At 72.2% G+C, this 115,343-nt stretch carries 88 protein-coding genes, 4 pseudogenes and 1 riboswitch (1 of these 93 only partly in view); of the genes and pseudogenes, 36 read left to right on the forward strand and 56 right to left on the reverse strand.

Annotated features, from left to right (window positions below; all coding sequences use genetic code 11):
- Window positions 1-101: 101 nt before the first annotated feature.
- Window positions 102-1,640: an amino acid permease gene (locus ACFZBB_RS07585; protein WP_391118822.1), complete on the reverse strand. Its 1,539-nt coding sequence runs from the start codon at window positions 1,638-1,640 to the stop codon at window positions 102-104.
- A 117-nt stretch (window positions 1,641-1,757) separates the two neighbouring features.
- Window positions 1,758-2,714, reverse strand: a complete 957-nt coding sequence (locus tag ACFZBB_RS07590; RefSeq protein ID WP_355346695.1) for a hypothetical protein — start codon at window positions 2,712-2,714, stop codon at window positions 1,758-1,760.
- A gap of 250 nt (window positions 2,715-2,964) precedes the next feature.
- On the opposite strand from ACFZBB_RS07590, the gene ACFZBB_RS07595 reads away from it, so the two are divergent.
- From ACFZBB_RS07595 to ACFZBB_RS07605, 3 genes are all read left to right on the forward strand, one after another.
- Window positions 2,965-4,509 carry a hypothetical protein gene (locus ACFZBB_RS07595; protein WP_391118824.1) on the forward strand — a complete coding sequence of 515 codons (1,545 nt, stop codon included), beginning with the start codon at window positions 2,965-2,967 and terminating at the stop codon, window positions 4,507-4,509.
- Between the two features lie 377 nt (window positions 4,510-4,886).
- Complete coding sequence (locus ACFZBB_RS07600) at window positions 4,887-5,252, forward strand: nuclear transport factor 2 family protein (RefSeq protein WP_355346701.1); 366 nt, start codon at window positions 4,887-4,889, stop codon at window positions 5,250-5,252.
- A gap of 133 nt (window positions 5,253-5,385) precedes the next feature.
- Entirely contained in the window at window positions 5,386-6,837 is a 1,452-nt protein-coding gene (locus ACFZBB_RS07605; protein ID WP_391118826.1) for an MFS transporter, read from the forward strand.
- A 94-nt stretch (window positions 6,838-6,931) separates the two neighbouring features.
- Here the strand turns inward: ACFZBB_RS07605 and ACFZBB_RS07610 are convergent, their stop codons facing one another.
- The 5 genes from ACFZBB_RS07610 to ACFZBB_RS07630 form a co-directional block, all read right to left on the reverse strand.
- On the reverse strand, window positions 6,932-7,372 hold the full coding sequence (locus ACFZBB_RS07610) for a nitroreductase/quinone reductase family protein (protein WP_391118828.1): 441 nt from the start codon (window positions 7,370-7,372) through the stop codon (window positions 6,932-6,934).
- Window positions 7,373-7,448: 76 nt separating this feature from the next.
- A complete protein-coding gene (locus ACFZBB_RS07615) occupies window positions 7,449-8,000 on the reverse strand; it encodes a hypothetical protein (protein ID WP_355346710.1) in 552 nt (183 codons plus the stop codon).
- Window positions 8,000-8,908, reverse strand: a complete 909-nt coding sequence (gene htpX, locus ACFZBB_RS07620) for a zinc metalloprotease HtpX (protein ID WP_391118830.1) — start codon at window positions 8,906-8,908, stop codon at window positions 8,000-8,002. Before htpX ends, ACFZBB_RS07615 begins: the two co-directional genes overlap by 1 nt.
- 106 nt (window positions 8,909-9,014) lie before the next feature.
- A complete protein-coding gene (locus ACFZBB_RS07625; RefSeq protein WP_391118832.1) occupies window positions 9,015-9,968 on the reverse strand; it encodes a zinc-binding dehydrogenase in 954 nt (317 codons plus the stop codon).
- A 179-nt stretch (window positions 9,969-10,147) separates the two neighbouring features.
- Window positions 10,148-11,308: a citrate synthase gene (locus ACFZBB_RS07630; RefSeq protein WP_391118834.1), complete on the reverse strand. Its 1,161-nt coding sequence runs from the start codon at window positions 11,306-11,308 to the stop codon at window positions 10,148-10,150.
- 106 nt (window positions 11,309-11,414) lie between these two features.
- On the opposite strand from ACFZBB_RS07630, the gene ACFZBB_RS07635 reads away from it, so the two are divergent.
- Window positions 11,415-12,677: a citrate/2-methylcitrate synthase gene (locus ACFZBB_RS07635; protein ID WP_391118836.1), complete on the forward strand. Its 1,263-nt coding sequence runs from the start codon at window positions 11,415-11,417 to the stop codon at window positions 12,675-12,677.
- A gap of 105 nt (window positions 12,678-12,782) precedes the next feature.
- Here ACFZBB_RS07635 and ACFZBB_RS07640 read toward each other — a convergent pair whose 3' ends face one another.
- Complete coding sequence (locus ACFZBB_RS07640; protein ID WP_188282484.1) at window positions 12,783-13,010, reverse strand: hypothetical protein; 228 nt, start codon at window positions 13,008-13,010, stop codon at window positions 12,783-12,785.
- A 137-nt stretch (window positions 13,011-13,147) separates the two neighbouring features.
- On the opposite strand from ACFZBB_RS07640, the gene trxA reads away from it, so the two are divergent.
- Together trxA and ACFZBB_RS07650 are read left to right on the forward strand one after the other, a co-directional pair.
- Window positions 13,148-13,516, forward strand: a complete 369-nt coding sequence (gene trxA / locus ACFZBB_RS07645) for a thioredoxin (RefSeq protein WP_391118838.1) — start codon at window positions 13,148-13,150, stop codon at window positions 13,514-13,516.
- A 203-nt stretch (window positions 13,517-13,719) separates the two neighbouring features.
- Window positions 13,720-15,417 (forward strand): bifunctional 3'-5' exonuclease/DNA polymerase, encoded by a 1,698-nt coding sequence (locus ACFZBB_RS07650; RefSeq protein WP_391118840.1) that lies wholly within the window; start codon window positions 13,720-13,722, stop codon window positions 15,415-15,417.
- A 13-nt stretch (window positions 15,418-15,430) separates the two neighbouring features.
- Here the strand turns inward: ACFZBB_RS07650 and ACFZBB_RS07655 are convergent, their stop codons facing one another.
- From ACFZBB_RS07655 to ACFZBB_RS07705, 11 genes are all read right to left on the reverse strand, one after another.
- Complete coding sequence (locus ACFZBB_RS07655) at window positions 15,431-15,652, reverse strand: hypothetical protein (RefSeq protein ID WP_391118842.1); 222 nt, start codon at window positions 15,650-15,652, stop codon at window positions 15,431-15,433.
- A 44-nt stretch (window positions 15,653-15,696) separates the two neighbouring features.
- Window positions 15,697-16,173 (reverse strand): hypothetical protein, encoded by a 477-nt coding sequence (locus ACFZBB_RS07660; protein ID WP_391118844.1) that lies wholly within the window; start codon window positions 16,171-16,173, stop codon window positions 15,697-15,699.
- Window positions 16,174-16,344: 171 nt separating this feature from the next.
- Window positions 16,345-17,733 carry a ricin-type beta-trefoil lectin domain protein gene (locus tag ACFZBB_RS07665; protein ID WP_391118846.1) on the reverse strand — a complete coding sequence of 463 codons (1,389 nt, stop codon included), beginning with the start codon at window positions 17,731-17,733 and terminating at the stop codon, window positions 16,345-16,347.
- A 17-nt stretch (window positions 17,734-17,750) separates the two neighbouring features.
- A complete protein-coding gene (locus ACFZBB_RS07670) occupies window positions 17,751-19,034 on the reverse strand; it encodes an RICIN domain-containing protein (protein WP_391118849.1) in 1,284 nt (427 codons plus the stop codon).
- Window positions 19,035-19,197: 163 nt separating this feature from the next.
- A complete protein-coding gene (locus ACFZBB_RS07675) occupies window positions 19,198-20,175 on the reverse strand; it encodes a lysylphosphatidylglycerol synthase domain-containing protein (protein WP_391118850.1) in 978 nt (325 codons plus the stop codon).
- Between the two features lie 443 nt (window positions 20,176-20,618).
- Window positions 20,619-21,326 carry a hypothetical protein gene (locus tag ACFZBB_RS07680; RefSeq protein ID WP_391118852.1) on the reverse strand — a complete coding sequence of 236 codons (708 nt, stop codon included), beginning with the start codon at window positions 21,324-21,326 and terminating at the stop codon, window positions 20,619-20,621.
- Between the two features lie 199 nt (window positions 21,327-21,525).
- The gene (locus ACFZBB_RS07685) at window positions 21,526-24,903 is read right to left on the reverse strand and encodes an SNF2-related protein (RefSeq protein ID WP_391118854.1); all 3,378 of its coding nucleotides are present in this window, start codon (window positions 24,901-24,903) and stop codon (window positions 21,526-21,528) included.
- A gap of 125 nt (window positions 24,904-25,028) precedes the next feature.
- Entirely contained in the window at window positions 25,029-26,936 is a 1,908-nt protein-coding gene (locus tag ACFZBB_RS07690) for a ricin-type beta-trefoil lectin domain protein (RefSeq protein WP_391118856.1), read from the reverse strand.
- A 336-nt stretch (window positions 26,937-27,272) separates the two neighbouring features.
- A complete protein-coding gene (locus tag ACFZBB_RS07695; RefSeq protein WP_391118859.1) occupies window positions 27,273-28,289 on the reverse strand; it encodes a substrate-binding domain-containing protein in 1,017 nt (338 codons plus the stop codon).
- A gap of 343 nt (window positions 28,290-28,632) precedes the next feature.
- On the reverse strand, window positions 28,633-29,373 hold the full coding sequence (locus tag ACFZBB_RS07700; protein ID WP_391118861.1) for a methyltransferase domain-containing protein: 741 nt from the start codon (window positions 29,371-29,373) through the stop codon (window positions 28,633-28,635).
- Between the two features lie 117 nt (window positions 29,374-29,490).
- On the reverse strand, window positions 29,491-30,480 hold the full coding sequence (locus tag ACFZBB_RS07705) for a 3-hydroxyisobutyryl-CoA hydrolase (protein ID WP_391118863.1): 990 nt from the start codon (window positions 30,478-30,480) through the stop codon (window positions 29,491-29,493).
- 184 nt (window positions 30,481-30,664) lie between these two features.
- A riboswitch (ZMP/ZTP riboswitch) is annotated at window positions 30,665-30,759 on the forward strand.
- A 20-nt stretch (window positions 30,760-30,779) separates the two neighbouring features.
- Here ACFZBB_RS07705 and ACFZBB_RS07710 point away from each other — a divergent pair.
- Window positions 30,780-32,231 (forward strand): glycine hydroxymethyltransferase, encoded by a 1,452-nt coding sequence (locus tag ACFZBB_RS07710; protein WP_391118865.1) that lies wholly within the window; start codon window positions 30,780-30,782, stop codon window positions 32,229-32,231.
- Between the two features lie 227 nt (window positions 32,232-32,458).
- On the opposite strand, the gene ACFZBB_RS07715 is transcribed toward ACFZBB_RS07710, so the two are convergent.
- Together ACFZBB_RS07715 and ACFZBB_RS07720 are read right to left on the reverse strand one after the other, a co-directional pair.
- The gene (locus ACFZBB_RS07715) at window positions 32,459-32,740 is read right to left on the reverse strand and encodes a DUF4190 domain-containing protein (RefSeq protein ID WP_391118867.1); all 282 of its coding nucleotides are present in this window, start codon (window positions 32,738-32,740) and stop codon (window positions 32,459-32,461) included.
- A 95-nt stretch (window positions 32,741-32,835) separates the two neighbouring features.
- Entirely contained in the window at window positions 32,836-32,988 is a 153-nt protein-coding gene (locus ACFZBB_RS07720; RefSeq protein WP_355346770.1) for a hypothetical protein, read from the reverse strand.
- A gap of 114 nt (window positions 32,989-33,102) precedes the next feature.
- Here ACFZBB_RS07720 and ACFZBB_RS07725 point away from each other — a divergent pair, with 114 nt between their 5' ends.
- The 5 genes from ACFZBB_RS07725 to ACFZBB_RS07745 all read left to right on the forward strand — a co-directional run bounded on the left by ACFZBB_RS07725 (window position 33,103) and on the right by ACFZBB_RS07745 (window position 37,072).
- On the forward strand, window positions 33,103-33,738 hold the full coding sequence (locus ACFZBB_RS07725; RefSeq protein WP_391118869.1) for a TetR family transcriptional regulator: 636 nt from the start codon (window positions 33,103-33,105) through the stop codon (window positions 33,736-33,738).
- A 323-nt stretch (window positions 33,739-34,061) separates the two neighbouring features.
- Window positions 34,062-35,180, forward strand: coding sequence for an AraC family transcriptional regulator ligand-binding domain-containing protein (locus tag ACFZBB_RS07730; protein WP_391118871.1), 1,119 nt, complete (start codon window positions 34,062-34,064; stop codon window positions 35,178-35,180).
- Window positions 35,173-35,379: a hypothetical protein gene (locus ACFZBB_RS07735; protein ID WP_391118873.1), complete on the forward strand. Its 207-nt coding sequence runs from the start codon at window positions 35,173-35,175 to the stop codon at window positions 35,377-35,379. Before ACFZBB_RS07730 ends, ACFZBB_RS07735 begins: the two co-directional genes overlap by 8 nt.
- Window positions 35,380-35,416: 37 nt before the next feature.
- On the forward strand, window positions 35,417-36,127 hold the full coding sequence (locus tag ACFZBB_RS07740; protein WP_391118875.1) for a ThuA domain-containing protein: 711 nt from the start codon (window positions 35,417-35,419) through the stop codon (window positions 36,125-36,127).
- 135 nt (window positions 36,128-36,262) lie between these two features.
- Window positions 36,263-37,072: a DUF6227 family protein gene (locus ACFZBB_RS07745; RefSeq protein WP_391118877.1), complete on the forward strand. Its 810-nt coding sequence runs from the start codon at window positions 36,263-36,265 to the stop codon at window positions 37,070-37,072.
- Between the two features lie 25 nt (window positions 37,073-37,097).
- Here ACFZBB_RS07745 and ACFZBB_RS07750 read toward each other — a convergent pair whose 3' ends face one another.
- The 12 genes and pseudogenes from ACFZBB_RS07750 to ACFZBB_RS07805 form a co-directional block, all read right to left on the reverse strand.
- Window positions 37,098-38,123: a PfkB family carbohydrate kinase gene (locus ACFZBB_RS07750; RefSeq protein ID WP_391118879.1), complete on the reverse strand. Its 1,026-nt coding sequence runs from the start codon at window positions 38,121-38,123 to the stop codon at window positions 37,098-37,100.
- On the reverse strand, window positions 38,120-38,626 hold the full coding sequence (locus tag ACFZBB_RS07755) for a hypothetical protein (RefSeq protein ID WP_391118881.1): 507 nt from the start codon (window positions 38,624-38,626) through the stop codon (window positions 38,120-38,122). The genes ACFZBB_RS07750 and ACFZBB_RS07755 overlap by 4 nt, the downstream gene beginning before the upstream one ends.
- A gap of 69 nt (window positions 38,627-38,695) precedes the next feature.
- Window positions 38,696-39,703, reverse strand: coding sequence for a hypothetical protein (locus ACFZBB_RS07760; RefSeq protein ID WP_391118883.1), 1,008 nt, complete (start codon window positions 39,701-39,703; stop codon window positions 38,696-38,698).
- Between the two features lie 259 nt (window positions 39,704-39,962).
- Window positions 39,963-40,532: pseudogene (locus tag ACFZBB_RS07765) on the reverse strand (RNA polymerase sigma factor); the annotation flags it as partial.
- Window positions 40,533-41,063: 531 nt separating this feature from the next.
- Window positions 41,064-42,272 carry a glycoside hydrolase family 6 protein gene (locus ACFZBB_RS07770; RefSeq protein ID WP_391118885.1) on the reverse strand — a complete coding sequence of 403 codons (1,209 nt, stop codon included), beginning with the start codon at window positions 42,270-42,272 and terminating at the stop codon, window positions 41,064-41,066.
- A gap of 189 nt (window positions 42,273-42,461) precedes the next feature.
- A complete protein-coding gene (locus ACFZBB_RS07775) occupies window positions 42,462-43,031 on the reverse strand; it encodes an aldehyde dehydrogenase family protein (protein ID WP_391118887.1) in 570 nt (189 codons plus the stop codon).
- Between the two features lie 33 nt (window positions 43,032-43,064).
- Entirely contained in the window at window positions 43,065-44,246 is a 1,182-nt protein-coding gene (locus ACFZBB_RS07780) for an ROK family protein (protein WP_391118889.1), read from the reverse strand.
- Window positions 44,247-44,425: 179 nt separating this feature from the next.
- A complete protein-coding gene (locus ACFZBB_RS07785) occupies window positions 44,426-45,706 on the reverse strand; it encodes an alpha-L-fucosidase (protein ID WP_391118891.1) in 1,281 nt (426 codons plus the stop codon).
- A 201-nt stretch (window positions 45,707-45,907) separates the two neighbouring features.
- Window positions 45,908-48,607, reverse strand: coding sequence for a glycoside hydrolase family 3 C-terminal domain-containing protein (locus ACFZBB_RS07790; protein ID WP_391118893.1), 2,700 nt, complete (start codon window positions 48,605-48,607; stop codon window positions 45,908-45,910).
- A complete protein-coding gene (locus ACFZBB_RS07795; protein WP_188285249.1) occupies window positions 48,604-49,476 on the reverse strand; it encodes a carbohydrate ABC transporter permease in 873 nt (290 codons plus the stop codon). The genes ACFZBB_RS07790 and ACFZBB_RS07795 overlap by 4 nt, the downstream gene beginning before the upstream one ends.
- Window positions 49,473-50,474 carry an ABC transporter permease subunit gene (locus ACFZBB_RS07800; protein WP_391118895.1) on the reverse strand — a complete coding sequence of 334 codons (1,002 nt, stop codon included), beginning with the start codon at window positions 50,472-50,474 and terminating at the stop codon, window positions 49,473-49,475. Before ACFZBB_RS07800 ends, ACFZBB_RS07795 begins: the two co-directional genes overlap by 4 nt.
- Window positions 50,475-50,851: 377 nt before the next feature.
- Complete coding sequence (locus tag ACFZBB_RS07805; protein ID WP_391118897.1) at window positions 50,852-52,156, reverse strand: extracellular solute-binding protein; 1,305 nt, start codon at window positions 52,154-52,156, stop codon at window positions 50,852-50,854.
- 388 nt (window positions 52,157-52,544) lie between these two features.
- Here ACFZBB_RS07805 and ACFZBB_RS07810 point away from each other — a divergent pair, with 388 nt between their 5' ends.
- The gene (locus ACFZBB_RS07810; RefSeq protein ID WP_391118899.1) at window positions 52,545-55,598 is read left to right on the forward strand and encodes a discoidin domain-containing protein; all 3,054 of its coding nucleotides are present in this window, start codon (window positions 52,545-52,547) and stop codon (window positions 55,596-55,598) included.
- 138 nt (window positions 55,599-55,736) lie between these two features.
- Entirely contained in the window at window positions 55,737-56,789 is a 1,053-nt protein-coding gene (locus ACFZBB_RS07815; protein WP_391045798.1) for a substrate-binding domain-containing protein, read from the forward strand.
- Between the two features lie 634 nt (window positions 56,790-57,423).
- On the opposite strand, the gene ACFZBB_RS07820 is transcribed toward ACFZBB_RS07815, so the two are convergent.
- The 4 genes from ACFZBB_RS07820 to ACFZBB_RS07835 all read right to left on the reverse strand — a co-directional run bounded on the left by ACFZBB_RS07820 (window position 57,424) and on the right by ACFZBB_RS07835 (window position 60,995).
- Window positions 57,424-58,128, reverse strand: a complete 705-nt coding sequence (locus ACFZBB_RS07820) for a 4'-phosphopantetheinyl transferase superfamily protein (protein WP_355341759.1) — start codon at window positions 58,126-58,128, stop codon at window positions 57,424-57,426.
- The gene (locus ACFZBB_RS07825; RefSeq protein WP_391118902.1) at window positions 58,125-58,991 is read right to left on the reverse strand and encodes a metallophosphoesterase; all 867 of its coding nucleotides are present in this window, start codon (window positions 58,989-58,991) and stop codon (window positions 58,125-58,127) included. The genes ACFZBB_RS07820 and ACFZBB_RS07825 overlap by 4 nt, the downstream gene beginning before the upstream one ends.
- 220 nt (window positions 58,992-59,211) lie before the next feature.
- Window positions 59,212-60,405 carry an acetyl-CoA C-acyltransferase gene (locus ACFZBB_RS07830; RefSeq protein ID WP_391118904.1) on the reverse strand — a complete coding sequence of 398 codons (1,194 nt, stop codon included), beginning with the start codon at window positions 60,403-60,405 and terminating at the stop codon, window positions 59,212-59,214.
- A 143-nt stretch (window positions 60,406-60,548) separates the two neighbouring features.
- Window positions 60,549-60,995, reverse strand: a complete 447-nt coding sequence (locus ACFZBB_RS07835) for a MarR family transcriptional regulator (RefSeq protein ID WP_391118906.1) — start codon at window positions 60,993-60,995, stop codon at window positions 60,549-60,551.
- Window positions 60,996-61,098: 103 nt separating this feature from the next.
- Here ACFZBB_RS07835 and ACFZBB_RS07840 point away from each other — a divergent pair, with 103 nt between their 5' ends.
- Window positions 61,099-61,506 carry a VOC family protein gene (locus tag ACFZBB_RS07840; RefSeq protein ID WP_391118908.1) on the forward strand — a complete coding sequence of 136 codons (408 nt, stop codon included), beginning with the start codon at window positions 61,099-61,101 and terminating at the stop codon, window positions 61,504-61,506.
- 161 nt (window positions 61,507-61,667) lie between these two features.
- Here ACFZBB_RS07840 and ACFZBB_RS07845 read toward each other — a convergent pair whose 3' ends face one another.
- Window positions 61,668-62,138 carry a S4 domain-containing protein gene (locus tag ACFZBB_RS07845; protein ID WP_391118910.1) on the reverse strand — a complete coding sequence of 157 codons (471 nt, stop codon included), beginning with the start codon at window positions 62,136-62,138 and terminating at the stop codon, window positions 61,668-61,670.
- Between the two features lie 48 nt (window positions 62,139-62,186).
- Here ACFZBB_RS07845 and ACFZBB_RS07850 point away from each other — a divergent pair.
- Both ACFZBB_RS07850 and ACFZBB_RS07855 read left to right on the forward strand, forming a co-directional pair.
- Window positions 62,187-62,435, forward strand: a pseudogene (locus ACFZBB_RS07850) (MFS transporter); the annotation flags it as partial.
- A gap of 180 nt (window positions 62,436-62,615) precedes the next feature.
- Entirely contained in the window at window positions 62,616-63,503 is an 888-nt protein-coding gene (locus ACFZBB_RS07855) for a LysR substrate-binding domain-containing protein (RefSeq protein WP_391118912.1), read from the forward strand.
- Between the two features lie 51 nt (window positions 63,504-63,554).
- Here ACFZBB_RS07855 and ACFZBB_RS07860 read toward each other — a convergent pair whose 3' ends face one another.
- Complete coding sequence (locus ACFZBB_RS07860; protein WP_391118914.1) at window positions 63,555-64,838, reverse strand: phosphodiester glycosidase family protein; 1,284 nt, start codon at window positions 64,836-64,838, stop codon at window positions 63,555-63,557.
- A gap of 331 nt (window positions 64,839-65,169) precedes the next feature.
- On the opposite strand from ACFZBB_RS07860, the gene ACFZBB_RS07865 reads away from it, so the two are divergent.
- From ACFZBB_RS07865 to ACFZBB_RS07875, 3 genes are all read left to right on the forward strand, one after another.
- A complete protein-coding gene (locus ACFZBB_RS07865) occupies window positions 65,170-65,949 on the forward strand; it encodes a hypothetical protein (RefSeq protein WP_391118916.1) in 780 nt (259 codons plus the stop codon).
- A 38-nt stretch (window positions 65,950-65,987) separates the two neighbouring features.
- A complete protein-coding gene (locus ACFZBB_RS07870) occupies window positions 65,988-66,995 on the forward strand; it encodes a phosphotransferase (RefSeq protein WP_391118918.1) in 1,008 nt (335 codons plus the stop codon).
- 183 nt (window positions 66,996-67,178) lie between these two features.
- Window positions 67,179-67,820 carry a hemerythrin domain-containing protein gene (locus ACFZBB_RS07875; RefSeq protein WP_391118920.1) on the forward strand — a complete coding sequence of 214 codons (642 nt, stop codon included), beginning with the start codon at window positions 67,179-67,181 and terminating at the stop codon, window positions 67,818-67,820.
- Between the two features lie 77 nt (window positions 67,821-67,897).
- Here ACFZBB_RS07875 and ACFZBB_RS07880 read toward each other — a convergent pair whose 3' ends face one another.
- From ACFZBB_RS07880 to ACFZBB_RS07890, 3 genes are all read right to left on the reverse strand, one after another.
- Complete coding sequence (locus tag ACFZBB_RS07880) at window positions 67,898-68,818, reverse strand: zinc-binding dehydrogenase (RefSeq protein ID WP_391118922.1); 921 nt, start codon at window positions 68,816-68,818, stop codon at window positions 67,898-67,900.
- 261 nt (window positions 68,819-69,079) lie between these two features.
- The gene (locus tag ACFZBB_RS07885; RefSeq protein ID WP_391118924.1) at window positions 69,080-70,081 is read right to left on the reverse strand and encodes a beta-ketoacyl-ACP synthase 3; all 1,002 of its coding nucleotides are present in this window, start codon (window positions 70,079-70,081) and stop codon (window positions 69,080-69,082) included.
- A gap of 490 nt (window positions 70,082-70,571) precedes the next feature.
- Window positions 70,572-71,051 (reverse strand): hypothetical protein, encoded by a 480-nt coding sequence (locus tag ACFZBB_RS07890; RefSeq protein ID WP_391118926.1) that lies wholly within the window; start codon window positions 71,049-71,051, stop codon window positions 70,572-70,574.
- Between the two features lie 624 nt (window positions 71,052-71,675).
- Here ACFZBB_RS07890 and ACFZBB_RS07895 point away from each other — a divergent pair.
- Genes ACFZBB_RS07895 through ACFZBB_RS07905 form a run of 3 tightly spaced genes read left to right on the forward strand, consistent with a single transcriptional unit; the run spans window position 71,676 to window position 74,898 of the window.
- On the forward strand, window positions 71,676-72,977 hold the full coding sequence (locus ACFZBB_RS07895; RefSeq protein ID WP_391119291.1) for an extracellular solute-binding protein: 1,302 nt from the start codon (window positions 71,676-71,678) through the stop codon (window positions 72,975-72,977).
- Entirely contained in the window at window positions 72,977-73,981 is a 1,005-nt protein-coding gene (locus tag ACFZBB_RS07900; protein WP_391118928.1) for an ABC transporter permease subunit, read from the forward strand. Before ACFZBB_RS07895 ends, ACFZBB_RS07900 begins: the two co-directional genes overlap by 1 nt.
- Window positions 73,978-74,898: an ABC transporter permease subunit gene (locus tag ACFZBB_RS07905; protein ID WP_391118930.1), complete on the forward strand. Its 921-nt coding sequence runs from the start codon at window positions 73,978-73,980 to the stop codon at window positions 74,896-74,898. Before ACFZBB_RS07900 ends, ACFZBB_RS07905 begins: the two co-directional genes overlap by 4 nt.
- A 93-nt stretch (window positions 74,899-74,991) precedes the next feature.
- Here ACFZBB_RS07905 and ACFZBB_RS07910 read toward each other — a convergent pair whose 3' ends face one another.
- Window positions 74,992-76,614 (reverse strand): XRE family transcriptional regulator, encoded by a 1,623-nt coding sequence (locus tag ACFZBB_RS07910; RefSeq protein ID WP_391118932.1) that lies wholly within the window; start codon window positions 76,612-76,614, stop codon window positions 74,992-74,994.
- 264 nt (window positions 76,615-76,878) lie between these two features.
- On the opposite strand from ACFZBB_RS07910, the gene ACFZBB_RS07915 reads away from it, so the two are divergent.
- The 4 genes from ACFZBB_RS07915 to ACFZBB_RS07930 all read left to right on the forward strand — a co-directional run bounded on the left by ACFZBB_RS07915 (window position 76,879) and on the right by ACFZBB_RS07930 (window position 83,798).
- On the forward strand, window positions 76,879-78,114 hold the full coding sequence (locus ACFZBB_RS07915; RefSeq protein WP_391118934.1) for a hypothetical protein: 1,236 nt from the start codon (window positions 76,879-76,881) through the stop codon (window positions 78,112-78,114).
- Window positions 78,115-78,222: 108 nt separating this feature from the next.
- The gene (locus ACFZBB_RS07920; protein WP_391118936.1) at window positions 78,223-79,122 is read left to right on the forward strand and encodes an acyl-ACP desaturase; all 900 of its coding nucleotides are present in this window, start codon (window positions 78,223-78,225) and stop codon (window positions 79,120-79,122) included.
- Window positions 79,119-79,970 carry an alpha/beta fold hydrolase gene (locus ACFZBB_RS07925; protein WP_391118938.1) on the forward strand — a complete coding sequence of 284 codons (852 nt, stop codon included), beginning with the start codon at window positions 79,119-79,121 and terminating at the stop codon, window positions 79,968-79,970. The genes ACFZBB_RS07920 and ACFZBB_RS07925 overlap by 4 nt, the downstream gene beginning before the upstream one ends.
- Window positions 79,971-80,249: 279 nt before the next feature.
- Entirely contained in the window at window positions 80,250-83,798 is a 3,549-nt protein-coding gene (locus ACFZBB_RS07930; RefSeq protein WP_391118940.1) for a discoidin domain-containing protein, read from the forward strand.
- An 89-nt stretch (window positions 83,799-83,887) separates the two neighbouring features.
- Here ACFZBB_RS07930 and ACFZBB_RS07935 read toward each other — a convergent pair whose 3' ends face one another.
- Window positions 83,888-85,342, reverse strand: coding sequence for a SpoIIE family protein phosphatase (locus ACFZBB_RS07935; protein WP_391118943.1), 1,455 nt, complete (start codon window positions 85,340-85,342; stop codon window positions 83,888-83,890).
- A 280-nt stretch (window positions 85,343-85,622) separates the two neighbouring features.
- Here ACFZBB_RS07935 and ACFZBB_RS07940 point away from each other — a divergent pair, with 280 nt between their 5' ends.
- A complete protein-coding gene (locus ACFZBB_RS07940) occupies window positions 85,623-86,822 on the forward strand; it encodes a cytochrome P450 (RefSeq protein WP_391118945.1) in 1,200 nt (399 codons plus the stop codon).
- A 36-nt stretch (window positions 86,823-86,858) separates the two neighbouring features.
- Here ACFZBB_RS07940 and ACFZBB_RS07945 read toward each other — a convergent pair whose 3' ends face one another.
- From ACFZBB_RS07945 to ACFZBB_RS07960, 4 genes are all read right to left on the reverse strand, one after another.
- Window positions 86,859-88,649 (reverse strand): ABC transporter transmembrane domain-containing protein, encoded by a 1,791-nt coding sequence (locus ACFZBB_RS07945; protein ID WP_391119293.1) that lies wholly within the window; start codon window positions 88,647-88,649, stop codon window positions 86,859-86,861.
- A gap of 89 nt (window positions 88,650-88,738) precedes the next feature.
- Window positions 88,739-90,454, reverse strand: coding sequence for an ABC transporter transmembrane domain-containing protein (locus ACFZBB_RS07950; RefSeq protein WP_391118947.1), 1,716 nt, complete (start codon window positions 90,452-90,454; stop codon window positions 88,739-88,741).
- Window positions 90,455-90,494: 40 nt separating this feature from the next.
- On the reverse strand, window positions 90,495-91,394 hold the full coding sequence (locus tag ACFZBB_RS07955; protein ID WP_391118950.1) for a response regulator: 900 nt from the start codon (window positions 91,392-91,394) through the stop codon (window positions 90,495-90,497).
- A 130-nt stretch (window positions 91,395-91,524) separates the two neighbouring features.
- A complete protein-coding gene (locus ACFZBB_RS07960) occupies window positions 91,525-92,184 on the reverse strand; it encodes a TOPRIM nucleotidyl transferase/hydrolase domain-containing protein (RefSeq protein WP_391118952.1) in 660 nt (219 codons plus the stop codon).
- Window positions 92,185-92,502: 318 nt separating this feature from the next.
- On the opposite strand from ACFZBB_RS07960, the gene ACFZBB_RS07965 reads away from it, so the two are divergent.
- Both ACFZBB_RS07965 and ACFZBB_RS07970 read left to right on the forward strand, forming a co-directional pair.
- A complete protein-coding gene (locus ACFZBB_RS07965) occupies window positions 92,503-93,450 on the forward strand; it encodes an isoaspartyl peptidase/L-asparaginase (RefSeq protein ID WP_391118954.1) in 948 nt (315 codons plus the stop codon).
- Entirely contained in the window at window positions 93,447-94,277 is an 831-nt protein-coding gene (locus tag ACFZBB_RS07970) for a M55 family metallopeptidase (protein WP_391118956.1), read from the forward strand. Before ACFZBB_RS07965 ends, ACFZBB_RS07970 begins: the two co-directional genes overlap by 4 nt.
- A 154-nt stretch (window positions 94,278-94,431) precedes the next feature.
- On the opposite strand, the gene ACFZBB_RS07975 is transcribed toward ACFZBB_RS07970, so the two are convergent.
- From ACFZBB_RS07975 to ACFZBB_RS07995, 5 genes and pseudogenes are all read right to left on the reverse strand, one after another.
- Window positions 94,432-96,231, reverse strand: a complete 1,800-nt coding sequence (locus tag ACFZBB_RS07975) for a hypothetical protein (protein ID WP_391118958.1) — start codon at window positions 96,229-96,231, stop codon at window positions 94,432-94,434.
- Between the two features lie 271 nt (window positions 96,232-96,502).
- Window positions 96,503-96,682 carry a hypothetical protein gene (locus tag ACFZBB_RS07980; RefSeq protein ID WP_391118960.1) on the reverse strand — a complete coding sequence of 60 codons (180 nt, stop codon included), beginning with the start codon at window positions 96,680-96,682 and terminating at the stop codon, window positions 96,503-96,505.
- A 97-nt stretch (window positions 96,683-96,779) separates the two neighbouring features.
- Window positions 96,780-98,315: a carotenoid oxygenase family protein gene (locus tag ACFZBB_RS07985; protein ID WP_391118962.1), complete on the reverse strand. Its 1,536-nt coding sequence runs from the start codon at window positions 98,313-98,315 to the stop codon at window positions 96,780-96,782.
- 237 nt (window positions 98,316-98,552) lie between these two features.
- Complete coding sequence (locus tag ACFZBB_RS07990) at window positions 98,553-102,464, reverse strand: GH92 family glycosyl hydrolase (RefSeq protein ID WP_391118964.1); 3,912 nt, start codon at window positions 102,462-102,464, stop codon at window positions 98,553-98,555.
- A gap of 1,091 nt (window positions 102,465-103,555) precedes the next feature.
- Window positions 103,556-105,886, reverse strand: a pseudogene (locus ACFZBB_RS07995) (GH92 family glycosyl hydrolase); the annotation flags it as partial.
- A gap of 485 nt (window positions 105,887-106,371) precedes the next feature.
- Between ACFZBB_RS07995 and ACFZBB_RS08000 the strand changes: the two are divergent.
- Window positions 106,372-106,920 carry a DUF1062 domain-containing protein gene (locus ACFZBB_RS08000; RefSeq protein ID WP_391118966.1) on the forward strand — a complete coding sequence of 183 codons (549 nt, stop codon included), beginning with the start codon at window positions 106,372-106,374 and terminating at the stop codon, window positions 106,918-106,920.
- A 95-nt stretch (window positions 106,921-107,015) separates the two neighbouring features.
- On the opposite strand, the gene ACFZBB_RS08005 is transcribed toward ACFZBB_RS08000, so the two are convergent.
- Window positions 107,016-107,207 carry a hypothetical protein gene (locus ACFZBB_RS08005; protein ID WP_391118968.1) on the reverse strand — a complete coding sequence of 64 codons (192 nt, stop codon included), beginning with the start codon at window positions 107,205-107,207 and terminating at the stop codon, window positions 107,016-107,018.
- A gap of 88 nt (window positions 107,208-107,295) precedes the next feature.
- On the opposite strand from ACFZBB_RS08005, the gene ACFZBB_RS08010 reads away from it, so the two are divergent.
- Genes ACFZBB_RS08010 through ACFZBB_RS08020 form a run of 3 tightly spaced genes read left to right on the forward strand, consistent with a single transcriptional unit; the run spans window position 107,296 to window position 108,795 of the window.
- On the forward strand, window positions 107,296-107,484 hold the full coding sequence (locus ACFZBB_RS08010; protein WP_391118970.1) for a CopG family transcriptional regulator: 189 nt from the start codon (window positions 107,296-107,298) through the stop codon (window positions 107,482-107,484).
- A gap of 1 nt (window position 107,485) precedes the next feature.
- Window positions 107,486-107,833 (forward strand): VOC family protein, encoded by a 348-nt coding sequence (locus ACFZBB_RS08015; RefSeq protein WP_391118972.1) that lies wholly within the window; start codon window positions 107,486-107,488, stop codon window positions 107,831-107,833.
- A 59-nt stretch (window positions 107,834-107,892) separates the two neighbouring features.
- Window positions 107,893-108,795, forward strand: a complete 903-nt coding sequence (locus ACFZBB_RS08020) for an SAM-dependent methyltransferase (protein ID WP_391118974.1) — start codon at window positions 107,893-107,895, stop codon at window positions 108,793-108,795.
- A 9-nt stretch (window positions 108,796-108,804) separates the two neighbouring features.
- Here ACFZBB_RS08020 and ACFZBB_RS08025 read toward each other — a convergent pair.
- Window positions 108,805-108,945 (reverse strand): annotated as a pseudogene (locus ACFZBB_RS08025) (transcriptional regulator); the annotation flags it as partial.
- Window positions 108,946-109,225: 280 nt separating this feature from the next.
- Here ACFZBB_RS08025 and ACFZBB_RS08030 point away from each other — a divergent pair.
- Entirely contained in the window at window positions 109,226-111,433 is a 2,208-nt protein-coding gene (locus ACFZBB_RS08030; protein WP_391118976.1) for a hypothetical protein, read from the forward strand.
- Between the two features lie 80 nt (window positions 111,434-111,513).
- Complete coding sequence (locus ACFZBB_RS08035; RefSeq protein ID WP_391118978.1) at window positions 111,514-113,769, forward strand: alpha-L-rhamnosidase C-terminal domain-containing protein; 2,256 nt, start codon at window positions 111,514-111,516, stop codon at window positions 113,767-113,769.
- Between the two features lie 108 nt (window positions 113,770-113,877).
- On the opposite strand, the gene acs is transcribed toward ACFZBB_RS08035, so the two are convergent.
- Window positions 113,878-115,343: the 3' portion of an acetate--CoA ligase gene (gene acs, locus ACFZBB_RS08040; protein ID WP_391118981.1), read on the reverse strand. The gene runs 526 nt beyond the window's last position; only the last 1,466 of its 1,992 coding nucleotides appear in the window; the start codon falls outside the window, past its right edge; it ends in the stop codon at window positions 113,878-113,880.

A 115,343-nucleotide genomic window follows, 5' to 3' on the forward strand; every position in this document is an offset into this window, starting at 1 on the left:
CGCCCAGGGCCGCGGCGGCGCGGCCGGTGGCGGATTCGAGCTGCGTGACACGTACCCGGCGGGTGAAGGGGTCGCCGTCGCGGTGAGACCTGGCGAGATGGTCAGGAGGACGCTTGCGCGGCGGCCTTCTCCAGTTGGAACGCCTCGTTGCCCTGGCCGATCCTGGCGTGCACCTCGGGCCGCTTGGCGCGCAGTATCAGACCGTAGACCAGTCCGATGGCGGCGGCCAGAGCGATGATGCCGGGCAGCAGCCACCGCAGCCCGTGGCCGGGGTTGGCGCCCAGCAGCACCGAGAAGTCCTTCACCGAGTAGACGGCGATGGTCAGCAGCCCGAGAGCGGCGACGGCCGAGGTGACCAGCCGCCATGCCTGCACACCGGCGGCGCCGCGCTTGACGAAGAAGGCGATGACGGCGATGGCCGCCGTGGCCATCAGCAGCACGATGCCGAGCGCGCCGACGTTGCCCGCCCAGGTGAACATGCGCAGCACGGGGGCCGTCGGGTCCGGGCCGAACTTCGGGTCGAACTTCCCGTTGTCGGTGGCGGCGAAGGCCACGACGACGGCCAGCGCGACGATCGACTGGAGGAAGGAGCCGACGGCGGGAGCGCCGCTGGACTTCGAGGTACGGCCGACGGCCGAGGGCAGCAGACCGTCGCGGCCCATCGCGAACGCGTAGCGGGCGACGACGTTGTGGAAGCTCAGCATCGAGGCGAAGATGCCGGTGATGAAGAAGATGTTCAGGGTGTCGGTGAACGCGGTGCCCAGCCGGGCCTGGTTCAACGAGAAGATCAGGTTCGGACCCTGCTCCTGAGCGGCGCCCACGACGTGGTCGGGGCCGGTGCCGACGGTGATCGCCCAGGCGCTGAAGGCGAAGAAGAGAGTGGCGAAGCCGATCGCGATGAACATCACCTTGGACACGACGCGTTGGGCGTCGCTGGTCTCCTCGGCGTAGACCGGGGCCTGTTCGAAGCCGACGAAGCCGGCGATGGTGAAGCACAGGGCGGTGCCCAGACCCGCGCCGCTGAGCGTGCTGGGGTCGAAGGCGTGCACCGAGACGCCCTGCGGGCCGGGGTCGGACAGGAAGCTGATGTCGAAGACGACGGTCAGCAGCGTCTCGACCAGCAGCAGCACGCCGAGCGTCTTCGCGTTCAGGTCGATCTTCAGCGCGCCGAAGATCGCGGTGATCGCGACTCCGCCGAGCGCCGGGATCCACCAGGCCACGTTGTGGTTCCAGTGCTGGGCGACCTGGCTGGAGATCTCGTAGCCGAAGATCCCGTAGAGACCGACCTGCATGATGCTGTACGCGAACAGGGCGACGTACGAGGCGCAGGCACCCATGGTGCCGCCCAGGCCCCTGGATATGTACGCGTACAGCGCGCCCGCGTTGTGCACATGGCGGCTCATCTCGGCGTAGCCGAAGCTGAAGAGGATCAGCACGAGGCCGACGATGACGAACAGCAGCGGCACCCCGACGACACCCATGGTGGCGAAGGTGGTCGGCACCACACCGGCCACCACCATCAGGGGCGCGGTCGCGGCGAGGACCGAGAGCAGAAGGGCCGGTGCGCCGATCCGGTCCGCGCGCAGTGCGCGTTGCTCGCCCTTGAACGTGCTGATCTCGCTTGTACTGCCCGTCAGCATGCTGCGGTGTCCTTCCGGTGGTCCGTGGTTCGGGTCTTACTGGATCGATCTTCGAGCATGGTTCTTCGTGCGTGATTCCAACTGCGTGTCCTGCTGGGTGAGTACGACCGTGGGTGCCTAGGCGGAACCGAAGCCGAGCGCGTAGTTGCGCGCCGCGCGGAACGCCTTCTTCGGGTCGCGGTCGGGATACGACCACGGGGTGCGTGTCGCCTCCGACCCGATCCGGTTGAACAGGGCGGCGGCTTCCACCGTGTCGCCCGCGTGGAATTTGCCGTACGCAAGGTAGTTCAGGTCGAGCAGCAGCCGCGAGTGGTCGTAGCCCTGCCATTCGAGCCACCAGTCGAAGGCCATGCGCACGCTCTGCCGGGCGCGCGGACTGACCCAGTACGGGAGGCCGTTGGGGACGTCGGGCAGGACGTCGGCCGACGCGAGCACCCGGTAGCGCTCCACCAGCGCGACCAACGGCAGCACGGCCAGCGGTGATCCGCGTCCCGCCTCGTCCGCGGCCCACTCAGCGAATTCGTACACCTCGTGGAACGGGTCCTCGCCGTCGGTCTTCTGACGCTCCGCCAGGCACTGCGTCATCAGGTGATGGGCGTGGTGGTGGCCGCGGTGCCGGCCGCGCGCCTGGTCGAAGGCGCGCACCTGCTCGTCGTCGGTGCCGGTGCGACGCGCGAGCACCAGCAGGGCGAGCCACGGCGACGGGTCGCGCGGGGTCATCCGGGCCGCGCGCAAGCAGAGTTCGCGCGCCGATTCGGCGCTCTGCTTGCCCGCGACCGCGCGGAAGACGGCCGCGAACGCGGCCAGCGCGGCGGCGTCCGTGCTCTCGGGCTCGGCGAGTTGCCACTCGCCCGCCCAGGCGGCGGCGCTCTTGCCCTCGCCGAGGACGACCAGCCGATGTCCTCGGCGGTCCCAGTTGTCCCCGGTTCGGCTCAGCAGGTCACGGGTCTCCGCCCAGCGGCCGTGGGCCAGGGCAGCACGAGCCGCGACCAGCTCCTCGTCACCGAGAGCCGGGTCAAAAGCCACGTCGTCCTTGCCACGCGAGAAGCGGAAGGGTGGCGGCGGTGGGGTCATCCGCGGGCAGCCCTCCACGGCGTGCGTAACGTCATGTGATCACGCACAGCCAACCGGTCGGCACGGGGTGGCATCAAGCCCGGACCTGTTGTCTCGCTGTAGTCCCGTATGGTGACGGGGGTTTGGGACACGGATCGGGATGGATGCGCTGGTTCGGCTGCGCGATCGGCCGGACACCTGATATTCGAGAGGCCGATCAAGGTGTGTCGGCATCGCGCGGTGGGGACCAGGTGACATGGACGGCGGGAGCGTGAGCGGTGCGGACGCGGGGGAACGACAGAGTGCGGCAGCCTCCACCCACCCGCTCGCCTATGTACGGCGAAGACACGGGTGGAGCTACCAGGACCTGGCACGGGTCATAGCCGACAACGCGCGGATCCTCGGGGTGCCGATGGCGGCCCGCCGCGAGAAGGTCTGGCGCTGGGAGCACTGGGGGGTCGTGCCGGAGGCCGACAGCCAGCGCGCGCTGGCCCGCGCGCTCGGCATCCCCTCCAGGGAACTGGAGTTGAGGCCCTGGCCGCGCTGGCTCCCGGCGCACGGCGGCATGCCGGACGGGCTGCCGTGGACGGCCGAGGGCAGTTTCACCGCGCTCACCGCGCTGCTCGACAACGGCGCGAGCGACCCGCGCGGCTTCCCCATCGCTGACGAGCAGGCGCTGCTCGACGCCATCGCGGACTGGGACGCGGCGGGCGCGGAGGGCACGACGGGCGCCGCCGGTTCCGCGGGCTCGGGCGGCGCGGCGGACGCGATGGGTTCCATGGGTTCAAGTGCCGTGGATACGAAGGCGGGTTCGCCCTCGGCCGCGGCGGGACGCGGGTCGGCGTCGGCCGCCATGGCCGAGCGGTGGGACGAACCGGTGCCCGGCACCCGCTCGGGACGCGTGCCGCGACAGGCGAGCGCCGCGGCCGCGTTCCGCGACGACGCCGTCGACAAAGCGGTGGCCGCGGCCGTCGTGGACGGCCCGGTGATCGACTGGCTCGAAGCCGGGGTGCTGGGGCTGCGCAAGCTCGACGACCGGCTCGGCGGCGCGGCCGTACGGCACCGGGTCGAGGCCGATCTGCGCATGGTGCGCGACCTGTTGCACCGGGGGCAGCACGAACGGGCCCACGGGACACGGCTGTTGCGGGTCGCCGCCGACCTGGCGCAGCTCGGCGGCTGGGCGGCCACCGACACCGGCCGGCTCGGGGCGGCGCAGCGGCACTATCTGACCGGGCTGCGGCTCGCGCACAGCGCGGGTGACCGCTCGCTGGCCGTCGCGCTGTGGGGCGGCCTCGCGCTGCACGCGGTGATCGCGGGTCAGCCGCGGGACGCGGTGGCCGCGGCGGAGGCGGGGGTACGGGCGGCGGGCGGCACTCCCCCGGCCGTCCGGGCGCTGGCCGCCAGCAGGCTGAGCCGGGCGCACGCCGCGGTCGGCGCCGACGGCGCCTCACGGCGCGCGGTCTCCGAGGCCGAGCGCCAACTGGACCTGGCGGAGCGGGAGTCGGGTCCGTCGTGGCTCTACTGGTTCGACGCGGCCGAACTGGCCGCGCAGACCGGTCAGTCGCTGCTCGACCTGGGCCACGCGCACGAGGCAAGGCCCCTGTTGGAGCAGGCGCTGGCGATGCAGGACGCCTCGTACGTACGCGACCGCTGCCTGTACTCGGCGCGCGCCGCCACCGCCCGCGCCCTGACCGGTGACCTGGAGGGCGCGCGCACGCTGGGCCGCGAGGCGGCCCGGCTGTCCCGGCACTGCGGCTCCCCGCGCATCGCGGACACGCTGGACGCGCTGAAGGTCCGGCTCGACGCCACGAGGTGATCCCTCCCCCGGTGCGCGGTCCCGCCGACGCGGTCCGCGCACCGGGGCCAAACGTGCGGGCGGCTCCGGGGACGGTGTTCCGGGTCGGTGTTCCGGGTCGGCGCTCAAGGCCGGCGCTCCCAGTGCTCAAGGCCGGTGCCCAAGGCCAGCGCTCAACGGCTCTACGGGACCGGCCGAGGAGCCGTACGGGACCGGTGAGAAGCCGGTTCGGACCCCGGTCCGCGGGGCGTGTACGTCATGGCGACCGGTCGTGACGTACAACCGGCCGCACAAGTACCCAACGATGACTGATTCGCGGACGCGGTCCCGTCCGTACCGTCTTGACCTGCGAGAACACGGCGCCACCCGGCGCCGGACAACGTAGGGAGACACCAGCCATGAGCGACACCCTGTACCTGGTCCAGCGCTACATCGCCGCCTGGAACGAGACCGACCCGGCCGCCCGACGCCGCCTGATCGACGAGGTCTTCGCCGCCGACGGCCGCTACACCGACCCGCTGGCCGACGTCACCGGGCGGGACGCCTTCGACGCGGTGGTCGGCGCCGTGCAGGCGCAGTTCCCCGGCTTCGTGTTCACCCTGGGCCCGGTCGACGCGCACCACCACATCGCCCGCTTCACGTGGGAGCTGGGCCCGGCGGGCGGCGAGTCGCTGGTGGTCGGCTTCGACGTGGCCGCGATCGGCGAGGACGGCCTGGTGCACAGCGTCCAGGGCTTCCTCGACAAGGTCCCGGCCGGCGCCTGAGCACCGCTCCACGGGTACGGGTGCGGCCCGCGCAGGGCCCCGCCCGTACCCCGTACCCCGTCACCCCCGCGCCGTACCCGTCGTACCCCGTCATCGCCCCGGACATCCGTCCCCCTGCGACAGGAGTTCCGTCATGGCCTCGGCCACCACCGCCGCGTCCCCGCCCGCGAGCCGCGACGGCTCGCCGGTCAGCAAGCGGCCAGACCTCGGCCTGCTGCTCCTGCTGGCCGCGACCTTCATGATCGCGCTCGACATCTTCATCGTGAATGTGGCGATCCCCTCCGTCCAGAGCGACCTGCACGCGGGCACCGCGTCGATCCAGTGGGTGGTGGCGGGCTTCGGCCTGGCCGTGGCCACCGGACTGATCACGGCGGGGCGGCTCGGCGACGTCTTCGGCCGCAGGCGGATGTTCACCGTCGGGCTCGCGCTGTTCACCGCCACCTCGGCGGCGTGCGGATTCGCCCCCACCGCAGGGACGCTGGTGGCGGCGCGGGTCCTCCAGGGCCTGTCGGCCGCGCTGATGAGCCCGCAGGTGCTGTCGATCCTCCAGACCGCCTACACCGGCAAGGCGCAGGCCCGCGCCTTCAGCATGTACGGGCTGACGATGGGCATCGGCGCGGTCTTCGGGCAGCTCATCGGCGGTCTGCTGATCAAGGCCGACGTGCTCGGCCTCGGCTGGCGGGCCTGCTTCCTGATCAACCTCCCGGTCGGGCTGCTCGCGCTGGCGCTGGCGCCGCGCGCCCTGGCCGAGTCGAGGGCGCCGCAACGGCCCCGGCTGGACTTCACCGGCGTGGCGCTGTCCACCGCCGCGGTCGTCGCGCTCGTGCTGCCGCTGATCCAGGGGCGTGCGGCGGGCTGGCCGCTGTGGACCTGGCTGTGCCTGACCGCGTCCGCCGTGCTCGTCACCGTCTTCGTCCGCCACCAGGACCGGCTCGGCCGTCGCGGCGGCGACCCGGTGCTGAACACGGACCTGTTCCGGCAGCGCGGTTTCGGTCCCGGCTCCCTCGCGCAGTTCGTCTTCTGGAGTGGGCAGGGCTCGTTCTTCCTGATCCTCGCCCTGTACCTCCAGGCGGGCCGCGGCCTGAACGCCCTGCACTCCGGCACGGTCTTCCTGGCGATCGGCGGCGGCTACCTGCTGACTTCGACGAACGCGCACCGTATCGCGGCCAGGCTCGGCGGCCGTACGGTCCCGGCCGGAGCGCTGGCGATGGCCGCGGGACTCGGCCTGCTGTGGGAGGCGGCGCACCGCTCCGGCATCACCGGCAGCCTGTGGGAGCTGGTGCCGGGGCTCATCATGGACGGCGTCGGGATGGGCATGGTGATCGCCCCGCTCACCCACGACGCGCTGGCCACCGTCCCGCCCCGGCTCGTCGGCGCGGCCTCCGGCGCGGTGGCCACCACCCAGCAGATCGGCGGGGCGCTCGGCATCGCCCTGATCGGCATCATCTTCTACGGCGCGGTCGGCGACGGCGCGCCCGGCGGTTACCCGCACGCCTTCCGGACGGGGCTGGTGTTCCTGCTCGGCCTCGAACTGGTGCTGGCGGTCCTGAGCTTCGCCGTCCGGCGGCGCGATGCGGCTCGGTGATCCGGGCCTTCGGACGGCACGGGTAAGGGGTGGCCACCCAGGTGGTCGCCCCTTACCCATCGTCAGGTCGTCAGATCGTCAGATCGACATGCCGTCAGATCCGGCGGAGCCGCACCACGGGAATGTCCCGGTCGGTCTTCTTCTGGTAGTCGGCGTACGGCGCGTACACATCGAGCAGGTGCGGCCACACCCGGGCCTTGTCCTGCGGCGACAGCGTCTCGGCGCGGGCGGCGAAGCGCTCGCCGAGCACCCGCAGGTGGACCTCGGGGTGGTCGCGGACGCTCAGGTACCACAGGGGGTGCTCGGGGGCGCCGCCCTTGGAGGCGACGATCAGGTAGTCGTCGCCGTCCCGGCCGTAGATCAGTACGGTACGCAGCCACGCGCCGCTGCGACGGCCCTGGTAGTCGAGGAGCAGGCAGGGCGAGCCGTTGAGGTCGGTGCCCTCGGTGCCGTTGGACTCCTCGTAGCGGCGGGCCTGGTCGGCCACCCACTTCTCGGGGCTGACCTTCACCGCGGCGGGGTCGTAAGACGTCATGCGTGTGTGCCTTCCAGACGGTTCGAGTAGCACCCAGCGTAGGGCGGGCGCGCCGCAAATCGGGCGTACGGAGCGGTCACAGGCCCGGCGCGCCCCAGACGGGGAACCAGCGCGACAGGTCGTCCTCCAGCCGGAGGTCATTGGTGACCAGGGCTCTGACCTGGAGTTCCAGCGCGTTGTCCCGCTTCTCGCCGGGCAGCGGGGCGAAGGGGTAGAAGGAGCCGCGTTTGTAGAGGTAGACCAGCGCCACCGAGCGGCCCGCGGGGTCCTTGAAACCGAGCAGCGAGCAGAGCAGTTGCGGGCCGAAGCCGCGTTCCTCCAAGGCGGAGTTGATCGCGTGCAGATCGGTGACGAGGTCGGTCATCTCGGCGGGGTCCTTGCGGGCCAGCAGCCAGGTGTAGCCGTACGAGTCCTGGCTGGCCTCCGCGCCGACCAGGGCCCGCAGGTCCTGCTGGATCTCGGCGAAGGCGCCGCCCTCGACGGCCGCGAAGCAGACCGAGCCGAGGCCGGTGGGCCGCAGCTCGCTCGCCGCTTCGAGGGTGATGGCGGCCGAGGTGAGGCCGAAGAGCTGATCGAGGTCGGGCTTGACCGGCTTGCTGCGGCCGAGGATGACGTCCAGCAGACCCATCAGTGGCGGTCCAGTTCGAGAGTGATGCGGCTGAGCTGCTCCAGCCGCTGCTCAAGGGAGGGGTGGGTGGACAGCAGCTTCGAGAAGGCAGAGCCTCCGCCCTTCGCGCTCAGCGCGGGCGCGAAGTAGAAGGCGTTGAAGGGCTCCGCCTTGCGGAGGTCCTTGGTGGGGATCGCGCCGATCTGCCCGGTGACCTTGGTGAGCGCGGAGGCCAGCGAGGAGGGGCGGCCGGTGAGCAGCGCGGCGCTGCGGTCGGCGGACAGCTCGCGGTAGCGCGACAGCATCCGGGTGAGCAGGAAGCTGATGGCGTAGACGACGGCGCTGACCAGCGGGATCGCCACGGCGAGCACGGCGGTGCCGGGGTCGCGCGCCCGGCGGAAGCCGCCGTAGAGGCCGATCCGGGTGATAACGCCGGCGAGGATGCCGAGGAAGGAGGCGATCGTCATGACCGCGACGTCCTTGTGGGCGACGTGGGACAACTCGTGGGCGATGACGCCCTCCAGCTCGTCCGGCTCCAGGCGGCGCAGCAGTCCGGTCGTGGCGCACACCGTGGTGTTCTTCTTGTTGCGACCAGTGGCGAACGCGTTCGGCACGTCGGAATCGGCGATGGCGACCTTGGGCTTGGGCATGTCGGCGAGCGCGCAGATGCGGTCCACGACGCCGTGCAGCTCCGGCGCCTGTTCGGGCGTGACCTCCTTGGCGCCCATGCTGAAGGCGGCGATGCGGTCGCTGAACCAGAACTGCGCGATGAAGAGAATTCCGGCGATCACGAGGATCAGCGGCCAGGATCCGCGCAGCAGCGCCAGCAGCGCGCCGACGAAGACGACATAGAGCAGACCGATCAGGAACATCGTGACCACCATGCGCGTGGTCAGCCCCCGGTCGGGCGCGAAGTGGTTGCGGTCCATGGCCCCTCCCGAGACATGCGGGGCGCGGACCACTGGCGGCGGTCCGTCGTACCTCGTTGTCGAGTGTGCACCTGTTCAACGACTACGACGAGCCCGTCGGTTCCGCTCAGGCCCTCACATCGAGCACCAATTTGCCGAAGGTTTGCCGGGCCCGCAGCTCCTCATGGGCCCTGACCGCCTCGGACAGCGGATAGACCCCGCCGAGCCGGGGTACGAGGCGGCCCGCCGCGGTCATCTCCAGCAGCTCGGCCATCGGCTCGCGGTACATCCCCGGACGGCCGAGGCAGTGCATCAGCCAGAAGCCGACGACCGCGCGGGAGCGGGCCATGAGCTGTGCGGCCTGGACCGGTGTCGGGGGCGTCCTGGAGGCCAGACCGTACGTGACGAGGCGGCCGAACGGCGCGAGCGCGGCGAGCGAGGCGTCGAAGACCGGGCCGCCGGTCATCTCCAGCACGATGTCGACCTTCTTGCCGCCGTTCGCCTCGACGAGGCGGTCCTTCAGGTTCTCGGGGTCGGAGTCGACGGCGACGTCGGCGCCGAGCTCCAGGGCGAGGTCCCGCTTGTCCTTGGACGAGGCGGTGGCGATCACCCGGCCCGCGCCGAAGGTCCTGGCGAGCTGGACGGCGAGCGAGCCCGTACCGCCGGCCGCCGCGTGCACCACGACGCTCTCGCCCTCGGCCAGGCGTCCGGAGGTGCGCAGCAGGTGCCAGGCGGTGAGGCCCTGGACGACCAGCGCGAGCGCCTGCCCGTCGGTGACCTCGTCGGGCACGTCGTGGGCCAGGTACTCCTGTACGACGGCCTTCTGGGCGTAGCCGCCGTTGTCGGTGAGGGCGACGACCCGGCGGCCCTCCGCGGTGCGGCCGACCACCTCGGCGCCGGGGACCATCGGGAGCGTGGAGCGGGAGAGATAGGAGTCCTCGACGGTGTGCGTGTCGGCGTAGTTGATCCCGGCGGAGTCGACGTCCACGAGGAGCTGGCCCGGCCCTGCCACGGGGTCGGGCAGCTCGGTCTCCCGCAGCACCTCGGGACCGCCGAATTCGGTGATCTGGATCGCGCGCACGTCGGCTCCTCAAGCGTGGTGGGGCGCACCCTGTGGGTGCTTCCTGGCGTCCGCCGGTGTGTCCCGGTGTCCGCCCCGTCGATATTACCGACTGGTTGGTATGTCGCACACCACTGAGCACGCCGCAACGGGTTCCGTCGTGCACTCCACCTCGGGCACCGGCACCCCTGCCGGTCCGCTCAGGCGGCGGGCACCGGCACGGGCGGCGGCGGGCCGACGTAACGCGCGGACGGCCGGATGATCTTGCTGTCCTCGGCCTGCTCCAGAATGTTGGCGCTCCAGCCGACGACGCGGGCGGCGGCGAAGGTGGGCGTGAACATCTCGCGCGGCAGCCCGCAGAGCTCCATCACGACGCCCGCGAAGAACTCGACGTTGATGTGCAGCTCGCGGCCGGGCTTGAGCTCGGCGAGCAGCGCCTCCGCGCGGGCCTCCACCTGCACCGCGAAGTCCACCAGGTCGCCGCCGAAGCTCTGCGCGATGCCCTTGAGCATCCGGGAGCGCGGGTCCTCGGTGCGGTACACGGGGTGGCCGAAGCCCATGATCCGCTCGCCCGCCCCGATGTGCTCCCGCAGCCAGCCGTCGATCCGGTCGGGCGTGCCGATCGCGTCGAGCGTGTCGAGCGCGCGGCTGGGCGCGCCGCCGTGCAGCGGCCCGGACAGCGCGCCGATCGCGCCCACCAGACAAGCGGCCAGGTCCGCACCCGTCGACGCGATGACGCGGGCGGTGAACGTCGAGGCGTTGAAGCCGTGGTCGACGGTCGAGATCAGATAGCGCTCGACGGCGCGGGCGCGTACGGGCTCCGGCTCCTCGCCGGTCAGCATGTAGAGGTAATTCGCCGCGTACGGCAGGTCGTCGCGCGGCTCGACCGGCTCCAGTCCCTGGGCGAGCCGGTGCAGCGCGGTGAGCAGGGTGGGCACCACCGCGCAGGCGGCCAGCGCGTCGGCGCGGCGGCGGTCGGGCGTCAGGTCGTACAGCGGGCGGAATCCGGCCGAGGCGCCGGTCAGCGACAGCGCGGTGCGCAGCCCCGCGAGCGGCCCGGACAGCGCGCTGGCGCGGGCGATGGCCGGGAGCGCGTCCGCCACGTCGGCGGGCAGGTGCCGCAGGGCGGCGGTCCGCGCGGTGAACGCGGCGCGCTCGGCCGCGTCGGGCAGCGCGCCGTGGAACATCAGGTGCCAGACGTCCTCGAAGTCGCGGCTCTCGGCCAGCTCCACGGCGGAGTACTCGCGGTAGTGGTAGAAGCCTTCGAGCCCGCGGACGTCGCCGATGGATGTGTCGGTGACGATCACGCCCTTGAGACCGCGGGGTACGTCGATCGGGGCGTTCTGCTCGGTGGTCGGCATCGTGTCCTCCTTGGGTATTGACTCGACTCTCCATGATTGATTTAGACTCTGTCAATGTTGATTGAATCAATGTGAATGAGCTGAGCACGATGGATACGGTGAGGCCATGACGGATCAACCGGCGGACCGGATCAACACCCGGGAGGCCGCCCGGCGGCTCGGCGTGAAGCCGGAGACGGTGTACGCGTACGTCAGCCGCGGCCTGCTCGCCAGCCGACGGGCCGAGGGCGGCAGGGGCAGCACATTCGACCCGGACGAGGTCGAGGCCCTGGCCCGGCGCGCACGGCCCGCGGCGGCCGGTGCCGACGGCCCCTCGGACGGGGGCGGCGGGGGCGGAAACGGGGCCTGGGTCCGTATCCGTACCGGCGTCACCTTGATCGAGGACGACGGCCTCTACTTCCGCGGGGTCGACGCGACCGGGCTGGCCACGGCGTACGGCTTCGAGGAGGTCGCCGAGTGGCTGTGGACCGGGGTGCTGCGGCGCGGGGTCCGCTTCACCGCGCCGGAGCCGCTGCTGAAGGCGGCCCGCAGCGCGGGCGACGCGCTGCCCGCGGGCTGCGGTCCGATGGACCGGCTGCGGGTCGCGGTCATCGCGGCGGCCACCGCGGATCCGCTGCGCTTCGACCTGTCGGAGGAGGCCGTGCTGGGCACGGCGCGCAGCCTGATCCCGACCCTGGTCGGCGCGCTCCCGCCGCTCGGCCGGCCGCATTCCGGAGAGGGCGGGCTGGCCTGGCGGCTGTGGGCGCGGCTGACCGAGCGGCCCGCCGACGAGGCGTCGCTGCGGGTGCTGGACGCGGCGCTCGCGCTGCTCGTCGACCACGACCTGGCCGCCTCGACGCTGGCCGCGCGGGTCGCCGCCTCGGCCCGCGCGCACCCCTACGCGGTGGTGTCCGCCGGGCTCGGCGCGCTCGACGGGCCGCTGCACGGACAGGCCAGCGCCCTGGCCCACCGGACGCTCGCCGAGGTGCTGGAGCGCGGCGGCGCGGGTCCCGTCGTCGCCGAGCAACTGCGCGCCGGGCAGCGGATCCCCGGCCTCGGGCACCGCCTCTACCAGGGCGAGGACCCGCGCGCCCGGCTGCTCTTCCACCTGCTCGGGCAGGTGCCCGCCGCCTCCGACGCCCTGGCCGCGGCCCACGACCTGGCGGCGACGGCCGCCCGCCACACCCCGCTGCACCCCAACGTCGACCTGGCCCTCGCGGTGCTCTCGGTCTCCGCCGCGATGCCCGCGGAGGCGGGCGAAACGGTCTTCTCCGTGGCGCGCACGGCGGGCTGGATCGCGCACGCCCTGGAGGAGTACCAGGAGCGCCCGCTGCGGATGCGCCCCAGCGGCACCTACCAGGGACCGCCGCCGCCCCAGCCGCTCCCGTGACGGCGCGCGGTCGCCTCCCACGGGCGGATGACCGCCGACGCCGCCCTCAGCGGAACCCCGGGCCCGGGCCCGGGCCGGAGTCTGGGCCGGGGCCGGGACCTGTCGTCAGACGCCGGTCAGACGCGGGATGCGGCCGACCAGTTCGGCCCACTCCGTGTCCTTCTGGCCCGGCACCATGCGGCCCGCGGACCGCCACTGGTCGGCGAGTTCCGCGAAGACCGGGGCCTCCGTGCTCTGCAGAACCGTTCCGGCACGGGAATAGCGCCATGGTTGCTGACCGTCGCCCGCGCCGTCGGCGCCGTCGTCCTGCGGAATCCACTGCGTTGCTGCCATAGCCCGACCAACGACTCCGACGGGTCGGACGCCACTGCACACCCCGCCCGCACCACTCGTATGAGTGAACTCTCCGGGGTCCGCGGCACCGGCGGCGACGGCAGGAATTTCCGGCGGGCGCCGCCCGTTGTGGGGGCATGAGCACTGTGGAGCTGACCAAGGAGAATTTCGACGAGGTCGTGTCGTCGCACGATTTCGTCCTCATCGACTTCTGGGCCGCCTGGTGCGGGCCGTGCCGGATGTTCGCACCGGTCTACGACAAGTCGTCCGAGAAGCACCAGGACCTGGTCTTCGCGAAGGTCGACACGGAGGCGCAGCCCGAGCTGGCCGCGGCCTTCCAGATCCAGTCGATCCCGACCCTGATGATCGTCCGTGACAAGGTCGCGGTCTTCGCGCAGCCGGGAGCGCTGCCCGAGCCCGCCCTGGAGGACGTCATCGCGCAGGCCCGCGCCCTCGACATGGACGAGGTGCGGAAGTCGGTCGAGGAGGCCCAGCAGGGCTCCTGACGGGCCCGCCCGCCACCGACGCAACAGCGAGGGACATCCGGGGCCGCGCTCCGGCCCGGCGAGAAGGATTCGCCGCCGGGCCGGAGCGCGGCCCTTGCGCTGCCCTGTCGTCGGCCCGCCGGGGTAATGCGGCCGGGCCCGTGCGCGACACCGTCCGAGGGCCCGCCCTCCAGGGCATTGTCAGTGGTCGCGTCTAGGCTCCGATGGTGGGTACAGCCATCGCCGCCGTCGCGCGGATCGCCGCCGTGCCCGACCCGGTGGGGTCGGGCGGCCGGCTGTGCGCGCTCGGGGAGGACGGGACGGCGGTCGGGGAGGTCGATGTCGTACGGGACCTGGCCGATGAGGTCGCGCGGCGGGAGGCCGAGCAGGCGCCGCGCTGGGTCTGGGCGGCGACCGACGAGGTGTACCCGTGGCTGCTCGACCGGGGGTCGGTGCGCCCCGCGCGCTGCCATGACGTGAAGCTCGTCGAGTCGCTGCTGCTCGGGCAGGAGGGCAGGCATCGCAGGCCCCGGTCGCTGGGGGCGGCGTGGGCGCGGCTGCACGGCCTGCCGGAGCCCGAGGACGCGCCGGAGCCTGGCGCGGACGACCAGCCGGTGCTGTTCGCCGCTGACCGGCGTCATCTCCCGCAGGATCTCGACCCGTTGGCCGCGCTGGTCGAGGTGCACGCGGCGCAACAGCGGCGGATCGCCGCGAGCGAGCACCCCGACCGGATCCGGCTGCTGTGCGCGGCGGAGTCCGCGGGCGCGCTCGCCGCGGTCGAGATGGGCCGCGACGGGCTGCCGTGGAGCGCCGAGGTGCATGACGAGCTGCTGACCGGGCTGCTCGGCCCGCGCCCCGCGGGTGGCGCACGGCCCGCGCTGCTGGGCGAGTTGGCGGCCCGTATCCAGGACGCGCTCGGACGTCCGGTCAACCCCGACTCCCCCGCCCAGATGCTGCCCGCTTTCGCCCGCGTCGGCGTGCATCTGACGTCGACCCGCTCGCACGAGCTGCGCGAGGTCGGGCATCCGGCGGCCGGGCTGCTGCTGCGCTACAAGGAACTGTCCCGGATCCACGCCGCGCACGGCTGGGCCTGGCGCGAGAGCTGGGTGCGCGAGGGCCGCTTCCGCGCCGAATACGTGGTGGGCGGCGTGGTGTCGGGCCGGTGGGCGACGCGTGGCGGCGGCGCCCTTCAGATCCCCCGGTTGCTGCGCTCCGCCGTCGTCGCCGATCCCGGGCACCGTCTGGTGGTCGCCGACGCCGGGCAGCTGGAGCCGCGGGTGCTGGCGGCCATGTCCGGTGACGCCGGGCTCGCGGCGGCTGCCGCGGAGGGCGATCTGTACGCGGCGCTGGCGCGGAACGCCTTCGGCGGCGACCGGCCGCGCGCCAAGATCGCGCTGCTCGCCGCGATGTACGGGCAGACCAGCGGCGAGGCGGGGCAGCTCCTCGCGGTCATGCGCCGCCGCTTCCCCGCCGCCCTCGCCCTGGTGGAGGCCGCGGCCAGGACGGGCGAGGCGGGCGGGATCGTACGGTCGCGGCTGGGCCGTACGTCGCCCGCGCCGTCCGCCGACCGGTTCCTCGACGAGAGCGCCGATCCCGGCGACGGCGCGTCCCCCGACCGCCGCGCGGCCCGGTCCTGGGGCCGCTTCACGCGCAATTTCCTCATCCAGGCCAGCGCCTCCGACTGGGCCTTGGCCATGCTGGCCTCGCTGCGCCGCCGGCTGACCGCGATCGGGCCGGAGCCCCAACTGGTCTTCTTCCAGCACGACGAGGTGATCGTGCACGCCCCGACCGAGCTCGCGCCCGCCGTCGAGGCGGCGGTGACGGCGGCCGGTGACGAGGCCCGCCGCCTGGTCTTCGGCTCCGCTCCGGTGCCGTTCCCGCTGGAGACGCACGCGGTGGCGTGCTACGCGGACGCCAAGTAGCCGCGCAACAGAGTCACTTGTCGCCCGCCGCGTCGGATTCCGCCGTCGCGGCGGCGGAGTCCGCGTCGTCCACCAGCTTGCGCATACGGGCGAGTTCGGAGTCGGAGGGGGCGGACGAGTCGCTGCCCGCGGATGCGCCCGCCGAGGTGTCCGCCGGCGACGCCGGTGCGGACGTACGGCCGGAGTGTCCGCAGCCGGTCACCAGCGCCCCGGCGATCGCGCAGGCGGCCGGCACGGCACCGGCCCGCGCACGGCCGCGCCTTCGCGACGCGGCGCCGCTCACTTCGTGGCGCCCTTCGCCGTGAAGTCCTGCGTCCCGCACCAGGTGCGGACGGCGTCCAGGTCCGTGCTGCGCCGGCTGAGGGTCGGCACCAGCGACTTGCGGAAGGTCAGCTTGTCCTTGAGATACGTGGCCACCGCCGTGTCACCGGCCGTGTTCGCGTTGTCGACCCGCTTCTGGAGCCGGGCGACGGAACCGCGTTCCGTGGCGGGGCCGTTGAGCCGGGCGAGCGCGCGGTCGATACGGGCGTCGATCTTCGGCACCCGCTTGTACAGGGCGCGGGCGCCGTCCCCGGTCGGGGTCTTGTGGACCTTCGGGGTCCTGGGTGCGGCGGACGGGTCCGTCGACGGTGCGGCGGACGGGTCGGCCGACGGTGCGGCCGACGGGCTCGTGGCGTCCGCGACGGCGGTGCCGGCCGCCGCGAGCAGGGCGGCGAGCGCGGCGGCTGTCGCCACGGCGGTGCGAGTGGGGCGCATGGCCGTTCGTGTGCGGCATCGGATCTGTCATCGGAACATGCCTCCGCTCCCCGGCCGTCGCATGGTGCATCGCGGGAACCATGCCTACACGGCCGGGGAGCGGAGAGCCATCGGGGGGGGTGGCGCCCCCGCCGTCGCGGCGGGGGTGCCACCCGGGTCACTCGGGCGGTGTCACCCGCCGTACTGCGCGAAGGTGCGGGTGAAGTCCCACGCCTGCTGGGAGACGCCGGAGCAGGTGTCGTCGTTCGGGTAGCCGCCGGGGCAGGGCCGGTCCCGGTTGGCGGACCAGAAGGTCAGCCGGGCCAGGTGGTGCTGCTGGGCGTAGGCGAGGATCGTGCGGAAGTCGGCGACGGTGACGGTCTCGCTGTTGTCGGTGATGCCGTTCATCGACGAGATGCCGCTGTGCCGGTACGCCTGGTCGTCGGTGTAGCCGTACGCGTTCTTGAGGGCGTTCTTCAGGCCGTCGGTGGCCTTCGTGGTGAGGTTGCCCATGTTCTGGCCCGCGCCGCCGAAGTCGAACGGCATGATCGTCCAACTGTCGACGGTCAGCCCGGAGGCGGCGGCCTTGTTGATCAGGCCGGTGTCGGGGCCGCTCTGCCCGGTGCCGATGGTGACGTACTCGACGATGCCGGGGTTGTTGGCCTTGATGGTCTTGAGCGCGTCGACCGTGCGCTGCTGGACGGTGCCGTTGCTGTAGGCGCTGGCCTCGATGTCGATGTCGATGGCCTTGAGGCCGTAGGCGTTGATGACCTTCTGGTAGGCGCCCGCGAGCGCGCTCGCGCTGGTGCAGGACTCTTCCAGCTTGTTGCCGCTGTAGCCGCCGAAGGACGGGACGACGTCGCCGCCCGCCGCCCTGATCTTGTTGATGGTGCTCTGGTCGACGCCGCCGGTCAGCGCCCGGCCGCCGTCCCACTGCGGGTTGCAGGTGCCGTTGCTGAGCACGAAGGCGAGCGTGAACCACTTGACGCCGGTCGCGTTCATGATCGTCGTCGGGTCCGGCGGGTTGCCCCAGCCGTTGTAGAGGTACGGCGCGACGGCCTGGACGCCGGCGCCGCCGGACGGCGGCGGGGTAGTCGGCGGGGTGCCGCCGCCGGTGGGCAGCGTCCACTTCTGGTTGGCGGAGCCCGCGCAGTCCCAGATCTGGAGCCGGGTGCCGTTGGCCGAGCTCGGGCCCGTCGCGTCCAGACAGCGGCCTGAACCGGCGTTGACCAGCGTGCCGTTGCTCGACGTCCACTTCTGCGCGTTGGTGCCGTTGCAGTCGTAGAGCTGGATCTGGGTGCCGTTGGCGGTGCCCGCGGCGGTCACGTCCATGCACTTGCCGAGCGCGCGCAGGGTGCCGTCGGAGGAGACGGTCCACGCCTGGGCGGCGCTGCCGTTGCAGTCGTAGAGCTGCACGGCGGCGCCGTTGGCGTTGCTGCCCGAGGCCACGTCGACGCACTTGCCGCCGTAGCCGGTGACGGCACCGGTGGCGTCGGCGCCGGACGCCTGGCTGATCCCGAGGGCGGTCAGGGCTCCCGCGGCGAGCGCGGCGGTGGCCAGGAGGGTGGTGGTCTTTCGCATCTGCCGGATCCCTCTCATCAGCCGGTCACGGTCCACTTCTGGTTGGCGGTGCCCGCGCAGTCCCAGATCTGGAGCCGGGTGCCGTTGGCCGAGCTGTTACCGGAGGCGTCCAGGCATCTGTTGGAGGCCGGGTTGACGATGTCGTGGGCGGCGCTCACGGTCCACTTCTGCGCGTTGGTGCCGTTGCAGTCGTAGAGCTGGATCGGTGTGCCGTTGGCGGTCCCGGCCGCGGTGATGTCCATGCACTTGCCGAGGGCACGGATGGTGCCGTCGGAGCCGACCGTCCAGGACTGCGCGGCCGAGCCGTTGCAGTCGTAGAGCTGCACGGCGGCGCCGTTGGCGCTGCTGCCCGAGGCCACGTCGACGCACTTGCCGCCGAGGCCGGTGATGGCGTGTCCCGTGCCGGTGCCCGGTCCCGAGCTGTCGCTGGTGGTGACGTGCACGTAGTCCACGACGAGCTGCTGCGGGAAGGTGGTGCTGGAGTTGGGGTCGCCGGGCCAGTAGCCGCCGACCGCGAGGTTGAGCAGCAGGTAGAAGGGGTGGTCGAACACCCAGCGGTTGCCGCCGAGGTCGGCGGACGTACGGGTCTGGTAGACGTTGCCGTCCACGGACCACTTGATGGAGTTCGGCGCCCAGTCGATGGCGAAGGTGTGGAAGGCGTCGGAGAAGCTCTGTCCGCCGGGAAGGGTGTATCCGGCGCCGATGCCGGCCGAACCGGAGTAGCCGGGGCCGTGGATGGTGCCGTGCACGCTGCCGGGCTCGAAGCCGACGTTCTCCATGATGTCGATCTCGCCGCTGTTGGGCCAGCCGACCGAGCCGATGTCGTTGCCGAGCATCCAGAAGGCGGGCCACATGCCCTGGCCGCGCGGCAGCTTCATCCGGGTCTCGAAGTGGCCGTACGTCTGGGTGAACTTCTGCGGGGTGGACAGCCGCGCGGAGGTGTACTGGCAGGACCCGTACCAGCACTGGTAGTTGGCCGGATTCTCCTTGCGAGCCGTGATGACGAGATTGCCCTGGCCGTCGAGCGCCGCGTTGTGGGTACCGCTGGTGTAGTACTGGCGCTCGTGGTTGTTGACGTTGTCACCGGTCTCGTAGCCCCACTTGGAGCTGTCGACCGCGCTTCCCGCGGGGCCGTTGAAGTCGTCGGTGAAGGTGGCGGTGGCCGCCACCGAGGCGGTCTCGAGCCTGCTCGCGGTGGCTTGCGGGGACGCGGTCTGTTGCAGCCAGCCGCACAGCAGCAGTCCTGCGGCGGCCAGCAGCGCGAGGGGGCGTATGCGTCGGGTGGGGGGTGATGCCGACATTGCCGGACTCCTCGGTCGGGTCGTCAGAAAACGGTTTTGGGCATGCTCCTGACAGACAGTGAGGCGCGGGGCACCCTGGGAGACTTCCCTTACGCCTTAGTTCAGGACGTGATTTAAATGGCGGGACTGAGGGGAGTCAAGGCTTCCGGCAAAGGTACGTACCTTAAAGTTCGCGGCGCTTGACGAGCACGGCGAGCACGACGACACCGGGGATGAGCGGCAGCCAAGTGGTGACCAGGCGATAGCCGAGCACGGCGGAGGTCGCGGCGACCGCGGAGGCCCCGGCCGTGACCAGGGCGAGGGCGAGCGCCGCGTCCAGCGAGCCGAGCCCCGCCGGGGTCGGCAGCCAGCCCGCCGCGGTGCTCGCGAAGAAGTACGCCACCAGGATGCCGCTGACCGGCACCGGAGCGTGTACCGCCTTGACCACGGCGACGACCACCGACGCGTGCATGGTGGGGAAGGCCAGCGAGCCGCCCCACAGGCACGCCACGCGCGCCCGGTCGCGGTGCAGGGTCCTCACGTCGCCGGCCACCGACGCCAGGAAGCAGCGGGCCCGGTCGCGCGCGCGGCCCGCGTACCGCGAGGCCACGAACGCCAGAACGACCAGCACCAGCGCGACCGCGCCGATCACCATGGGGTCGGCGGGCAGCACGAATCCGTCGGGGGCCAGCCGGTGCAGTTGCAGGGCGTCGGGGAAGAGCGCGAGCAGGACGAGCAGCAGCGTCACCCGGCCGATGGCGGCGGCCGAGGCGCGGACGGCGAGCGCCGCGAGCGACCGTGTCGGCGTCATGCCGTGCCGCACCAGGAAGCGCAGATTGACGGCGTTGCCGCCGACGCCCGCGGGCAGGACGTGATTGGCCGCCGAGGCCGCGAACTGCGCGGCCAGCAGCCGGCCGGGCGGCAGCGACATGACGACCGCGCCCTGCTGGGCGACGGCCGAGCAGACCCACGTCATGCACGCGGCGAAGACCGCGACGGCCATCCACTCGGCGTCCGCCTGGCCCAGCCGCCCGGCGCTGTCGCCGATCATCGGCCACTTGCTGACGGCGAGCGCCGCGACCGCGGCCACCGGCAGCAGCATGGCGGCGGACCGCACCGAACTGCGCTGCCAGAGCGCACCCTCGTCACGGGCGATGGACACGGTGACTCCTCGTCGCATGCGGTACGACGGCCGGGGCCGCCGGGGGACGGTGCGCGTAGCAGTGCGGGAAGTGGGACGGTTTGTCCAGACTAGGTGCCTTCCGGGGCGGCGTCGTACCGGCACAGGGCCACCCGGGTCAATCGTCGGACCCGCGGGCCGCGACGGCGAGGGCCCGTCAAGGGCCCCTTTTTCCGGCTGCCTTGGGAGTCCGGCCACGCCTGGAGTCTGCCCGCGTACGGTGAACGGCGTGCAGACCGTGACTGTCGCCATGTCCCCGGTCGGGTGACTCTCCACCGCCGCGGGATTAGCTCCGGAGAGTGCCGCGCATGGGCGCGGCGGACGGCGCGGAAGCCGAGGTCACCGGTGGGTCCCGCCATGGCACCGCGCGGTCGCCGGGGCGCGCGCTCAGCGGGGCGGCTCGGACAGCCCACCGGAGCGCGCGGTCACCAGGTCAGGAACGCCTCGTAGGCGGGCGCGAGGGTGTCGGTGAGGGTCCGGCCTCGGACGCCGACCGCCGGACGGCCCAGTTCGGCGACGGCCGGCGCCGGGGCGGCGGCGCGGCGGTCGGGAAGGTCGCCGCAGTCCCAGAAGCCGCTGTCGGGGGCCGGGCCGTCGTCCGGGGCCGGGCCGTCGTCGAGGGGCACAGGAGGCGGCCCGTTGCGTACGGCGTCCAGGACGGCGCGGCGGTCCCGGCCGCGCCAGGTGGTGAGCAGGAACGGTTCGTCGTCGAAGGCGGCGCCGAGCGCGGCGAGTAGGGCGGTGAGGTGGGCGCAGGGCAGCGCCCAGTCCGGGCAGTCGCACTCCAGGACCGGCTCGCCGTCCCCGGCCGGGAGCAGCGGCAGCCCGGCCCTGGCGAAGAGGGCGTCGGCGTCCGGCGGCAGCTCGCCGTCCAGGAGTTGTTCGCGCGCGTCGGAGTCGGCGACGAGGGCCCGCTCGGCCCGCCGCCACTCGGCGTCGGTCAGCACCGGCAGTTCGATCCGCACCGTCCACGGCGTCGGCGCGCCGTCCCGTACCCGGGCGGTGACCAGACCCGGCTCCACCGCGAGTCCGGTGACGCGCCCCGACGCCGGGCCGCGCGCGCACCCGAGCCCCGTGAGCCGGGCGTCCAGCCGTGCGGCCCACGTACGGCCGCCGCGTCCCGCCCCGGTCATCCGCTCACCGTCGCTACGATCCCCGCCGCGTCCGTACACCCGCCGGGGCCGACGGCGTCCGCCGGGCCGCCGCACTCGCACCGACCGCCGACGCGTGTCACGCGCCCACCGCCGCTACGGATCCCCGCCCCGCTCGTACGCCCGCCGGGGCGGAGGATGTCCGCCGGGCCGCCGCGCCCGTGCTGTCCGCCGAGGCGTGTCACTCGCTCACCGCCTCCTCCTCCGACAGCCGCAGGGCGTCGCGCAGTTCGGCCGTGGTCAGTTCCGCGAGCCAGTTCGCCGCCGCGGTGTCGCCCGCGCCGACGGCGCCGACGGCGGCGTCCGCGAGGGTGCGCTTGGCCTCGATCATCGCGTCGACGCGCTCCTCGACGGTGCCCGCGCAGACGAAGGTGCGCACCTGGACGTCGCGGGGCTGGCCGATCCGGAAGGCGCGGTCGGTGGCCTGGTCCTCGACGGCCGGATTCCACCAGCGGTCGATGTGCACGACCTGGCTGGCCGCGGTGAGGTTGAGGCCGGTGCCGCCCGCCTTGAGGGAGAGCAGGAAGACGGCGGGGCCGTCCGCCTCCTGGAAGCGGGCCACCATCTCCTCGCGGGCCCGCGCCGGGTCGCCGCCGTGCAGGAACAGCACCTCGGTGCCGAGCCGCCTGGCCAGGTGCGGCCGCAACAGGGCGCCGAAGGCCGCGTATTGGGTGAAGCACAGCGCCTTGTCGCCCGCGGCGAGCGCGGTCTCCAGCGTTTCCTCCAGACGGGCGAGTTTGCCGGAACGGCCGTCCAGAGACGAGCCGTCGCCGAGGAAGTGGGCGGGGTGGTTGCAGACCTGCTTCAGCTTGCCGAGGGCGGCCAGTACGTGGGCGCGGCGGCGCAGTCCGCGGGTCTCGTCCATGCGCGCGAGCATGTCGGCGACGACCGCGCGGTAGAGCGCGGCCTGCTCCGCGGTCAGATTGCACACCACCTTGATGTGCTGCTTCGCGGGCAGTTCGCGGGCGATGGCCGGATCGGACTTGAGCCGCCGCAGCACGAACGGGGCGGTGCGGCGGCGCAGTTCGGCCGCCACGGCCGCGTCGCCGTCCCGCTCGACGGGGATCGCGTACCGCTCCTTGAAGGCGCCCGCCGTGCCGAACAGGCCGGGGTTCACCAGGTCGAGCAGCGCGTGCAGTTCGGCGAGGCGGTTCTCGACGGGGGTGCCGGTGAGGGCGATCCGGTGCCGGGCGGGCAGGGCGCGCAGCGCCCGGTACTGATGCGTGGCGCTGTTCTTGACGCTCTGCGCCTCGTCCACGACCAGCCGCCGCCAGGTGACGGCGGCCAGCGCCTCGTGGTCGCGCTGCACCAGCCCGTAAGTGGTGATCACCAGGTCGGCGCCCCTTACCGCCGCCGCCAGTTCCGTACCGGTCAGCCGCCCCGCGCCGTGGTGCACGTACACCCGCAGCTTGGGTGCGAAGGCGGCGGTCTCGCGCCGCCAGTTGCCGACCAGCGACATCGGGCAGACGACGAGCGTCGGGCCGTACGCGCCCTGCTCGCGCCGGTCCGGGTCGCCGTCCGGGTCGCCGTCCAGGTCGCGGTCCCGGTCACCTTCCCGGTCGCGTTCGGTGGCGAGCAGGGCGAGGGTCTGGGCGGTCTTGCCCAGCCCCATGTCGTCGGCGAGCACGGCGCCGAGGCCGAGCCGGGACAGGAACGCGAGCCAGTCCAGGCCGCGTTGCTGGTACGGACGCAGGGTCGCGGTGAAGTCGGCGGGTACGGCGACCGGTTCCGGGCGGTGCTCCGCGCTGCCGCGCAGCAGTGCGCCGAGGCCGCTGAGCCGGTCGGCAGGGGCGTCGGCGGTGACCGCGGTGACGGGCAGGCCCGCCTCGGCCGCGGTCGGGTCGAGGGCGATCCGCAGGGCCTGTCCCGTGGTCATGGTGCCGCTGCCCGCGCGTTCCAGGAAGGCCAGCACCGCGGCGATCCGCTCCGGGTCGACCTCGGTCCACTGGCCGCGCAGGCGTACCAGCGGCTGCCGGGCGGCGGCGAGCGCGGTGAGTTCCTTGTCGGTCAGCGCCTGGTCGCCGAGGGCCACCCGCCAGCGGAAGGCCACGATTGCGTCCCGGTCGGCGATGCTCGACGTCTCGACGGTGCCGGGCTGCGGCTCCCGTACGGTCAGCGCCATGCCCAGCGCGGGCTTGCGCTGCCACCACGACGGGACCAGCACCCCGAAGCCCGCCTCCGTCAGCGCGGGCGCCGCCTCCCGCAGAAAGGCCAGCGCCCCGGCCCGGTCGAGCCGCAGCCCGGAGGGGCGCTCACCGGCCAGCGCGGTGCGCAGCGCCTGATACGTGCGGGCGGCGCGGGTCAGCGCGGCGAGCACCGTCTGCGGCGGGTCGTCGGCGTACCGCGTCAGCGCGGCCTGCGCGGGGCCGCGCGTCCACACTTCGGCGGCCTCGACGGTGAGCGACGGCTCGTCGACGGCCTGGACAAGGAAGTCGAGACTCCAGCCGTCGTCCTCCGCCCCGTCGCCCGGGCCCGCGCCGAGGTCGCCGCCGCGCGGTTCCGTCAGCCGGAAGCAGAGCCGCAGCGGCTGGTCGTCCGCGGCGGCCGACGCGTGCCAGGCGGCCAGCCGCTCCCCCAGCCGGGCCGTCTCGACCGGGTCGGCCGCGCGCATCCGGCCGTCCGCCGCGCCGAGCGCCGCCGCCCACGCCTCGGCCGCTCCGGCCGCCTTCCCACCCTTCACCAGCGACCCCGCGTCCTCCAGCGCCGCCCGCGCCTCGCTGTCCACCAGGACGGCCATGACGTCCGTGACGAGCCCGGCCGCCGACCGTACGCCGTCGGCCGCGCCCAGGGTCAGCGTCGGCGGGACGGCCGCGGTCAGCCGGGCCAGCTCCTGGTGGCCCGCGGCGTCGGGCGCCGGGCGCCACCGGGCGTGCGGGACGCCGTCCTCGCGGACGAGTTCGGGCAGCAGCCTGCCCCGGCCGACCAGCCGCCACGCCAGATCGTGGGCGGCCACCAGCCACCGCACGGAGGCGCCGTAGGGCAGCTCGGGCAGGCCGGCGTGCGACAGCTCGCCGAGGAGCTGGGCGGCCTGGCCGGGGGTGAACAGGACGGCCGGTACGGTCCAGGGCGCGAGCGCGTCGCGACCGTCGCCGGGGGCGGCCGGTGTCCGCAGTTCGGGCGACGGCCGGGGCCGCCCGGCGGTGGTGGGCAGCATGAGGCCCGCGGTCCCGTGGGCGGCGCGGCCCGCGAGCCAGCCCAGTCCGGGGCCGCCCGTCGAGAGCAGCCGTACGACCTCGGCGGCGGGCACGGCGAAGGGGTGCGTGGCGGGCGCGACCGCCGGAGTCTCCCCGGCCGCGTCCCGGCCCGTCACTTTCGGCGGACGGCCGCTCGAAGCGGGCTCCGTCGCCCGTACGTCACCGCCGACGAGCCGCTCCGACGGATTCCCAGCGTCCGCGTCCCGGCCCGTCGCCGCCCTGGGACGACTACGAGGGGCTGGCTCCGTCGCCCGTACGTCACCGGCGGCGGGCGGACCCGTACCGGCCGCCGTGCGCGGCGGTGTGTGTTCCGCCCACAAGGCGAGCCGCCGGTCCGCTCGCCACTGGGCGTGCAGAGCGAACACGGCGGCTGCCTTCCGTCGGCGACGGCTGATCGGCGGTTGATCAGCGGGAATGGTGGCTGCCGACAGCCTACGTCGAGGTCAGGACATCACCGGGGCGCCACCGGGGCCGCCCGTGGTGGCGAGGGTCACGCGGCGGGCGTGGTCCACTGCTGGTTGGCGGCCCCGGTGCAGTCCCAGATCTGGAGCCGGGTGCCGTTGGCCGAGCTGGGTCCCGTGGCGTCGAGGCATCTGCCCGACTGCGGGTTGACCAGCGTGTTGTTGGCGCCGTGCGTCCATTGCTGGGCGCCGGAGCCGTTGCAGTCGTAGAGCTGCGCCTGGGTGCCGTTGGCGGTGCCGCCGCCGGCCAGGTCGAGGCACTTGCCGAGGACCTGGAAGGTGGTGCCGGAGGCGGTCCACTGCTGGGCGGTGGTGCCGTTGCAGTCGTAGAGCTGCACGGCGGTGCCGTTGGCGCTGCTGGCGTTGGCGGCGTCGGCGCACTTGCCGCCGTAGCCGGTGATCGCGCCGGTGTGGCCGGTGCCGCCGTTGCCCGTGCCCTGGGTGCCGTTCCAGGTGAAGGTGGCCGAGGCGCCGGCGGGCAGCGAGTAGGAGAAGTTCTCGTTGCCCCAGTTGGCCCGGATGGTCTGCGCGGAGGACGTGTCGTTGTAGGCGATGAGCGCCTTGGACCCGTCGGGGTTGCGCCAGGCGACGTTCGGCACGCTGGTGTTGGCCGTGGAGGCGATCCGGTACGCGCCGGGCTTCACGAATTTCGTGAGGTGGCCCATCGTGTAGTACTCGATCGTGTAGTCGACCTGCCCGCTGCGGCTGTCGCCGTTGTGCACGGTGATCAGGCCGGTGCAGGTGCCGCAGCCGCCGTTGTGCGGACCCATGTTCTGGTCGACCGCCAGGCTCCATTTGACCCAGCTCTGGCCCCAGTTGCGGGTGTAGTCGATCAGATTGTGCATGTCCTCCTTCTGCTGGTTGGCGATCCAGGTGCCACCGGAGTGCTCGGTGTCGAAGGCGGGCAGATTCGGGTACTGGTTGTGGACGGTGGTCTGCTCGCCGACGTCACCGCCGTATCCGTGCCAGGCCAGACCGCCGAAGTTGGGGTCGTTGCGGATGGCCGCGTCGGTGACGGTGGGGGCGGCGTAGCTGTCGTACGTGTCCCAGTTCCAGTCCAGCGCGAGGACCTTGGTGGACAGTCCGGCCGCGTGCAGCGCGGGCAGCAGATTGGTCTTGGTGAAGTACGCGAGCCCCGCGCCGTTCCACTGCGCCGACGGGTAACCGCCGCAACAGGTGGGCTCGTTCTGCACGGTGACGTAGTCGATCGGCACGCCCTGCGCCTGATACGCCTGGAGGTACTTGACGAAGTACTGCGCGTACGCGGCGTAGTACTGCGACTGCAACCAGCCCTGGCTGTAGGCGCCGTTGTCCTTCATCCACGGCGGCGGGGTCCAGGGGGTGCCCATCACCTTGACGTTGGGGTTGAGCTGACGCGCCTGCTTGGTGAGCGGCACGACGTCGGCCAGGTCGTGGGCGATGCTGAAGTGCGCGAGCGTCGGGTCGGTCTGCCCCGCGGGCATGTCGTCGTACGTGTAGTTGCCGCGGGCCAGGTCGGAGGCGCCCATCGGGTTGCGCAGGAAGCCGAGGCCGATCCCGTTGACCGGGTCGAACAGCTTCTGCATCACGGTGTTGCGGGTCGAGGCGGACAGCGCGCCGCTGGAGTTCATCAGCCAGGCCGCGGTGTCGGTGAAGGAGGCTCCGCCGCCGCTGAACTGCTGGTAGGTGGTGTTCTCGTCGACGGTGACGTTCTGTCCCGAGCCGCCGGTGCCGGTCGCGAAGGTGAGCGGCGTCTGCTGTTCGAGGCCCTTGACGACGTTGCGTCCGCCGGAGTCGGAGGTGGTGGTCAGATAGACCTGCACGCTCTCGCCCGCGGCGTGCGCGGTGGCCGGAACGGCCAGCATGGGGGTGACGGCCGCCGCGGCGGCGGCGAGCATCCCGACGAGTGTGCGCCGCAAGCGGCGTCTGCCCGCGTGGGGGCGGGTTGCTGCGCTCATGGGTCCGGTTGCCTTCCTAGGCTGAGATGGCATGGCCCTGACATGACGAAGTGGGCAGTCGTGGGGCGCCCACTTGTTTCATCACTTGTTTCACGGCTTATATCGCGACGTGATTTAACTCGCGCTCCCCATAGGCGTCAAGGGATTGAACACGGGCTGAATCGCTGTAACGGAATGAAACAGCGGTGAATGCGCGTGGGCGGCGGGTGTGACCTGCGGCATTGGTCCAGACCGCGGGAAGAAGCGCGGCGGCGCGCGGGAGCGGGGCCCGGGGACGTATCCCTTTTCCTCGGCGGGCTCAGCCTCAGCGGGCAGGCTCAGCCTCAGCGGGCAGGCTCAGCGCCGAGCGGGCGCCGTGCTTCCGCGCGGCACCAGGACCGGAGCCTCCAGCAGGATGTCGGCCACTTCCCGGCCGTCGACCAGCGCGAGCAGCGCAGCGGCGGCCCGCTCGCCGTACGCGGGCACGCGGCGGCTGACGGCGGTGAGCGCTGGGTGCACCAGACGGCACAGCTCGCTGTCGTCCCAGGCCACCAGGGACAGTTCGGCCGGGACCGGGATGCCCATCTCCTGCGTCACGCTCAGCGCGGCGACCGCCATCACGTCGTTGTCGTACACGATCGCGGTCGGCCGGTCGGCGCCGGACAGCAGGCGGCGGGTGGCGCGGGCGCCGTCCTCGCCGGAGTAGTCGGTGTACACACAGTTCACGCCGGTCAGGCCCAGTTCGGCCGCCGCCGCGTCGAACGCCTCGCCGCGCTCGCGGGTGTGCACGAAATGCGCGGGCCCCGCGACGCGGGCGATCCTCCGGTGCCCCATCGCGGCCAGATACGCCAGCGTCTCCCGTACGGCCTCCGCGTCGTTGAGCCACACCGACGGTACGCCGGGGACGCCCGCCGCGTGCCCGACCACCACGCCCGGCAGCTCCAACTCCCTCAGCAGGCCCAGCCGGTGGTCGTCGTCGCGCAGGTCGACCAGGAGCACGCCGTCCACCCGGCGCTCCCCCCACCAGCGGCGGTACGCGGCCTCCTCGGCGCCCGCGTCCTCGGTGACCTGGAGCAGCAGCGCCGTGCCGGTGGCGGCGAGACCGGCCTCGACGCCGGAGATGAGCTGCATGAAGAACGGCTCGATGCCCAGCACCCACGCGGGCCGGTCCACGACAAGTCCGATCGCGCCGCTGCGGCTGTTGGACAGCGCACGGGCGGCGCTGCTCGGATGCCAGCCCATCCGCGCGGCGATCTCCAGAATCCGGGCCCTGGTCTGCGCCGACACCCCGGCCTTGCCGTTCAGCGCGTACGAGACCGCGCCCTTGGACACGCCCGCGGCGTCGGCGATGTCGGCGATGGTGGGACGCTTCACAGGGCTCACTCGGCCTCAAGATGCCAGGGCCCGTGCGGGCCGTGCTCGGATGCGATCGGCACACACCTTAACAACGCTGAAACGTCGCCGCACGCTGTGTGACGGACTCACATGGCATCCAATGACACTGCTCCGCTCAACCGGTTCAGCGCCCTCGGGTGCCCTGCGCGCGAGTGCCGCTCCGGCCCCGTCACGGCTCCGCCGACCGGACCGCGTCCCGTACCGCCTGGGTGTGGCGGGGCGCCGACTCCGGCGCAGGGGAGCCGCCGCCGGGAGACACGCGCGGAACAGGCGTACAGAGCCGGGCCTTTGCGTGCAGCCCCTCCTGGCCGGGCCCCGCCCCTCAAGCCCTCGTCGCCGCGATCTCCAGGCGTACGTAGTCCACGACCGGTTCGGCGAGCCGGGCGGCGACGGCCTTGACGAAGGGCTCACGGTCGTCGTCGGCCATGCCGTCGAGGTGGGCGCCGAGAACGACGGTGGCGAGGTAGGACTCCAGTGGGTCGCCGGGCTCGAAGTGGGCCGGGTCCGGCCGGAGGCCGACCTCGATGCCGGTGAACCCGGCGTCGGCGAGCTGCCGCCGGGTGTCCTCGACCCCGGCGAAGTCCCACACGTCGGGCGCGCCGCCCAGGACGTCGGCCACGGCCGCGTTGACGGCCGCGATGTTGCCCCGGCCGCCGCATTCGCTGACCAGTCGGCCGCCGGGGCGCAGCCGTCCGGCGAGCGAGGTGAAGAGCGCCGCGTGGTCGGCGATCCAGTGGAAGGCGGCCACGCTGAAGACGGCGTCCACGTCGCCGTCGAAGGGCAGCGGTCGCGTCAGGTCGGCGTGGACGACCTCGACGCGGTCCAGCCGTCCGGCGAGGCGTTCGCGGAGCTGTTCCAGCATGCGGACGGAGCCGTCCACGGCCACCACCCGGCCGCGCGGCAGGAGGTCGAGCAGGCCCGCCGTGTCGCGGCCGGTGCCGCAGCCCGCGTCGAGCACCCGCTCGTCTCCGGCCAGCGGCAGCCGCCCGAGCGTGCGCCGTCCCCAGCCGAGGTGCGGCAGGGGCAGCGAGTCGTACGTCTTGGCGTCCCATTCCCTCGGCATGGCGCGGCGCTCCGTTCCCCGGCCCTCGGGCCGTCAGCTTCCGCCGCGGCACGGCGAGTTCAGCGGTCACGCTACGCCCGTCGTCCACATCATGACACCTGCATCTCACATAATGAGCTACAGGGTCGCTGACCAGGTCGGCTTGCGGTCCTTGTCGACCAGCGCCGCGCGCACGCCCTCCGCGAAGTCGGGGGTGAACGCCGTCTCGCACGCCAGCGCCAGCTCGTCCGCCAGGCACTCCTCAAGCTCCGCGCGGGCGCCGCGCCCCAGCAGGTCGAAGGTGATCGCCAGGCTCGCGGGCGACGCGCGGCGCAGCGCCTCCAGCGTGTCGTCCGCCCACGCGCGGTCTTCGTCCTCCGCCACCAGCCGCGCCCACACCTCGCCGAGGTCGGGGGCCGCGAAGCAGCGCTCGATCGCGGCGAGGTGGTCCGTCAGCTCCGACGGCGGCGCGCCGACATACCGCGCCGGCGGCGCCCCTGCCGGGGCCGTGCCGTCGTCGCCGGTCAGCGCCGCCTCCAGCGCGGGCAGTTCGGCGGCGGGCACGTAATGCGTGGCGAGACCGCACGCCACGGCCGCCGCGCCCGACACGCGCACACCGGTCAGCCCGAGATACCAGCCGACCGCGCCCGGCAGCCTAGGCAGGAAGTAGCTGGCGCCGATGTCGGGGAAGAAGCCGATCCCCGTCTCCGGCATCGCGAGCGCCGCCCGCTCGGTCACGACCCGCGCCGACCCGTGCACCGAGATGCCGAGGCCGCCGCCCATCGCGTAACCGTCGATCAGCGCCGTGTACGGCTTCGGGTACCGCGCGATCATCGCGTTGAGCCCGTACTCGGCCGTGAAGTACGTCTTCACCGCCGTCTCGTCCCCGGCGAGCGCCGCCGCCCGTACGGCCCTGATGTCACCGCCCGAGCAGAACGCCTTGGGCGACGTGCTGCGCACCACGACCGACCGTACGGCCGTGTCGTCGCGCCACCCCTCCAGCGCCTGCGTCATCAGCCGGACCATCGTCAGATCCAGCGCGTTCAGCGCCCCCGGACGGTCCAGCTCGATCACCCCCGTGCCCCCTTCGCCCACACGGGTCCTCACGGGCGATCCGACGGCATCCATGCTGCTCCCCACGGCTTCCGGACCCCGCCACCGGAGCCTCGCCCCCATCCAAACAGACGCCTCTCGACGCCTCGCGCGAGCGGCCCCACCGCCGGTGGGCGGGCACGCAGGCGGGCAGGGGTGTGCGGAACCGTCTCACCAGGCCGACGCGCGGTACGCGCCCCCGAGGGACTTGGTACGCTCGGCGACGGGCCGTGACTGGCGCGCTGGGATGGGTTCAACCATCGGGAAGCGGCCCGCGCTGGAAGCGATGAAGTGCCGTGCGCCTGGGCCGTCCCGTTCCGATCAGGAGGACTCCCATGGCCGCTTCCGAGCCGACTGCCAGCACCGCCTCGACCGCCTTCCGCAGCGCGCTGGACGTGATCCGCGGGGTCGAACCGCGCGTCGCGGACGCCATCGCGAACGAGCTGGCGGACCAGCGCGAGATGCTGAAGCTGATCGCCAGCGAGAACTACGCGTCACCCGCCGTGCTGCTGGCGATGGGCAACTGGTTCAGCGACAAGTACGCCGAGGGGACCGTCGGCCGCCGCTTCTACGCGGGCTGCCGCAACGTGGACACCGTCGAGTCGCTGGCCGCCGAGCACGCGCGGACCGTGTTCGGCGCCGACCACGCCTACGTACAGCCGCACTCGGGCATCGACGCGAATCTGGTGGCCTTCTGGGCGGTGCTGTCGCAGCGGGTCGAGAGCCCGGCGCTGGCCAAGGCGGGCGTCAGGCAGGTCAACGACCTGTCGGAGCGGGACTGGGCGGAACTGCGCCGCGAATTCGGCAACCAGCGGATGCTCGGCATGTCCCTGGACGCGGGCGGCCACCTGACCCACGGCTTCCGCCCGAACATCTCGGGCAAGATGTTCGACCAGCGCAGTTACGGCACCGACCCGGCGACCGGTCTGCTGGACTACGACGCGGTACGGGCCACCGCCCGCGAATTCCGTCCGATGATCATCGTGGCGGGCTACTCGGCGTACCCCCGGCTGGTGAACTTCCGTCTCATGCGGGAGATCGCGGACGAGGTCGGCGCGACGCTCATGGTGGACATGGCGCACTTCGCCGGTCTGGTCGCGGGCAAGGTGCTGACCGGCGACTTCGACCCGGCGCCGCACGCGAGCATCGTCACGACGACCACGCACAAGTCGCTGCGCGGCCCGCGCGGCGGCATGGTGCTGTGCGACGACTCGCTGGCCGAGCACGTCGACCGCGGCTGCCCGATGGTGCTGGGCGGCCCGCTGCCGCACGTCATGGCGGCGAAGGCGGTGGCGCTCGCGGAGGCGGCGCGGCCGGAGTTCGCCGACTACGCGCAGGCCGTCGTCGACAACGCGCGCTCCCTCGCCGAGGGGCTGCTGACCCGCGGCGCGAAGCTGGTGACGGGCGGCACCGACAACCACCTCGTGCTGATCGACGTCTCCGGCTACGGGCTGACCGGCCGCCAGGCCGAGGCCGCGCTGCTGGACGCGGGCATCGTCACCAACCGCAATTCGGTGCCGCAGGACCCGAACGGCGCCTGGTACACCTCCGGCATCCGGATCGGCACCCCGGCACTCACCACGCGCGGGCTCGGCGCGGTCGAGATGGACGAGATCGCGGGCCTGATCGACACGGTGCTGTCCGGTACGACGGCCGCGCCCGCGAAGAGCGGCGGCCTGTCGAAGGCGAAGCACGTGCTGGACGCGGCGGTGGCGGAGCAGGTCGCCAAGCGCGCCACCGACCTGCTCGCGGGCTTCCCCCTCTACCCGGGCATCGACCTGAGCTAGCGCCCGCGACCCGAACCGGGTCCTGGAGCGTACTCCCCCGAACGCCGAGCGGGCCCTTCCCTTGTGGGAGGGCCCGCTCTGTTCGGCGGATCGGCGGATCGGCGGATCGGCGGATCGCTGTACTAACGGACCAACGGATCGACTCATCGGGTTCAGGCGCTCACCGGCTCAGGCGCTCACCGACGAGCACACAGGCGCGCGAAGCCCTCGCCCGCCCCTGCCGGGACCTAGCTGAACTGCCAGATCACGCCGTGGTTGGCGATCGTCAGCGCCAGGACGACCAGCAGGTCGGCGACGCCGAGGGCGAAGCCGAGCAGCGCGCGCCCGCGGCGCTGGGTGCCGCGGCTGATCGCGACCAGGGCCAGCACGATGGCGACCGGGCCGAGCACGAGGTTGAGGACGAGCAGGCCGGGGAGGCCGAGCAGGAAGGACGCGACGGCCATGCCGTCGGCGTCACGGGTGTTCGCGGCCGGTGTGCCGGTCGCGACCGGGTGGGCTGCGGTGTTCACGGTGTTCCTTCCGGGAACTGTCGTGGTGGGCCGGGGTGTCGGGCCGGTACGGGCCCGTGCCGCACGCGACGTGCGGGGTGCGCGTCGGCGTGGGTTCAGCCGCGGTGCCGGGCGATGCCCTCGCGGACCGCGAAGCCGAACAGCCAGACGGCGATGGCACCCGCGGCGACGAGGAAGACCGGCAGCGTGGTGTGGGCGGCGGCGCCCATCAGGACGCCCATGCCGAGCAGGAGGACGACGAGGCTCATGTCTGCTCCACCTCCGGGGAGTTGACGTTTCAGATAACACTTGTTCACTGACTTCACCAGTGTAGCGCCGGACCGCGCTGGCCAAAGTCGGAGAACGGTTGTTTACTGAATGACATGAGTCACACTCCGGGGGTCCGTCAGGCACAGAAGCAGCAGACCCGGCAGTCGCTGCTGGACGCGGGCCTGCGGCTGCTGGAGCACCAGAATCTCAGCAGCCTGGGCCTGCGCGAGCTGACCCGGGAGATCGGCGTCTCCCCCGCCGCCTTCTACCGGCACTTCCCCGACATGGCCGACCTCGGCGTCGCCCTGGTCGCCGAGTCGCTGGGCAGCCTGCACACCGTGATCCGGGCGGTGCTGGCCGAGGGCGCCGATTCCACGGAACTCATCGACCGGACGGTGGCGCTCACCGCCGCGTACGTGGCGGAGCACCGCGCGCATGTCCGCTTCATCGCCCGCGAGCGGCACGGCGGTGTGGCGCGGGTCCGCGAGGCCATCGCCGGGGAGCTGAACGGCTTCGCCGACGAGGTGGCCGCGGGACTCGCCGCGCAGCCCGTCTCCGCGGGCTGGCCGGCCGACGACCTCCGCGTACTCGCCGAGCTGTACGTCGACCACATGGTGATGACGGCGGCGGCCTTCCTGGAGGCACCCGCGGACGACCCGGCGGCGCGCGACCGCATCATCCACGCCGCCCGGATGCGCATGCGCGTCATCAGCATCGGCCGCGCCCACTGGCTCGACCCGGAGCCGTAGCGAGCCGGTCCGGGAGCGCAGGCCGGGCCGGCCAGGGCCACGAAAAGGGGTGCCGCCGGTGCGAATGGAGACCCATCCGCACCGGCCGTCCCCCGTTGTCCCCGCGCCTCCCCCGACACGGGACACCCACGATGCCCAGGGGCACCGGTGCCCCCGATCATGTCCCGGACAGGAGGTGCCAAGGGAGGGCATAACGCGCCAGGCACCGGACCCAACACGCCACATGCCGCGTAAGCTGCCGGAACCCCTTCGCATGAACCGCGCACCACGCACACCACCCGACCCGACCCGACCCGACGAGCCGACTGCCCGAGGAGCCGGTCATGCCCCCCACCGCGACACCGCCCGTCGGCCCGGCAGGGCCCGCCGCCCCCGACCGGCTGACGGAGTGCGTCGTCGTGCCGCGCTTCATCGCCACCGCGGCCACCCCGAGCCTCGTGCAGGCGCGGCAGCTCGTACGGGCGGCGGGACTGCCGAACGTCCTGCACGGGCCGGAGGCCGCGCGGACGCCGTCGGCGAACACCTACCGGCTCTGGGGCGCGGTGCTGGCCCGCACGGAGCGGCCGGACGCCGGGCTGCTGGCCGCCGCGGACTACCGGCCGGGACTGCTCGACCTCTTCGACTACCTGCTGAGCACCGCGCCCACCGTCGGCGAGGGCCTGGGCAGGGCCGCCTCGTACATCCATCTGGTGAGCAGCAATTCGGTGCTGACCAGCACGGAGTCGGGCGACGAGGTGACCGTGGAGTACGCCGTGCGGCGCGGTGACGACGAACTGCGGGGTGTCGTCGCGGAGTTCGCCCTGTCGGTGGTCACCTTGCAACTGCGGCACGCCACCGGGACGGCCCTCACCCCGCTGCGGGTCTCCTTCACCCACCGGCGGCCACGCGGACACGGCGGCTACGGGGAGGCGTTCGGCGACGCGCCGGTGGACTTCGACGCCGAGGGGGACGCGATCACGCTGCACCGCGCCGATCTGGAACGCCCGTTGGCCACCGCGGACCCGGCGCTCGCCGCGATCATGATGCGTACCGCGCGGACCGTACAGGTTCCCCGGGCGGACACCGACGGCGTCGCCGTGCCCGGCCTGCGCGAGGCGATCATCACCCAACTGCCTGACGGGCGGCCCTCGTTGGCCGAAGCGGCGCGGCGGCTCGCGGTCAGCCCGCGCACCCTCCAGCGCCGTCTCGGCGAGTCGGGCACCACCTGGCGCGCCGAACTCGACGCCGTACGCCGGGAACGGTCCGCCGATCCCCGGCACGCGGGCGGCGGCTCCGCCCAGCGCGCGGCCCGCCTCGGCTTCGCCGAATCCCGGTCGCTGCGCCGGGCGATGAACCGCTGGGACGCGCGCGAGCGCGAGACCGGGCAGCAGGCAGACCAGGCGGAACAGACGGAACAGGACAGGGAAACGGAATGCGACAGGGAGTGGGGACGACGTGCGTGAGTCCGGTGAGCACACCGAGGGCGGCGACCCCGTCTGCTGGCTGAACCGCGTCTGCGACGAATGCGGCGCCTTCCGCGAGGACATGACGGCCCGCGCCTGCGCCCGCTGCGGCACGCCGTTCCCGACGGGTGACGGCGTCGGGCCGGGCCATGCCCGCGAGCACCCCGACCGCACCGACCCCGACTCCCCCTCCGACTGAGCCCGCAGCCCGCCCCAGCCCGCAGAGAGCCGCCCGCATGCCCCGATCCGATCGCGTCCTCGTCTTCAGCGCCACCGCCGGGTACCGGCACGACTCCATACCGGCCGGTGCCGCCGCCCTCACCGAGATCGCGGCGGACCACGGACTGCGCGTCCACCACACCGAGGACAGCGGGGAGTTGGGGGCAGCCGTGCTCGACGGCTGCGCGGCCGTCGTCTTCCTCTCCCCCACCGGTGACGTCCTCGACGACCTGACCCGTCGTCACCTGCGGGCCTACGTCACGGACGGCGGCGGCTTCCTCGGCGTCCACGCCGCGTCCTGCGCGGAGGAGCACTGGCCGTACTACGAAGAGCTGGTCGGCGCCCGCTTCGACGGGCACCCGGAGATCCAGCGGGCCGAGGTGACCGTCGAGGACCGTACGCACCCTGCGACCGCGCACCTGCCGGAGCGCTGGACGTGGACCGACGAGTGGTACAACTTCCGCGCCGGTGCCCGCGATGCCGGCCGGGCCACCGGCGCGGACGCGGGCGTACGTGTGCTGGCCTCGGTGGACGAGCGGGGCTACACCGGCGGCACGATGGGCGCCGACCATCCGCTGGTGTGGTGCCGTCGCCTGGGCGCGGGCCGGTCGTTCTACACGGCGCTGGGCCACGACGCGACGGCCTACGCGGACCCGGACTTCCGCGCCCACCTGCGCGGCGCGCTGCTGTGGTGCGCCGCGAAAGGCCCGTCCGGCGACGGGAACTGACGGCGGATCACGCAGCCGGAGGGCGCGCGGGGGCCAACCATGCGCCGCAAATCTGCGCGTTCGCGGGCGCAATCGGCTACCGCGCTACTACCCTGAGTCGCCGCGGGGTTGGCGAGGCGGAGCCGGGAGGGCCGGATGGACGCAGAGCCTAAGGACGGAACGGAGCCCGTACGGTCGGGCGGCCGGCCGGCGGAGCAGTTCGACCAGTTACTCCGCCGTGCGGAGAACGGGGAACGGGTGGAACCCGTCCTGGCCGCGGAGGTGCGCACCGCGCTGATGCACTACTGCGGCCTCCAGTCGTGCCGTCACACCAAGGGCCCGCCGCGCAAGCTGAACCGGCGCACCTTCCGGCACAGCTTCCTGCTGCCGGACGGCGCCGTCCGCGTGGTGTGGGAGCTCGAACACAACGCGGGGCCGGACGACGGCGCCGTGCACCGCGCCGTCTTCACCGAGCGCGAGGACCTGACGCTCGCCGAGTGGGAGGTCGACGCGGTCTTCGGCGGCTCCCCGGGACCGCGCGACCTCGCCCCCGACGCGCCCGCGTCACCGTACGAGGACACGTTGCCCGCGACCACGACCGGGCTGCTCGCCGACACCCCCGACGCCTTCCGTCGCGCGTACACCGAGGGCGACTCCGCCGAGCACGCGTGGCGGCTGCTGCGCCGCGCGACCAACGCCAACGCGCCCGGCCAGGACGTCCGCAACAGGCTGCGCGCCTCGATCGCGCACGACATCAGCATCGTCACCCGCCGCAGCGCCCTGATCCGGGGCCGCCATGTGTCATGGTCGCTGTACGAGCACGCGTTCCTGCTGCTGGACGGCACCGAGTTGAGCCTGTGGGAGATCGACCACACCCGCACACCGAGCGGCGATCCGGTGTGCGAGGTCTACGCGTCGCAGGACGCGGCCCTGGACACGGCGGTACGGCGGATCGAGGCGACCTGAGGACGTCGATCCGTACGGGCACGGGCTAAAGGACGGCCCCCACCGCGCCGTTGGCCGCGGCACGCGCGCGGGCGACGGCCGCGGCGAGGTCGGCGGCGCCGATGATCTCCTCGTGGGTGCCATGGCTGGCGCAGGCGTAGGCGCCGGAGACGGAACCGGCGAGCACGCACTCCTCCAGGTCGCGCCCGGCGAACCGGGCGTGCAGGAAGGCGGTGAGGAAGGCGTCACCGGCTCCGTTGCTGTCCACGACCGGTCGTTCGGGGGTGACGGCGGGGAAGTGCCGCGGCCGGTCGTCGCCGCGGGCCAGGACGTGGCAGCCCGCGGCGCCGTCGGTGGCGACGACCAGCGAGGCCCTGCCCCGCTCGACGATCCGCAGCATCACCGCGCCGATCCCCTCGCCCACCGAGGCGGCGCTGAGGAAGACGAGATCCGCGCCGTACGCCCACGGGTGGGCGGAGGTGTCCTCGCCGTCCCAGGCGTGCAGGTCGGTGGAGATGGTGCGGCCCAGCCGGGCGGCGTCGGCGAACACGTCCTGGGCCAGGGGCGATCGGGAGATGTGCACATGGCGGGCGCGGGCCAGGTGGGGCAGGTAGAAGGCGCTCGGCAGCCGCAGGCCGTCCGGGTGGCGGCCGTCGTAGAAGGAGAAGCGCCGCCCTTCGCGGTCGACCAGGTTGACGCTGCGCGGGGTGCCCGCGGGCGCGGGCAGATGGCTGAAGTCGAGCCCGGCGGACGCGTACCGCTCCAGGATCATCCGGCCCTGCGCGTCGTCGCCGAGGAAGTCGATGAATTTGGTGGTCAGGCCGAGCGCGTGGAAGCCGAGGGCGACGCCGTTGCCGGTGTGCGCGACATAGTCGCGGATCGGCGGGACACCGACCGAGTCGCTGTCGGGGATGGCGAAGTCGTCGACCCGCACGATGGTGTCCACACCGGTGCCGCCGACCACGAGGACGTCGTAGTCGGGGCTCGCGGAGCCGGGACTTTCGGAACCGGGCGCGTCCGCACCCCGTACCTCGGCGTCCGTCGCGGGGCGGCCCTGCGGTGCGGTGGTCATCGGCGGTCTCCCTCGTGGTCACCGCGGCGCGCGGCGTCGTCCTGGTGCGCGGTCAGTATCAGCAGCGACAGCCGGGACAGCGGCGGCACCGGGTCGGTGCGGCCCGCCCGCTGCCAGGCGATGATGATCGTCAGTCTGATCATCTTCCGGGCGACGTACAACAGCAATGCCGCCATGGGCAGTTCGGCGAGGCCGGCGGTGAGCAGCGAGCCGACCCTGTCGTCGCTGTTCCAGTCGAGGACGACGTCGAACCAGGCGTCGCACATCAGCAGGGTGCCGGTGACGATCGCCCACGGGATGAAGATCTGGAGCCGCAGCCAGGCGCACAGCGCGGTGACGCCGATCGCGAGGATCAGCGCGCAGTCGAAGCCGACCCACGCGAAGCGCCACTGGCTGACCACCCGGTGGCTCGGGAGGCTCGCCAGCAGGTAGCCGATCCAGGGGATGAGGAAGATGAAGCTTCCGGTGACGACCGCGAGGAACATCTGGCGCATGTGACGCACGTGAGGATCGTGCGGCGAGGGAACCCCGGTAAGCATGGCGTCCACTGTGCCGGATCGTCGCTCCGGAGGTCACCTCACGGTCGTCCCGTGGTCGTGTGTCGCGTTCTCGTCACTCTTTCCCTGCCCGGAGGAGTCGTCCGAGCCGGAATTCGACCCCGCGCCGGAGCCCTGCTCCGAGCCGGAATTCGACCCCGAACCCGAACCGGAGTCCTGACCGGGGGCCGTGGCGCCCGGCGACGGCGGCGCGGACGTGCCCCGCCCGCTCGGCACGCCCCCGGTGGGCCAGGTGTAGCCGTCGGTGTCGATGGGGTCGGTCGCGGCGGCCGGGGCGGACTGCCCGTGCGCGAGCACCCGGCGGCAGTAGTCGGCGATCCGCTCCTTGCGGCCCGCCTCCCCCTGGAGCCGGGCGACCAGCCACGGATCGGCGTGCCCGCCGTGCCGGGTGGCCTGCGTATAGCTGCGGCACAGCGCCCTGAGCACGGCCTGGTGGTTCCTGTCGGACGGCTTGTACGGGCCGGGGTGGTGCGGGGCGCGCGGGTCGCCGTGCCGGTGTCCCCCGTTGTCCCCGGTGGGGGACGGCGAGGCGCTGCGGGGCGCGTCGGTGCCGGGCGCGGGCGGGGAGGTCGTGCGCGGTACGGCGGCGCCCGGTCCGTCGGCGGTCCCGCCGGTGCCGCCGGCGGCGATGGGACCCGCGTGGAAGGCGCCGCCGCGGAAGGGTCCGGGCAGCACGCCGGTCCCGGCGGCCACGGCGACCCCGCTCACCGCGAAGACCGCGACCAGTCCCCCGGCCAGCGCCTTCGCGGACCGCCCCGACACCACCAGCCGCCGTCCCCCGTTGGCGCCGCCGGTACGGCGCGCGGCCCGGAAGGCGGCCAGCGCGGCCTGTTCGCGCTCGGGGTCGACCTCGGTGTCCCCGGACGCGGCCGTCAACAGCCGCAGCAGTGTGAAGAACCGCGCGTCGGCGACCTCGTGGAGGGTGCCGGGTTCGGCGGGGCACTCGCCCTTGGTGACGACGCTCAGCAGCCGTTCCGCGGTCACCGGGTCCGGCCAGGTGCCCACGTCACGTCCGTCGTCCATCTCACGCCTCCCCGGCATCGTCACCCACCACCTCGTCGGCGCCGCCGCGCCCCGGCCCGTCCGCGCCCGCGACCCGTTGGCGCCCGACGACCGCCGGCCCGCCCGAGTCCGTACACGCGATGTCCGTGCGCGCGGTTTCACCACGCGCGATGTCCGTACGTCCGGCGCCCGTACCGGCCGGGTCCGTGACGTCCGTAGTGTCGACGTCCCCGCCGGATTCCGCGGGCGCCGCAGCGCGTCCGCGCGCCTCGCGGGCTCCGGCGCCCAACTGTTGGGCGAGGCGGCGCAGGCCGCGGTAGGCGGCGGTGCGTACGGCGCCGGGGCGTTTGCCGAGGACGTCGGCCGCCGCGGGTGCGCTCAGGCCGATCACGACGCGGAGCAGGACGGCCTCGGCCTGGTCGCGCGGGAGCGCGGCGATCAGGGCGAGCGCGCGGGCGGTGGACAGATTGTCGAGGGCGGTGCCCGCGGAGTCGGGCACGGGGACCGGCTCGGCCGCCGCGGGGTCGAGGACGGTGGTGCGGGGGCGGGACTTGAGCCGGCGTATGTGGTCGAGGGCGCGGTGCCTGGCGATGGTGGCCGCCCAGCCGCGGAAGGCGGCGCCGTCACCGCGGAAGGCGTGCAGGTCGCGGACGATGTCGTGCCAGGTGTCGGAGGCGATGTCGTCGGCGTCGTCGCCGACCAGGCCGCGCAGGTAGCCGAGCAGCATCGGCTGCACCTCGCGGTAGACGACGGTGAACGCGGCCTCGTCCCCGGCTCTCGCGCGGGTCACCGCGCGGCCGAGTTCCCCGCCGTCCGTCCCCGCGCGCCGTCGCGTACCGGCCCTGACCACCGCGTCCTCTTCGTACGTCGCGGCACCGCGCATCGTGCCCATGCCCCCGGAGCGGCCGGACCCCTGGGGTTGCCGTCCCGTCTCGTACAGCGTCGCGGCCCCGGCAGGTGTCACCGCGGACCCCGTCCGGCCTGGAACGGCTCGGCGGTACGTCGTTCCGGGTGCGGGCGTACCGGACCCGCGCTCGTGGGACCTGCGAACCGGCGGGCGCGGCCGGGAGGCGAACCGTACTGTCTGCGCGCCGGACCGTGCATTCCGCCTCCGCTCAGCGAGCCGACCGCTCCCGGTGGGCGGTACGTGGCTCTACTCCCCACAGCGCCCACGGCGGCGAAAGCGTCACTCGCGCCCCATACGCCACGACCGGCGGACGGTCGCCTTCCGGTCCACGGGAGCGGGCGGCGGCGGTGCGGGGGCTCGGGTCGGCGGGGGTGGGCGGGGGTCGGACGGGCGGGGGCGGGAAAGCGCACGGCCGCCTTCCCCGCCCTGCCGCGAGCGGGGAGAGCGCGGTGGCGGGGAAGGCGGCCGGCGGCATCAGTGCGGCAGCAGCGGCGGGTTGGCCCAGCGGACCAGTTCCAGCGCCTGCTGGGTGAACCACGCGCCCGCCGCCGGGTCCGCGTAGCCGCGTTCCGGGTCGTTCGGGCCCGCGGTGCCGCGGGTGCACTGGCCGTCGGACTCGCCCGGGATCTTCACCCAGAGCTTCGCGTCGGCCAGCGGGTCGCCGGTCTTCAGGGTCGGCCTGGCCCCGAGACCGCGGCCGGGGGGATTGCACCAGTCCTGCGCGTCGGTGTAGACGCCGGACGGCGGGGTCCAGGGGCCCTGGCCGTTGCGGCTGGTGTCGGTGACGAAGTGCTTCATGGCGGACGGCGCGGTGTGCACGTTCGCGGTCAGCCAGGTCTGCGCGTCGTTGACCGGCCAGTACTGGTTGGGGCACGCGGCGGTGTCGCCGCCGCCCGCCGCGTAGGCGAGGCAGGACGAGATGAGCTTGCCGTACCAGGCGAGTTCGCTGTCCGAGCGGTAGTTGGAGATGTTCAGGTAGAAGCCGGTGGCGTCGCCGACGCCCGCTTCGACCAGCCGGGGGACGATGTCGTTGACGTTGTGCCAGCCGCTGTGGCCCGCGTCCAGATAGACCTTGGTGCCCGCCTGCGGCTCCAACGCCTCGACGGCGTAGTGGATTTCGTCGTAGCGCGCGGCCGTGAGGGTGCCCTGCGCGTCGTCGGCGCCGCAGTCGGACGGGAGCAGCGCCAGCGAGTCGGGTTCAAGGATCACCGTGGCGGGCTGCGCCCCGATGCCGCGCTTGACGGCGTCGATCCACGCCTCGTACTCGGCGGTGTTGGCGGCGCCGCCCGCCGAGTACTGGGCGCAGTCGCGGCCGGGGATGTTGTAGAGCGCCAGCACTGGCAGCGCGTGGCGGCGGGCGGCGTCGGTGACGGTCTTGCGGACCGAGCTCTCCACCTGGGCGGGTGTCCCGTCGCCGTACCAGACGGCCTGCGGGGTCAGGGTCATCGCCAACACCCCTGCCGCGTCCCGGAATTGTCCGTGCCGCAGCAGGTCCAGGATCTGCCGGTTCCCGTCCGCGTTGGCGGGCGGGGTGTAGAGGGCTGCGGGCGGGCGCGGGGCGGGGGTCGTGCCGTGACCGGTCGTCGCGTGCGCCGGGGCGACGGCGACGGCGGCCAGCGCGGCGGTGGCCGTGGCGGCGGTGACGAGCGTACGGGCGGTACGTGCGCGGACGCGTGCGGGCATGCGGGTGGACTCCTCGATACGGCGGTACGGAGTACGGGCGCTGTCCGGGCGACGCTGAGTGGGAGCGCTCCCATGAACGGCTAGGGGAATTAACTCCTCATAGCGCGGCGCCGTCAATCCCCTGTGCGGGCTTCAAGAAATGAAGCCCGCACAGGGGCGGGGACCCGGCACAGGCGCGAGCCGGGAACCCTACTTGAGCGCCCCCGTCACCAGATCGATTCGCCAGAACCGCTGGAGCGACAGGAAGAGCGCGATCACGGGAACGACCGACAGCAGTGTGCCGGTCACCGGCGTCAGTTCCGCCGGCTTCAGCACCACCGTGTTCCCGAACGCCAGCCCCGGCGCCACCGCCCGCATCGCCAGATTCATCGGGTAGTTCCACGGCGTGATCAGCCCCAGCACCCCGAGCGGCACCACCCGCGACAGCGACAACTTCCCCGCCTTGTACGGCGGCAGGATCTCCCCCGCGTTCTCGCTCACCTGCACCACCGACAAGGCGAGCTGCCGCACGCTCGTCCCCACCTCGTCCTCGGCCTTCGCCCTCACCCTGCCCGTCTCCCGCATGCTCTGCTCGACCAGCTCCCCGAACCGCCCCTCCAGATACCGCCCCAACTCCCGCACATACCGGCCCCGTTCCGGCGCGGCCAGCCCCGCCCACCCCGGCTGCGCCGCCCGAGCCGCCGCCACCGCCCGGTCCACGTCCTCCGCCGCCCCCAGCGCGTACCGCCCGATCTCCCGCCCCGTCGCCTTCTCCTCCACCACACCGCTCCTCCGCGATGCCGAACCGCCCCCCTACCCCCCCGTCAACACCCCGTGCACCGGCAGCGTCGCCGCCCCCAGCGCCACCGCCTCCGGGCCCAGGCGGCCCAGTTCCACCGCCGTGCCCGCCGCCAGGTAGTCGAGCGTGTGGCGGAGCATCGCGTCGCGTACGGCGGGGAGCATCATCGGGCCCATGGCGCCGCTGACCCAGCCGGAGAGGATGACGCGGTCGGGGCTGAGCAGATTGATCAGGTTGGCGATGCCGATGCCCAGGTACTCCGCGGTCCAGCGGACCGTGTCGGCCGCCGGGCCCGGCCGGGAGGCGGCGGTGACGAGCGCGGCGACGCGCGCCTCGGTGCCGACGCCGGGGAGTTCGGGGGCGCCGGGGATGCGCCCGTAGTGGCCGAGGATGGCGTCGGCGCCGACGTACGCCTCAAGGCAGCCGTGGGAACCGCAGCGGCACGCGGCGCCGCCCGCCTCGACGACGGTGTGGCCCCACTCGCTGGTGGTGCTGGTGACGCCGCCCGGCGAACCGGTGGCGACGGCGGCGCCGACGCCGACCGCGAGCAGCGCGACGATGGCCCGTTCGGCGCCCCGGCCCGCGCCGCGCCACATCTCGGCCTGGCCGAGCGTGCGGGCGCAGTTGTCGAGGTGCAGGGGCGCCGCGATGTGCGGCCTGAGCAGCGCGTCGAAGGGGACGTCCGACCAGCCGAGGGTCGGCGCGTGGACCGAGCCGTCGGGCAGGACGGAGCCGGGCACGCCGACACCGACGCCGAGCAGGGTGCCGGTGTCGACGCCCGCCTTGGCGGTGACCTCCTCGATGCCCGCCGTCACGAGCCCGGCCAGCACCGCGGGATCGGGCCGTCCGGTGTCCATCGGGTAGGTGGCGGTGGCGAGGGTGTCGAGCGTCCAGTCGAAGAGCCCGACCTGGACGTGGGTCTCGCCGATGTCGACCCCGGCCACCTGCCCGTATCCGGGCCGTACTTCGAGGAGGGTGCGGGGCCGGCCGCCGTCGGAGTCGAGCAGTCCCGCCTCGGCGACGAGGCCGTCCGCGACCAGGTCGGTGACGACGTTGCTGACGGTGGCGGAGCTGAGCCCGGTGGCGCGCATCAGGTCGTAGCGGCTGGCGGGGCCGTGCAGATAGAGCCGGGTCAGCACCGATGTGCGGTTGTGCCGACGCAGGTCCCTCGTCGTCCGGCCCACGTCGCGCGTCACCGGGCTCCCTCCACGATGTCTGTCGGACACGGCACCCCCGGGAGAGCGCAGTACAGGGCACATAGTGCCAGATCACCCACTCTCCGCTGTGGGGAGCACTCCCCAGGAACCAAGACATCGGATGCTTACGGGTTACCTCACCCCTTCCCACCGACCCGCGACCGTCCTTGGACCATGCCTCACACCCGTCCCGTCCCCCGGTAGAGGTCGAGTTCGCCGTCCAACTCCACGGCCAGCACGGTGGCGTGCTCGTCCACGTCGGCCGCCGAGGGCGCGTCGATCCACAGCACTCCCGGTACGTCGTGCAGGCCGCCGGTGACCTCGTGGCCGACTTCGGTACCGGTGCCGACCACGGTCACGCGGCGTACGGCGTTGCGCAGTCCGCGCAGCGAGACCGTCTCGCGCGGGGCGTCGAAGCAGGTCAGGTAGAGGGTGCGGCGGTCGGCGGAGAGGGTGCTCGGACCGTAGTGGTGGCCGGCCGGGAGTCCGGCGACGGTGCCGTAGACGGCGGCGGAGTGCCGGGCGATCCAGTCGCCGAGCCCTTCGAGGCGCGCCGCCTGCTCCGCGGTGATCGTGCCGTCCTCGCGCGGGCCGACGTCCAGCAGCAGATTGCCGCCCGCGCCGATCGTCTCGGTGAAGTAGCGCACGAGCTGGCCGACCGACTTCTGGTGGTCGTCGTGGCCCTGGTAGCCCCAGGAGTCGTTGACGGTCAGGCACAGCTCCCAGGGGCCGTCGGGGGCCTGGAGCGGGACGCCCTGCTCGGGGGTGGCGTAGTCGCCGCGGCTGAACATCCGGGCGTTGAAGACCGTTTCGGGGTTGATCGCAAGGACGGCGTCGGCGAGCGTGTCGATGCCCCACTGCTCCTCGGCGCGCTCCCACTCGCCGTCGAACCACAGCAGGTCGGGGCGGTACCGCTCGGCCAGTTCCACGACCTGCGCGTCGCGGTAGCCGAGGTAGCGCCGCCAGGCGGCGGGGTCCTCCGCGCCCGGCGCGGGGGCGCTGAGCGGGTTGTCGTTGACGGCGGCCTGGACCGGGTCGGGGTCGGGGTGCCGGACGGACGGGTAGTCGGGGTGCGACCAGTCGGAGTGCGAGTAGTAGAAGCCGACCTTGAGCCCTTCGGCGCGCAGCGCGTCGGCGTAGCCGCCGAGCAGGTCGCGGCCCGCGGGGGTGTCGCGGGTGACGGACAGGCCGTCCTCGCGGGCGGTGTCCCACAGGGCCACGCCGTCGTGGTGACGGGCCGTCAGCACGGCATAGCGGGCGCCGGCGCGGGCGAACAGCCGCGCCCAGTCGTCCGGTTCGCACGCGGCTGCGGTGAACCCCGCGAGCTGCTTCATGTACTGCTCCCGGGTGACCTGCCCGGTGTAGAAGGACCACGACTCGGGGACGCCGTCGACGGCGTAGATCCCGTAGTGGATGAAGATGCCGAGCTTGGCGTCGGCGAACCAGGGCTGCATGGGCATGGGGCGCGTCCTCGCGAGACGATACATCGGATGTGTTGCCGGGACGCGTTGACCTTACGGTTCGCCGGTCCGGGCAATCAATCCCCCTCAGGATCCCTCAGGAACCCCCAGGCTTCACCGGATCAGGACCGGGGCGGAGTGTGCCCGGGGGACGCCCCCGACTGTCAGGTGAGGGGGGCGCCCCGGTCTCGGTGCGTTCTCTCAGAACGCCAGCGGCGCGGAGAGCGGCAGCCGGGCGGCCGTGGGCCCGGCGTACAGCGTGTACGGGGCCGGGCGGCTCCGCCAGCGTCCTTCCGCGGGTGACCACCGCTGGAACGACCGTGCTGCCACGTGAACTTCCGCCACGACATCCTCACCGGGCTCGGCCCGGACCGCGGTAAATCCGGCCAGTCGTGGTCCACCGTTGTCATAGTCGCCGTCGGGCCCGGTGCCGAGGTAGACCTGGACGACCTCGCGGCCCGCACGCGCCCCGGTGTTGCGCAGCGCGACCCGTACCACGATGTCCCGTTTCCCGTCCTCACCTGCGGATTCACTCTGGTCCGAGGTCTCCTCCACCACCTCGGGCACGTCCAGCAGCCGGTACTCCCAGGTGGTGTAGCCGAGCCCGTGACCAAACCAGTACGCGGGTTCCGCGCCCGCCCTGCGCCACGCACGATGGCCGATATACGGCCCTTCCTCGTACGGCAGCACACCGTCGGCGGGGGTGGTGGACGGCAGGGGCGCGCCCTCGGCGAGTCCGGCCCAGGTGGTGGGCAGCCGCCCGCCGGGCTCGGCGTGGCCGAACAGCACGTCGGCCAGGCCGTGTCCGGCCTCCTGGCCGGGGAACCAGCTCAGCAGCACCGCGGGGACGCTCTCCCGCCAGGGCAGTTCGACCGGTCCGCCGGAGTTGACGATCACCACGGTACGGGGGTTGGCGGCGGCGACCGCGGCGACGAGTTCGTCCTGGCGGCCGGGGAGCGCGAGCGACGTACGGTCGAAGCCCTCGCTCTCGATCTCGTCGGTGGTGCCGACGACCACGACGGCCACGTCCGCGTCGCGGGCCAGCGCCACGGCCTCGGCGATCGACTCGTCCTCGTCTCGGCGCGGCGGGTCGGCGGCCAGCGCGACCGCGAAGCCGTCGTCCGCCTCCCAGTGCCGGGTGGCGACCAGCAGCAGTTCACCGCCCGCCGTCACCTGCCGGGACGCCACCCGGAAGGACGGTGTGACGTGGACATATGTGGGGTCCCGCGATTCGGGCCGCACATAGGTGTCGATCAGCGTCTCGCCGTCCGCCCGCAGCGTGACCGCGCCGAGGCCGACGACGGCGAACCGCCACTCCCCCGTGACATCCGGTGTGACCAGGGCGCTGACCTCGACGGCCGCCGCGGTGGCGGCGAGTTCCGGCGCGTCGCCCGACTCCAGGATCCGGCCGCTGAGCCGGTGCTCGGCGTGGATCTCGGCGCCGTCGGCGGCGAGGTACCGGACCAGGACGCCGGGTGCGCCGCTGCGCGGGTCGCGGGAGTTGCCGCTGTGCAGCGGGGTCGGGCGGGTGGTGAGGACGACGCCCTCGGCGTGCACGACCTCGGCGCCGTCGCCGACCGCGTCCCTGATGCCGTCGAGCGGCGAGACGACCTCGATCGGGAAGACGCCCGCGCTGCCGCCGCCCTGGACGCGCGCGGCGGCGGCGTTCGGGCCGAGTACGGCGATCCGCGGCGGCCCCCCGTCCGGACCGTCCTGGCCGCTCCTTCGTCCGGGGACCGGGTCCAGCGGCAGCAGCCCGCCCTCGTTGCGCAGCAGGACGCTCGCGGCGGCGACCGCGCGGCGCAGCAGGACGCGGGCGTCGTCCGACACGACCGGCGCGGCAGCCGGTGCCGTGGTGGTCGCCCGTGTTTCGCCGTGGGCTTCCAGGGGTGACAAGGTCCCCTGGAAGCCCTCCAGCGCACCGACCCGTGCGGCGAGCCGCAGGAATCGGCGGACCTTGTCGTCGATCACCGTCTCGGGCACCCGGCCCTCGCGGACCGCCGCCACCAGCGGCTCGCCCCACAGCGGGTGCGGCCCCGGCATCGCGAGGTCCTGCGGGGCGAGCGCCGAGTCCTCGGTGGACCGGACCGCGCCCCAGTCGGAGACCACGACCCCGTCGAAGCCCCAGGTGCCCTTGAGCGGTTCGGCCAGCAGCGGGCTCTCGGACATGGTGATGCCGTTGACCGCGTTGTACGCGGACATCACCACCCACACGCCCGCGCGCACCGCGGCTTCGAAGGGCGCCATGTACACCTCGCGCAGGGTGCGTTCGTCGACGCGGGCGTCCAGCGTCAGGCGTTCGGTCTCCGAGTCGTTGGCCACGTAGTGCTTGGCGGTGGCCGCGACGCCGCCGGCCTGGACGCCGCGGATGTACGCGGCGGCCGTGCGTCCGGTGAGCAGCGGGTCCTCGGAGTAGCACTCGAAGTGCCGTCCGGCCGCCGGGGTCCTGTGCAGGTTGAGGGTGGGGGCGAGCATGATGTCGATCCGCTTGCGGCGGGCCTCCGCGGCGAGCAGACCGCCCAGTTCGGCGACGAGTTCCTCGTCCCAGCTCGCCGCGAGCGCGGTCGGCGACGGCAGGACGAGCGCGGTGTCGCGTTCGTCCCAGCGCTCGCCGCGTACGCCCGCGGGCCCGTCGGACACGCCCATCTCCCGCAGGCCGACAGCCGGTTCGCCCTGCGTCCTGAAGGAACTGGCGCCGGAGAGCAGCCGGACCTTGGCGGGGAGGTCGAGCTTGGCGACGAGCGCGTCCAACTCCGCGTCGGACGGGGCGGGTTCCGTCTCCGACGCGGGCTCGGACGTCGGCCCCGGCGCGGGCCCCGACCCGTTCCCCGACGCAGGATCGGACAGCGTCGCGGGCCCGGGAAGGGGCAGGGACTCGGACTCGGGAGTGATCATGGTCATCCCTTCATGGCCCCTTGCATGATGCCGTCCAGGATTTGACGGCCCATCAGCAGGAAGACCGCGATGATCGGCAGGCTGGAGACGAGCGCCCCGGTGAGCACCAGGGAGTAGTCCTGGATGTAGCCGCTGGCCAGTTCGGACAGCGAGAGCTGCACCGTGGGGTTCTGCTGGGTCATGACCACCTTGGGCCAGTAGAAGTCGTTCCAACTGGCCATGAAGGTGAGCATGCCGAGCACCGCCATCGCCGGGCGGGCGGCGGGCAGTGCGATGTGCCAGTACAGGCCCCGGGTCGTGCAGCCGTCCATCCGGCCCGCGTCGAGCAGTTCGTCGGGGATGGCCGTGACCAGGTACTGCCGCATGAAGAACACCCCGAAGGCGTTGGCGGCGGCGGGCACGATGAGCGCCTGAAGGTGGTTCGCCCAGTGCAGCCAGTTCGCCATCATGATGTAGAGCGGGATGATGCCGAGCTGGGTGGGGACCATCATCGTCGCCACCACGGAGCCCAGCAGCGGGCTCCGGCCGGGGAACCGCAGCTTGGCGAAGGCGAATCCGGCGAGCGTGGAGGTCAGCACCACCGAGACGGTGACCGTGCCGGCCACGATCAGCGAGTTGACCAGGGCCAGTTGCATGTCGGCCTGGTCGAACGCCCGGCGCAGGTTGGACAGGAGGTGACTGCCGGGCAGTAGCGCGGGCGGCACCTGGCTGAGCGCGGCGTTGTCCCGCGAGGCGGCGACCAGCGTCCAGTACAGCGGGAAGACCGAGAGTCCGACGACGACGGCGAGCGCGACGTAGACGCCCTTGCCGGCCGAAAGCTGACGGTCCCGGCCGGATCGGCGGCGGGGGCGCTTGGTGAGCGGCAGGGTGGTCATGCGGCCTCGACTCCCTTCATGCGGCGGGCCAGAAGGAAGTTGACGGCGACGATCACGACGATGACCAGGAACATCGCCCAGGAGATCGCGGCGCCGTAGCCGTATTTGAACTTCCCCCAGAACTGGTCGTACGAGTACAGCGCCATCGTCTGGAACTGGTGCTGCGAGCCGCCCGCCATCGGGGTCTGGCTCGCGCTGAACAGCAGTGGCTCGCCGAACATCTGGAGTGCGCCGATGGTCGAGGTGATGACGGTGAACAAGATGGTGGGGCGCAGCACCGGGATGGTGATGGACCTGAACTGCCGCCACCGGCTGGCCCCGTCGATCGCGGCGGCCTCGTACAGCTCGAAGGGGACGGCCTGCATCGCGGCGAGGTAGATCAGCGCGTTGTAGCCGGTCCAGCGCCAGGTGACGATGGTGGAGATGCCGATCCAGGAGGACCAGGTGCCCGCCTGCCAGTCGGTGTGCGGGACGCCGAAGAGGCCGAGGAACCAGTTGACCAGGCCGAAGTCGCGGCCGAAGAGCTGGACGAAGATGATCGTGACGGCCGCGACCGAGGTGACGTTGGGCAGCAGCACGCCCATCCGGATGAAAGTGCGGCCCCGCAGGCGGTAGTTGAGCAGGTGGGCCAGGCCCAGTGCGAGCAGCAGTTGCGGAACGGTGGAGAGCACGCCGATGCCGAGGGTGTTGCGCAGGGCGTTCCAGAAGAACTGATCGTGCAGCAGGGTGCGGTAGTTGTCGAGGCCGACGAAGGTGTGCCTGCTGCCGTCGGTGTCGGCCCGCCAGGCGGTGAGCGACACATACGCCGTGTAGAGCAGCGGGAACAGGCCGAAGACGCCGAAGACGAGGAAGAACGGCGAGATGTAGAAGTACGGCGACAGGCGCCGCTCGGCCCGGTGCCATCGGGCCCCCTTGGCGGGGGCGAAGTCGGGCGCCGCCCTTCCGGGCGAGGGGTTGTCCTGTGAGGCGGCGGGCGGGGTGCCGGTCGAGACGGCCATGCATCTGCTCCTGGTTGGTGGCCGGCGGGGGGTACGCGGTGGGCGGGGAGTGGGAAGGGTGCGCAACCCCCGCCGGCCCGTCGAGTGGCGCGAGCGGCCCGGAACGGGAACCTCGGGGCGGTCAGGAACCCGGAGGATCTGAGGACCTCACGTCCGGGGCCGGCTCCCGTCGTGCCCCACCGTCCGCGCGGCCCGCTCGGGACAGCGGTCCGCGCGGACGGCGGGATCCGGTGGCCGCCCGCCGCGATCCGGCGGCCACTTCGGTCCGGGAGTCCGGGCTCGGGGCCCGGCTCCGGGACGCCGGAAGGGTGGTGCCGGGACCGGCGGGCCATGGGCGGCGCGAGCGGCGCCCGGCACCCGTGCCCGCCGGCCGGGCGCTACTCGCCGATGTTCTTGATCTCGGCGTTGGCGTTGCTCCACGCCTTGTCCACGCTCGCCTTGCCCTGTTCGACCGAGACCAGGGCGTTGCCGTAGATGTTGCCGATGTCGGCGCCGTGCGGGCCGAGCGGCTGCGGCTTCAGGTTCTTCGCGGAGTCGGAGAAGATCTTGCCGGTGGGCGCGCCGTTGAACATCGGGTCGGTCAGGTTCGCGATGTCGGGCGAGGTCCACAGCGCCTGGTCGGACGGGAAGAAGCCCTTGTTCTTGAAGAGCCAGGCTTCCTGGGCGGGCGCGGTGAGCCACTTGGCCAGCTCGACGGCGGCCTTGGTGTGCTTGCCCTGCTTGGGCACCGTCAGATAGGAGCCGCCCCAGTTGCCGCCGCCGCCGGGGATGGTGGCGATGTCCCACTTGCCGCCGTCGGCGGGCGGGTTGGCCTTGAACTCGTAGCTCATCCAGGCCGGGCAGGTCACGGTGGCGAACTGGCTCTTGCGGAAGCCGGTGTCCCAGGCGGGGGTGAAGGCGGCGATACCGGCCGACTCACCGTCCTTGATGGCGCCCGCGACCGTGTCGAACGCCTGCTTGACCGCCGGGTTGGACGCGGCGACGACCTTGCCGTCCGCGTCGTAGAACGCCTGCGGCGCCTGGGCGGTCATCGCGGAGAAGACATTGCTGCCCGCGTCGAACCACTTGACCTTCTTGTCCGGGCTCTTGGCGAGGAACTGCTTGCCGGTGGAGAAGTAGGAGTCCCAGCTCGACACCAGCGAGGAGACGGCCTGCCGGTCGGTGGGCAGCCCGGCCTTCTGGAAGAGGTCGGCGCGGTAGCAGAGCGCCATGCCGCCCATGTCGGTGCCGAGGCCGAAGAGCGAGGAGCCGTCCCGGCTGGAGGCGGGGGCGGTCTTGGACGGCACCCACTGGTTCTTGTCGACGCCCTCGTCCAGGAAGTTGACGAATTTGCTCGCCTCGGGCTGGAAGCCCGCGACCTGGCCGATCTCGATCGCCTCGATGTCGGCGGTGCCGCTGCCCGCGACCAGGTGCGCGTGCAGGTTCTGGTGGTGGGCGCCCAGGTCGGCGCGGTTCTCCTTGATCGTGATGTTCGGGTGGAGCTTGTGGTAATGGGCGTAGAGGTCCTTGTAGCCGAAGTCCGAGAACAGGTTCACGGTGAGCGTGGTCTTGGCGTTGGCGTCGTCGCCGGAACCGGACTTGGACGTCGAGTCGCTTCCACAGCCGGTGGCCAGGAGCGCGGCGGCCAGTACGGCGCCCCCTCCCGCGAGCCACGTCCTGCGTCTGTTTCCTGTGTCGCTCATGGGGACTTCCTCGGATTTCTCGGTCTCTGGGCGGACGGGTGGGGCGGCCGGAGGGACCCCGGGGCAGGCAGGAAAAGAACGCTTGGAGAGCGCTCTCCCAATGCCGGTACATTCACGCCCCGCACGGGCGTGTGTCAAGACCCGGTACTCCGATCCCCACCGGATCCGCACGTTCCGATGGTGAACAGACCAGCTGATTCAGGAAGTTAGAGGGCATAACGAGCGGGACATGTCGTCATCTCGTGTCCGATGCCTTGACACCCCGGAAACCGGGACGCAACCATCTGCCCACTGAGAGAGCGCTCTCCCGCATGCTCCATGCCCCGGAACCCGCCGTCCCGGAGAGCCGCACCCTCCCTCCCTCACCTCCCCCCGCAGGAGAATCGGCATGAGAGCCTCACACTCACCGACCGCCCGGTTCAGATCCCTTCCACCGTCGCTGCGCGCGGCCCTTCTGGTGCTCCTCGCCATGGGTCTCGCGCTGTACGCGCTCGCCGTCCCCACCACGGCCGCGCACGCCGCCGACACCCTGCTCTCGCAGGGCAAGCCCGCCACCGCGTCCAGCACCGAGGGCGCCGGTTACCCGGCCTCCGCCGCGGTCGACGGCGACGCCGGCACCCGCTGGGCCAGCGCGTGGAGCGACCCGCAGTGGCTCCAGGTCGACCTCGGCGCCACCTCCACCGTCAGCAAGGTCGTGCTGAACTGGGAGAACTACGCGACGGCGTACCAGATCCAGGTCTCCGACACCGGCACCGGCGGCTGGACGACGATCTACTCCACGACCACCGGCACCGGCGGCACCCAGACCCTCACGGTCAGCGGCACCGGCCGGTACGTCCGGATCAACGGCACCGTGCGCAACAACGGCTACGGCTACTCGCTGTGGGAGTTCCAGGTCTACGGCACCGCGGGCTCCGGCGGCACGGGCGGTACGACCGGCGGTGACAACGGCGGTACGGGCACGCCGCCGCCCGGCAACTGGACCACGGTGTGGAGCGACGACTTCACCGGCGCGGCCGGCACCTCGCCCAGCGCCGCCAACTGGATCACGGACACCGGCACCGCCTACCCCGGCGGCCCCGCCAACTGGGGCACCGGTGAGGTCGACACCGCCACCAACTCCCCCGCGAACGTGGGCCTCGACGGCAACGGCCACCTCAACTTGACGGCCCTGAAGTCGGGTACGGCCTGGACGTCCGGCCGGATCGAGTCCAAGCGGACCGACTTCGCGGCGCCCGCGGGCGGCCAGCTCCAGATCTCCGCCACGCTCAAGCAGCCGGATCCGGCCAAGGCGCTGGGCTACTGGCCGTCCTTCCGCGCGATGGGCGCCGCCTTCCGGGGCAACCCCGGCGCGTGGCCGGCCGTCGGCGAGAGCGACATCATGGAGAACGTCAACGGCCGCTCTCAGCTCTCGGCGACCCTGCACTGCGGCACCGCGCCCGGCGGCAACTGCGACGAGTACAACGGCAAGACCAGCGGCCTGGCCACCTGCTCCGGCTGCCAGACCGGCTACCACACGTACTCCGAGATCATCGACCGCACGAAGTCCGACGAGCAGATCCGCTACTACCTCGACGGCAAGCAGATCTGGCAGGTCAGCGAGTCGCAGGTCGGCGTCGCGACCTGGGAGGCGGCCGTGCACCACGGCGTCTTCGTGGACTTCAGCCTCCGGATCGGCGGCTCCTACCCCAACTCCGTCTGCGGCTGCACCTCTCCGGCCGCCGACACCTCCTCCGGCGGCGCGCTGAGCATCGACAACGTGACGGTCTCCCAGATCGCCGCGGGCACCGTGCCGACCCCGCTCACCGACCCGCCGGTGCCGACCGGCGCCAGCGACGTGCACGTCACGGGCGGCCAGGGCAACTGGAAGCTCACCGTCAACGGAGCGCCGTACACCGTCAAGGGCATGACCTGGGGTCCGTCCAACGACACGGCGAACGCGCACATGCGTGACCTGAAGGCGATGGGCGTCAACACCGTGCGCACCTGGGGCACCGACGCGGGCACCAAGCCGCTGCTGGACGCCGCCGCGCAGTTCGGTCTGAAGGTGGTCAACGGCTTCTGGCTCAACCAGGGCGCGGACTACGTCAACGACACGGCGTACAAGACCAACACGCTCAACGACATCAAGAACTGGGTGACGACGTACAAGAACCACCCGGGCGTGCTGATGTGGGATGTCGGCAACGAGGTCATCCTCACCACGCAGGACCACTACTCGGGCGCCGCGATCGAGCAACAGCGCATCGCCTACGCGAAGTTCGTCGAGCAGGTGACGCAGGCGATCCACGCGATCGACCCGAACCACCCAGTGACCTCGACGGACGCGTGGACCGGCGCGTGGCCGTACTACAAGCAGTACACGCCGTCGCTCGACCTCTACGCGGTCAACTCCTACGGCGCGGTCTGCAATGTGAAGCAGGACTGGATCAACGGCGGTTACACCAAGCCGTACATCGTCACCGAGACCGGTGAGGCCGGCGAGTGGGAGGTGCCGAACGACGCGAACGGGGTGCCCACCGAGCCGACGGACATCCAGAAGCGGGACGCGTACCTGTCCGCGTGGAACTGCATCTCGGGCCACACCGGGGTCGCGCTCGGCGCCACGATCTTCCACTACGGCAACGAGAACGACTTCGGCGGCGTGTGGTTCAACGTCCGCCCCGCGAGCTGGAACCGGATGATGTACTACTCGGTGGCGAAGGACTACGGCGGCACGCCGCAGGCCAACACCCCGCCGGTGATCAGCTCGATGACGGTCGGCAACAGCGGTTCCGTCCCGGCCGGCGGCACCTTCGACGTCTCGGCGTCGGCGACCGATCCGGACGGCGATCTGATCCGGTATCAACTCATGTACTCCACCAAGTACGTGGACAGCGGGACCGGTCTGCAACAGGTCACGTTCACACAGACCGGCGACGGCAGGTTCACGGTGACCGCGCCCAAGACGCTCGGGGTGTGGAAGGTGTACGTGTACGCCTTCGACGGGCACGGGAACGTCGGTATCGAGACCAAGTCGTTCCGCGTGGTGGCGCCGACGGTCGGCGGTACGAACGTGGCGCTCGGCAAGCCGACGACCGCGTCCTCGTACCAGCAGACCGGCAACGGGGCGCCGTTCCCGCCGTCGAACACCACGGACGGGCGCTGGGACACCCGGTGGGCGACCGACTGGACCGACGCGCAGTGGCTGCGGGTCGACCTCGGGCAGACCACCGCGATCAAGCACATCCAGCTCGGTTGGGAGTCCGCCTACGGGAAGTCGTACCAGGTGCAGGTGTCCAACGACGGCAACACGTGGACGGACATCTACAGCACGACCACCGCGACCGGCGGCGTGGAGACGTTCGACGTCAACGGGTCCGGCCGCTATGTGCGGCTGAATCTGACGCAGCGCGGCACGGCCTACGGGTACTCGCTGTACGAGTTCGGGGTGTACGCGTGACCCGGGTGACCGGGGCGCGCGGTTGAGACCGGGGCGGGGCGCGGCGGGCCTGTGGGGGGCTGCCGTACCCCGCCCCATCTGCGTGTTGTCCGACCAGGACTTAGGGAGAGCGCTCTCCGTGCGTGGTATAACTGGACCATGACGAGCAGCCGTCCTGCCGGGCCCCGCCTGCCCACACTGGAAGACGTCGCGCGGTCCGCCGGGGTGTCGCGGGCGACGGTGTCCCGTGTGGTCAACGGGACGCGCAATGTCGATCCGGAGATCCAGAAGGTCGTCCAGGAGGCGGTCGAGGCGACCGGGTACATCCCCAATCGCGCGGCCAGGTCGCTGGTCACCCGGCGTACGGACTCGGTCGCGCTGGTCTTCTCCGTGCCCGACCACCACGCGGCCGACGACCCCTTCCTCGGGCAGGTCTTCAGCGACCCGTTCTTCGGCCGGATAGTGGGCGGCCTGCTCACGGTGCTGCGCCCGCGCGGCGTGCACCCCTTGCTGATGCTCGCCGACTCCGAGAAGGCACGGCGCTCGCTGGTGCCGAATCTGCGGCAGGAGCACATCGACGGCGTGGTGCTGGTGTCGATCGCGCCGGGCGACCCGCTGCCGTCCCTGCTCACCGAGGCCGGGCTGCCGACCGTGCTGTTCGCCCGGCCGGCCACGCCGATCCCGATCAGCTTCGTGGACGTCGCGCAGCAGGCGGGCGCGAAGCTCGCCGCCGAGCACCTGCTGGCCCGCGGCTGCCGCCGGATCACCACCATCGCGGGCCCGGCCGACTCCCCCGCGGGCCAGGACCGCCTCGCAGGCTTCCGCGAGGCGATGGCCGAGCACGGCTACGCGTACGTCCCCAGCGTCGAGGGCAGCTTCACGCAGGAGGGCGGCGAGCGGGCGATGAAGCAGTTGCTGTCCGAACAGCCCGACACCGACGGCGTGTTCGTCGCCAACGACCTCATGGCCCAGGGCGCCCTTCTCGTCCTGCGCGACCACGGCCGCCGCGTGCCCGACGACGTGGCCGTCATCGGCTTCGACGACAGCAGCGCCGCCCTGTCCTCCCGCCCCCTGCTCACCACCATCCGCCAGCCGGTCGAGGACATGGCCGCGGAAATGGCGAAGCTCCTGATGGCCCTCATCGACGACCCCGCCCAGCAGACCCGCTCAGCGATCTTCAAAACGACCCTGATCCCCCGCGAATCCGCCTGACGGCGGAGGTCATCGAACGCGCCCGGCCCCGCCCCCGCGCCGGACAGCGCTCGCGTCTGCCACGAATCCGCCGGACGGGGCAGCCCGTTGGGCGCCCACCGGCGCTCGGTACCGACACTCCGCCGCGGGCCGCCTGACGGCGCAGGTCGCTTGGCGTCTGCTCGGGCTTGGGCACCCGGCGGCTGTCACACGGAAACTCAGCGGCGGTACGCCTGACGGCAAAGGTCGGGAGTAAATCCGGCCCGGCCCGCCACCCGTCGCACGGACACCCCGTCGCACGGACACCCCGCCGCAGGCCACATCACGGCACAGGTCGATGGGCCAATCCGGCCCCGCTCCCGCGCCGGACGGCGCTCGCGTCTGCCGCGAATCCACCGGACGGCGGAGGCCGTTGAGCGTCTGCTGGGACTCGGCCACGCGGCGGCGGCTGTCACACGGAAACTCAGCGGCGGTACGCCCGGCGGCGGAGGCCGTTGGGCGGATCGGGCCGGGGGCTCGGCGGGGTTCCGGGGCTGCCTCGCCGGACGGGGGCGCCTTGGCGGAATTCCGGGCCGGGTCGCCCGGTCGCGGGGAGGCGGGGGGGGTCGCGCTCAGGTCGGGGGTACGAGGTGCGGGGGCGGGGACGTCTCAAGGGTCAAGCGGCAGGCGCAGCCGTTGGGTTGGGGACGACGATCGCGGTGGTGACGAGGCCGTTGCGGGTGGTCCAGCGGCCGGTGAAGATGTCGGGGCCGATGTTCTCGGCGAGGAGGGGGCCGGGGATCAGGAGGCGGGCGGTGTAGCCGCCGCGGTCGGGGGCGTCGGGGTCGCGGGTGAAGAGGAGTTCGGCCTCTTCGAAGCCGAGCATCTTGCGGTGGAAGGGATACCACGCCTTGTAGACGGTCTCCTTGGCGCTGAACAGCAGCCGGTCCCAGTGGATTTCGGGTGCTTCCTCGCCCAGCCGCTCCAGCGCGGCGGCCTCCGCGTCGGTGGCGGTGACGACCTTGAGCACCCCTTCGGGCAGCGGGCCGTGCGGCTCCGCGTCGATGCCGAGGGTGTGGACGTCGGAGGTGCGGGCGACGGCCGCGGCACGGTAGCCGTCGCAGTGGGTGATGCTGCCGACGACGCCGGCCGGCCAGACCGGCGCGCCCCGGTCGGGGTCGCGCGGGATCGGCCCCGGTGCGATCCCGAGCCCGGCCAGCGCGGCACGGGCGCAGGCGCGGCCCGCCGCGTACTCGGCACGGCGCTTGGCGACCGCCTTGGCGACGGCCGCGGCCTCCTCGGGGAAGAGCGGCGCGCCGTCGAGCTCCGCGCCGTACACGGCCCGTGAGCGGACGGCGGCGGGCAGCAGGTGCTCGATCACCGGCGGACGCCCTGACGTCCGGCCAGTATCCGCCGCGGCCCCGCGGGCCCGGTGTCGCGGCGCCCCCACTCCCTCGGGTAGCCGAGCGAGACCTCCGTGAAGCGGACGCCGTCGCGCCACATCACCCGCGGGATGTGCAGATGCCCGTAGACGACTTCGGCGGCCCGGAAGCGGGTGTGCCACTGCTCGGTGCGCTCCGTGCCGCACCACAGCGCGAACGACGGGTAGCGCAGGATGCGCGTCGGGTCGCGGTGCAGCGGGAAGTGGTTGGCCAGCACCGTCGGCAGCGCCGGGTCCAGCGCCTCCAGGCGCGCCTCGGTCTCGGCCACCCGGACCCGGCACCAGTCGTCGAGGCCCGGCAGCGGGTCGGGGTGCAGGAACCGCTCGTCGTTGCAGACCACGCCGAGGTCCCGCGAGTGCGCCAGCGCCTCTTCCTTGGTGGTGGCGCCGGGCGTGCCGTCGCGCCACGTGTAGTCGTACAGCAGGAACATCGGCACGACCGCGACCGGTCCCCGCTCGCCCTCCCACAGGGGGTACGGGTCCTCGGGCGTGATGACGCCGAGGCGGCGGATCTCCTCGACCAGGTGGCGGTAGCGGGCCTCGCCGCGCAGTTGCACCGGGTCGTCCGGCGGGGTCCACAGCTCGTGGTTGCCCGGCAGCCAGATGACGGTGGAGAAGTGCTCCTTGAGCGTGGTCAGCGCCCAGATGATGTCCTCGGAGTTCTCGGCGACGTCTCCGGCGACGATCAGCCAGTCCTCGTCCGTCCCCGGCCGCAACTGCTCCACGATGAGGCGGTTGGCCGCGTAACCGACGTGCAGGTCACTGATCGCGAGCAGCTGCGCCCCGCTGTCGGGGCCGGTCAACGTGCGTCAACTCGTCCGCTAAGTGGTGTAGGCACGCGATCGATTGTCCCAGACGGCGGCGGACGGCACCGGGCTTTCGGGTCCGCGGGCGGGTGTCACGGAGGTGGTTCCCGTCACCCTCGCCGCCGTTTCGCCCGGGCGGCGGCACCGCCGTACCGACACGGGTCGAGCGCGAGTCCGTCGCGCGTCCGGCACCGCGCAGTCGCGGCTCAGTCGCGGCTCAGTCGCGGTCGACCAGCACCGCCGTGCCCTGGCCGACCCCGACGCACATGGTGGCCAGGCCCCGGTGGGCGCCGGTGCGGTTCATCCGGTGCAGCAAGGTGGTGAGGATACGGGCGCCCGAGCAGCCGAGCGGGTGGCCGAGGGCGATGGCGCCGCCGTCGGGGTTGACCAGTTCGGGGTCGACGCCGAGTTCGCGCACGGAGGCCAGCGCCTGGGCGGCGAACGCCTCGTTGAACTCGGCCTCCTCGACACTGTCGACGGTCCTGCCGAGCCGGGCGAGCACGCGCCGGGTCGCCGGGACCGGCCCGACGCCCATGACGTCCGGGTGTACTCCGGCGCTGGCCCCGGCCGCGTACCGGCCGAGTGATTCGAGTCCGAGGTCGCGCAGCGCCTCCTCGCTGACCAGCAGCAGCCCGGCGGCGCCGTCGTTCATCGGCGAGGCGTTGCCCGCGGTGACCGTCCCGGTGCCGTCCTTGCGGAAGACCGGCTTGAGCGCGGCCAGCCGCTCGGCCGTGGTGTCCTCGCGGATGCACTCGTCCCGCGTGACGACCACACCGTCGGGCCGGGTGACGGGCAGGATCTCGGCGTCGAAGAGGCCCTTCTCGCGGGCGGCGGCGGCATTGCGGTGGCTGCGCAGCGCGAAGGCGTCCTGGTCGGCGCGGCTGACGCCGTACCGCGTGGCGACCTCCTCCGCCGTCTCCCCCATCGCCAGCACGCCGTGCAGTTCGCGCATCCGGTCGTTGGTGAGCCGCCAGCCGAGCCGGGTGTCGTACGTCGGCATCGTGTGCGGCAGCGCGTCGTCGGGGCGGGGCAGGACGAAGGGGGCGCGGCTCATCGACTCGGAGCCGCCCGCGACCACGATGTCGGCCTCGCCCGCCGCGATCATGCGGGCGGCGGCGGTGACGGCTTCGAGCCCGGACGCGCAGAGCCGGTTGACGGTGGCGCCGGGCACGCTGTCCGGCAGGCCCGCGAGCAGCACGGCCATCCGCGCCACATTGCGGTTGTCCTCGCCCGACTGATTCGCCGCGCCCCAGTAGACGTCGTCGATCCTGGCGGGGTCGAGCGCGGGCACGCCGTCCAGCAGACCGCGCAGCACGGTCGCCGCCAGGTCGTCGGGGCGGACCGTGGAGAGCGCTCCCCGCAGCTTCCCGATGGGGGTGCGGCGGGCGGCGGCGAAGTGGACAGGTCGCATCGCGTGCTCCTCCTGGCGGGACCCGAGGGTGCGGGTCGGGCGGCCCCGGGTGTGGGTATGTACCGCCCCCGTAAACTAGCACCGCAAGTTTACGGGGGCGAGGGCCGCTCCCGGCACACCCCAGCCCCGCCGTTGCCGCGGTCTCACCGTCCCCCGGCGGGCAGCCCTTCGTGCACCCGCAGCAACAGGGCGTGCAATTGGGCCCGTTCGCGCGCGTCGAGCGGGGCGAGCACGTCGTCCTGTACGGCCTCGGCGCGGGCGGTGAGCGCGGCGAGGCGGTCGCTGCCCGCCGGCGTGAGGGCGACCCGGACCCGGCGGCGGTCGGCCGTGTCACGGGCGCGCTCGACGCAGCCGGACGCTGCCAGTTCGTCGACGACCTTCACCATGTCGCTGGGGTCGACGCCCAGCCGCCCCGCCAGCTCCCGCTGCACCTGCGGGCCGAAGTCGGCGAGCGCGGCGAGCACCGCCATGTGCCACAGCCGCAGACCCTCGTCCGACAGCTCCGCGGCCAGCCTGCCGCGCGCGGCCTTGCCGGTCTTCGACAGCAGATACGTCGTGAGGGCGGCGAGGGTGGGCGGTGTTCCGTTCATGGACCTCATTGTAGGCTGCCACCAATGATGGGTCAGCACCCACGATCCTGTCACTCATCATCCCGTCACGCATCATCCCGTACGCACCGAGTGAGGTCTCCCGATGGACGCGCTCCACCCGCGCCTGCTCGTCGGCCGGTTCGCCGACACCTTCCGCTTCTACAACGCCGTGCTTCCCGGTCTCGTCGGCGCCACGCTGACCCGCGGCGGCGAGAGCGGCCCCTACGCGAGCTGGGACGTCGGCGCCGAGGGCGTCCTCGCCCTCTTCGACCGGGCCGCGATGGCCGAGGCGACGGGCGGCACCGGCCTGCCCGCCGACGCGCCGCCCGCCCGGGACCGGGCCATGCTGGTCAGCCGGGTGCCGGACGTCACCGCCGGGTACGAGCTGTGCCTGCGGCACGGCGGACGGCCAATCGCTCCCCCGGCCGACCGCCCCGAGTGGGGCCCGTCGATGCGGACCGCGCATCTGCGCGACCCGGACGGCAACCTCCTGGAACTCCAGTCGTACTGATCCGGCGGCCGGCCGGTCCCGCCGGGTCCTCAGCCGGGCAGCACCGTCAGTGCGCTCAGACGCTCTGAGCCATCAGCCAGGGTCCGACGCAGGACTCGCGGGTCACGCGGGCACCGCTCAACCGCCCTCGGGACACCGCCCGCCCCCCAGCCGCCCGCCCCTCAGCCGTCCGCAGGACGCCGGGAGCCGCCGCGCGGACGCGGGGTCCCGCCGGGCCGGCCGCCGTCGCCGGGCCGCGCGCTGCCGTGCAGCAGCCGTTCCAGCTCGCGCCGGTCGCGCTTGGTCGGCCGTCCGGTGCCGCGGTCGCGCAGGCCCAGCGCCAGGACGTCCTCGCGCGGGGGCGGCGGCGGGCTGTTGTCCACGAAGCACTCGGCCGCCGCGGGCGCGCCCACCCGCTTGCTCAGCACCTTGGAGACGACCACGATCCGCTCGCGGCCCGCGTGGTGCAGCCGTACCTCGTCGCCGACGCGTACGGCCTGGGCGGGCTTCACGCGCTCGCCGTTCACCCGGACGTGTCCGGCCCTGCACGCCGCGGCGGCGATCGAGCGCGTCTTGGTCAGCCGTACGCACCAGATCCAACTGTCCACCCGTACGCTCCCGCCGCCCGCGGGCTTCCCCTCGTCACCAGCCATGTTTCCGAGCCTACGACGTGGTCCGCTCCCGTCACCCCTGGTTTGGCGTACGCCGACCTCGGTACGGCCACCTCGGGCGTGACCTTCTTCCGCACGCTGGGCAGCGCTTTCGGCACGGCGGTGTTCGGCACGATCTCCACCAACGCGCTCACGCCCAACCTCGCGCAGGGCGTGGCGGAGGCGGCGCGGCTGACGGGGGCCGCGCCCGCGGCACTGGTGAAGGCCGCGCAGAGCCCTGAGGGGCTGCACCGGCTGCCCGCCGCGCAGTCCGCGCCGATCGTGCAGGCGTACTCCGAGGCGTTCTGTCATATGAATAGCAGTCACATACGGGCACGACGCTAGGCAGCGCGGGCGGGCGGTGTCAACCGACTTCCCTGACGGGGGCGGGAGGATCAACTCCACTTCATGGAATGATCGTTAAGTACGATTTAACAGCGCGCTCACACATGCCTCGACGGCACCAGGAAGGGGGCCTGCATGGAGCGGTACGAGATGGAGACGTTCCTGACCCTCGCCGAGGAGCTGCACTTCGGGCGGACCGCCATGCGGTTGCGGGTGACCACGGCCCGGGTCAGCCAGGTGATCAGCAAGCTCGAACGCCGCGTCGGGGCGCCGCTGTTCGAGCGCACCAGCCGCAGTGTGGTGCTGACACCGATCGGCCGGCGCCTCCACGACGACCTGCGGCCCGCGTTCGAGCGGCTGGAGGCGGCGCTGGCGACGGCCGTGGCCGAGGGGCGCGGGGTGGCCGGGCTGCTGCGGGTGGGCTTCGTGGGCGCGGCGGCGAGTCAGCTGCTGGTCAGGGCGACCGAGCGGTTCCGTACCCGGCATCCGGGCTGCGAGGTGGAGATCCGCGAGGTTCAGATGACCGAGGCGCTGGAACGGCTGCGGGCCGACGCGCTGGAGGTGCTGATCGCCTGCCTGCCGCTGTCGGGCCCGGATCTGGCCAACGGTCCCGTGCTGCTGTCGGAGCCGCGCATGCTGGCGGTCCCCGCCACGCATCCGTTCGCCCAGCGCGGCACGGTCTCGGTGGAGGATCTGGCGCGCACCGAGGTGCTGCAAGCGCCGTGCTCGCTGCCCGACTACTGGCGCGAGCCGGGGACGCCGCAGCAGACCCCGGCGGGACTGGCGATCCCGGTCGGCCGCTCGGCGGCGACCTTCCAGGAGGTGCTGACCCTGGTCGGGGCGGGCCAGGGGGTCTTCCCGGTGGGCGCGCACGCCACCCGGTTCCCCGCCCGCCCCGACGTCGTCTACGTCCCCTTCCACGACACGCCGCCGCTGGACTGGGGTCCGGTGTGGCGGGCGTCCCGCGCCACCGCCAGGATCCGCGCCTTCACCGAGGCGGCGGCGGCCGACCAGATGGCGTAGCGCCGTACCCGGCCGCGCGGCCGTACCGGCGGGCCGCCGCCGTGCGTACGGTCAGCGGGCGTAGACGGCCACGAAGTCGCGGGTGGCCTGGGTGTAGTAGCGGTCCGGCGGGTCCTCGAAGTCGAGAATGTTGGTGGGTTTCGGGTCCGCAGGATCCTTGCCGCTGTCGTAGGACATGAAGGACGGCCACGCGCGGTTCATGTCCAGTGGCATGGCGCGGACCGCCCCGGCGTGCTGCATCAGTTCGGCGAGGGTCCGCGCGGACAGGGCCTGGCCGACCACCATGATGATGTCGCCCTGTGCGGTGATGCCGACGCCCGAGCGCTCGACGAACATCTTGCTCTGGTCGGTGACACCCCACTTGGAGTCGTCGCCGATGTCGGACACCACCCGGCCGTCGTCGACCATCAGCTCCAGGCACTGGCGTACGCCGACGACGTCCTTGGTCATGTGCACATCGCGACCCCAGACCCCGATGCGGATCGAGCCGTCCTTGTAGAAGACCTCGGACGCGGTGCCGTCGCGCAGGTCGCCCGCCGTCTGCCCGTTGAGGTAGAAGCCGCCGCGCGAGCCGCCGTCGGTGACCCGGAAGCCGCCGTTCCAGGTGGCGACCAGACCGGTGCGCTGCCCCTTGGGGATGTTGGGCGGTACGGAGAAGGTGCCGCCGGGCTCGCGGAATCCGGGGTGGAGCTGGAAGCGCGCGTGCTTGCCGCTGATCCAGGCGACGGCCGCCTCGTACGAGGTGTGGTCGCCGTCCGGCCTGACGTACGTCCCCTGGACGATCGGCTGGCCGTGGGCGCTGGACAGTGTGCGGAAGACGCCCTCGCCCGGCAGGCCGGGGGTGACCAGCGGGCGCATCGGGGCGCGCAGCGGGATGACCGGCGCCGCGGGGGCCGCGGGCGCTCCCTCCGGCGCGGTGCCCGCGGCGGTGGTGGCGGGCGCGGTGGCCTTCATACGGGCCAGCGCGTCGGCCGACAGCGAGCCGCCGACCTTCGGCGGGTTCATCTTGTACTGGACGTCCTCCAGCTTGTTGACCACGAAGCCCAGTTCGTGGTCGCGGGCCCACTCGGCGAGCCTGGCCACATTGCTGTCCTTGCCGGGGTAGGTCAGCGCCTGGCCGACCGACCAGCCCACGGTGCCGACGCACACCACGCAGACGCCGAGCGCGCCGCGGGTGACCAGCCGACGGCGGCGGAACTGCGTCGGGGTCAGATCCCGTTTGTGCTTCCACGGCAGCAGTCGTCTGCGGCGCGTGCGTCCGCCGCCGTCCGCCGCTTCCGCGGAGTCGGCGCCGTCGCGCGGTTCCGCGATCCGGCCGCCCGTCTGCTGGGTCATGACACTCCTCGCCCTCGCTCCTACCGCCCCTGTCGCCTGCGCGACCCGGAGAGACCTTTAAGCATATTTTCAGATGCTATGACCGTTTTGCGACCAGCCCAATCACGGCACGCCCGGAACCACCCGACCGCCGGACCCTTCCGACAGCCGATCAGCGGCGCGGGGGTCCTGAGGCGGGCGCGTACTCCACCGGGAGCAGCGCGACCGCCTCCCGCGCGACGACGCGGCGCGCACCGCCCGCCGCCTACCGTGAGCGCGTCCCGCCGCGCCGCGTCCGGGACTCCCCGGCCGGGAGCGCCGCCGGGGTCCCCTCGGTCAGGAGTCCCGCGCCATGTCCGCCACGGCAGCAGTCGTCCCGCCGCCCGGCCGCGTCCCCGCACGCGGCGCCGAGCGGCGGGCGTACGCGGTCGGCGCCGCGCTCATCGTGTCGGGCCTGTTCCACCTGGGGGTCTTCGCGGTGGACGGTGGGCCGTGGGACGGCCCGGTCTCCTGGCGCAAGCCCTTCACCTTCGGGGTCTCCTTCGGCCTGACCCTGATCGCGCTCGCCTGGGTGACCTCGTACGTGCGGATCGGCGAGCGGACCCGCTCCACGCTGCTCGCCCTCTTCGCGGCCGACTGCGTCCTGGAGGTCGCCGGGATCACCGTGCAGGCGTGGCGGCACGTGCCCTCGCACTTCAACATGGAGACGCCGGTGAATGCCGCCGTCGCCATGTCTCTGGCCGTCGGCGGCGCGCTGCTCGTCGTGGTCCTCACCGCCTTCGCGGTCGCTGCCTTCCGCACCCGGCCCGGCGGACCCGCCGGAATGCCGCTCGCGCTGCGCGCCGGATTCGCGCTGCTGCTGGTCGGCCTGCTCTCGGGCGCCGTGATGATCGCCCGCGGGGTCGTCGACACCAGGACCGGCGACCAGCAGGCCGCGTACCACTCGACCGGCACCCTCAAGCCGCTGCACGGAGTGAGCCTGCACGCGGTCCTCGTACTCCCCGCGCTGGCCTGGCTGTTGGCCCGTACGCCCTGGTCGGAGTCCGTCAGACGGCGGATCGTGCTCGCCGCCGTGTGGGCCTACGCGGCCGCCGCCGTGGGCGCGCTCGGCTGGGGACTGGCGACCGCGTAGGGTTCGGCCCCACGGAAGGCGACCACGGGGAGGGGCGGATGGCACCGCTGACGCAGGGCGACACGGTGGCCGGAGCGCTGGAGCGCGCCGGAATCCCGGCGGCCGGGATCGCCGGACACGCGCCGCTCCAGGGCGGCACGTACAACGCGATGCACCGTGTCGAACTCACCGACGGCGCCGTCCTCGTGCTCAAGGTCCCGCCGCCGTCGCGGGTCCCGAAGCTCGGCTACGAACGCGAACTGCTGCGCGGCGAGGTCCGGTTCTACGAGGGCGCCGCCACTGCGGGGGTGCCCGCGCCGCGCGTGGTGCACGCCGAGTACGACGACGGGAGCGAACAGGCCGCTCCCTTCCTGCTGATGACGCACTGCCCCGGCGTCACCTGGTCGGCGGCAGGGGAAGCCGCGGAGGGCGTCGGGGAGGCCGAGAGCGCGCGGCTGTGGCGGGAGACCGGCGGCCTGCTGGCCCGGCTGCACTCCGTGCGCGGACCTGCCTTCGGCTACCCGGCGCAGACCCTCGCCCCGCTCGACTCCCGCTGGCGGCCCGCCTTCACGGCGATGACCGACGCCGTCCTGGCCGACGCGGAGCGGTACGGACCCTGGCTGCCGCTCCCGGTCGCCGAGATCCGCGCCGCGCTGGCGACGGCGGCGCCCGTGCTCGACGAGGTCACCGAGCCCGCGCTGGTCCACTTCGACCTGTGGCCGGGCAACGTCCTGCTCCACGGTCCGGCGGGCGCCCGCACGGTCAGCGGTCTCATCGACGGCGAGCGGATGTTCTGGGGCGACCCGCTGGCGGACTTCGCGTCGCTGTCGATCGGGCGCGACGACATCGAGCGCGACTCCACCTTCCTCGCCGGATACGGCGCGGGCGGCGGGCGTACGGACTTCGACGCGGCGGCCCGGCGGCGGATCGCGCTGTACCGCTGCTACCTCTTCCTGATCATGCTCGTCGAAGTGGTGCCGCGAGGGACCGGGGGCGAGCATCTGGCATGGGTGAGGCAGTACACGGGGCCGCGTCTGGAGGCGGCGCTGCGGACCGCGGCGGGGTGACGTGCCGGGCCCCGCGACGAGGGCCGAGGCCGAACCCGGCCTCCTTATCGCGGGGTTCGCCCCGATCGGCGCGGAAGTCGTCGCCGCCGCGGGCCTCCGGGTTCCTGAGGAGGAAGCACCGTGACAGGCGTCGGTGCCACCATCTGACCACGTACCCGCGCACGCACTCATCAGGAGGCACGCATGAGTACCTACACCCCGTCGGATGCGCAGTCCCGGCTCGACTTCACCATGATGTACGCGGTGCACGACGCCTTCCGGCGCGACCTCGGCAGGCTGGTCGCGGCCGCCGATCACAAGGCCGGGAGTCTGCGGGCCTTCAAAGAGGGCTGGAAGAACTTCACTTACTACTTGGACATCCACCACACCGCCGAGGACACCACCTTGTGGCCCGCCATGCGCGGGCGGATCGGAGGCGACCCCGAGCGGGTCGCGCTGCTGGACGCGATGGAGTCCGAGCACGCGGTGCTCGATCCGCTGATCGCGGCGGTCGAAGCGCGGCTCGCGGCGGGTGACACGGCCGGGTTGAGCCAGGACGTGGAGCGGCTGCGGGACGCGCTGACGGCGCACTTCGACCACGAGGAGGACGCGGGGCTGCCGTTGGTGGGGGCCGTGGTGACCGCCAAGCAGTGGGACGCCTTCGGGGCGGAACAGCGCAGGCAGGTGGGGACGAAGGGGGCGGCGACGTTCTTCCCCTGGCTCCTGGACTCGGCGCCGGCCGCCACCGAGCAGAAGGTGCTGGCGCTCGTTCCGCCGCCCGTGCGCTTCCTCTTCCGCAAGACCTGGCGGCCCCGCTACGAGAAGCAGTCCCCTTGGGCCAAGTAGCCCCTGCCGCTGACGCGTTCACCGCGCGGAGGTCGCTCGGTCCGCTCCGCGCGGTGGACACCCGGGACCTGCCCGGGTCAAAGGGCCAGCACCACCTTGCCGTTGACCTGACGGCGGTCCAGACACCGCAGCGCGGGCGTCGGATCGGTCCATGAGCCGACCAGGGCGACCTGGGGGTCCAACCGTTCCTCGGTGACGAGTTGGAGCAGGAAGGCCAGGTCGTGGCCGACGTCGTGGCGGGTGATCTCGTCGAAGAGGAAGACGTAGTGGAGGCTGACACCGGGCCGGGCGCGCCCCCAGTCACGGGGAAGGCGTAACTCGGCCCGCGCGGTGTTGCCGTAGACGACGACGCTGCCGCCGGGGGCGACGGACTCGAAGGCCCAGGTGAGGACGGAGCCGCCGCAACTGTCGAGCAGGATGTCGACGGGCACGCCGGGGTCGGTGCCGTAGGTCGCGACGACGTCGGCGCCGAGGGCGGCGAGACCGGTCGCGCGCTCCGGGGAGCCGACCCAGGCGATCACGTGGGCGCCTGCGGCGGCGGCGAGTTGGACGGCGGCGCGGCCGACTCCCCCGCCCGCGCCGGTGATCAGTACGGTGCGGCCGAGCAGGCGGCCGGCCCGCTGGAGGGCGTAGAGAGCGGTGAGGCCCGCGACGGGAAGGGCCGCCGCCGCGGCCCAGTCGACGGCGTCGGGCAGCCGGGCGAGCCTGCGGGTGTCGAGAGCGACGCGCTCCGCCCAGCCGTCGCGGTCGGCGAGGCCGACGACACGGGTGCCCACGGCGGGGCCCGATCCGTCGGCTGCCGGGCGCAGTACGGTGCCCGCGACGTCCCAGCCGATCCGGGAGCCGGGGGGCAGCTCGTCGAGCACGGACAGCTCACCGCGGTTGACGGCCACCGCGCTGACCGCGATCAGAGCCTGTCCGGGCAGCGGTTCCGGCTCGTCGACCGGGTCGAGCCGGAGTCGGCCGTCCGCGTTGTCCGTTGTGACCAGGGCTTTCATCAGCTACCCGCCTTCTTCGTCACACGTCACCAGTGGGGAGAGGGAGAGCGGTGCGCACCCGGTCGTGCGAGATTCCGGGCGCGTCCCGTTCTCCTCCTGGTACGTAGAGTGATTAACTCCGGCAGCTGTGACGGCCGATGATCGTTCATTTCGGAACGGCGGGTGTCGCGGGCGGAAAAGGCACCGGCCGCCGCCCCTGTGTGCCGGGGCGGCGGCCGGTGCCAAGTGGTCGCGCTGCGCGCTGTGCTGGAGAGCGGTGGGTCAGGGCAGGGTGGCGACCACCGCGGCGTAGGACAGGCCGGAGCCGTACCCGAGCAGCAGGGCGGTGTCGCCGGAGTTGGCCTCGCCGGAGGCGAGCACCGCTTCCATGGCCTGCGGGATGGACGCACCGGAGGTGTTGCCGTTGGTCACGATGTCCTTGGCGACGGTGACTTCGGGCGGCAGGCCGATGGACTTGGCCATGCTGTCGATGATGCGCTCGTTCGCCTGGTGCGGGATGAACGTGTCGAGGTCGGCCGGGCCGACGCCCGCCACGTCCAGCGCCTGCTTGGCCACCTTGGCCATTTCGTAGACCGCCCAGCGGAAGACCCGCTGGCCGTCCTGGCGCAGTGCGGGGAATTTGTGGCTCGGGTCGTCCTTGAGCACGTCCCAGGGTGCCGTCTGCTCGATCGCGTCGGCCTGTGAGCCGTCCGCGCCCCAGACGACCGGGCCGATGCCCGGTGTGTCCGACGGGCCGATTACGACGGCCCCCGCGCCGTCGCCGAAGATGAATGCCGTCGAACGGTCGCTGAGGTCGAGCAGATCGGTCATCCGCTCCACGCCGACGACCAGGACGTGGCCGCCTCTGGCGCGCACGGCGTCGGAGGCGAGCACCACGCCGTGGACGAATCCGGCGCAGCCCGCGGTGATGTCGAAGGCCGCAGCCTCGGTGGCGCCGATCCGGTGGGCGATCTCAGTGGCGACCGCGGGTGTCTGCATGAGGTGGGTGAAGGTGGCGGCGATCACGCAGGTGATGCGGTCCGGGGTGAGCCCGGCTGCCGCGATGGCCTTGCTGGCGGCCTGCTCCGCCATCACGCCCAGGGTTTCGTCGGGACCGGCCCAGCGGCGGGTCACGATGCCGGTTCTGGAGCGGATCCATTCGTCCGAGGAGTCGATGTATCGACATACTTCGGCGTTGTCGACGACCGACCGGGGGCGATACGCGCCGACACCGAGAATTCGGGTGTGCCGTGCGCCGTCGGGCACGGCGATCTCAGCTTTCATGGGAGCCTTTCAGGCCATCGGCCATGGATGGGGGTCAGACCTTGCATCAGGCAGTGACCCATCGTCCTCGACGTGGTGTACGTCGCTCAACGCAGGGTCGCCATACGAATGATCCCGCGATTCAGCAGGAAAGAAGACCAATCCTTCCTCCACGCCGAGAGGTGGCCTGGAATCGACGCAGGTATGGCACACCTGTCCGAGACCAACCGCCCCGACCTGCGGCTTCTCCGTCAGAGCCCGCTTCGGCGCCATCGCTCACACGGCCGGATCACCCCCCTTGCGGCGCGTCCTGCGGATCTAATCCCGTACGGTAAACGGCAAAAGGCGCACAGTGGTTCCGCCGAAAGGGCAATTGACATCAATGCGATAACGTGAAGCGCCGGAGTCGGCTCCGGGAACACACGATATTCGTTACCGATCAGTATCGGCCAACGCGCCGTCTCCACGGCGGCGACCCGTGTCACGCGTCACACCCGCCGGGTCACGGCGGTCAGCGTTGCGCCGGGGGCTCCTCGGCGAGAGCGGCGGCCAGCGCGGTGCGGCCGTACTCCGTGGCGCCGCGCCGGTACGCCCTGTCGTACGCGGCGTCGCCGATCAGGGCGCGGGCGGTCGCCTCGCACTCCTCGCGCACCCCGCGCAACTCCGGCGTGCCGCGCTGCGGGTGCCCGACGCTGCGCCAGTACGACTCGCCGACGCCGTAGACGGTGGCCGCCTGCTCGCCCCTGCCCTCGGCGGCCAGCAGGTCGAGGCCCAGCGCGATCCCGAAGGCGTCGCCGAGCAGCCGCTTGCTCTCCAGCATGGTGCGGGCGTGCCCCGCGGCCTCGTGCGGCGCCGACTGGAACAGCGCGATCAGCGCGAGTTGGCACTCCAGGTAGGACAGCGGCCAGACCTCGCCGAGCTGGGCGCAGTGCTGGCGCAGTTCGCGGGCCCGCGCCCGCGCCTCGTCAGAGCAGCCACACGACCGGAGCAAAACGGGCCGGCGGACTTCCGGAACGATCTCGTCCGGTGGTGGCGATCATTGCCGATCATCGCGTGATGCCCGAACTTTACCGCTATCTCCGGCAATTCGGGCGTACGGATGTCGAGTTCACCGGGCACGCGTCCCCACGACTCGGCCATGGCGTCGGAAGCACGCAATATCAAACATTAGAAGAGATGGACCTTCAGGGCCCGTTGCCGCTTTGGTGCATGTTGTTCCATCCGGTTCGATCGTGCTCGGACCGCCTCCGAGCTGCCACGATCCGACCGCTACCCTGAACCGTCCCTCTCATGCGGGGCGGCAACGGAATTGGGCGGCCAATCAGCACGCTACCTGCACATCACGGTCCGGCAACGCATCCGTAATGGGGCGTTGACGCTCCTGGGTATCTGGCGTAGAACTACCCCTGCGGTTGAGATGGCGTTTCATCTTGGTGACTTCTGTTGGAAATCGATAGGCTACGGGCCCTCCAGAAACGTCCACTCCGCCATCGCTCGCCTACCGCACCCGGAACGGCCACACACACATGGAGGCACCATGTCGGACGTCGAATCAACGGGAAGCAGCACAGCGGGAAGCGGCCTGGACAGCGGTACGTCGCCGTCGCGCAGAAACGTGCTCAGAGGCGTCGCGGGCGCGGCCGGTCTCGCCGTCGTCTCCGGCGGCCTGCTGACGGCCTGCGGCAGCGACTCGAAGGACTCCAAGGACAAGAGCAGCCCCAGCGCCTCCGGCGGCAAGGTCGGCGGCACGGTGACCTTCGGGTCCAACTACTCCGACTCCGCGCCGAAGGCCGCCTTCGCGGCCCTCACCACCGCCGCCGCCGCGAGCACCAAGGCGCAGGTCAAGATCAACACGGTCGACCACAACACGTTCCAGGAGAACATCACCAGCTATCTCCAGGGCACCCCGGACGACCTGTTCACCTGGTTCGCGGGCTACCGCATGCAGTACTTCGCCGCGCAGGGCCTGGCCCAGCCGCTGGACGACGTGTGGGACAAGATCGGCGGCAACTTCGGCGACGCGGCCAAGAAGCTCTCCACCGGCCTCGACGGCCACCAGTACCTGGTGCCGCTGTACAACTACCCGTGGGTGGTCTTCTACAACAAGAGCCAGTTCGCGGCCAAGGGCTACTCCGTGCCCACCACCTGGGACGCCTACGTGGCGCTGGCCAAGAAGATGAAGGGCGACGGCATCATCCCGATCGCCTTCGGCGACAAGGACGGCTGGCCCGCCCTCGGCACCTTCGACATCCTCAACATGCGCATCAACGGCTACGACTACCACACCAGGTTGATGAAGCACGACATCCCGTGGACCGACCAGGGCGTGCACACGGTCTTCCAGCACTGGGCCGAGATCCTGCCCTACACGCAGACCGGCGCCAACGGACGGATCTGGCAGGACGCGGCCAAGACGCTGGAGACCAAGAAGGCCGGGATGATGTTCCAGGGCACCAACCAGGTGGCCGCGCAGTACGTCTCGGACAAGGCCGACCTCGCCGACCTGGACTTCTTCACCTTCCCCGCGATCAACCCGTCGTACGGCCAGGACTACATGGACGCGCCGACCGACGGCTTCATGCTCAGCAAGAAGGCCAAGAACCCCGACGCGGCCAAGGCGATCCTGGAGTACATCGGCACCGGGCAGGCCGAGTCGGACTTCCTCAAGACCGACCAGTGGGACGTCGGCCTGGCCACCGGCCTCCAGGTGCCGACGTACAACGCGATCCAGAAGAAGTCGGTCGCCGAGATCGCCAAGTGCAAGGCGGTGGCGCAGTTCATGGACCGCGACGCCGACCCGGCGATGGCCACCGCGATGATCTCGATCATCCAGAAGTTCATCGACGACCCGAGCACGGGCAACATCGCCGGCCTCCAGAAGAGCGCCGAGGCCCAGGCGAAGGCGATCTACTCCTGATGAGTTCCACCCAGACGCCCGCCCCGGCGGCGGCGGAAACCACGGCCACGCCGAAGGTCCGCCGCCGCCGGGGCATACGCAAGCTGAGCGCGCGCGACCGCGTGGTCGTCGCGCTCCTGCTGGGCATACCGCTCCTGCTCGACCTGGTCTTCGTCTGGTTCCCGGCGCTCGGCACGGTGCTGCTGTCGTTCACCAAGTGGAACGGCGTCGGCAGTCTGCACACCAAGACCTGCCAGCCGAATCTGCCGTCGATCCTCAACAACGGCTGTGTGTACGGCGTCCAGAACTACCACCAGGCCGCCACGATCTACCCGGAGTTCTGGCCCGCCGTCCGGCACAATCTGATCTGGCTGGCCGTCTTCGTCCTGATCGCCACGCCATTGGGCATGCTCTTCGCCGTCCTCATCGACCGCGGCATCCGGGGCAGCCGGATGTACCAGAGCATTTTCTTCCTGCCCGTGATGCTCTCCCTGGCGCTGGTCGGCATCATCTGGGAGTTCATGTACTCGCAGAACTTCGGGCTGATCAACACCGTCATCGGGCGCAACGGCAACGACAACGCCATCGACTGGCTCGGCAATCCACACCTGAACCTGTGGTCGGTCCTGGTCGAGGCCACCTGGCGGCAGGCCGGATACGTCATGGTGCTGTACCTGGCCGGGCTCAAAGCCGTGGACCCGACGCTGCGCGAAGCGGCCCTGGTCGACGGCGCCAACGCCTGGCAGACCTTCTGGCGGGTGATCTTCCCCGTGATGCGCCCGATCAACATCGTCATCATGGTGGTCACCGTCATCGAGTCGTTGCGCGCCTTCGACCTGGTGTACATCACCAACAAGGGCATCAACGGCCTGGAACTGCTCTCGGTCCTGGTCACCTCCAACATCGTCGGAGAGACCCAACGGGTCGGCTTCGGCTCCGCGCTGGGCGTGGTGCTGCTGGTGATCTCGCTGGTGCCGATCAGCGTTTTCCTGTACCAGACGTTCAGCCGTGAGGAATCGCGATGACCACCGATACCCTGCCCCGGCTGCACACCGAACCCGCCGCGCGGCCCCCGGGCCCCAGGAAGCCGCGTCCCTGGGGCCAGATCGCCTCGCAGGTCTTCCTGATCTGCGCCTCGGTCCTCTGGCTGCTGCCGATCGCCTTCGCGCTGTACGTGGCCGTCCGCCCGTACTCCGACACCCGCAAGTACGGCTATGTCTCGCTGCCGCACCACCTGACGTTCAAGAACTTCACCGACGCGTGGACCCAGTCGGACATGAAGCACTTCTTCTGGAACTCGGTGCTCATCACCGTTCCCGCGGTGATCGTCGTGCTGGCCCTGGCGTCCGGTGTGGCCTTCGTGCTGACCCGGGTCAACGTCAAGCTCAACATCGCGCTGCTGATCCTCTTCACGGCGGGCAACCTGCTCCCCCAGCAGGTCATCATCACCCCGCTGTACCGGATCTACCTGAAGATCTCGCTGCCCGGCTTCCTCAGCGGCAGCGGCCTGATGTACAACTCGATCTTCGGCCTCATCGTCATCAACGTGGCCTTCCAACTGGGCTTCTGCGTCTTCGTGCTGAGCAACTACATGAAGTCGATCCCCGACGAGATGTACGAGGCCGCGCTGGTCGACGGCGCGGGGCTGTGGACCCGGTACTGGAAGCTCACCCTGCCGCTGTGCCGACCGGCGCTCGCGGCGCTGGCGACGCTGCTGACGACCTGGATCTACAACGACTTCTTCTGGGCCATCACCTTGATGTCGTCGGGCGACAAACGCCCGGTCACCTCGGCACTGGCCAATCTCCAGGGGCAGTTCGTCTCCAACCAGAATCTCATCGCCGCCGCCGCGATGATCGCGGCGGTGCCGACGCTGGTGGTCTACATCCTGCTCCAGAAGCAGTTCATCGCCGGTCTGTCGCTGGGCTCCAGCAAGGGCTGAGCACACGGGCAGGGGCCACGCTTCCGCTCCCGCCCCCCAACGGCCGCCCCCGGGAACCCCGTTCCCGGGTGCGGCCGTCCGTCACGGCGGCGGTCACGCCCGCTTCGCGGCGCCGCCGGCCCTGACCCGCGACGGCAGCCGCAGCCACCAGGACGCCGCGGCGCGGGTCTTGGAGGGGATGCGCAGGTCGCCGGAGACCCGCCGCAGGAGATCGGTCTCACCGCTGATGCCGAGCCCGTAGACGGCGGCGGAGGCCGCGCGCCCACCGGCCGGGCGGGAGGCGCCGCCGTCGGCGGGGGTCAGCGCCAGCGCGTTCTCCCAGAAGGACCGCGGGCTGGCCCCGCCCATGTGCGCGAGCGCCGACGTGGCGGCCCTGACCACCGCCTCCGGCAGGGTGGGAGCGAGCGCCAGCCGCTGGACCAGCGGCCGTTCCGCCGTACCCCCGACGATCCGCAGGGCTTCGAGCAGCCGCCCGGCGAGCGTGACGTCGCGGGCGACGGCCAGCCGGGACAGTTCGTACGACATCGCGGCGGCCACCGGGGCCCGGTAGGGGGTGGCCGCGACCATCATGGCCGCGTACAGGCGCATGTCGAAGACCGGATGCAGCAGCATCTCGCGGACCAGCAGGGGCAGCAGCGGGTCCGTGAAGCGCGGGATCTCGCGGGAGACGGCCGACAGGGCGGAGGCGGTGACGCGGGCGGCGATGTCGGAGCCGTACCGCTCTCCGGCACCGGTACGGGTACGGGCCGGGAGCGACGGCAGCGCGCCGTCCAGCATGCGCGACACGACGGCGGCGAGCGCGCGTTCCTCCGCCTGGCGCCCGTCGGCGTCGTACGCCACCTGCTTGACCAGCCGGGCGAGCGCGGCCGACTGCGGCCGGTCGAAGTGCTGGAGCCGGACCTTGCGGACGCAGGCCAGCAGCGCGCCGAGGAAGGCGCTGTCGTTGGTGGGCCTGGCCAGTTGGGCGAGCACGCCCGAGGCCGCGTCCGGGTGCGCGCTGGAGTCCAGCAGGCAGACCGGTTCGAGGAAGACCTGGTTGTGGGCGTCCGCCGCCCAGGCGATGCACGCCGATACCGCCGCGACCTGCCCCGAGGGGTGGCCGAGCACCCGGTTCAGCGCCTCGTGCCGCTGCTGCCAGGCCAGGCCGTCGGAGACCAGCGACTCGGTGAGCAGGCGTTCGGCCAGGGCCGTCCAGTCCCGTGAGCGCAGCCGCAGTTGGGGGTGGAGGACGAGCAGCACGGTCAGCTCGTCCCATTCGGCGCCGGTGACCGGCGCGTCGTCCAGGGCGCGGTCCAGGAGCGTGTCGACCCGCCGTTCCGCCGCGCCGAGATCGCCCGGCGCGCGGGCCAGCAGCGGTACGGCTCCGGCGGACGGGGCCGCGTACCGGTGGAGGATGTCGATGGTGGCGGTCAACTGGCCCGGCGGCAGGCCGAGTAACTGCTCGTAGCGGCGGACCGCGGAATGGCCGACCCTCGTCACGCCGGTCTCCCAGCGGGAAATGGAGCTGACGCTCACCTGCGCGGGCCAGGAGCCGCCGTGGAAGGAGCGGGCGAAGGAGTCGCCCTTCGCCCAGCGCGGTTCTCGGCCGTAGAGCCGGTTGACCCGCAGCAGCCACGCGGCGCGGTCCTGGGGCGTCGGCAGCGGGGCACGCGCGGGGACGGCCGACCGCCGCCGTCCGATCGATCCGTACGGCCGCCCACGCGTGCTCTTCGCCATCGCCACCCCGGTGATCCCTACGCGTCCCGAATTTATTGCAGTGCCCCCCGGCCCGCGCAACGCGCAGTCACATTAGACCCGGCCGACCGTACTGTCGCCATAATCCGGCCAGTCGCGGGAGGGCGAGTCGGATCGCCGGGGCGCACAAAGGGGGCGCGCGCCCGGAACACGCTGTGCGCACAGCGCCTCACCCGACAATTCGGCACGGAATTTCGCACAGGAACACGCAACAAGCGCCACGCACCACCCGAGACAGGGACGCCCATGGCTACCAGCCAGGCTCTTGCCGGAAAGACATTCGACATCTTCACCGCGGAACCCATTCTGCTGTCACGGATCAACGCGAGCCCTCGCCGATGGCTCTGGCTCTGCGGAATTCCCGTGGTGACCATCGTCCTGCTCTTCGAGTTCTCCGGTCTGTACGGCGCGGTGACCATGCCGCACCTGGGCGGGCAGCTCTGTTCCGACCTGGCCCAATTCCTCAGGTTCGACCGGCCGGACTGCCGACGGCACGCGTCGGCGGGAAATCAGTTTCCGCTCCTGCGTGACCTGCTCTCGCTGAGCGCGATCGTCATCCTGCTGATCACCCCGGCCCTCGTCCAGCGGCAGTGGTCCGCCTTTGAGAACCTGCTGCCGGGAATGGAACGCGACGGATCGCTCACCGTCCCGGCGAACGCCGCCGCGCGAGCGCGGATCCACGCCGAGATCGACCGGACCAATCTGCGATTTCGCCGAATAAGGAATCTGGCGCCGATCATGATCGTCGGTTCGTTCGTCTGCGTCTTCGTCATCTCGCTCAGCGAGAAACGCCTGGGCATCTACTACGCGCTGGCGCCCGCCGGACAGGCGCACGCCTGGGGCACGGCCGCGTACGCCAACTGGTGGGCGAGCTGGCAGACGTCGCCGGTCGGCGCCATCGTCTACCTCACGGTGGGCACCGCGGGCGTCTACTGGATCGCGGTCATGAACTGCGCGGGCAGCCGCGTGCTGCTGTGCCTGTGGCGGCTCCGCGGCGACCTGCACTACGGCGTCGACCCGACCAACGCCGACGGCAGTTTCGGCTGGGGTCGCGCCCGCGCCGTCCTGGTGCCGACCTACACCTCGATGGCCCTGCACGGCTTCGCCCTGATCGCGGTGGGCATCTCGCTGCCGTTCCCGTGCAGCGTCGTGGTGCTGATCCCGGTGGTCGGGCAGTGGCTGCTCGCGCTGCCCGTCTACACCGGGCTGCCGCTGCTGCTCACCCGGCGCTGGGTCCGGGGATTCAAGCGGCGGGAGGAGGCCCGGCTGCGGATCGCGCTGCGGCGGCTGGAGGCCGACCGCGCCGCTCTGCTGGCGGCGGGCCGCTACTTCACCGAATGCGAGGCCCTGAGCGGGCGCCTGGCCCGCGTCCGCGACATCCGGTCCTTTCCCTTCAACCGGCCGCGCGACATCGTGCTGGCCGCCGCAAATCTCCTCGCCACCGCCGGTGGCGTCTACTCCCTTTTCCTCGTCTGGTACTGACCGGGCGTCAGTTTTCGTCGGCCCGGCATCACTTGGCACCGGCCCGACGTCACTTCGCACGGACCCGGTGCCACCGAACAGCCCGCTCCACATCCGTCTGGGGGATTCATGCGCAAAGACCAGGAAAACCAGCTCCAGGAAGTCTTCGACACCTACGCGCTCACCTGGGGGCCGGTGCAATGGCGGTCGCGAGTCGCGGCCGTCCGCCGTACCGGGAACGACACCTTCGCCTCGATGCTGTACGCGCTCGCGGCCGTCGAGACCGATTCCGCGCTGATGCGCAGAAAGGTGCACGCGATCCGGGGCGACCGGGCGAACGCGCTCGCGCAGTTCAACATCCTGTGGCTGGCGGAGGAGGCCGAGCACGGTTATGCGCTGCGCGCCGCCGCTTCGGCGCTCGGGACTCCAAGGAAACCGTCGGTGGTGCGACGCAACACCCGTCACATCCGCGCACTGGTGACCTGGCCGACGCTGTACGCGGCCGGTCTGCTCATGCCGCACGTTCAGGCGATGTACTGCGTTCTGGGCGCGATGCAGGAGTACATCGCGCTGACGACCTACCGGCGGATCGGCGAATTGGTGGGAGATCCGGGACTCGACGATCTGCTGAAGGCGATCGCGCGCCAGGAGTCGCACCACATGAGGTTCTACCGCAACTGCGCGCTGATCCTGCTGGAGGAGCCGGGCGCGCGCAGGACCGCGCGGCTGACCATGTCCACGCTGTGGCGTCCGCCGGGCATCGACCTGCTCGGCGTCGGCCAGTGGCTCGACGTGTTCGGCCCGCTGCTGCGCGACCCGGTGTACGCCGACCGGCTCGCGCGGGCCGACGCCGTGCTCGGGGACCTGATCGAGGACCACTCGGTGACGCCGATGGCCTCCTTCCTCGCCAAGGCCGGACCCCGGCTGCACGCGGCGGCGGACACCGTCCCAGCGCCCGCCGGGAGCACCGCCGTCCGCCTGCCCCTCGTCGGGGCCGCCGACCGGTCCGTCGGCGGGCGGCGCCGATGAGGTCGTTCCGCTCCGGCGGCTGGGAGTTCCCGGTCGGCGACGCGGGGCCGCGCGACGGCGAGCCGGTGGTGCTGCTGCACGGCTTCCCCGCGGGCCCGGCGTGCTGGACGCGGGTCGCGCGGGCGTTGGGCGCGGCGGGTGTACGGACGCTCGCCCCGCTCCAGCGCGGGTACGCGCCCGGGGCCCGCCCGCGCCGGACGCGCGACTACCGGCTGCCGCTGCTGGTCGAGGACGTCCTCGGCCTGCTGGACGCGGCGGGCCTGGAGCGCGCGCATGTCGTCGGGCACGACTGGGGAGGGAGTGTGGCCTGGGCACTCGCCGAGCGGGCGCCGGACCGGGTCGCGTCACTGACCGCCGTGTCGATGCCGCACCCGGCCGCCCTGGGCCGGTCGCTGCTGACCAGTCATCAGGCCCTGCTCTCCTGGTATCTGCTCTTCTTCCAACTCCCCTGGCTGCCCGAGGCGGTGATCACCCACGACCGCGGGCACACCGGGGCGCGCTGGCTGCGCCGGCTCGGTCTGGAGGAGGCGACGGCCCTCGGGTACGCGCGGCGGTTCGTGACCGACCGCGCCGCGCTGACCGGAGCGCTCGGCTGGTACCGGGCGCTCCCCCGCGAGGCTTGCCGCGGGCTGCGGGCCGTGCCGGTGTCGGTTCCCACGCTGTTCGTGTGGGGTACGGCGGACGCCGTGATCAGCGCGCGGTCGGCGTGGCTGACCGAGCGCTGGGCGGCGGGGCCTTACGCCTTCCACCCGCTCGTCGGCGGCACGCACTGGCTGCCGGAGCAACATCCTGACCTGCTGGCCGAGTTGATCCTCGGGCAGCTCGCGAACCACCCCGCCGCCCGCTGAACCGGACCCGCCGCGATCCGGAAAACAGGCCGACTCCGACCCCAAAAACCGTTATCCATACGGGCGTTGGCTCCGGCGCTGTCACGGGGATTGACACTGTTCAGGCGTTGCAAGAGACTCCCACGGAGAGCGCTCTCCGCCGTCATCTCCGGCCATTGTGCGACGAGTCCGGAGCAATTCGCAGCCGCCACCGTGGATGCCGCCGCCTGCCGCCCGTCGCCCGTCCGGCGACGGCCTCCACGGTGATCAGAGTCATCACACCCCCACGTGGAGATGCACATGAGCCTCCTGTCCACATTCCTGAGGTCCGTCAGACGGCGCAGACCGCTGGTGGCCGTCGCCCTCGCGGCGGCCCTGGCGGCCGGCGGTGCCATCGGCACCACGACCGGCACCGCGCACGCGGCCGACACCCTGCTGTCCCAGGGCAAGACCGCCACCGCCTCCTCGACCGAGAACGCGGGCACCCCCGCCTCGGCCGCCGTCGACGGCGACGTCGGCACCCGCTGGTCCAGCGCGGCCGGTGACCCGCAGTGGCTCCAGGTCGACCTCGGCGCGTCCGCGACCATCAGCTCGGTCAGCCTCAACTGGGAGACCGCGTACGCCACGGCCTTCAAGATCCAGGTCTCCGACACCGGCACGACCTGGACCGACGCCTACTCGACCACGACGGGACCCGGCGGAAAGCAGACACTTTCCGTAAACGCTTCCGGGCGCTATGTCCGGATGTACGGCACCGCGCGCGCCACCGGATACGGCTACTCCCTCTGGGAGTTCCAGGTCTACGGCTCGACCGGGGCCGCGGGCGGCACCTGCGGCACCACCAACGCCGCGCTCAACCACCCGGCCACGGCGTCCTCCACGGAGAACGCGGGCACCCCCGCCTCCGCGGCCGTCGACGGCAACGCGGGCACCCGCTGGTCCAGCGCGGCCGGTGACCCGCAGTGGCTCCAGGTCGACCTCGGCTCCTCGCAGGCGGTCTGCAAGGTCGGTCTCACCTGGGAGGCGGCCTACGCGACCGCCTTCAAGATCCAGGTCTCGGACAACGGCACCACCTGGACCGACGTCTACTCCACCACCACCGGCGCCGGCGGCGCCCAGAACCTCACGGTCAGCGGCACCGGGCGCTACGTCCGGATGAACGGCACCGCGCGCGCCACCGGATACGGCTACTCCCTCTGGGAGTTCCAGGTCTACACCACCGGGGGCGGCGGGACCGGCGGCGGCACCGGGGGCACCACCACCCCGCCCACCAACGGCGGCGGCGGTGACTTCTCCGGCACGGTGATCTCCGCCTACAAGCAGGTGTCGGCCTCGTCGTACGAGGGCGGCAACGCCCCGGCCGCCGCTCTCGACGGCCGCACCACCACCCGCTGGTCCAGCCTCTCCACGGACAACGAGTGGATCCAGGTCGACCTCGGCAACATCGGCAAGATCAGCGGCATCGTGCTCAACTGGGAGTCGGCGTACGGCAAGGGCTACCACATCGACGTCTCGGACAACGGCACGGCGTGGACGCCGATCTACACCACGACCAACGGCCCCGGCGGCATCGAGCGGCTGCCCGTCACCGGCCAGGGCCGCTACGTCCGGCTGACCGGCACGGCCCGCGCCACCGGATACGGCTACTCGCTATGGGAGTTCCAGGTGTACGGCACGGTGGACAACTCCACCGCGGCCCCGCCGTTGCTCTCGGCGCCGACCAAGGCCCCGGCCACGCTCAACCAGTTCGCGCTGTCCGCACCGGCCGACAAGGCCATGGTCACCAACACCCGTCGTCCGGCGCTGAGCTGGGCGGCCGTCGGGGGCGCCGCGCACTACGAGGTGTGGGTCAACATCAGCCGCACCGACTACGACTTCACCGCGTCGGGCAACCTGCTCGACCTCTACACCAAGGTCGCCGAGCCCACCGGCACCACCTACACGCCGAGTTGGGACATCACCGACCGCTGGACGTACAAGTGGTTCGTCGTCTCGGTCAGCGGCTCGGGCGCGAAGACGACATCCAACATCCGCACGTTCAGCGTCTATCTGCCCGACGTCAAGCAGGCGGCCGACGGCATCAGCATCATCAACGGCGCGCGGGACCTCAACAAGGACGGCTCCATCGAGCCCTACGAGGACTGGCGGCTGCCGGTCGACACGCGGGTCGGTGATCTCCTCGGGCGGATGACGCTGGAGGAGAAGGCGTTCCAGATGTTCTACAACGTCCAGTCGTACCCGATGTCCGGCTGGCACTTCGGACCGGCGCAACCCGCCGACCTGGACAACGTCCTGAAGTCCACGGCGGCCACCCGGCTGGGCATCCCGCCGGTCTCGGCCGGTGACACCACCGCCGGTTACCAGACCACGTATCCGCTGCAGAGCACCCTGGCGGCGGGCAAGGACTATCCGCTCGACTACAAGCTCGGCGACATGCAGCGCAAGGAGGAGCTGGAGGTCGGCGCGCGCGGCACGCTGTCCCCGCTGGCCGAGGTCGGCACGAAGGTGCTGTACCCGCGGATCCAGGAGGGCGGCGGCGAGAACGCCGATGTGGCGGCGGCCCAACTGCGGGCGCTGGTGGCCGGTTTGCAGGGCGGCCCGGAGCTGAACCCCGGCTCGGTGCTCGCCACCGTCAAGCACTGGCCCGGTGAGGGCGCGGGCGGCGAGGCCGGCATCGTCTACGACGGGGTCACGATCAAGTACCACATGATCCCGTTCAAGGCCGCGATGGAGGCGGGCGCGGTCAACATCATGCCCGGCTACGCGGGCAGTTCGTATCTCGACCCGGGCGGTCCCGGCGCGGGCGACAGCGCGAAGATCCTCACCTACCTGCGGCAGAATCTCGGCTACACCGGTCTGATCACCACGGACTGGCTGCCGTCGACAGCCTGGATCAACGCGGCCAACGCGGGCTCCGACGTGATGGGCGGCGCCGATCCGGGCGCGGCCGACTTCACCATGGCGAGCTTCGAGAACAGCGTGCCGCTGGCCCGGATCAACGACGCGGTGACGCGGATCCTGAAGCTCAAGTTCGAGCTGGGCATCTTCGACCACCCGTACGGCGACCCGGTCAACGGCCCGTACCGCTTCCACCAGCCGAGTTACACGGCGCTGGCCAACCAGGCGTCGCGGGAGTCCAACACGCTGCTGAAGAACAACGGTGTGCTGCCGATCAGGCTCAACTCCGGTGACAACATCGTGGTCGCGGGTCCGCGGGCGACCGACGGCGCCGCGTGCTGCATCTGGTCCAGCTACTTCCACCCGGACTACGGCTCGCTGACCGTGCTCGACGCGATCAAGGCGAGAGCGGCGACGGCCGGTGTCAACGTCTACCAGGACACCGGACCGGCGCCGAAGCTCGCGGTCGTGGCGGTCGGCGAACCGTCGTACACCCACGCCACCTCGTGGCCCGACACCCAGCCGTATCTCCCGGCGGACCAGCTCGCCGTCATCCAGAATTTCAAGAACCAGGGAATTCCGGTGGTGGTCGTGCTGACCCTGCCCAGACCCATCGTCATGAGCGACTGGAACAACCTGGCCGACGCCATCGTGGTGACCTACCGCGGCGGTGAGGAGGTCGGACCGGCGACAGCCAGCCTGCTCTTCGGCGACTACACCCCGCGCGGCAAGCTGCCCTGGCAGCTGCCCAGAAGCCTCGACCAGGTGCTCAAGCCCGGTGGCGGCGACAATCAGGCGGACGCCAACGAGGCGTGGGACCTGCCCTACGACCTCGGCGCGACCGCGGCCGAGCGGGCCGACATCCGGGCGAAGATCGACGCCGGTCAGACGGTGCCGACGACGTACGGGAATCCGCTCTACCCCTACGGTGCCGGTCTGACGAGCTGGTAGACCGCACCCGTTGGTGAGATCGCAGCGCCCCTCGTCGGCTCCGGCCGACGAGGGGCGCTGCCCGTTCAAGGCCCCGCTCAAGGCCCCGCTCAGGGCCGGGCCGGGACGTGCTGCTCGACCCAGATCGTCTTGCCGTCCTCGCTGTAGCGCGTCCCCCAGCGGTCGGCGAGCTGCCCGATGAGGTAGAGGCCGCGCCCGCCCTCGTCCAGGAGTTGGGCGTGCCGCATGTGCGGCGAGGTGTCGCTGCCGTCGGAGACCTCGCAGATGAGCCCCGCGTCCCTGATCAGCCGGAGCGAGACCGGGCCGCGGGCGTGGGTGACGGCGTTGGTGAGCAGTTCGCTGACCACCAGTTCGGTGGCGAAGGCGTGGTCGGACAGGCCCCACTCCTCCAGCCGGGCCATGACCGCGGCGCGGGCGGCGGGGACGCTCTCGGGGAGCGCGGGGTACTCCCAGCTCGCGACGTGTCCGCCGTCCAGGGTCCTGGTGCGGGCCAGCAGCAGCGCCACATCGTCGTCGTGTTCCGCGGGCAGCCCCGACCAGACGCGGTCGCACAGCGCGTCGAGGCTGTCGGTGGCGGGCAGCAGGGCCCGCGCGAGGGCGGCGACGGCCGCGTCGGTGCCCTGGTGGCGCAGGTCGAGCAGGCCGTCGGTGTAGAGCGCTACGACCGTGCCCTCGTCGAGGGTGAGGGTGCTGCTCTCGAAGGGCGTGCCGCCGACTCCGAGCGGCGGATTCTCCGCGAGCCGCTGGAATTCCACCCGGCCGTCCGGGTGGACGAACGCGGGTGGGGTGTGGCCCGCACTGGCCACCGTGCACTGCCGCGAGATGGGGTCGTAGACCATGTACAGGCAGGTGGCGCCCAGCTCGCGGTCCGCGTCGTCGTCCGCGAGGCGTACCGCCAGGTCGTCCATGCGGGAGAGCAGTTCGTCGGGCGCGAGGTCGAGGTCGGCGAGGGTGTGCACGGCGGTACGCAGCCGCCCCATCATCGCCGCGGCGTGGATGCCGTGGCCCACCACGTCCCCCATGACGAGCGCGACCCGTGTGCCGGACAGCGGGATCACGTCGAACCAGTCGCCGCCGACGCCCGCCGCGGTGTCGGCGGGAACGTAGCGGTAGCTGGCGTCCACGGCGCTGTTGCGCGGCACCTTGTGCGGCAGCAGACCCTGCTGGAGCGCCAGGGCGATGTCGCGGCTGCGGGTGAGCTGCTGCGCCCTGACCCTGGCCTGGCTGATCAGGACGGCGACCACGGCGGAGGCGGCGAGGAACGCCAGCTTGACCAGCCACAGGTCGGTGCCCTCGGTCAGCCAGTGCCGCAGCGAGGCGTACATCGCGACGGTGAGGGCGCCGAGGACCGCGGTGACGGTGACCGAGTGCACCGCGGCGGCCAGAAAGGGCACGACCGCCAGCGCCAGCCCGAAGTGACCGTCGGGGGCGGTGCCGACGATGACGGAGCCCGCTCCGACCAGCACGGCGGAGGGCACGACACGCGCGACGCAACCCAGCAGGCGGCCGGATACGCCCGGCCCCCCGGCGTACACGACGTCCATTCCGGCCCACTTTCGCTTCGGCACGGCACTGTCCCGCAGCCCGAGCCCATGACAAAAGCCTACGTCACAGACGTATCCGGTGATCCTGGACAGCGGTGGGGCGGGAGGATAGGCGAGATACGGATGAGGCGCGCGCCGGGGCCAGGGGCGGGATCGCGCCGATCTCCCGGCGGGAAGCCTCGAACACGCGGTGCGACGGCCCGTGACGCCGTAACGTCCCCTCGGCACGCTGCCCAGCGTCCGGCCGGACTCCCGGCCGCTGCCCCCGGGGAGGACACGTATGACCACTGACGCCGTCGTCGATCTCGGCGCGCTCGGCGAGGAGTTCAGACGCGACCCGTATCCGGTCTACGCGGAGCTGCGCGCGCGGGGGCCGGTCCACCGGGTGGTGATCCCCGAGGGCCACGAGGCGTGGCTTGTCGTCGGGTACGAGGCGGGCCGCGCGCTCCTCAACGACGCCCGGCTGTCGAAGGTGTGGTCCAACGCGGCGCCCGAACTGGGCGTGCGGACGGTGGCGTCGGGCCTGTCCATGCTGAGTACCGATCCGCCGGTGCACAGCAGGCTGCGCAAGCTGGTGGCGCGGGAGTTCACCCCCCGCCGGGTGGACGCGATGGCGCCGCGGGTCCAGGCGCTCGCGGACGGCATGCTGGACGCGATGGCGAAGGAGCCCTCGCGCCGCGGCGACCTGGTGGAGTCGCTGGCCTTCCCGCTTCCGATCTCGGTCATCTGCGATCTGCTCGGCGTGCCCTTCATGGACCGCGAGCAGTTCAGGACCTGGTCGAACATCGCGCTGTCCACCTCGTCGGCGCGGGCCAGGGCGGACGCGGCGGACGCGATGAACGGCTTTCTCGTCCGCCTGGTCGCCGACAAGCGCGAGCGGCCGGGCGACGATCTGATGAGCGCCCTGATCCACACCGCGGACGAGGACGGCGACCGGCTCAACGCCGAGGAGCTGCTGGGCATGGCCTGGGTGCTGCTGGTCGCGGGCCACGAGACCACGGTCAACCTGATCTCCAACGGGGTCCTGGCCCTGCTCACCCACCCCGAGCAGCTCGCCGCGCTGCGCGCCGACCCGGAGGGTCTGATGGAGGGCGCGGTCGAGGAGATCCTGCGCTACGACGGCCCGGTGGAGACGCCCACCTACCGCTTCTCGACCGCTCCGGTCGAGGTGGGCGGCACGGTGATCCCCGGTGACGGGCGGCTGGTGCTGGTCGCGCTCGCCGACGCCGACCGCGACCCCGCGCGCTTCCCCGACCCCGACCGCTTCGACATCCGCCGCGACGCCCGGGGCCACATCGCCTTCGGGCACGGCATCCACTACTGCCTGGGCGCGCCGCTGGCCCGCCTGGAGGCCAGGATCGCGCTGCGCGGCCTGCTGGACCGCTTCCCCGGCCTGACGCTCGACGCGGACCCGGCCGGGCTCGAATGGCGCGGCGGCCTGCTCATCCGGGGTCCCGAGCGGCTGCCGGTGCGCTGGTGACTCCGTCCCCGTGGAGGGCCCGCCGGTGACGGCGGGCTACTCGCCGTGCCAGGAGTGCCACAGCGCCGCGTAGCCGCCACCGGCTGTGACCAGCTCGTCGTGGGTGCCCAGCTCGGTGACGACCCCGGCCTCCATGACGGCGACGCGGTCCGCGTCGTGGGCGGTCTGGAGCCGGTGGGCGATGGCGATGACGGTGCGGCCCTCCAGCACGGTCGCCAGCGCGCGTTCCGTGCTGCGGGCGGTGGCCGGGTCCAGCAGGGCGGTGGCCTCGTCCAGGATCACCGTGTGCGGGTCGGCGAGGATCACCCGGGCCAGCGAGAGCTGCTGCGCCCTGGCGCCGTCCAGGTGGCGGCCGTCGCCGCCCAGGCGGGTGTCGAGGCCGTGGGGCAGGTCGTCGGCCCAGCCGGTGTCGACCGCGTCCAGCGCGGCGCGCAGCTCCTGGTCGGTGGCGGCGGGCCGGGCGATCAGCAGATTGTCGCGCAGCGTGTCGCGGAAGACGTGGTGGTCCTGGGTGACCAGCACGATCTGGCGGCGCAGCCGGTCCGGCGGCAGGTCGGCGACCGGCACCCCGCCCACGGTGACCGAGCCCGCCCGCGGCCGGTCGATCCCGGCCAGCAGCCTGCCGAGCGTCGACTTCCCCGCGCCCGAGGGACCGACGACGGCCAGCCGCTCCCCCGGCCGCACGTCGAGGTCCACGCCGTGCAGGATGTCGCCGACGTGGTCGTAGGAGTAGCGGACGCCGCTGACCTCGATCCGGTCGTCGGCCGGCACCGCGTCGGCGTCGGTGCGCGTACGCGGCAGCATGTCCAGGCCCTCGACCCGCGCGTACGAGGCGCCGCTGCTCTGCAACAGCTCGACCCGCATCAAGATCGTGTCCAGCGGCCCGACGAGCTGCCGCAGGTAGACCGCGGAGGCGACGACCGTGCCGAGCGAGACACCGCCGTGGTCGTACAGCGCGCCGCCGACGAGCAGCACGCCGAGTACGGGCAGCGCGTACGAGATGTCGACGCTCGGGAAGTACACCGAGCGCAGCCACAGGGTGCCGAGGCGGGCGCGTCTGGCGCCGGCGATGGCCGCCTCCGCCGTGGCGATCCGCCGCTCCTGGAGGCCGAGGGCCTCGACCGTACGGGCGCCGCCCGCGGTCGCCGCGAGGACTTCGGCGAGTACGGAGTTGGCCGCGCCCTCGGCGAGGTACGCGGTCCGCGCGCGGCGCAGGTACCAGCGGGTGGCGACCGCGATCACCAGCAGGCAGGACAGCCCGCACAGGCCGAGCAGCGGGTCGAGCACGAGCACCGCGACGATGATGAACAGCGCCTGCATGGTGGCGATCAGCACGGTCGGCACGTCGCTGCGCAGCGTCGTCGCCACGACGTCGATGTCCGTGGTGCCGCGCGCCGCGAGGTCGCCGGTCGGTGCGTGTTCCACGACGGCGGCGGGCAGCGCGAGCGTACGGTCCACGAAGCGCTCGCGGATCCGCGCGGCGGCGCGCTCGCCGAACTGGGCCGCGAGGTTGAGCGCGTAGCGCGACAGCACCGTCTGGACGACCGTGGCGACCACGATGGCCACCGCCAGCCGGTCCACGGTGGACACCGCGGCGTGGCCGGTCGAGCCCCTGACCGTGTCCACGATCCTGCCCAGCAGCCATGGGCTGACGAGGCCGGCCGCGGCGGCCAGCGCGTTGAGGCCGAGGACCGCGGAGAACGCGCGCTTGTCGGCGGCGAGCTCACCGACGGCGGCGCGCCGCACCCGCTCCTGGTCGGCGACGGGGAGCGCGGCGGACAGGGCGGCGGGCGCCTGCCCGGCGGGCGGCTCCCCCGGCGCGGTCAGGACGTTGGTACCGGCCGCCGGGCGCGGGACAGGGACGCCGTCCCGCCGGGACGGCTCGGTGTCCGCCGCGGGCGGGTCGCTCTGCGCGGTCATCGGATCGCCTCTTCCTGTGCGCCGCGCGAGACCAGCGCGCGGTAGCCGGGCTCGGTGTGCAGGAGTTCGTGGTGCGGGCCGACCGCGACCGCGCGCCCTTCGACGAGGTAGACGACCTCGTCGGCGCGGTCGAGCACCAGCGGCGAGGTGGTGGTGACCACCGTCGTCCGGCCGGTGCGCGCGGCGCGCAGCCCGGTGGCCATCGCGGCCTCGGTGTGGGTGTCCACCGCGGAGGTGGGTTCGACGGCCAGCAGCACCTCGGGGTCGGCGCAGACCGCGCGTGCCAGCCGGAGCCGCTGGCGCTGGCCGCCGGAGAGATTGCGGCCGCCCGCGCTGAGGGAGGAGTCGAGGCCCGCGGGCAGCGCGTCCACGATGTCGGTGGCCGCGGCCGTGCGGATCGCGGCGTGCACGGTGGCGTCGTCCGGGTCGGCGCGGCCCGAGACGGCCTCCCGGACGGTGCCGCTGAAGAGCGCGGCATCGTTGTCGGCGACCAGGACGCGCTCGCGTGTCTCGCGCAGCGCGACGGTGTCGAGCCGCAGGCCGCCCCACTCGGCGTCGGAGGCGGCGAAGCGGCCGAGGCGTTCCACGACGGCGGCGGTGTCGGCGGGGCGGGCGGAGGCGAGGGCGGTGAGGACGCCGGGGCGGACGACGACGCCGGAGAGCGGGTCGCGCAGCGCGGCGGGCGACGGCGGGGCGTCCACCGGGTGCGCGCCGTCGGACTGTTCCGGCGTCAGGGCGAGGAAGCCGGTCACGCGGCGGGCGGCGACCAGCGCGCGGGCCACGTCGTTGCCGCCCTCGATGAAGAAGAAGACCGGGACGACGAGCATGGCCGCGTACCCGTACACCGCGACCAGCTCGCCGATGGCGAGCGAGCCGTCGGCCGCCATGCGCGCGGCGAGCCAGGTGACCAGGGCGAGGAAGAGCGCGGGCAGCCCGACGGCGAGCGCGCCGACCCAGCTGGTGACGGAGCCGACCCGGTAGCCCTGGTCGCGCAGCGCCTGCGAGCGGCGGCGGTAGCGGGCCGCGTAGACGTCCTTGCCGCCGAGGCCGTTGAGCACGGGCAGCCCGGTCGCCACGTCGACCAGCAGCGCGGTCAGTTCGCCCTGCTCGTCGCGGTAGCCGGTGCCGACCCGCTGGAGGCGGCGTTGCAGCGGGCCGACGGTGACGGCGACCATCGGCACACCGGCCAGCACCACGAGGGCGAGCAGCGGCGAGATGGACAGCAGCACGGCGGCGACCGCAAGATACGAGACGGCCGCGCCGATTCCGGGCCCGGTGACGGTCAACGACTGGGCGATCACCATGACATCGGCCATCCCGATCGCCACCACCTCGCCCGCGCTCATCCGGTGCGGCAGCGTGGCGCCCAGTTCGGTGGCCCGCCGGACGGTGGCGCGTACGACGCGGAAGGAGGCGTCCATCCGCACCTTGGTCATGGTGCGGTGCCGGGCGATGCCGATGAACGCGTTGAGCGCCCCGACGCCGAACATCGCCGCGGCCCAGCCGAACAGCGCGGTGTGGTCGCGCGGTCGGAGACCGTCGTCGATGGCGCGGGAGAGCAGGTAGGGCGGTACGGCCAGGCCGAGCATCCACACGGTGCCGAGGGTCGCCCCGGCCGCGACCCGGCCGGGCTGGTTTCTGACCAGCCACAGCAGGAAGCGGACAGGGCTTCGGATGTCCCCCGGGGTGGGTGGGGAGAAAGTGTCGGCCATTCCCGCACCCTATGCGGGGGCGCGGGCCGGGTCCGAGCGGTTATTCGCCGGGCGCGGGCAGCGGGGCGGAGGTCTCCAGGAAGAAGGTGTCGATGCGCTGCACGGCCTCAAGGAAATCGTCCAGATTGACCGGCTTCGTCACATACGCGTTGGCGTGCTTCTGGTAGGCGTCGGCGATGTCGTCCGGCGCCGCCGAGGTGGTCAGCACGACCAGCGGAATGGAGCCCAGTTCGTCGTCGTCCCGCAGGACGGCGAGGAATTCGCGGCCGTTCATGCGCGGCATGTTGAGGTCGAGCACGATCAGGTCGGGGCGCTCGTGCTCCGGGTCGCGCAGGTACTCCAGCGCCTCGATGCCGTCGCCGACATGCGAGAGCTGCCGGGTCATACCGCCCTCGGACAGCGCGTCCTCGATGAGCAGGGCGTCCGCGGGGTCGTCCTCGACCAGCAGGACGCTGTATGTGCGGCGCGGGGTGAGGGCGTTCATCGGGTCGCTCCTGATCATGAGGGGCCTCGAGGGGGGATTCGAGGTGAAGACGAGTCCGGGCCAGCGCCGCCGGGCGCCCTGCCGGGTGATGCCCCACGCCTGGCCGAGCCGCGGGTAGTTCGCGCCGAGCCGGACCGCGGCCGCGGCCTCCTGCGCCGCGCACCGGTCGACGGCACGCATCAGATGGGCCAGCACGCGCAGCCGGTTCAGCGGCGCGGCGGCGGGCTCGGGGTCCTGCCCCCACGACGTGTCGCCCGGCGCCAACTCGGCGAATCGCGAGGCCAGTTCACCGACGAGGTCGCGTACGGCGGCGTCGGTCAGGCCGGTCATGGCCCGCTCGACGGAAGCGGTGGGCTCAGCGGCTCGACCGGGTCCCGCGGACTCGAGGGGAGGGGCGGGGACGGCCGCGGACTGCTCCCGGCCGCCTGGTTCGGTGGCCGTCACGGGGATCGGCATGTTCCGCATCCTAGGGAGGAGATCGACATCATGACAACATTGGTTGTCGAGGGGCGCGGGCGCGGAGGGCATGCGGACGCGACGGATTCGCCACCGTATGCGTGGCTTTGTCCGAAGGGGCGGTACGCGGTCAGATGTGCGCGAGCAGCCCGTCCAGCGGGCGCGGGACCTGGTGCGGCTCCAGCGCGTCGACCAGCGCGTGCGCGTACTGCGACTTGCGTCCGCTGTGGGTGCCGATGAAGCGCCGGAGCTGCCGGTCGACCGGGCGCTCGCGCTGCGCGGGCTGCTTCTGGAAGATCCGGAAGGAGCGCGCCTCGCCCAGTTCGGCCGCGACCTCCCGCACCGCGTCGGTGCCCAGGGACCGGATCAGCTCCTCCTCCAGGTCCGCGACGCAGACGTGGAAGCCGAGCGCCTCCATCTGCGGACGGTCCCGGGGCGAGCCGACGCCCGCGCGCTCCAGGGCGCGCAGGAAGTAGCCCTCCTCCGCCTCGTCGCACAGGCCCGCCAGCGCCAGGTCGAGCCCTTCGGGGCCGACCAGGCTCAGGAAGCGTCCGATGCTCATCGCGCCGCCGAGCGGCACGACGACCGTTCCCTCGGCGGCCAGGTCCCGGCCGCGCCGGACCGCGAGCGCCTCGACCGCCGCCTGGTCGCTGGTCCCCTCGACCAGCACCACGGTCTTCACGTGCGTGCCCGCGGCCAGCTCGCGCGCCGCCGCCTCGGCCGCCGCGGCTCCCGTACCGCCCGCGGCCCACTCCACCACCGTCAGGCCGAATCGCGTCATCGTGTCCACGCGGCCCAGTCTCCCCCCGGTGCGCGCCGGGCCCCGCATGGTTTTTCGCGGCGGACGGCGGCCCCGGTCGGAGCGACCGGAGCGGTCCCGGCGCGGCCCCGGTCGGAGCGCAGGCGGAGCGTGGGACCGGGGTCCGCCCAAGGTCCCTTCCCCGGTCCCGGCGAGGCCGGGTACCGCGGCGCGGGCGGCTGGTGCCAGACTGCGCAGACGTCCGGCGCTTCGTATACGCGGGCGCGTATACGCAGGTCGGACGGGCGAAGCGGCGGGAACCCCCACACGACGGGGGCTCCGGCCGGTCAGGCACCGGACAGGAGGAACATGCCCGAAGCGGTGATCATCGGCAGTGAGCGCAGCGAGGTCGGACTGCCGACCGGGATGGACGTGCTGCGGCGCGGCGGCTCGGCGCTGGACGCGGTCGAGGCCGCGATGCGCCGCTGCGAGGACAATCCGGCGGACCATTACGTGGGCACCGCGGGGCTGCCCAACGCACAGGGCGTGGTGGAGCTGGACGCCTCCCTGATGCTGGGCTCCGGACGGCAGTTCGGCGCGGTGGGCGCGCTCAAGGGGTACCCGAACCCGATCTCGGTGGCCCGCGCGGTGCTGGAGAAACTGCCGCAGCACAGTCTGCTGGTCGGCGAGGGCGCCGCGCTGTTCGCGCGGGAGTGCGGCTTCGACACCGCGGACCTGCTGACGGACGCGTCGCGCGAGCAGTGGCGCAAGCAGGTCGCCGACTCCAAGGAGTCGGTGGAGGGCGAGAACACCGCGGCGACCGACGGCGACGCCCGCTACCGGGAGAGCGCGCTCGCGCTGATCCGCCGACTGGCCCCGCACGACGGCCCCTGGGGCACGATCAACATCATCGCGCTGGACGCGTCGGGCGAGATGTGCGTCGGGGTCTCGACCTCCGGCTATCCGTACAAGTACCCCGGCAGGGTCGGCGACTCCGCGCTGCCCGGCGCGGGCAACTGGTGCGATCTGCGCTCCGGTGGCGCCGCCTGCACCGGCCGCGGCGAGCTGAGCATGCGCGGCGGCACAGCCCGTACGATCGTCGACCTGCTGGCGGCGGGGCTCGACCCGTCCGACGCGTGCCGGGACGCGCTCGCCGACGCGGCCACCCTGCCCGACGAGTTCCGCTCCGAGCTGCGCGCGCTGGCCCTGACCCCCGACGGCAGGCACGGCGGCGCGGCCGGACAGGAGGGCAGCGTCTACGCGTTGATGACCGACGCGTCGACCGAGCCCGAATTCCGCCCCCGGACCGTGCTGTGAAGATCTTCGTCTCCTCCGACATGGAGGGTACGGCGGGCGTCGTCGACTGGTCGCAGTGCCGTCCCGGGCAGCCCGAGTACGCGTACTACCGCACGCTGCTCCAGGCGGAGGTCAACGCCTCGATCGAGGGTGCGCAAGCGGGCGGCGCAAGCGCGTTCCTGGTCAACGACTCGCACTCCACGATGGCCAATCTGCGCCCGGACGAACTGGCCGGGCGGGCCCGCTATCTGTCCGGCCGCCACAAGCCGCTGTACATGATGCAGGGCCTGGACTCCTCGTACGACGGGGTCTTCTTCGTCTCGTACCACGGCTCGATGTCGGGCGAGCGGGCCACGCTGTCGCACACGTACAACCCGGCGGCGATCAGCGAGGTGCGGCTCAACGGGGTCGTCGCGGGCGAGAGCGGGATCAACGCGCTGGTCGCGCTCGGGCACGGGGTGCCGGTGCTGCTGGTCACCGGGGACGCGACGACGGCCGCCGAGCTGGAGCCCTTCTGTCCCGGCGCGGTGGGCGCGGTCGTCAAGTCGTCGGTGTCGCGGTTCGCGGCCGACAGCCTGCACCCGGAGGAGGCGCGTGAGGTGATCCGGGACGCCGCCCGCAGGGCGGTCGAGGGGCTGCCGGCGGCAGCCCTGCCGGACATCGCGCTGCCCGCGACTCTGACGGTACGGATGCGCAATCCGGACCTGGCGGAGATGGCGACCTGGATCACGGGCGTCGAGCGGGACCCGACGGACGCGGTGACGGTACGGATGACCGACGAGGACCCGGTGCGGCTCTACCGCACCTTCGTGACCGTCGTCCTGCTGACGCGAGGTATCGCCGAGTGACGACGGCGGGGCCCGGTCGTCCGGGCCCCGCCGTGTCCGCGCGGGTGGCGGGCCGTCACATACCCACGGCCTGCTGGTTCGGAAGCCCGCGCCTCGGAAACTCAGGTCTCGGAAGCCCGCGCATCAGAAGCCCGCGCATCAGAAACCGGGCGCCTCAGAAACTCAGCGCCGAATCGCGCACCACATAGGCGCACTCCGTGTAGATGTAGCCGCTGCGGAGCTTGACCGTGTCGCTGCCGGGCGTCGCGGAGTCGCCAGAACTGGTCGACTTGTGCAGGAAGTACGTGGTGCCGACCGGCAGATTCAGCGTCTTCTTCGGGTAGTTCCTGCCGCTGTTGTTGCACGCCGAGGTCTGCGCCGACGCCTGGCTGGAGTACGTCTTGCAGGCGCCGCAGCCCTTGAGCGTGAAGCTGCCGGTCACCGGTCCGGTGAACAGCACCTCGACCTGGTCGGGGCTGTCGTTGCTGACCGTCACGGAGATGCTGCCGCCGGAGTCCTTGGTCGGCATGCGCTTGCCCGCGGCGGGCACCGTCACGGCGACCTCGGCGGCGATGGCGAGCTTCTTGGCGTACGCGGTGTTCTTGTCGCGCGGGTACTTCTTCACGAAGTCGCGGATCTTGTCCAGCGCGCTGCTGAAGTCGCCGCCCTTGTACTCGTGGACGGCGCAGGTGTAACTGCCCGACTGCACGTAGGTGTCGGCCCGGCGGGCGTCCTTGTCGAAGGCCGCGGCCACGCCCGCGTCCTCGCCCTTGAGGTTGCCCGCGCGCACGCCGAGGGCGCGCACCTTGTCGGTGGCCGCGCACGGGTCCCCGCCGTTCAGGTCCTTGGCCGCCGCGTCGATGGTCGACTTGAAGGCGGGCTCGACCTTCGCGGCCTGCGGCGACTTGGGGTACGTGGAGAGCAGGTCGCTCAGATACCCGTCCTTCGCCTCCGCGCCGCTCTCGTCGGCCAGGTCGGCCGTACCGCACGCGTACAGCGAGGTCGCGAGCCGGTCGTCCGGCCATCCGGTCAGCGTGCCGAGGGCCTTCTTGTCGAAGTGCTCGGGCACGGTCCGCAGGTACTTCAGCGGCTCGATGGCGTCGCAGTACCTCTTCTGCTCGTAGGGCGTGCCGACCGCCGTGTAGTACGTGGTCAGCCGGTCGGGTACGCGCTTGGCGGCGCGCGAGCCGCCGTGGTGGTCGCTGAGGTCGCGGTACGCGGCCAGCGCCGTGGTGTAGTCGGTGCGCGCCTCGTCGAACGGCTTGCTCTTGGCCGCCTGGACGAGCTGGTCGGCGGTGTCGAGACGGTCGAGCAGCATCTTCTGGGTGGCCTCGTCGCGCGCGCTGTCGTAGTAGACGACGCCGCCGACGGGCGCGGCGAGCAGCACGAGGCCGAGCACGATCGCGACGGGCGTCTGCGGCGGCCAGGACAGCGGGGTGCGCAGGCCGCGATAGGCGCCGTGCGCGGCCGCGAGGACGAGGAAGACCGCGTAGGCGACGACGACGACGCCGGACACCCCGTCCGCCGTCGCGGGCAGCGCGACGAAGAGCAGGACGCCGGTCGCGACCAGGCAGGCCGCCGTGGCCGGCCAGCGGCGGGTCAGCGCGTAACCGATGCCGAGGCCGCTGAGATTGAGCAGGCCGACGGCGACGGCCCGCAGCGCGTTCGCCGGGGCGGGCGGCGGCGCCGGTGGTGGGGGCGGGCCGGCCGGGTACCCGGGCGCGTAACCGGACGGATATCCGGACGGGATGCCGGGCGGCGCGGCGGGCTGCCGCGGCAGCCAGACCGGTGGCGCGGGCGGCGGCGGGGGCCCGAAGCCCTCCGGCGCGCCGCCGCTCCCCGGTGTGCCGCTGCCGCTCGGCGTACTACCGGCGCCTGGCGTGCTGTCAACGCCCGGCGCGTCGGCGCCATCCGGTGTCCCGCCGCCGCCCGGCGTACCGCCGGCGCCCGCTCCGTCCCGCTGGTCCCAGGTCATGGCGAATTCCCCCCTGCTCCTGCGCGGACGGGATCACCGCCCGTCGCGCTTCCCCACCCCACCGCGGGCGCGCCCGCGCGTCCGGCCGCTGGAGGACAAGACGCGGGTGCCGACGCGGCAGTTCCCGCTCGGCGCGGGACATGCGCGTACCCGCCCATGCGATATGCGTGCTCTTCTGCGCGTGCGCGCACAGCTCCGCGTGCTGCTGTACGTGCCGCTCCGTGTACGGCCAGTATCGGGGGCCGGGGGCATACGCCACAAGCGAGTTGGATCACACCCCGCGCGGGGTCCCGAGGCCGACGCGGCGCAGCGTCGTGGACGCGAGGGCGACGGCCGCGGCCAGAACACAGACGGCGGCGAAGGCCGCGCCGAGCACGACGGCGGACGCCAGCGTGGGGGCGTAGCCGAGGGCGGCGGTGCCCGCCGCGGTGAGGAGCAGGGCGCAGGACATCACCAGTCCCGCGCGGGGCGGTCCCGACCCGACGGTGAGCAGCAGGGCGGCGCCGCCGCGCCGACGGCCGGGCCGGACCGCGCGCCGCCCTCACCCGTCAGACCGTCGGCACCCAACTCCCGTGCAGGCCGAGCGGAATGGTGGCCGGGAGGTGGATCCTGGCCAGCGGGGCGGCCGTGAAGTCCTGGGCGGACAGGATGACGAGGTCGGCCGCGCCTCGGTCGGGGTTGTGGACGTAGGACAGGACGTAACCGTCGTCCTCGGCCTTGGCGTGCTCGTGCGCGGGGACGAAGACCGGCTCGCTGACGGCCGCGTCCTTCGGGAAGCGGTGCGTCTGGGTGGTGCCGCGCAGCAGGTCGTGCTTGATGAGCGCGTTGCCGAAGTGCGTGTCAGGCGGCACGCCGTCCAGCGTCTCGTACGCCGTCCACATCGCGGCGGCCGTGGCGGCGTAACCGTAGCGGTGGCGGCGCGAGACCAGGCTCTCGCGGATGCGGGGGAACTCCTGCGGGCGGTCGTCGATCCGCTGCGGGCGGGCCCGGCCGCGCTCCAGGTCGATCGTCAGCCGGTCGAGCCGGGGGGTGCCCAGCGCCGAGGGGCCGTCGGCGAGGGTGCCGCGCCCCGCCGCGAAGAACGGCGCGGGGAAGGTGATGAAGTCGACGACCACCGAGTGCCCGTCGTCGTAGGCGTTGAGCGTGTGCGAGTAGTACGAGCCGGGGTCGGCCTCGAACCAGCGGACCCGGCCGCCCCTGCGCGGCATCAGCCCGACCCGCGCCGGGTGCTTGTCGTTCCAGACGTACGGCACGATCGCGCCCGCCTCGGCCGCCGCCGCGTCGAAGGTCACCGGGGTGTCGAAGATGATCACATACCGCTCGGTGAGCGCGAAGTCGTGCATCATCGGGCTGTCCGCGACCGGAATCCTCGTGGTCCGTACGACCTTCCCCGTGTGGTCGATCACCAGGTGCCGCACATGGTCCCAGGTCGGGTAGTACGTGATCGCGTGCAGTTCGTCCGCCCGCTCGTCGTACTTGGTGTGCGCGGTGAACGCCCCGCTGAGCGTGCCGCCGAAGTCGTACGGGCGGACGGTGTTCAGCTCCTCGTCGAGTTCGTACGGCGTCGGGCCGCTCTCCTGGATCGCGAGGACCTTGCCCTTGTACGGGATCACGTGCGTGTTGTTCGCGAAGTCGTCGTCGGGCACGGGGCCGTGGTACGGCTCCCCCAGTTGCGCGGCGACGCCCGCCGACCTGACCCACCGGTTGCGGTACCACTCGGCGCGGCCGTCCCTGAGGCGTACGCCGTGCACCATGCCCTGGCCGAGCATCCAGTGGTGGGTCCGCGGGTCCTCCAGGCCCAGCACATTGGGGCCGTTGCGCAGATAGCGGCCGTCGAGGGCGGCCGGGATGCAGCCGGTCACCGGCAGGTCGAAGGCGGTGACCTCCTCGGTGGCCGGTGCGAAGGCGCCCTTGAGGAAGGGGTAGGGCACGGTGTCGCGGCGCGCGGCGCCGGTCCCGGTCCGCCGCCCGTCCGAGCGGGCCTCGGCGACGCCCGCGCCGCTCAGGGCGACCGCCCCGCCGATCGCCGCCGCCGCGCCCCCGCGCAACATCGTCCTTCGCGTGCACCGCGTGAAATCCGTCATCGGTCCGACTCCCCGTCTCCCGCTCTCCGGTCAGGTCGCCGCGACCGCGGCGCCTTCAACGACCCTCCCGCGCCACGGGGTTCCGGGTCACTGCGGCCCGCGCCCGAACGGGGGTGGGGGCAGCCCCACCGGGACATCCCTGATGCGGGGCCGAAGAACCGGGGCCGGGAACGCGGCCGGGGGCCGCGACATGGTGTCGCGGCCCCCGGTCTCACACGGGTCGTACGGACCTGCGGGTCAGTGCCCGTGGCCTCCCTGCCCCTGCTGTGCCAGCAGTTCGACCTCGGTCAGCGTCGTGGACGCGGCACCGTTGTTGGCGGTCACCACCAGGCGGTACGTGGAGTACGCGCCGGGGTGGGCGATCTGGAACGGCCGGGTCTGGAGGCGGCTGTCGAAGCTCTCGCCGCTCCTGGAGTCCAGCGTGCTCCAGTGCTTGCCGTCGGTGGTGCCCTGGAGCTGCCAGCTCTTCGGGTCCTGGGCCGCGGTGCTGCCGGAGGTCAGGGTGTAGAAACCGGCCTGCTTCTTCGCCGAGCTCCCGGTGAAGGTGTACTGCACCGTCGGGTCGGCGGCGGGGAAGGTCACCCCGGTCTTCGAGGTGTTGTCGAAGAGCGCGGCGACTTCAGTGCCGTCACCGGACGTCGCGGTGCCGAGGTCGGGCCCTGTCAGGTCCGCCAGCGGCTGCGGCGCCTTGCCCGCCGGGGTCAGCGACGCGGGCAGCGCGTCCTTGCCCGTGCCCCACTTGGACGGCTTGGAGCCCATGGTGAAGTCCAGGCGCGCACCGGACGAGAGCTGGCTCTGCGTCAGGTACACCTTGTTCCACGCCTTGCCGTTGACCTTCAGCGACTGCACGTAGATGTTGCTGCTGCTGTTGTTCGGCGCGTTGACGACGATGCTCTTGCCGTTGTCCAGGTGGATCGTCGCCTTGGTGAACAGCGGGGAGCCGATCACGTAGTTGTCGCTGCCGACCTGGAGCGGGTAGAAGCCCAGCGCGCTGAAGATCTGCCAGGTGGCGGTGGCGCCGTTGTCCTCGTCACCGGGGAAGCCCTGGCCGATCGAGCTGCCCGTGAACAGCCGCCGGGTGGCCTCGCGCACGACGGCCTGGGTCTTGGCCGGGTCGCCCGCGTAGTCGTACATGTAGGGGATGGCGAACGACGGCTGGTTGCTCAGGCCGAGTTCACCCATCCGGACGTCGCGGGCCTCCAGCATCTCGTGGATGGTGCCGCCGTAGCCGCCCGCGTCACCGTCGGCGGTCTCCTGGGTGTTGAAGAACGCGTCGAGCTTCTTCTCCAGGCCCTTCTGGCCGCCGTAGAGCGCGGCCAGGCCGTTCGGGTCCTGCGGCACCGTGAAGGCGTAGTTCCAGGCGTTGGTCTCGGTGTACTCGTTGCCCCACTGCTGCGGGTCGTACTGGGCGTCCGGGACGCGCCACGAGCCGTCGGCCTTGCGGCCCTCGAAGAAGCCGACGCCGGTGTTGAACAGGTTGGTGTAGTTCTGCGCGCGGCCCAGGAAGTACGCGGACTCCTCCTGGTAGCGCTGCCGGTCGGCCTTGGAGGTGTGCGGGTCCTTGGCGAGCTTGGCGGCCATGGTGGCGATGCCGTAGTCGTTGATGTACCCGTCCAGCGACCACGAGACGCTGCCGTCGACCGAGGTGTTGGTGTATCCGGTGAACACCGAGGTGTCCAGACCCTTGCGGCCGACACCGCCCGCGGTCGGGAACACGGTGGCGTTCTTGACCGCGGCCTCGTAGGCGGCCTTGGCGTCGAAGTTCTCCACGCCCTTGGCGAAGGCGTCCGCGAAGGCGACGTCGGAGCTGGTGCCGGTCATCAGGTCGGCGTAGCCCGGCGAGGACCAGCGCGAGATCCAGCCGCCGTCCTTGTACTGCTGCACGAAGCCGTCGGCGAGTTCACCCGCGGTCTTCGACTCCAGCAGCGAGTAGGCGGGCCACTCGGTGCGGTAGGTGTCCCAGAAGCCGTTGTTGACGTAGACCTTGCCGTCCACGATCTTCGCGCCGGTCTCGGTGGGCGTGTTGCTGCCGGTGGCCTTGGAGAACGGACTGGCGTACTTGTACACCGGCTTCCCGGCCGTACCGGTGTTCTCGGAACCGGAGTTGGGGTACAGGTTCATCCGGTACAGGTTCGAGTACAGCGTGGTGAGCTGGTCGTCGCTGGCGCCCTGCACCTCGACCTTGCCCAGCTTGGCGTTCCACAGCCGCTCGGCGCTCTTCTTGACGCTGTCGAAGGACGTGCCCTGCGGGATCTCCAGGTCCAGGTTCTTCTTCGCCTGGTCGGCGCTGATGAACGAGGTGGCCAGGCGCATCGTCACGGTCTTGCTCTTGGACGTGTCGAACTGCGCGTAGCCGGTGACGTTGTCGCGGCCCTGTCCGGTGACCTTGGTGGCCGTGCCGGGGGTCCGGTCGAACTCGGCGTGCACGAACATCCGCGTCGCGGCCTCGCCGCCGCCGATGTTGACGTCCGAGAAGCCGTCCAGGGTGCCCTTGGCGGCGTCGAAGGTCAGGCCGCCGTTGTTGTTCACGTTGTCGAAGAGCAGGTCGCCGTTGTCACCGGGGAAGGTGAAGCGGTAGACGGCGGAGTGGTCGGTCGGTGCTATCTCGGCCTTCACGCCGTTCTTGAACGTGACGCCGTAGTAGTGCGGCTGCGCGACCTCGTCCTTGTGGTCGAAGGCCAGCGCCCGCTTGCTCCGGTTCAGGTCCGGGGTGCCGGACACCGCGGAGGGCATCACCTGGAAGGTGTCGCGGTCGCCCATCCACGGGCTGGGCTCGTGGCTGATGCCGAGCGCCTGGAGCGTCGGCAGGTTGTCGGCGTTGTTCTGGGCCGCGTAGCTGTACTCCCAGCTCGTCGAACCCGCGTCGGTGACCGGCGTGAAGAAGTTGAAGCCGTTCGGGACCGCGGTCAGCGGCAGGTTGTTGCCGCGCGAGAAGGAGCCGGAGGCGTTGGTGCCGCGCCGGGTGTCGACGTGCTCGGCGTAGGTCTTGGCGGTGGGCGCCGGGGCGGCGCCGATCGCCAGGTCGTCGATCCAGCCCTTGAACTGGGTGGACGCGCCCGCCTCGGAGCTGCCGGCCGGGTCGTCGTAGCCGAGCAGGACCCGGTCGATCGTCTTGCCCGCGGCGACCTTGCCGATCGCGGAGACGACGGCGTTCCACTGCGAGGCGTAGAGGATCTTGCCCGCGCCCTGGCCCTGCGGGCTGAGCGTCGTGCCGTACTCGTCGAGCGCCGGGGTCCGCAGCTTGCTCAGGTACGTGCCGTCGGTGAAGTGCAGGTCTATGGAGGCGTACGTGCTCGGGTACTTCAGGTCGCCGCCGGTCAGCTCGGGGAATATGTCGTACGAGAGCTGGGTGTTGCGGCTGACCGGGATGCGCACGTCGTAGAGCTTGTTATAGGCGTGCACGGCGCCGGACTTCGTGTGGGTGCCCGAGTACTGGAGCGCCTTCAGGCCGCTGAAGCCGACGCTCGGCTTCACATTGGGCCCGGAGGCGGGGCCCTTGCCGACCTCGGTGGTCATGCCCGCGACGGGCGTCGGCGCCGGGGAGCCGTCGGACAGGATGAGGTCCGCGAGCTGCACGATGTCGCCGCTGTTGTTGGCCGAGACGTTCAGCCGGTAGTAGCGGTGCGGCGCGGGGTCGGCGACGTCGTAGATGTTGGACTTGTACCGGCCGCTGAACTTCACGCCGCTACGGGTGTCCACCGTCGTCCAGGTGCTGCCGTCGTCGGAGCCCTGGAGGGTGAAGTCCTTCGGGTCGCGCTCGGGCGAGTCGTTCGCGGACGTCAGCGCGTACTTCTTGACCGTCACGTCCTCGGACAGCTTGTACTGGAGCCAGCCGGTGTTCGCGAAGGTGAGCCACTTGGTGTTGGCGTCCTCGTCGGCCGCGTTCTTCGCGACCTCGTTCGGCGGATTGTCCGAACTTGCCGTGACCTCGGCGATCTTGTCCTTGACGCTGCCGGCCAGCACCGGGAGGGTGCCGGCGGTCACACCGGAGACCAGGGGGTTGCCCTTGGCGTCGGTCTCGGCGGTGCTGCTCCACGTGGGCTGCGTGTCGCCGGACTCGAAGGAGGTGGTGAAGGCGGGGGCGCCGCCCGACTTGGCCGCGTCCGCGTCCGCGTGCGCCACGGCGGACGCGGGCACGGTCAAGGTCATCGATACCGCACCTGCCAGCAATGTTCTGGTGAGGGTGCGGCGAAGTGGGCCACGTCTCATGGGTGTTGCCTTTCTGCTTGCGGCTCCGGGTTGTGCTCCGGGACGTTCCATTACGGGTGCGGGTGCCGCTGTGGGTACAGGTGCGGGTTCGGATACGGGTTCAGGGGCGTCACTCGTCACGCGTCACGTCCGCTGATCGCGTACAGCGCCAGCCGGGCGTCGTCGGGCAGGGTGAGGGAGACGGCGGTCTTCGCGCTGTCCAGCGGGACCGCGATGTGCCAGATGTCGACCCCGACGCCGTCGGGCGCGCCCTGCTTGTCGTAGCGGGAGTCGGCGTGGATCGCGGCGTCCTCGCCGAGCCGCGGGGCGCCGGCCGCCCAGTCGGTCGCGGTCAGGGTGACGGGCGCGGAAGTGCCGTCCGAGTAGTGCACGGTGGCGGCGCCGGTCACGTCGCCGTGGTGCGCGGTGAGCAGCACGTCGAGCGCGGAGTAGGAGCGCTGCACCAGAGCGACGCTCTGGCCGTGCGCGGTGGCGAAGTTGGCCGCGCCGCCGGTGGTGTCGGGGAAGGTGTAGGCCCGCCCGCCGAGCACGCCGGGGCCCGGCGCCGGGAGCTGTTCCGCGGGGAAGCTGGTCCCGGTGCCGTCGAAGTCGGCGCCGGTCGCGCCCGCCGTGCTGACGCCGTCCACGTCGTACTGCGCGGACAGGTCCTGCGGGCAGAACCCGCTGCCGCCCTGGCAGGTCGAGGTGGCGACCGAGACCGGCACGGTCCTGGTCACCGAGGGCCCGCCGGACTGCGTGACCTTGACGGTGACCTGGTAGGTGCCGTCGGGGGTGCCCGCCGGGGCGGAGATCCGTACCGGCACCACCTTGGTGGTGGGCAGCGTCCCCGAGTCCACGCGGAAGCCGCTCGTGCGCGGGCTCGCGGTGAGCCCGTGCGGCGCGCTGACCGTGACCGTGCCCGAGACCTTGCCGGGGGCGGTGAGGACGGCGGAGACGTCCACATCCGTCCCGGGGCCGCCCGCGAGCACGCCGGGCGCGGCCGGGGAGACCGACACGGCGGTGTGCCGTACGGGCGCCGCCACGTGGTCGGGCGCGGGCGGCCCGTCGTTCTTGCCGGTGCCCCAGCTCGACGGCTTGGCGCCGACGGTGAGCGAGAGGTCCTTGCCCGCCTTGATGTCCCGGGTGCTGATGTACGTGGTCCGCAGGCTCTTGCCGCCGAGCCGCGCGGACTGGATGTACCGGTTGGTGTCGGTGCTGCCCGGCGCGGTGATCGTCATCCTGCCGCTGGGGTAGTAGTGCCGGTCGAGGGTCAGGTCGACCCGGTCGAAGACCGGCGTGGACAGGCCCCACAGGTCGGTGCCCGGCGTCATCGGGTAGATGCCGATCGCCGAGAGCACCTGCCACGACGACATGGTGCCGAGGTCGTCGTTGCCGGTGACGCCGTTCGGCGCGTCCGTGAAGAGGGTCAGCCCGGCGTGCACCACGTCGGTGGTCTTCCACGGCTGCCCGGTGGACAGATACGTGTACGGGGAGCTGAGGTCGGGCTCGTTCTGCGGGTTGTACTTGTCCTGGTTGTAGTACGAGTACGGGCCGTTGACCCAGACATCGCGCGCGGTGCCCGCCGGGTCCTTCACCAACTGGTCGTAGGCGAAGAAGGAGTCGAGCCGCGCGTTGGCGGTCGCGTTGCCGCCGATCAGATCCACTATGCCCGGCACGTCCTGCGGGACGAGCCACATGTACTGCCAGGACGTGCCCTCGTGGAAGCCGACACTGGAGGCGGGGTCCGCCGGGCCGACGAAGGCGCCGTCGGTGTTCCTGGCCCGGAAGAAGCCGGTGCTCGGGTCGAGGATGTTCCGGTAGTTCTGACCTCGCGTCAGATAGCGCCGGGCGTCCGCGGTGTGGCCGAGCGACTGCGCCATCCCGCCCAGGGCGGCGTCGGCGAGCGCGTATTCGAGCGTCGCGGACGGGCCGTGCTGGAAGTCGTTGTCACCGGGCTTGCCGGGCCGCGCCGGGTCGTACGGCACATAGCCGTTCGCCAGGTACTCGACGTCGGCCTGGCGGCCCGCGGACGGCGAAGAGGCGGGCGGCACGGTGTCCGCGTGCTTCTTCAGCGCCCGGTACGCCTCCTCCTCATGGCCCTTGAGCAGTCCCTGCCGGTAGGCGTCCACCAGGAACGGGGTCACCGGGTCGCCGGTCATGATGTTCGTCTCGGCGGTGGCGTACCCCCAGCGCGGGAGCTGTCCACCCTCGTCCGCGACGCGCAGCAGCGACAGCGCCATGTCGCGGGACTCGCTCGGCGCGAGCAGCGACAGCAGTTGCTGCTGGGTGCGGTAGGTGTCCCACAGCGACCAGTTCTGGTAGTACGTGATGCCGCCCGCCGGGTGCACCTTGTTGTCCCAGCCGGTGTAGCGGCCGTCGACGTCGCTGCCGACGTTCGGCGCGAGGAAGGAGCGGTAGAGCGAGGAGTAGAAGGTCCGCTGCTGCTCCTGGCTACCGCCCCGCACCCGGATCTGGCCGAGCCGGTCCTGCCAGGACTGCCGCGCGGCGGCGGCCGTCGTGTCGAAGGTGCCGCGCCCCTCGGCCGCGAGGTTCTTCGCGGCGCCGTCCTGGCTCACCCACGACAGCGAGGTGACCGCGGTGACCTGCTGGTCCTTCGTGGTGTCGAAGCGCGCGTAGGCGCCGCCGAGCCCGGTGGAGGTCGAGGTACGGCTGCCCGCCGTCACGGTCTTGCCGCTCCACGTCCCGTACGACTGGAAGGGCCGGTCGAAGCGGGTCTCGGTGTACACCGTGTACGGCTGGGTGTCCTGGCAGAAGCCGCGGCCGGTGATGGCGGTCAGCACCGTACGGTCGTCGAGCACGGTCACCGTGCTGCTGGTCACCTTGTGCAGCGCCTGGCCGCTGTTGAGCAGCACATTGGCCTGGTCGGTCGCCGGGAAGGTGTAGCGCTGCCAGCCCGTGCGGGTGGTGGCGCTCAGTTCGGCGGTGATGCCGGTGTCGAGTTTGACCTTGTAGTAGCCGGGGGAAGCGGTCTCGTCGGCGTGGCTGAACTTCGCGGCGTAGGCGGCGTCGTCGGTGGCGGTGATCGCACCGGTCGTCGGCAGTACGGGCAGGTCGCCGCCGAGCCCGCAGCCCACACCTGACAGGTGCACGGAGCTGAAGCCGCGGATGTGGTCCTGGTTGTAGTCGTAACCCGTGTTGTGGCCGGTGTCGGGCGAGAGCTGCACCATTCCGAACGGCACGGCGGCGCCGGGGTAGGTGTTCCCGTCGTCCTGCGAGCCGATGAAAGGGTTGACCAGGTGCGTGAGATCGCCGTCGGCGGCGGAACCACCGTCGGCCGACGCGGTCTGCGCGGGCAGCGTCGCCGCTCCCGCGGCGAGCAGCGCGGTGAGCGCCGCCAGCGCCGCGGAGCGCAGACGCGGCATCCGTGGAGTCATTTTGTCCTCTACTCGTTTGACAACGTTGTCAAAGCACGCCTGGGATACGGGTGGTGGGAGGCACGGGGACATGCCAATGAGACGTCAGGAATCTTTACCCGAAGAGCCCCTGGCGTCAATGGCGCAGCACAGGATGATCAAAGGACGGGGTGCATACCCCCACAATGGCGGGTATTTGTCCGTCAAATCCCTTGAATCGGTACCGACTCGACAGGGAGTGCGGTCACCTCGCGGGTATTTCGTACCGAGTTGGGTGAATTCGCGGCGGGGCTGGATGCTTCGGAAGCCGGGCCGCGAAAACCCGTGGAACCGTGCCGCTACGCGCGGTTATCGTGCTGCCGCACCTGTCGCCGCGGCAAAGGAACCCCGTTGTACACCTGTTGAGACACCCCTGGCGCTGATCTGTCGCACGTCGCCCCCGGGCGCCGTGCCCCTTTTCGCTGCGGTTTTTCTCACCGAACAGGTGTTCACTCGTGTCACAAACCTGGGTGGTCGCTCCCACCTGCCCGCCTCTTGTCGTGCGCCGTTGCCACTCGTGCCCGTCCGATCGCTTCCGGGCGAGCGGCAAATTCCGGGTCAACGCGCACCACAAGTCCCTCGACGTCTGGCTCCTCGTCCTGTGCGCAGGATGCGGGGAGACCGCGAAGCTCACGGTCTTCGAGCGGGTCAACGTGCGCTCCCTGCGCCCGGGCCTGCTGGACAGGCTCCACACCAACGACCCCGGACTGACGACCGAACTGCTCCAGCACCCGGCCGTCCTGCACCGCAACAGCGTCGCCCTCGACTGGACCGACGCCTGGCGCCTCGACGTCACCGGCCCCGGTCACGCGGACGACGAGGCCCTGGAGGTGTCCGTGCGCTTCGCAGCGCAGATCCCGCTCCGGCCCGTCCGGCTGATCGCCGACGGGTTCGGCGTCTCACGCGCCGAGGTCAAGCGGCTGATCGACGAAGGGAAGATCGTCTCGGCGCACCGCCTGAGCGGAAAGGCGGGTGGCGACTTCACCTTCCTGCTCAAGCTCTGAACCCTGCTGGGGGCCTGTTCGGCGCGGTCCGCCGGGCAGGCCCTACGGGGCGCCAGAATCCGCCGGACAAGCCTTACGGGTCCGCCGGACAGGCCCTACACCGTACCGAGGCTGCCCACCGCACTGAACAGGTGCGTGGCCGCCGCCGAGCCCAGTTGGACGCTGAGGGTGCCGAGCAGCACCAGCGCCGTCGGCGGGATCGCGCCGAAGCCGCGTCGGGCCCGCGCGGCCGGCGAGAAGCGGAGGTACGGGGCGCGTTCGGTCCTGCCGATGTTCATGGTGGCCACGCGCGGAGTATCGACGATCGGGTGCCGCGCGGCGCGTGGTTTTCCCCCGGAGCTTGACCTAGGGAGCTAGATTGCTAGCATAAGCGACGTGGGCGACGACGACGTCAAGCAGTTCAACGTGTATCTGCCGATAGGGCTGATCAAGCAGGTCAAGCACCGCGCCATCGAGTCGGAGAAGTCGCTGTCGGCGCTGGTCGCCGAGGCGCTGCGCGCGTATCTCGACGAGGCGGCGGAGCCCCGCGACCAGCGGCGGCGAGCGAGTGACAAGGAGAGTTGAGATGACGACGCAGGGCATCGAGGCCGTGTTTCTGGAAACGCACAATTGGGGCAAGACGGCCAAGTTCTTCCAAGGGCTCGGCTACGAGCTGGAGTTCTCGACCGATCACAATTCGGGGCAATTGCGCAACGGCGAAGGACCGTATCTCTTCATCGCCGAGGTCCCGGAGAGCCAGGAGCCGCGGGCGCCGCGGATGGTGCTGACCGTGGCCGACGCGGACGCCTTCGAGGCCGCGCCGGGCGTCGAGGTCGTCACGCCGTTCGAGGAGACCCACTTCGGGACGCGGGAGATGACCGTACGGGACCCGGACGGGCGGCTGTGGAGCCTCCAGGCCCCTGCGAAGAGCTGACCGTCCACACGGGCCGTACACCACACCAGGCGACAGGCAGCACCGACAGGGAGCGCGTCATGAGCGAGCGGCACGATCGATCGACGGCGGGCCGAGCCGTCCCGGAGACCGACGGCGCGGCGGCCGAGCCCGACAGCACCGCCGTACGGGTCGCGCTGTGGCGGGCGGCCCATGTGCTGCACGACCCGCCGCCGCATGTGCTGGAGGACGAGATCGGATTGCGGCTGGCCGACCCCGAGGCGGGGTGGCGGGAGCGCGGGGACATGCACCCCGAGGGCACCAGCCGCTTCCGGGCGGGCGTCGTGGCCCGCGCGCGCTTCGTGGAGGACCTGGTCGTCGAGCGGCTGGACGAGGGCGTCGGTCAGTACGTGTTGCTGGGCGCGGGTCTCGACACCTTCGCGCAGCGCAGGCCGGATCTCGCCGACCGGCTGCGGATCTTCGAGGTCGACCGGCCGGAGCCGCAGGAGTGGAAGCGGCGGCGGCTGACCGAACTCGGCTACGGCGTCGGCGACGGGCTGCGCCTGGTGCCGGTCGACTTCGAGACGACCGGTTCCTGGTGGGATCAACTGAGGACGGCCGGATTCGACGGCGGACGGCCCGCGGTGGTGGCCTCCGCCGGGGTCAGCATGTACCTCACGAAGGAGGCCAACGCCGCCACGCTGCGCGCCCTCGCCTCGCTCGCGCCCGGCTCCACCGTCGTCATGACGTTCATGCCGCCGCTGGACCTGATGGAACCCGACGAGCGCGCCGTCCGCCAGGCCGCGGAGAACGGCGCCCGCGGCTCCGGCACCCCGTTCATCAGCTTCTACGCCCCCGCCGAGATCCTGGCCCTGGCCCGCGCCGCCGGATTCACCGACGCCCGCCACGTCTCGGCCGCCGCCCTCAACGAGCGCTACTTCGCCGGCCGCCCGGACGGCCTGCGCACCTCCAACGGTGAGGAGCTGCTGGTCGCGACGGTCTGACCGGCTCCCTCAGGCCCCCCGCAGGTCCCGCCGCGCGGCGCCGATGACGCGAAGGGCGTCGGCGCCGTACACGGCGGATTCTCGCAGGGTGCGCCAGGTGCGCAGGTACGTTTCTACGCTCACCGCGTCGTCGATCCACAGCTCCGCGTGCAAGGGTATGGCTGGACGAGCCACGGCACTCGATCCGTCTGATCCGCTGAGAGGGCGCTTCTCCCCCCGGGCAAGGACGCCTCCCCCGCCCCCACCGCCTCCCTGGTCACAGCCCCAATGGCCGCTCTGCGGCACGGATCCGCCGCGATCGGCCGGGGCAACTACTCCCCGCACGGGTATGGACGGGCCGCGAAACGCCGACGTAGTGTGCTCGGCGGCCCAGGAAGATCAGTGAGGGTTTCCGCGTCCGCGATCTTGAAACGATTCATCCGGGAGAGACATGCCGCACAGTGAAGTGCAGGGACCGACACGGCGCGTACTCGTCACGACGGGGCTGGCCGCCGCGTTCGTCGCGGCGACGGAGGTGGGCGGGGGCCGGGCCGTCGCCGCGGAACCGGCCGCGGGAGCCGCGCCGCAGGGCGCGTCGGCGGTGCCCGCGGGTGCCTCGGTCCCCGCCTCGCGGCCCGGCGGCAAGGCGCCGTCGGGCAAGTGGGACGCCTTCAACCTCTCCCCCGCCAGCCGTACGGTGCGCCCGGTCGCCGTCTACACGCTCACTGGTGTCGTGCGGCAGCCCGAGGCGCTGGTGACCAAGGGGCGCGGCGCCAAGGCCGTCACCCGGATCACCGGCAAGGGCTCCTCCGTGACCTTCGACTTCGGCAAGGAGGTCGGCGGATTCGTCACTCTCAGCTTCGGGTCGAGCGGTGAAACGAATCAGACGATCGGGCTGACCTACTCCGAACTGTCCAACTTCGTCAGCACGTCGTCCAGCGACGGGTCCAACGGCGGCAGCAACAACGAGCCCGCCGTGCGCTACGCGGTGACGCCCGGCGGCCGGATCAGCACCGACAAGGACACCCCGGTCGCGGGCGCGGGTCCTGCCGCGACCGCGCACCCGACGTCCCAACTGCGCGGCGGCTTCCGCTACTTGACGGTGGTCAACGAGACCTCGGGCTCCGTGGACCTGACCGATGTCTCGGTACGGATCACCTTCGCGCCGAACGCCGCCGACCTGTCGGCGTACCCCAACTACTTCTACTGCGACGACGACATGCTCAACCGGGTCTGGTACGCGGGCGCCTACACCGTGCAGACCAACATCATCGCCGCCGACCAGGGCCGGGTCTGGGGGCCGCCGGACATCGGCTGGGACAACAGCGCGAAGGTCGGCGAGGTGGGCGGCACGGTGCTGGTCGACGGCGCCAAGCGCGACCGTACGGTGTGGCCTGGCGACCTCGGCATCTCCGTACTGACCGACTATGTGTCGCTGGGCGACCTGGTGACCGTGCGCGACTCGCTCCAGACGCTCTACAACCACCAGGACGCCGGCGGCGCGCTCCCGTACGCGGGCCCGGCCGTGAACTTCATCGGCAACTCCGACGCCTACCACCTGTGGACGCTCATCGGCACGGCGAGTTACGTCCAGCTCAGCGGCGACACCGCGTGGGCGCGTACGGCGTACGCCGCGTACAAGAAGGCCGTGACGTACATCGTCGCGAAGATCGACGGTGACGGGCTGCTGAACGTCACCAGCGCGGCGGACTGGGCGCGTTCGGACGCCGACGGCAAGAACCTCGAAGCCAACGCCATCATGTACCGGGCGCTGGTGACCGCGAGCGCGCTCGCCACGACGCTCGGCGACCCGGCCTCGGCGGGCGCGTGGAAGACGAAGGCCGCCGCGCTCAAGTCGGCGGTGGAGAGCGGCGGTTACTGGGACGAGGCCGTGGGCCTGTACCGCGACAAGCCGACCGGCGGCGGTGCCTCGCTGTATCCGCAGGACGGCAACGCGCTGGCCGTGTGGTTCGGCCTGGTGGACTCCGCGGACCGCGCGCGGACCATCAGCGCCTCGCTGGCCTGGCGTTGGACGGCGGTCGGCGCGCTGTCGCCGGAGAAGAGCGGTTCCTCCGTGCACCCGTTCCCCGGGGGCATGGAGGTGCACGCGCACTTCGCCGCCGGGCAGGACGCGACCGCGCTCGACCTGATCCGCCGCGAGTGGGGCTTCATGCTCGACAGCCCCACGGGGACGGCCAGTACGTTCTGGGAGGGCTACCGCACCGACGGCACGTCGGACTACTCCGGTTCCTACATGAGCGCCGCGCACGGCTGGTCGACGGGCCCGACCTCGGCGCTGACCTACCGCTTCCTGGGCATCTCCCCCACCGGCGACGCGGGCGCGGGGCACCGCGTGGAGCCGCACCCCGGCCAACAGCGTTTCGCACAGGGTCAGTTGACCACCTCGAAGGGCGTGATCGGCGCGTCGTGGCAGCAGCGCGGCGGCGGTGAGTTCGACCTGACGGTGAACGCGCCGGGCGGCGCCGTGGACGAGATCGCGGTCCCGGTGACCGACGCGCGCACCTGTGTCGTACGCCTGGACGGCCGCACGGTCTGGCAGGGGTCGGCGCGCCGCGCCGGGGTGACCTTCTCCGGCGGCTACGTGCGGATCGCGGGCGTGGCGGCCGGTACCCGCGAGGTGACCGTGCGCCGCCGCTGACCGCCGCCCGCCCGCGCCCCACAGGGATCGCGCGGGGAACGCACCCGCTTCCGTAGAGGGACACAGAGAGGGAACGACGTATGCCCATTCATGTCCGCAGGAGCCGCGCGGCTGCCGCGGCCGTCGCGGCCGGGACCGTCATGCTGGGCCTGCTGCCCGGCTCGGCCTTCGGCGCCGACGCGCCGAGGACGACCGCGGCGGCGAAGGCGCACGACCCCTGGACGCAGGACCGCTATACCCCGCGCCCCGGCGACTGGCGCCCGTACGTCCTGGCGCCGGCCGGCCACACGGTCGCCCCGGTCCGCGTGCTGTCGGCGACCGCGAGAGGCGGCGCGATCCAGGGCGACCCGAAGGCGGTGCTGGGCAACGGCCGCAGGACCGTGCGGCTGGTCAGCACCGGCGACCGTACCCAATCCCCGCTGCTGGCACTGGACTTCGGCAAGGACGTCGGCGGCCGGATCAGCGTCAAGGTGGCAGGCGCGTCCAAGACACCGCCTCGACTGCACGTGTGCTTCAGCGAGTCGGTGCAGTACGCGGCCACCGCTCCGGGCGACAACAACGGCGAGGCGGCCCAGGCGCCGGGCTGCGACACCGCGAACATCTGGAACGGCTATCCCGGCCAGCCGTACACCTACGACGCCGACAGCCACACCATCACCCTGGACACGGCGAAGCTGCCCGCGACCTTGACGGACACTCAGCTGCGCGGCGGTTTCCGCTACGCGACGCTGTTCCTCGACGGGCCCGGCTGGGTGGACCTCGGCGCGGTGTCCGTGAATTTCGACGCGGCGCCGCGGCAGAAGTCGCCCGCCGCGTACCAGGGCTGGTTCCTGTCCAGCGACGACGAGTTGAACAAGATCTGGTACGCGGGCGCGTACACCGTGCAGCTCGACACCTGGATGTCGGACACGGCAAAGAGCTGGCCGTACGCGACGGGTGAGGGCGATCACGCGGACAGCCAGGTGCCGAACGCCGACCCCGCCAAGGAGGTCATCTTCGACGGCGCCAAGCGGGACCGCATCGTGTGGCAGGGCGACCTGGCGGTGCAGGTCCCGGTCACCTATCTGAGCACCAACGACACGGACGCGGTGGACAATTCGCTGTCCTCGCTGGCCGCGCAGCAGTTGCCGGACGGGTACATGCCCGGCGAGAGCCTGGTGGGGCCGCACAATCGGGACGAGATCCGCACGTACGGCGAGTATGTGACGTGGTTCGTCTACAACCACTACCAGCACTGGCTCTACACCGGGGACCGCGCCTACCTCGACAGGTGGTGGCCCGCGCTGACGAAGGCCACCGCGTGGCTGGAGTCGGTGCGCGCCCAGGACCCGCAGGGGCTGATCGCCTTCGGCGCGGTCAACTCCTGCGGCCACTACGGCTACAGCGACTGCGGGCACGAGACGTATGTGAACGCGCTGTATGTGCGCAATCTCCAGGAGATGGCGGAGCTGGCCACCGCCCGGCACGACAAGGCCGCGTCCGGGGTGTACGCGGACCGCGCGACCGTGGTGAAGAAGGCGGTCAACGACCAGCTCTGGGACCCGGCCGTCGGTGCGTACCGGCTCTCGCGGGAGATCCCCGGCGCCTATCCGCAGGACGCCAACGCGGCGGCGGCGCTCACCGGGGTCGCCGACCAGCGGCGGGCGAGCAGCGCGATGGACTATCTGCGGCGGACGAGTTGGGGTCCCTACGGCGCGCTGACGATGGCGCCGAGCACGCCCAACGCGTCGATCGGGCCGATCTACGAGCCGCTGCCCAGCGGTTTCGAGGCGAGCGCGCGGCTGGGTCTGGCCGACGCGAGCGGCGCGCAGCAGACCGGCGGCCTGGATCTGATCCGTACCTTCTGGGGCTACCAGCTCTCGCAGGACCCGGGCGGGACCTTCTGGGAGAAGGCCAACCTGGCGGGCCAGCCCGCCCTTTCGCAGTTCACCAGCCTCGCGCACGGCTGGGCTTCGGGGCCGACGGTCAGCCTCACCAACCAGGTGCTGGGCATCCGGCCGACCGGCGCGGGCTTCGCCTCGTACGCGGTCGTGCCCACGCCCGGCGACCTCACGTGGGCGCAGGGCAAGGTGCCCACCCCGCACGGCGCGATCAGCGCGTCCTGGCGCGAGAACGGCGGCGGCTTCACGCTGGCCACCGACGCGCCGCGCGGCACCACCGGCAGGCTCGCGGTGCCGACCGGCGGCGCGAAGGTGCGGGTCACCCTGGACGGGCGGACCGTCTGGGACGGCACGCGGGCGGTCGGCGGCGCGCGCGTGAGCAGTGACGGGGTGAACGTGTACGTGGACGCGGTCGGCGCCGGGCACCACACGCTGGTCTCGCACAAGGCGCGCTAGCAGCACGGAAGTTGAGTGACGACGGCCCGCGAGCGGTGGGGAGACCGCCTCGCGGGTCGTCGTCGCGTACCGGCCGGGACCGGATCCGGCGCGGTACGCCGCTCCCCGCTACTCCTCGTCCGCCGTGGCGCCGGAGGACGAGCCGCCGGGCAGCCGTTCACGGATGGTGTCCATCACCGTGGAGTCGGTCAGCGTCGTCACGTCGCCGAGGTCGCGGTGTTCGGCGATGTCCCGCAGCAGCCGCCGCATGATCTTGCCCGAGCGGGTCTTGGGCAGTTCGGCGACGACGAGGATCTGCCGGGGCCGGGCGATCGGCCCGATCTCCTTGCTGACGTGCGCCCGCAGTCGCCTGGCCACGTCGTCGCCACCCGCCTCCCGCGCGGCCATCTCGCCGTCGGCGCGCAGGATCACGAAGGCGACGATGCCCTGCCCGGTCGTGGCGTCGGTGGCACCGACGACGGCCGCCTCGGCGACCAGCGGATGGGACACCAGCGCGGACTCCACCTCGGTGGTGGAGATCCGGTGCCCCGACACGTTCATCACGTCGTCGACCCGGCCGAGCAGCCAGATGTCGCCGTCCTCGTCCTTCTTCGCGCCGTCGCCCGCGAAGTACCAGCCGGGGAAGCGCGACCAGTACGTGTCGATGTACCGCTGCTCGTCGCCCCAGATGGTGCGCAGCATGCCGGGCCACGGCTCGGTCAGCACGAGGTAGCCGCCGGAGCCGTTCGGCACCGGACGGCCCGTGTCGTCCACGACCTCCGCCGAGATGCCGGGCAGTGGCCGGAGCGCCGAGCCGGGTTTGCAGACGCTGACGCCCGGCAGCGGGCTGATCATCTGCGCGCCGGTCTCGGTCTGCCACCAGGTGTCGACCACCGGGCAGCGGTCGCCGCCGATGGCGCGCCGGTACCACATCCACGCCTCGGGGTTGATCGGTTCGCCGACCGAGCCGAGCAGCCGCAGCGACGTCAGGTCGTACTGGCCCGGGATCGTGTCGCCCCACTTCATGAAGGTGCGGATCGCGGTGGGCGCGCAGTACAGGATCGTCACCTTGTACTTCTCGACGATCTCCCACCACCGGCCCTGGTGCGGGGAGTCGGGCGTGCCCTCGTAGAGCACCGAGGTCACGCCGTTGGCGAGCGGGCCGTAGACGATGTACGAGTGGCCGGTGACCCAGCCGATGTCGGCGGCCGTCCAGTACACGTCCTGTTCCGGCTTGACGTCGAAGACCGCCCAGTGCGTCCAGGCGGCCTGGGTGAGGTAGCCGCCGGTGGTGTGCAGGATGCCCTTGGGGCGGGCCGTCGTGCCCGAGGTGTACATGATGTAGAGCGGGTGCTCGCTGTCGAACGCCTCGGCCTCGTGCTCGGCCGACTGCGCGTCCACCAGGTCGTGCCACCACACGTCCCGGCCCGAGGTCCACGCCACGTCCTGGCCCGTACGGCGCACGACCAGGACGCTGCGGACGTCGGGGCAGCTCTCCACGGCCTCGTCCACGGCGGGCTTCAGGGCCGAGGCGGCGCCCTTGCGGTAGCCGCCGTCCGCGGTGATCACCACCCGCGCGTCGCAGTCGAGGATCC

It is taken from the genome of Streptomyces sp. NPDC008139, from assembly GCF_042957025.1.
GTDB lineage: Bacteria > Actinomycetota > Actinomycetes > Streptomycetales > Streptomycetaceae > Actinacidiphila.

Coding starts and splice junctions, on each gene's coding strand:
- ACFZBB_RS07910 (WP_391118932.1), bottom strand. CDS start 76,614: ATGGCGAAGAGCACGCGTGGGCGGCCGTACGGATCGATCGGACGGCGG.
- ACFZBB_RS07980 (WP_391118960.1), bottom strand. CDS start 96,682: ATGTCCTGCGCCCTGCTCCTCACCGCGGCGGGCACCGCCGCCCTCGGC.
- ACFZBB_RS07680 (WP_391118852.1), bottom strand. CDS start 21,326: ATGACCGGGGCGGGACGCGGCGGCCGTACGTGGGCCGCACGGCTGGAC.
- ACFZBB_RS07760 (WP_391118883.1), bottom strand. CDS start 39,703: ATGGACGACGGACGTGACGTGGGCACCTGGCCGGACCCGGTGACCGCG.
- ACFZBB_RS07790 (WP_391118893.1), bottom strand. CDS start 48,607: ATGACCATGATCACTCCCGAGTCCGAGTCCCTGCCCCTTCCCGGGCCC.
- ACFZBB_RS07700 (WP_391118861.1), bottom strand. CDS start 29,373: ATGCCGAGGGAATGGGACGCCAAGACGTACGACTCGCTGCCCCTGCCG.
- ACFZBB_RS07855 (WP_391118912.1), top strand. CDS start 62,616: ATGGAGCGGTACGAGATGGAGACGTTCCTGACCCTCGCCGAGGAGCTG.
- ACFZBB_RS07800 (WP_391118895.1), bottom strand. CDS start 50,474: ATGGCCGTCTCGACCGGCACCCCGCCCGCCGCCTCACAGGACAACCCC.
- ACFZBB_RS08035 (WP_391118978.1), top strand. CDS start 111,514: ATGCCCATTCATGTCCGCAGGAGCCGCGCGGCTGCCGCGGCCGTCGCG.
- ACFZBB_RS07745 (WP_391118877.1), top strand. CDS start 36,263: ATGGACGCAGAGCCTAAGGACGGAACGGAGCCCGTACGGTCGGGCGGC.
- ACFZBB_RS07720 (WP_355346770.1), bottom strand. CDS start 32,988: ATGAGCCTCGTCGTCCTCCTGCTCGGCATGGGCGTCCTGATGGGCGCC.
- ACFZBB_RS07690 (WP_391118856.1), bottom strand. CDS start 26,936: ATGAGCGCAGCAACCCGCCCCCACGCGGGCAGACGCCGCTTGCGGCGC.
- ACFZBB_RS07940 (WP_391118945.1), top strand. CDS start 85,623: ATGACCACTGACGCCGTCGTCGATCTCGGCGCGCTCGGCGAGGAGTTC.
- ACFZBB_RS07650 (WP_391118840.1), top strand. CDS start 13,720: ATGGTGGGTACAGCCATCGCCGCCGTCGCGCGGATCGCCGCCGTGCCC.
- ACFZBB_RS07725 (WP_391118869.1), top strand. CDS start 33,103: ATGAGTCACACTCCGGGGGTCCGTCAGGCACAGAAGCAGCAGACCCGG.
- ACFZBB_RS07670 (WP_391118849.1), bottom strand. CDS start 19,034: ATGTCGGCATCACCCCCCACCCGACGCATACGCCCCCTCGCGCTGCTG.
- ACFZBB_RS07830 (WP_391118904.1), bottom strand. CDS start 60,405: ATGCGACCTGTCCACTTCGCCGCCGCCCGCCGCACCCCCATCGGGAAG.
- ACFZBB_RS07590 (WP_355346695.1), bottom strand. CDS start 2,714: ATGACCCCACCGCCGCCACCCTTCCGCTTCTCGCGTGGCAAGGACGAC.
- htpX (WP_391118830.1), bottom strand. CDS start 8,908: ATGGACCGCAACCACTTCGCGCCCGACCGGGGGCTGACCACGCGCATG.
- ACFZBB_RS07585 (WP_391118822.1), bottom strand. CDS start 1,640: ATGCTGACGGGCAGTACAAGCGAGATCAGCACGTTCAAGGGCGAGCAA.
- ACFZBB_RS07815 (WP_391045798.1), top strand. CDS start 55,737: ATGACGAGCAGCCGTCCTGCCGGGCCCCGCCTGCCCACACTGGAAGAC.
- ACFZBB_RS07660 (WP_391118844.1), bottom strand. CDS start 16,173: ATGCGCCCCACTCGCACCGCCGTGGCGACAGCCGCCGCGCTCGCCGCC.
- ACFZBB_RS07885 (WP_391118924.1), bottom strand. CDS start 70,081: ATGAAAGCTGAGATCGCCGTGCCCGACGGCGCACGGCACACCCGAATT.
- ACFZBB_RS07640 (WP_188282484.1), bottom strand. CDS start 13,010: ATGGCAGCAACGCAGTGGATTCCGCAGGACGACGGCGCCGACGGCGCG.
- ACFZBB_RS07965 (WP_391118954.1), top strand. CDS start 92,503: ATGCCCGAAGCGGTGATCATCGGCAGTGAGCGCAGCGAGGTCGGACTG.
- ACFZBB_RS07615 (WP_355346710.1), bottom strand. CDS start 8,000: ATGGGTCTGCTGGACGTCATCCTCGGCCGCAGCAAGCCGGTCAAGCCC.
- ACFZBB_RS07605 (WP_391118826.1), top strand. CDS start 5,386: ATGGCCTCGGCCACCACCGCCGCGTCCCCGCCCGCGAGCCGCGACGGC.
- ACFZBB_RS07930 (WP_391118940.1), top strand. CDS start 80,250: ATGAGCCTCCTGTCCACATTCCTGAGGTCCGTCAGACGGCGCAGACCG.
- ACFZBB_RS07865 (WP_391118916.1), top strand. CDS start 65,170: ATGTCCGCCACGGCAGCAGTCGTCCCGCCGCCCGGCCGCGTCCCCGCA.
- ACFZBB_RS07610 (WP_391118828.1), bottom strand. CDS start 7,372: ATGACGTCTTACGACCCCGCCGCGGTGAAGGTCAGCCCCGAGAAGTGG.
- ACFZBB_RS08015 (WP_391118972.1), top strand. CDS start 107,486: ATGACGACGCAGGGCATCGAGGCCGTGTTTCTGGAAACGCACAATTGG.
- ACFZBB_RS07810 (WP_391118899.1), top strand. CDS start 52,545: ATGAGAGCCTCACACTCACCGACCGCCCGGTTCAGATCCCTTCCACCG.
- ACFZBB_RS07805 (WP_391118897.1), bottom strand. CDS start 52,156: ATGAGCGACACAGGAAACAGACGCAGGACGTGGCTCGCGGGAGGGGGC.
- ACFZBB_RS08030 (WP_391118976.1), top strand. CDS start 109,226: ATGCCGCACAGTGAAGTGCAGGGACCGACACGGCGCGTACTCGTCACG.
- ACFZBB_RS07880 (WP_391118922.1), bottom strand. CDS start 68,818: ATGAAAGCCCTGGTCACAACGGACAACGCGGACGGCCGACTCCGGCTC.
- ACFZBB_RS07900 (WP_391118928.1), top strand. CDS start 72,977: ATGAGTTCCACCCAGACGCCCGCCCCGGCGGCGGCGGAAACCACGGCC.
- ACFZBB_RS07710 (WP_391118865.1), top strand. CDS start 30,780: ATGGCCGCTTCCGAGCCGACTGCCAGCACCGCCTCGACCGCCTTCCGC.
- ACFZBB_RS07920 (WP_391118936.1), top strand. CDS start 78,223: ATGCGCAAAGACCAGGAAAACCAGCTCCAGGAAGTCTTCGACACCTAC.
- ACFZBB_RS07795 (WP_188285249.1), bottom strand. CDS start 49,476: ATGACCACCCTGCCGCTCACCAAGCGCCCCCGCCGCCGATCCGGCCGG.
- ACFZBB_RS07915 (WP_391118934.1), top strand. CDS start 76,879: ATGGCTACCAGCCAGGCTCTTGCCGGAAAGACATTCGACATCTTCACC.
- ACFZBB_RS07665 (WP_391118846.1), bottom strand. CDS start 17,733: ATGCGAAAGACCACCACCCTCCTGGCCACCGCCGCGCTCGCCGCGGGA.
- ACFZBB_RS07905 (WP_391118930.1), top strand. CDS start 73,978: ATGACCACCGATACCCTGCCCCGGCTGCACACCGAACCCGCCGCGCGG.
- ACFZBB_RS07750 (WP_391118879.1), bottom strand. CDS start 38,123: ATGACCACCGCACCGCAGGGCCGCCCCGCGACGGACGCCGAGGTACGG.
- ACFZBB_RS07840 (WP_391118908.1), top strand. CDS start 61,099: ATGGACGCGCTCCACCCGCGCCTGCTCGTCGGCCGGTTCGCCGACACC.
- ACFZBB_RS07785 (WP_391118891.1), bottom strand. CDS start 45,706: ATGCCCATGCAGCCCTGGTTCGCCGACGCCAAGCTCGGCATCTTCATC.
- ACFZBB_RS07845 (WP_391118910.1), bottom strand. CDS start 62,138: ATGGCTGGTGACGAGGGGAAGCCCGCGGGCGGCGGGAGCGTACGGGTG.
- ACFZBB_RS07985 (WP_391118962.1), bottom strand. CDS start 98,315: ATGACGGATTTCACGCGGTGCACGCGAAGGACGATGTTGCGCGGGGGC.
- ACFZBB_RS07875 (WP_391118920.1), top strand. CDS start 67,179: ATGAGTACCTACACCCCGTCGGATGCGCAGTCCCGGCTCGACTTCACC.
- ACFZBB_RS07770 (WP_391118885.1), bottom strand. CDS start 42,272: ATGCCCGCACGCGTCCGCGCACGTACCGCCCGTACGCTCGTCACCGCC.
- ACFZBB_RS07835 (WP_391118906.1), bottom strand. CDS start 60,995: ATGAACGGAACACCGCCCACCCTCGCCGCCCTCACGACGTATCTGCTG.
- ACFZBB_RS07635 (WP_391118836.1), top strand. CDS start 11,415: ATGACGGATCAACCGGCGGACCGGATCAACACCCGGGAGGCCGCCCGG.
- ACFZBB_RS07990 (WP_391118964.1), bottom strand. CDS start 102,464: ATGACCTTGACCGTGCCCGCGTCCGCCGTGGCGCACGCGGACGCGGAC.
- ACFZBB_RS07935 (WP_391118943.1), bottom strand. CDS start 85,342: ATGGACGTCGTGTACGCCGGGGGGCCGGGCGTATCCGGCCGCCTGCTG.
- ACFZBB_RS07730 (WP_391118871.1), top strand. CDS start 34,062: ATGCCCCCCACCGCGACACCGCCCGTCGGCCCGGCAGGGCCCGCCGCC.
- ACFZBB_RS07925 (WP_391118938.1), top strand. CDS start 79,119: ATGAGGTCGTTCCGCTCCGGCGGCTGGGAGTTCCCGGTCGGCGACGCG.
- ACFZBB_RS07975 (WP_391118958.1), bottom strand. CDS start 96,231: ATGACCTGGGACCAGCGGGACGGAGCGGGCGCCGGCGGTACGCCGGGC.
- ACFZBB_RS07705 (WP_391118863.1), bottom strand. CDS start 30,480: ATGGATGCCGTCGGATCGCCCGTGAGGACCCGTGTGGGCGAAGGGGGC.
- ACFZBB_RS07860 (WP_391118914.1), bottom strand. CDS start 64,838: ATGACCCAGCAGACGGGCGGCCGGATCGCGGAACCGCGCGACGGCGCC.
- ACFZBB_RS08020 (WP_391118974.1), top strand. CDS start 107,893: ATGAGCGAGCGGCACGATCGATCGACGGCGGGCCGAGCCGTCCCGGAG.
- ACFZBB_RS07600 (WP_355346701.1), top strand. CDS start 4,887: ATGAGCGACACCCTGTACCTGGTCCAGCGCTACATCGCCGCCTGGAAC.
- ACFZBB_RS07740 (WP_391118875.1), top strand. CDS start 35,417: ATGCCCCGATCCGATCGCGTCCTCGTCTTCAGCGCCACCGCCGGGTAC.
- ACFZBB_RS07955 (WP_391118950.1), bottom strand. CDS start 91,394: ATGCCGATCCCCGTGACGGCCACCGAACCAGGCGGCCGGGAGCAGTCC.
- ACFZBB_RS07950 (WP_391118947.1), bottom strand. CDS start 90,454: ATGGCCGACACTTTCTCCCCACCCACCCCGGGGGACATCCGAAGCCCT.
- ACFZBB_RS07870 (WP_391118918.1), top strand. CDS start 65,988: ATGGCACCGCTGACGCAGGGCGACACGGTGGCCGGAGCGCTGGAGCGC.
- ACFZBB_RS07630 (WP_391118834.1), bottom strand. CDS start 11,308: ATGCCGACCACCGAGCAGAACGCCCCGATCGACGTACCCCGCGGTCTC.
- trxA (WP_391118838.1), top strand. CDS start 13,148: ATGAGCACTGTGGAGCTGACCAAGGAGAATTTCGACGAGGTCGTGTCG.